Below are 115343 nucleotides of genomic sequence, written 5' to 3'. Positions count from 1 at the left end.
ACCACATTGGCGTACCGATGCGCGAAGGCCTGCTGTTCGTGCACAACACCCTGGTGGGCCTGAACCTGCGGGACAAGATCAAGCTGGGGGCCAGCGGCAAGATCGTCAGCGCCTTCGACATCGCCAGCGTGCTGGCCATCGGTGCCGACTGGGCCAACTCGGCGCGCGGCTTCATGTTCGCCATCGGCTGCATCCAGTCGCAGTCGTGCCACACCAACAAATGCCCGACCGGCGTCGCCACCCAGGACACCTTGCGCCAGCGCGCCCTGGTGGTACCGGACAAGGCCCAGCGGGTGTTCAACTTCCACCGCAGCACCCTCAAGGCCCTGGCGGAAATGCTCGCCGCCGCCGGCCTCGAACACCCTTCCCAGCTGTCGGCCAAACACCTGGTACGGCGCATGTCCGCCACCGAGATCAAGCTGTTCTCCCAACTGCACGTGTTCCTCAAGCCCGGCGAACTGTTGACCGGAGAGGTGAACGGCGAGTTCTATTCACGGATGTGGCAAATGGCTCGGGCCGACAGCTTCGATGCCAATGACGTAGCGGCCTGAAGTTGCCCCCTGCCCGTCGGCACACACGACGGCCCCGCCCCCCAAGGAAGAACCCATGCTCAAAGTGATTGCCCAGGACTTCATCCAGCCCGAACACATCGACACCGTGCGCCCGTGGTACGCCGAACTGGTGGAAAAAACCCGCCTGGAACCCGACTGCATCGCCTACGACCTGTTCGTCGACCAGCACGACCCGGGGCATTTTGTCTTCATCGAACAATGGCCGAACCAGGCCGCATTGGACGCCCATTGCCAATCCGAGCATTTCCGTCGGCTGGTGCCACAGATCAACCAGTACCAGGCCCGGGAGTGCGAAGTGCTGCTGATGGACGCGTTCTGACACCCCTACCGGCTCGCATAAACCAGATCAACCCACCCTCGCAAAGGACGCAAGAACGGCGCGTTGAGCCAGGCTTGACGCGTCATCGTTGGCGACCATCGCGAGCAAGCTCGCTCCTACAGGATGGATGGGTTGAACCCGGGTAGAAGCGGGCCGGGCGGCATACAAGCAGAACAAAAAAAGCCCCGGTCGATTGACCGGGGCTTTTAGGTACAGCACATCAGGCCATCAAGACGCCTGGCTGACCGCGCCTTGGCTGGCATTGGTCGGTTGCAGATTGAACGCATAGAACAGCACGGTCAGCAGCACCAGGAACGCCGGGCCGACGTACAAGGCGATGCGGGTTTCCGGGAAGTAGGCCATCAGGCCGACCACCAGCACCAGGAACGCCAGCGCCAGGTAGGAGCTGACCGGGTACAGCCACATGCGGTACTTCAGGGCCGCACGCTCGGAAACGCTCAGGCCGCGGCGGAACTTGAGTTGCGCCAGCAGGATCATCACCCAGGTCCAGATCGCACCGAAGGTGGCGATGGCGGTCACCCAGACGAAGACTTTTTCCGGAACCATGTAGTTCAGCAACACGCCCAGCAACAGCACGAAGATCGACAGCAACAAGGCCCGACGCGGTACGCCGTTGCTCGAGGTGGTGGCGAAACCGGCAGGGGCCTGGCCGTTCTGCGCCAGGCTGTAGAGCATGCGGCCGGTGCTGAAGATACCGCCGTTGCAGGACGACAGCGCGGCAGTGATCACCACGAAGTTGATGATGCCGGCGGCGGTCTTGATGCCCAGACGCTCGAAGGTCATCACGAACGGGCTGCCCTGGGTGCCGATTTCGTTCCACGGGTAGATCGACAGGATCACGAACAAGGCACCGACGTAGAACAGCAGAATGCGCCAGAACACCGAGCCGATGGCGTTGGGGATGGTCTTCTGCGGGTTCTTCGCTTCACCGGCGGTCAGGCCGATCATCTCTACGCCCAGGTAGGCGAACATCACCATCTGCAGGGACATCAGCACGCCTTGCACGCCATTGGGCATGAAGCCGCCATGGGCCCACAGGTTGGAAATGCCCAGGGCCACGCCGTCGTTGCCGAAGCCAAAGGCAATCACGCCGATGCCGCCGATCACCATGGCAATGATGGTGACGATCTTGATCAGGGCGAACCAGAACTCGAATTCACCGAACGCCTTGACCGCGATCAGGTTGATCGAGCCCATGCTGATCAGTGCGGCCAGCGCCCAGATCCAGCGCGGCACATCCGGGAACCAGATGCCCATGTACACCGCCACCGCGGTAATTTCCGCCACGCAGGTCACCAGCCACAGGAACCAGTAGTTCCAGCCGGTGAGAAAACCTGCCAACGGGCCCAGGTAGTCTTGTGCGTAACGGCTGAACGAGCCCGCCACCGGGTTGTGCACGGCCATCTCACCGAGGGCGCGCATGATCACCAGGATCGCCAGGCCGCCGATGATGTAGGACAGCATGATTGCCGGGCCGGCCATTTCGATGGCCTTGGCTGAACCCAGGAACAGACCGACACCGATACAGGCGCCGAGCGCCATCAAGCGAATATGCCGTTCGCCGAGTTCGCGTTTAAGCGGGCCGCCTTGAGCGGTCTCGCCGTGGTGCTGGTGATTGCCGACTGGCATAGGGGTACAACCTCGTCTTGTTATTGGATATGACCACCGAGTGTCGAAGCACAGACCGATAGGCCAACACTTCCTGAAACCGGATCCACTTCGTGGGTGGATCCGTCCTGTAGGACAAAACCTGCAGGATCAGCGGGACGCGCAGTATAAAAAGCTTATCGCAGTTATTTTCACTCTATAAATGACAATATTCAGGTGGAACTCTCGACAAAAACCCTAACTGCAGAGGTGTATTACCTGGATTTCGAGCATTAACTGAGTTGCGAAACGGCGCGGAGTATTGCACAGCAACGGTGCAGCGTCATGCCCCTACCTTAGCCATATTTACCGGCTAGAAGGCTCTAGAGCGCTACTTCTGGAGGTTTACCGACGACCGACTGGTGCTGCGCTGCGTGCGCTGCGATTGTGCTCATACAAATTTTTCACCCCGCGCAACCAGCGTCTAAGCTTCAGACAAGTCCGATCAATCTGCGTGAATGGATCAATCGACTATGGGTGCTTTGTGGCAAACCGATTCGAGTAAACCTGTGGTGCCAACTGACAGCGTGGAAGAAGCGCCTTTACCGAAAAAAAGCCGTCGCCGCTATGCCTGGCGCTCGTTCTGGCTATTGCTGGTGATCATCCTGATCGTGCTCGGCTTTGCCATTGAAAAAGAAGTGCGCACCTCGCGATTCCAGGCCCGGGAGTTCAGCCGGCTCGCCGCGTCCTTGAGCTACTCGATGCACCCAGGCCCCAGCGATTCGATTCTCTACCCCGGCGCCGGACCTTTCGATAAACGCCTGGGCTACAGCGCACTGGGGGACTTTTTGCCACGCCTGCTCAAGCGCGATTATGTGATCGCCGCGCAAACCCGCTTCTCGCCCAAACTGCTCGAATACAGCAAGAACGGCTTTTTTGTGCCCTACGCCGAAAAAATCCAGGCCGGCCTGTCGATCACCGATTGCACCGCCGCGCCGCTCTACCAGTTCAAATACCCGCAGCAGTTGTATTCGAGCTTCGCCACGATCCCGCCCCTGGTCACCCAGAGCCTGCTGTTCATCGAAAACCGTGACCTGCTGGACCCCAAGCAACCCAAGGCCAACCCCGCCGTCGACTGGCCGCGATTCGCCAAGGCGGCCTGGTCCCAGGCGGCCAAGATGCTCCACCTGCCCGGCCAGACCGCTGGCGGCAGTACCCTGGCCACCCAGTTGGAGAAGTACCGCCACTCGCCGGATGGCCTGACCCTCTCCGGAGGCGAAAAGATTCGCCAGATGATTTCCGCCAGCGTGCGGGCCTACCAGGACGGCCCGCAGACCCTGGAGGCCCGGCAAAACATCGTGCGTGACTACCTCAACAGCGTGCCGCTGTCTGCAGTCCCCGGCCATGGCGAAGTGCATGGCATGGCCGAGGGGTTGCGCGTGTGGTACGGCGCCGACTTCACCCAGGTCAACCAGGCCCTGGCCAGCGAGGCCAGTGACCCGCAAAGCATGGCCCAACGCGGCCTGGCCCTGCGTCAGGTGCTCTCGTTGATGATTGCCCAACGCCGGCCCTCGTATTACCTGACCCGGGGCCAGGCAGACCTGGCCAGTCTCACCGACAGCCATATCCGCCTGCTGGCGCAGAACGCCGTACTCGACCCCGCGCTGACCAGCGCGGCACTCGCCAGCAAAGTCACCTACCGTGACTGGGTGCAACAACCGACCATCCAGCCGATTGAAACCAATAAAGGCATCAGCGTTGCGCGCAGTCGCCTGGCCTCGATGCTCAACCGCCCGCTGTATGACCTGGACCGTCTCGACCTGTCCGCCACCAGCACTTTGCAGGGCGACCTGCAGACCCAGGCCAGCGGCTACCTCAAGCGCCTCGCCGACCCGGCGTTTGCCGCCGAAATCGGCCTGTTCGGCGAGCGCCTGCTGACGCCCACCAGCACCGCACAAGTGCGCTACAGCTTCACCTTGCTCGAGCTGACCCCCGACGGCTCACGCGTACGGGTGCAAACCGACAGCACCGACCAGCCGTTCGACATCAACGAAGGCAGCAAACTGGAGCTGGGCTCCACCGCCAAGCTACGGGTGCTGACCACCTACCTGCAAATCATCGCGGAACTGCACGAGCGTTACGTCAACCAGACCCCGGCCGAACTGAAAAAAGTCGTAGTCGCCGACCAGGACCGGTTGACCCGCTGGGCCGTCGACTACCTGATCCAGAACACCGACCGCAGCCTGGCGAAAATGCTCGGCGCCGCCCTGGACCGCAAATACTCGGCGAGCCCCGGCGAAGCCTTTTTTACTGGCGGCGGCCGGCACACCTTCAACAACTTCCGCAAAGAGGACAACGGCCGCCTGCCGACCTTGCGCGATGCCCTGCGCGAGTCGATCAACCTGCCGTTCATTCGCCTGATGCGCGACCTGGTGCGCTACACCACCTATTCCGGGCCGGACAACAGCGGCCAGTTGCTCAAGGATGACCTCAACCCACGACGCCAGGAATACCTGGCCCAGTTCGCCGATCGCGAAGGCACCTCGTTCCTGCTCAAGTTCTGGAAGAAGTACCAGAAAAAGGACACCCAGGCCCGTCTCGAGACCTTCCTGGACAGCATGCACCCCACCGCGATTCGCCTCGCCGCGGTGCACCGCTACCTGCTGCCCGAAGCCTCCCAGGAGAGCTTCAACAGCTTTGTGCGCTCGCACCTCAAAACCCTCAAGAACAAGGAAAAGCTCACCGACGAGCGCCTGGAGCGCCTCTACGCCAGCTATGGCCCCGGCGCCTATGACCTGCCCGACCAGGGCTTCATCGCCAAGGTCCACCCGCTGGACCTGTGGCTGATCGGCTACCTGCTCAACAACCCCGACGCCAAGTTCAGCCAGATCGTCAAGGCCAGCCAGTTCGAGCGTCAAGAGGTCTACAGCTGGCTGTTCAAGAGCCGGCACAAGAGCGCCCGCGACAGCCGTATCCGCACCATGCTGGAAATCGAAGCCTTCCTCGACATTCACCAGCGCTGGCAAAAAGTCGGTTACCCGTTCGACCACCTGGTGCCGTCGCTGGCCACCGCCATCGGCAGTTCCGGTGATCGCCCCGCCGCCCTGGCGGAACTGGTGGGCACCATCCTCAATGACGGTGTGCGCATGCCGACCCTGCGCGTCGACAGCCTGCACTTCGCCGCCGACACCCCCTACGAGACCCGCCTGACCAACGACCCCGATGCCGGCAAGCGGGTCATGCCGGTGGAAGTGGCCACGGCCCTGCGTGAAGCACTGTCACAGGTGGTCGACGCCGGTACCGCAAAACGCGTGGCCGGCAGCTTCAAACTGATCGATGGCACGCCACTGGCCATGGGCGGCAAGACCGGTACCGGCGACAACCGCATCGAAGCCGTCGGTGCCGGTGGGCGCATTCTCAGCTCGAAGGCGATCAACCGCACCGCGACCTTTGTGTTCTACATTGGCGACCATCACTTCGGCACCTTGACCGCCTTTGTGCCGGGTGCCTCGGCCCAGGGTTTCAAATTCACCTCGGCCTTGCCAGTGCAAGTGCTCAAGGGCATGGCACCGATCCTCACGCCGTACTTGCAACCGGGGACCAACACCTTGTGCCAGGCACCCGTGGCCAGTGCAGCGCGATAACCGGAGTTCAAACGCTACTCAAGTGTCGGTAACTATATGTTTTTCGCTCTTTGATATTAAATGTATTAACTAACAGACTGGCTAAAACCCAGTCTGTATTTGAACTTTTTTTCACCCATTCGTTTACTTAGTCTGTTGTTTCAACATTCAGTAATCGGATGAAAAACATGCACATTATTCCGTCGAGGCCACTCGCGCCAGACATGACTGCGCTCGCCTTGAATAACAAAAGCAAGCACCATGACTTTATTAAGAAGGTCATTCCGGACTGGTTGAAAAAAACGTCCCCTTCCCGAGTCAACGAACTAAAAAGTGCGCCACTGCGTATCCCGCAATGGAACAAGGCAGCCCCGGCTTCCGCGCACCTGCGCTTGCAAGGTGCAATCAAGGACCACTGGGCCACCCAGAATGATGTCGACCAGGCACTCAGCAGCCTGCAGGACGTCCAGGCCTTTGCCGAACCACTGCTGAAAAAAGCCCTCAAGGATCGCTACGGTATCGAGGTCGACGTCAAGCAAACCTGGTTGCGACTCTATGCCCCGGCCGCCACGTCCTGGTGGACCCCTGATTTCGCATCGGCAGTCACCAGCCGCACGATTTCCCTGTTGGACGCGGCGTTGCATAACTTCGCGACCCATGAAAGTTTTACCCACGACTCCGAGTTCATCACCCAACCCGATGCTCGCGGGCACTTCCTGATAAAGCCCCTTAAACCCAAGATCAGCATTGAACAGTTCAAGTCACTGTGCCGTGAACTGGATATTGGTGCCCAGTATCAACAACACTTGAAGGCCGTGTTACTGCCCTCGGACAGCGTGGCCAGCAGCACCCTGCAGCACAAAATCATCCTCAGCCAGAAGAGCGCGCTGAAGGCCGCCGCCCACTTGGCCCTGATGAAAAAAGACATCAGTCAAAGTGCTTATGAGGTGGTACAAGGCACCCTCGACAAGCGCAAAAACCTGAAATGGAACGGCAACCCCGTCAGTTACTGCAACCTGGCAATGATGGATACCTCCCTGACCGGAATTATCCTGATGGTTTGTGGGGCATCGACCAGCGCTGAGCCCGAGCGCTTGATTGCCTACATACCCCACGACCCGGAACACCCACTCAAGGAGTACGCATCATCGATCGAGTTCATGACCGAACTGACTCGCCAACTGCGTGATAGCCCGGCATCAAAAACGCCCACTTCGACCGGCTTGCCGTTGCCCCAGAGCTACCAGCAATTTTTCAGCCAGTTCGTGGCGCACGAACAACGGGGGTACTTTTTTTCCCGGCTCAATGAGCGCTTGAGCAAGGTGACCTGGCACCCCGCCGTCCCGGGCTCCGATCTCCCCAGTTGGCGCGAAACGGCGGTGGACAAGCCGGACCTGCAGTTCAGCGTAACCCGCCTTGAAGATGATCGCAGAGGCGCATTCGATGGCGACCTGTGGCGCTACTGCTACCAGCAGACACTCAACAAAATCCTCAACGATGCCCGGGAAATTGCCATTTCCACCTCATACGTCGACCGCATGGCGCGCTGGGCCTGGTGGGACAACCTGGAAAAAATGCTGTCGGACATCCTCAACGTCGCGTTGCTGGTGGTCACACCCTTTGTGCCGTTTCTCGGCGAGTTGATGTTGGCCTACACCGCCTATCAACTGACCGATGGCGTATTCGAGGGCATTGTCGATTGGGCCGAGGGACATGGGATCGAGGCCGGGGGACAAGCCCTCGGCGTGCTGGAGGACATGGTTCAATTGGGTATCTTCGCGGCCGGAGCGAACATCGCGGGTAGCGTTCGCCTGAAGCTCTCGCCGTTTGTCGAAAACCTCAAGCCCATCACCTTGCCTGACGGTCAGCGCCGTCTGTGGAACCCGGATCTCTCGCCCTACCTACAGTCGGACCTGGTACTGCCATTGACTTCAGAACCCGATGCACACGGCGTGCATCAGTATCAGGGCAAGCAGATTCTGCCGTTGGACAACCAGTACTTCGAAGTAAAAAAAGACCCGAACACGTCGCAATACACCCTCAAGCATCCGCAACGGCCGCACGCCTATGCCCCTGCGCTCAAGCACAACGGGCACGGCGCCTGGGTCAGCGAGGTGGAAAACCCACGCCAGTGGGAAGGCACTCAACTGATGCGTCGCCTGGGCCACAGCATCGACACCTACAGCGACAGCCAACTGGAGCGGATTCGCCAAATCAGTGGTACCGAAGAAGCCGTATTGCGCAGGATGCACCTCGACAGTGCGGCGCCACCGCCACTGCTGGTCGATACCCTGCAACGCCTCGCCCCCGACGCGCCTGCCAGCACCGCGCCAATGCTCGACGCCAACGCCAAGATGATTCAACAACACTTCCCTGACCTTCCGCCCAGCGTCGTGGAAAAAGTCCTGGCTGACATCACGCCCTTGGAGCAACAGCGGATCAGCGAACAATCCCTCCTGCCCTTGCGCCTCAAGACTAGGGCGCGCGAGATGCAATTCGAGACGGAGGCGGTGCGTGCCGCACAGGGACTGTACAAAGACTCACTGGTCAACCTCGACACCGAACGCCTGGTGCTGGGGTCATTGCGAACCGCTACCGACCTGTTCGGCGACCTGCGGATCGAAATCCGCCAGGCCACCCTCGCGGGAGCGCTGCGGTGCAGTGCCGGACCCGACGATGCCACGCACGTGCGGGTATTGATTCGCAACGATGCCGGGCAGTACGAGGCGCAGGATGCCGACGGTTCGATCATCCACAGCAGCGATAACCTTTATGAGTCGATCCTGCACGCGCTACCGGCCGAAAAATACCCATCGCTGGGCTACCGCCCGGGTGACGGTGAACCATTCAAAGAGTGGGTCATCGCCAAAACAGCGCCGGCACATGAGCGCAGAACCCTGTTGGCAAAACCGCCGATCCGCCCCGTCGCCGAGCACGAGACCCAGCTGCTGCTTCGCGGCCCGACACTCAGTCGACTGGGCGTGACCTTGCACGAACGCATTCAAGACCTTCATCCGCACTTCAGCGAAAGCGAAGTCAATGCCTTTGCCAATGCCCTGATCGCCAGGGGTGAACCGTTCAAGGCCATGGACACCCTGGAGAACGATCTCGATGAGTTGCGCGTGATCCTCAACCGTTGGCAATACCAGCAACCTGACGCGTGGGGGCCCGACTCCAAGGGTTTTCGCAACGGCGGCGGTCAACACATTGCCGAACGCCTGATTGATTGTTTCGAGCGCACACACACGGAACTTGGCAACCGTACCGACCCCTCCTCCTACTCGCTCGACCTTTCCAGAGAACTGCTGCCACTGGACCTGCAACTGTGGTGGAGCAAGATACCGCCTGAGTTGAGGAAGTTCCTCGACAGGGTCAAAGTGCTCAAGCTCGACAACACCCGGTTCAGCGCAGAATCGAGCGGGCTACTGAAAGACTTCCCCAACCTTCGCGAACTCAGCGCCAAAGGTTGTGAGCTGACTCGCTTGCCCAACGGCATTGGCGCGATGCACCGGCTGGAACGCCTGCGGCTCAGCGCCAACCGGATGGTGCTGGACACCCCCGCAGTCGAGCAGTTGAAGCAATTGACCTACCTGCAAATCCTCAGAATGGATGACAACCCGCTGGCGTTGTTGCCGAACATTGCCCGCATGCCCCGGTTGAAAGTCGTGTCATTGAAAAACACCGGGGCTAGCACCTGGCCCGACGGTACGTTTGCCAGGCCTCGACCCCGTGGTTTCCTGCTCAATCTGCAGGGCAATCCGATCAGCCAGTTGCCTGACGTAGTGCCCGGTTCAGAGAATGCCTGGGTGCTGGCACGTACACGGGTGGATGTGGGCAGTCTGTCGGAACTGAACCAGGTGCTGTATCAGAAGGTACGAAGATCCTGCGCCCTGCCCCCGGAACCCGTTGTCACCGCTGAAAATCAGCCAAGCCTGGTCATCGTTTCAGGTTATAGCGACTTGCAATGGAGCGATGTACCGGGGTGGGGTATCGATCGTTCAGCCCGGTTGTCTGAGGTGGAGAGCGAACCCGGTGCCGAGGCCTTTATGGACCTGCTCACCCAGACGCGCGAATCAGCCGACTATCGTGCAGGCGGCGATGCTCAGGCCCAACTGATGCAGCGCGCCTGGCGCATGCTCGATGCGGTGCACACCGACAATCGCCTGCGGCAAACGTTGTTCACCATGGCCAGCGCTCCGGTGGACTGCGCCGATGCCGGCGCCCAAGTGTTCAACCATATGGGTATCCAGGTACTCGCTGCTGAAGCACATCTGTACTCGACCGACCCGGCGCAGCTTGAGCAAAAACTGGTGACCCTGGCCAAAGGCGCGGCGCGGCTGGAGCAGGTCAATGACATTGCCCGCAGCGATATCGATTCCCGGAGCGGCAACCCTGACGATGTCGAGGTTTACCTGGCTTATCAGACCGGATTGGCAGAACGCCTTGATTTGCCCTGGCAGTCGAGGGGCATGCTGTACCGGCCGGTGTCCGGCGTCACCGATGCGATGATCGATCAAGCCTTTGAGACCGTGCAAGCCTTGGGAGAGGGCGACGGTCTGGTCAATCGAATGCTTGAACAGGGTTTTTGGCAAACCTACCTGCACGAGACTTATCCGGTGCAATTGGAAAACAACACGCAGCTCTATCAGCTCAAGTCCGAACAACTGGAGACCCTGCGCACCACCCAACATGAATGGGTCAACTCGACGCAGTTGACCGAGCTGCAACGCGCGGGCCTGCGCGCCAGACTCAATGAACTGATGAACGATTTACCGGTTCCGCCGACCGTGGTCTTTACCGATGAGCCTATGAGCACTGGAGCCTACGAACGGCTACAGGTGGACCTGGGTTATGAAGAAAAAGAACTGTCGCGGCGCTTGACCCGAACCGCCTTGCGCAGGGCTGAACAATAAAAGCAGGCGCGGTCACCCTGCCGGCGAAAACAGCCGTCAGGGTGACCGAGCGTGATGCCTCACATGTCAGAATCCCAGATCACGGTGACACTGCCTCTGTAGCTGGATGCCACGCCGGGTTCCAGCATGAACTCCATCTGGCTTTGCGCAATTTCGAAGTGCAGAATACCGGGCGCTCTATCGACATAGAAACCGGGCTGAAACTGTGGAGCATTGGCCGCTCCCGCTCTCAAGCGCTGGCGCTTGACGGGTTGTCCGGCAAGATCGGTCAGGCCATTGGGCAGGCTGACGCTGACTTGCAACTCGACCGATTTTTTCGAGACCGGGTCTTGAATCATGCAGTCGTAAAAGGCGCCCGAAATCTCGCACTCCAACTGCATCTTGAAACGCGATGACGCGGAGATATTGAAGGTCTGGTCGCGGAACAATCGAACGGGTTTACGCCCGGTTTGCAGCCAGCCCTGCCAGCCGCCTGCAGGCACCAGTGACACCACGCTGCCGCCAGGAGGTATCTCGACTTTCAATTCATGCTCGACGTCGAGCAGGAAATCCAGAGCGATCACCTCAGCATTGGCCACCATCACATCACCCAGATCGAAATCCTGGCCAGGCCCCACGCGAAACACATGTTGCCCGCGGTATTGACCCGACACCATTTGCAGGGGATTGGGAGTGACCAACTCGTAGGTGATGTCGAACGTCTCATACTTGAATGGCTGGGGAATATCGAACATCGCCCGCTTGGCACAGCTCCCCGTACCCAGCGGATGTCGCCAGAAGCTGTTGAAGCCGATGTCATTCCCGGCACCGAGCAGGCCTGTGCACGGCGGCCCCGCATAAGCCCAGATCCCCCCTTGCCAAACGTAGTTGTGACCCAACCCGTCGGTCAGTTCCGGTGCGGGCTTGGGCAACTTGTATGCCACGCCCATGCCTGCCACCCGGAACTTGACCTCCTGCGGCGGGGCCGTGGGATGGGTTACGGTAATGGATTGCCATTGCGACGGGATATTGAACATCGCCCCCATTCGCTCATTGAGATGCTGTCCCTCAATGGTGGCATTGGAAAAGGATTGGATGGGCAGGCGCAGACTGAACAGCTTGTCGGCCCGGCACTGCGCAGGATTATCCAGGCAGAAGCCGCTCAGTGGTGTTCTGTTCTCGAACGCATTGAATTGCGGGTTAGCCGGATCGGGCTTGAATACGGCCCGAATCTCCTGGGAAACCGCTGCGGCGGAACAGGGTAGAAACGCGGCCAATATGAACACCATGATGAGCATGCCCTGTGTAGCGGTGAGTATTGCGGATGTACGGATCACTCACTCAAGCCCTCAAATTCCTGCTGGCGCCGCAGCGTTGAACATCACCTGGACGCTGCCGTAATACTGACCGGGCTGATAGCCGCCGGGCGGTACAATCGGTTTTATCTCCAGGGGGAAACGTCCACCGGTCATGGCTTGCGCCACCGATACCACTTCCCGTGGCTGCGGGTCGTGACTCAACTCCCGGCCATTGAAGCTGACGCGCAAGTAGATGTTCTGCTCATCACGTCCGTTGGACAGGTACGGCTGCCCCTCCAGCCGCGCTTCGATTGCACTGCTGTCGTGCTTGACGTCGAAGTTCTTGCGCAGCCCCTCCAGCACCTTGGTGTTGATGTTCCACGGCAACGTCTGTTGCAGGTGTATCCAGTTCGATTCGGCCGGTATCACATAGAAACCCAGGGTGGGTATGTCCACCGAGACTTCGAACCGGTGCTCTTCGCGCGCCGCGAACACCTGGGCACTCACCAGCGTTAGCGCCACCCCTCCCATCCACACCGCGATGGTCGATTGCTTGATCATGTCAGGTACCTGTTGCATCAAAAAATCAGCGAGCCGGTTATGCCGACTCGCTGCCGAGGGTTTTATTGATTGGCAATGCGCAGGGCCTTTTTTGAGGCGCCTTCCACCAGGTTAAAACGGTACTCACGCCCGCTTTTTTTCTCGAACTCAAAGGTCTTGCCCGCCAGGATGTGGTGCTTGGTGGTCGGCTCGCACTCGGTTTCGTTTTTCAGCGAGCAGTTGCGAAACTCATCGATCACCACCACGGTGTTGCCGTTGTTGCGCAGCCGGTAAACCCCGGCACTGTCATCGATCACGCTGTCGAAGCGGCTGTTTTTCGGCCGGACAAAAAACACCGTGCCAAACCCGGTCATGACGTTGACGCCCGCCGAGAGGTTCTCCTTGTAGGCCTCGCGCTCTTCACTCGAAACCGCGAACTCATCTTCCTTTTCCGGCACCACCGGCACGAAGCGCACACGGAAATAGCGCTCAGTGTCACGGTCGCCCATGAGCAGCAAGCGTGTGCCCTGCATGCCATTGGCAGGGACGATCAGACGCGCCGGGCTGGCCATCAAGCCATTGCGACTGCTGCCATCGGTTTGTGGCTCCACCGGTACTTCCCGGTGACTACCATCGGCGTCGTAGATAATTTCCAGGATGTTGACCTTGACGAACGCCGTGCTGTCGCCGCTGTTGAACACGCGTTTGAGGTAGGTGCTTTTGCCGCCGTCCAGGTAGTCGTAGACCGTTCCGACGTTGATCTGCGGACCGGCCTGAACCACCAGAGAAAACCCGCTCATACCCAACAGCAACCACAGACGTTTCATACCCTTGAACCTCATGACAGTGAACACAACACAGGCGCGGTCCCTCGATAGGCGGCCCATCAGATTTCCGAATCCCAGATCACGGTGACGCTGCCAAAATAGTGCTTTGGAGCCCCTGGCAAAAAAAAGTGATCGGGTTTCTCAAGTTCGAAGTGCAACGTACCCGGCTTACGATCCACATAGTGGCCCGGCTGAAAAGTCACGGCGCCGCCTTCAGTCAGCAGTTCCTGACGCTGGACCGGTCTTCCCCTGGTATCAGTCAAGCCACCTGGCAAGCTCACGCTGACTTTCAATGGAGCGGTAAGTATCAAATCCCGATCAGCCATAAAGCAGCCTCGTCCGTCGCTGATTGAGCACTGCAAAAACATTTTGAATCGAGAACTGGCCGAGATATTGAAGGTCTGGTCACGGAACAACCGAACGGGCCGGCGCCCGGCTTGCAGCCAGCTCTGCCAGCCGCCCGCCGGCACCAGATTGACCTTCTCGCCACCCGGCGGGATATCGACCTTGAGGGTGTGCTGCACATCGAGATTGAAGTTCAGGGTCAACGCCGAATCGCTCGGCAGCAGCACGTCACCGAAATCGAAATCGCCGTTGGGGCCGATGGTGTAGGTCAGTGAGCCGGTGTAGTGCCCTGCTGACATCTTCAAGGGATCGGGGGTTTCCAACTCGTAGGCGAAATCCAGGTAATCGAAGCGCAACCATGGGACGTTGTACTTCGCCTGTTTTGCACAGGCCCCCACCCTGGGCGTTTTCCAGAAAAAGTCGTAGAAATTGGTGCTGTAAAAACCACTGCCCGTGTAGTCGCACGGCGGTGGTGCGTACACCCAACTCGAGCCCCACAAACGGTTGTGCGCAATCCGGTAATCCTCGGCCCCGCCCACCAGTTCCTTCACATCATCGGTGACAGCGCGCGTGCCAATGCCAGCGATGCGTATGCGGACCCTTTGAGGGTCACCGGTCGACTCGTGTATCACCGTCAGGTCACGCCAATTGGCCGGTGCCTTTAACATCGCACCTTGTCGCTGGGAGGCATGATCGGCCAGAATCGGTGCGCGCGAATGGAATTGAATCGGCACCTGCAAACTGAATAAATCATCTCCCTCGCATTGCAGGGCATGACTTTGGCAGTACCCGCTGGGCGGCGTGGTATTCGTAAACTTGTTGAGATGCGGGTGAGCCGAATCCGGCTTGAACAACGCCGTGATCGTTGCCTCATGGGCCTCGATCGGAAGGGCGACCGCAGACGCGAGCAAGGCTCCCGCCCACCAAAGCCCCGTACGTGAAATGAAAGAACGCGAGACGTTCATGTAGGCCTTACCTCCGATAACCATATTCAACACCAGGCGGCTCAGCCCGCCGTCTCGGCGTTGTGGGTGGCGTCCGCCAGGGTGTCCGGAGAACAGCGCAAATCACCGATCATCAGCACGTTGTTTTCATTGCGGTGCTGGTCGATATCGAGCCGGAACTGACAGAGCAACTGGTCGGCATAACGCACCTCCAGGGTCGGTGAGCCGGCGTTCATTTCCATCGAGAAGAAGCCATCGACCTCGCTGACCCCACGGCTGGCGTGATTGATCACGTGGTGGCCCTTGAGCGGCCGCCCCTGCGGGTCGAGCAGACGTCCGAGCACGGTCAGGGTTTTCATCACCCGCAGCTTGCGGTACTCCACGCCGCCCTTGTTCAGGTGATAGCGGGTGCGCGCCGGTTCGATGCTGGCCGCGGGCACGTGATTACCTTCGAAGTCGAAGCTCACCGAGCTGTTCCGATAAGCCGTCAGCGGTATGAAGTTGCGCCCCGGTCGCAAGGCCGCGCTGCCACCGCTCAGGTCGTCAGCACGCAGGGCGATCCCGTCGATGTCGGACTCGACGTCGACGATCATCCCGGCGCCCCGCCCTTGATGCTGACTGGTCAGCGCCATGCGTTGCGCCCCCACCACCAGGGTGCTGTCGAGGTTCACGCCACCGGTGAATTTTTCGCTGAACGATGAGCGTTGGATAAACCCGTCGCCGTTGACGGCGTCGGAGCTGAAGCTCGCCAGGCTCGACAAGCCGACGCCATAGGTATCGGTGAGTGCCGTCACCGAGACACTCTGCAATACGTGGTCCTGCAGGTCTTTGCGGTAGCCGAACGAGGCATTGTTGTCGCGACTGCCGTCACGGGCCGTGCGGCTGCCGATGCTCCCGGAAATCTGCTGCCCAGGGCCACCGAGCGCCACGTTGACACTCAGGTCCACCCCGCGATTACGCGCATCGCCACTGCTGTAACTACCGGGGCGATCGAACAGCGACAACCGCCAGTTGGCATCGCTGCCAAACAACTCGGTGCGTTGCGTCCAACCCAGGTCGACCCCCACGCCTTCGACGTTGCCCTCGCTGTGGGAGACCCGCGCATTGAGCGAGTTTTTGCGACTGATCCGATGATTCAGCGCCAGCGATGAGTTGCTGGTCTCGCCGGCAAACACATTGCGTTGGCGCACACGTGTACCGTCGGGCAGGGTTTCGTAAGTGTTGGTGGTGTCGAGCCAACTGCGGTTGTGGCTGATCACCAGGCTGCCGGCGCCGTAGCTGTAAAGGCCTTGCAGGTCGGCGCCGGTGCCGTGATCTTGGGTCTGGTAGAGGTTGGCGTACAGGCTGAGGCTGTTGCCCAGGCTCCAGTCGATGGAGCTGCCGTACTGCAGCTTTTCCTGCACCTGGCGGGCCGACAGCCCGAGTATGACCCGCGGGTGCAGCAGGTAGTTGATCGATGCACCCGCGGTGACATCGCCGCTGTCCTGCTCATCCCAATTGCTCAGCAATTTGCTTTCCTGCCCGGCAAACAGGTTGTAGCGCCAGCGCTCTTCGTGGTTGCGCCAGTTGTTGGGCTTGTAGATCAGCTCCTGGGTGGTCGAGGTGATTTGACCGTCTTCGATCAAGCGCACCTCCACCTCGTAGATGCCACCCGGCAGCGGGCGCGTGTCGAGGGTCTGCAAGCCGGCCGGCACCGACTGCGTGTTGATCAGCAGGCCCTCGCGATAAATTTCCACGGATGCCTGGCGGTTGGCCGTAACATACACCGGGTACACGCTGGGCTTGGGGCTGTCGATCGCCAGGCTGTCGGAGCTGCCATACATCACGCCCACCGCCGTGTCGGGGCTGGTACCGAAGGAACGCGGTTCGCGTGTCAGGCCTTCGGAGCTGGGGGTGAAATAGCCCAGGCGCAAAAAACTGCCCTGCAGTTCGCGCTGGGTGTAGAGCTCATGCACGGCGTGATAGGTCTTGTCGTCCGGACCACCCAGACGCGCCAATTGCATATTCAATGCCTGGCTCCAGTTACCCAGGCTGGCGCTGGCTTCGAGGCCAAAACGTCCGCCCAGGTCTTGGTCCTGGCCGCCGTTGAGATTGAGTTGGTTACGCACCATCAACCCGCTGCTGCCACCTTCGGGCTGATCGTAGAAATGTTTGGCTTGGCTATCGCGCTCGGCATTTTCGGTGACGATCGACAGCAAAGAATTTTCCAGGTTGTAGTGCACCGCCAGCATCTGTTCCGGGCATTGGCCCGTGCAGGCGCCCAGCGCCACGCCGGACTTCAGGATATCGGCCCAGGTTTCACGCTCACCGGCGCCGAAGCGGCTGTCACTGGTGTCGGTGAAGTCGAGCAAGGTCACCCGGTCATCGCGGGACAACACAATCATCGCCTCGCCCAGCGGTTGTTGATCGAGTTCAACCCGCACCGCCAGCGGAACATCAAAAAAATGCTCCTCGAACTCTGCCGGCAAGCCTTTGGCCTGGGCCAGCAAACTTCGCGGCGTATTGTCAACGGACGCGGGCGCCGCAAATGCACTGCTACAAAGCAGCAGCGCAAGCGCCGTCGCGATGGGCGTCATCGGGAACATGAACGAATACTCTGATTGCAAAGAAGTCGATGTCCGACCGACAAACAGGAATGTTTGCCGGCCGGTTCGTTACTGAGAGCAGTAAGCGATTAAGGTCCTGGGTTGCGCTTACACAGAAGGCTCGACCACCATCGTGACGATGCCGGTGTAGTCGCCCGCTTCAGGCTTGGCACCGATGGCGGAGATTTTGAACGGTGCGCGGTAGCGAGCGTTCGACTCGTCGGCGCCGACGACTTCCTGGGAAGTGGTCGTGAGTTGCTTGCCGTTGAGCTCGACTTTCAGGGCAATGGTATTACTGCCACCGATCAGCATGGGCGTACCTTCCAGACGGGCATTGACCTTGCCAGCGGTGTGCAGCACGTCAAAGTGCCCGTCCACGGTACGCATGGCACCGGTCGATGGGTTGAAGCTCATGTCCTGGTCCTTGTTGACCAGATCCGGATCAACCGGGACGGCATAGAAATCATCGGCCGGGACATGGGCAATCAGACTGATGGAGTGGCGGGCTTCGGTGGCGGCAAATGCCAGGGAGGAACTGAAGGCCAGTACAGCCAGGGGAGCAGCGATCGCGAGTTTCTTCAACATCATTCAATACCTGTCTTTTTAAAAGGGTCGATGCATTAAAAGCGACAACTGACTGCTAACCAGTCGTACGCCGAGATGGCGTTTTGTCTCAACTTTCAAAGCCAGCAAATCATCGACCATTTATTTTTAAAAGTAAGCAGGCAAGTTCCGTCCTTGATGTAGCTGGAGCGCCATTCAAGCGGAAAGAAAAAACAATGAAAATCAAACATTAACATTATTAGCCGTAAGACTTTAACTACAAACAGATTCTCTGAAAATCCCATACAGAGAGAATCCGCACTGTAACTACTGTAAGACTAATAGCACGACCTTAATAAATAAAGGTGCGAAGCAGTTAATTAGAGAGTTAGCACTAAAAACACCCTTGAGTGCAATAAACAAATCGTCCTGGGCCCAGGCGCCAGCCACGCCCAAGCGTACGCATCGGGAGCGCCTCGCAGGATCGTGGAAGGGGTAACGGGGGTTGCAGGCGACCTGCACCGTTGATCCGGGAGGCTTGCATTTTTCTAAAGATATATCTTAAGTTATGTCTAAACACGACGAGAGAAAGCAAAAATGAGAGACCATCATTCCCACCGCGAACACGCAGACGGCCGCGACGGCTTCGAAAAACGCCCAGGCCCCGGCCGCGAACGCGGTGGCCGCGGGCCCCGGGTATTTGCCCCTGGCGACCTGAAACTGCTGTTGCTGGCGTTGATCGCCGAACAGCCCTGCCACGGCTATGACTTGATCCGCCAGATCGAAAGCATGTTCGACGGCGCCTACAGCCCCAGCCCCGGGGTGATCTACCCGACCCTGACCTTCCTGGAAGAAAGCGAACTGATCCTGGGTGACGCCGACGGCGGCAAAAAACGCTACGCCATCACCGACGCCGGCCGCCAGTCGCTGAGCGAACAGGCGATTGCCCTGGACGGCGTGCGCATGCGCATTGACGTCAGCAAGCGCTCGCTGCGCGGGCACGACCGTCCGGCCGAGATCCACGAGGCGGTGCATAACCTGCGCCACGCCCTGCAGATGCACCACGGCCGCTGGAGCCCGGAAGAAATCCTGCGGGTCCGCGACCTGCTCAACAACACCGCCAAAGCCATCGTCGATGGCCCGCTGGCACCCTCGGTTCAGGAGAATGCGTAATGACTGTAGTCATCACCCAGACCATCCACCGCGTCATGCACGAAATCAAACGCCGCCGCCTGCAGGTACTGCGGGTAATCGACCTGACGCCGCGCATGCGCCGGATCACCGTCGGTGGCCCGGAACTGGCCGGGTTCATCAGCCTGGGCACCGATGACCACGTAAAAGTCTTCTTCCCGCAGAACGCCGAAGAACAGGCGACGCTGGAGACCCTGGTGCTGGGTGTCGACAAGGACAGGAGCGCGATGCCGGCGATGCGCGACTACACCCCACGCCGGTACGACCTGGACCGCCTGGAGCTGGACATCGATTTCGTCCTGCACGGCGACGGCCCGGCCTCGACCTGGGCGGCGCAGGCGCAACCCGGGCAGTTCCTGCACATTGGCGGCCCCCGGGGCTCGATGGTGGTGCCGGATATCTTCGACAGTTACCTGCTGATCGGCGACGAAACCGCCCTGCCCGCCATTGCTCGCCGCCTGGAAGGGTTGGCTGCCAATCGACGGGCGCTGGTGGTGGTAGAGATCGAGAATGGCGCCGAACAGCAAGTGCTCGCCAGCCCGGCCGAGGTCAAGGTGATCTGGGTCCTGCGCGAAGGGGGCAAGGATCACCTGCTGACCACCGTGCAACAACTGTCCCTGCCCGAGGGTGAGCTCTACGCCTGGATCGCCACCGAAGCCAAGGCTTCACGCCAGATCCGCCGGGTGCTGCTGGATGACAAGGGCCTGGATCAACAGTTCGTCAAAGCCGTGGGTTACTGGCAACTCGATCCCCACTGAGCCGCCCGTAGCCGCTTGTAGCAGCTGTCGAGCTTGCGGGCTACTAACGTGATCCGCGCCAGCGATCCAGCCCCAGCGCCACCAGCGCTACCACGACAAACCCGAGCAGGATCCCCGAGGCGTTGAGAAACACCTGGAGATAACCGAGTTTTTCCACATCCACGAAGGGATAGGGGTAGATCCCCAGCGAGCGCCCCCGCAGCAGGAGATAGGCGAAGTACAGCAGCGGGTAGATCGCCCACAGGCCGATATGCCCCAGGCGCAAGCGGCCCTTGGGCACACAACGCCACCAATAGAACACGAACAGCAGCGGCATCACGTCGTGCAGCAACTCGTCAGCCACCCACTGCCAGCCCTGCGGGTGCCACAGGTGGCGCAGCAACAGGCTGTACGCCAGGCCGACCACGGTTATGCTCACCGCGATGCCGCTGCTGACCCACGGTTGCAACAGAAACGTCCGGCCCCGGGACTGCCGGCTCGTGGCCGCGCAGGTCAGCACCGCCGCTGCCAAGGTATTGGTCAGTACCGTGAAATAACTGAAGTAGCTCACCAGGCCGCCCAGCAAACTGGCCTCGACACTCCAGCGTCCATAAAACACCAGGTACAGCTGGATGCTCAGGCCCAGCCAGCCGAGTACGGCAGCCAGGCGAATGCACGGGCGTTCGACGGGCGAACCTCGCGTCAGCTCCACAGCCATGGACATTCCTTAGAGCGGGCGTTTGGTGCGCATCAGCTTGACGTAGAGCTTTTCGACTTTCTCGCGGGCCCAGGGGGTCTTGCGCAGGAAGGTCAGGCTCGACTTGATGCTCGGGTCGCTCTTGAAGCAGCGAATGTCGATACGCTCGGCCAGCCCTGACCATTCGTAGTGTTGAACCAGCGCAGTGAGGATCTGTTCAAGCGTCACGCCATGCAGCGGGTCGGTGGTGTGTTCGGTCATGCCGGGCCTTTGAACCTAATCAGGAAGGGAAGGCGCGCACCTTAGCCGAGGGGAACAGCCGGTGGAAGGATTCTGTGCGCTGCGAGGTAAATGTAGGCCACCTGACCGGCCGTGTAGGACTGTTACCGAATCCGAAAGGAAGCATGTCGAGAAAAGCCCTTTCTCTATTTGTAACAGATCATTATCCTTGCACCCTAAAGCTGAAACGCTTCCGCTGACGGCCTCCACTCCTGCCCGTGCAGCTCACTCCCTTAGAAAAAGACCCTGAATTTCTTCTTTATGCCTTATTTGCAGATCTCCAGAGACAGCGCTGTCTCAATACCGGCTGCCCGCCGTAGAACCCTGAACCTGATTGGCGGCTTCACCGCCCTGGGTCTTGCCAACTGCGCTCAGGCCGCCCCGGCGTTCGATAGCCAATCGCCGTGGATGCTTGGCGACTGGAACGGCACGCGCAGCGAACTGGCGGCAAAAGGCTACGACTTCAAGCTCGACTACACCGGTGAGATGGGCAGCAACCTGCACGGCGGCTACGACCACGATCGCACCGCGCGCTACAGCGACCAGTTCGGTCTGGGCACCCACCTGGACCTGCAAAAGATCCTCGGCTGGGACGATGCCGAGTTTCAACTGACCCTCACCAAGCGCAGCGGCAACAACATCAGCAACGACCGGATCAACGATCCACGGGTCGGCGGCTTCACTTCGGCCCAAGAAGTCTGGGGCCGGGGCCAGACCACACGCTTGACGCAGATGTGGTACCAGCAGAAATTCCTCGACCAGAAACTCGATATCAAGGCCGGCCGGTTCGGCGAAGGCGAGGATTTCAACAGCTTCCCCTGCGATTTCCAGAACCTGGCGTTCTGCGGCTCCCAGGTCGGCAACTGGGCCGGCGGCATTTGGTACAACTGGCCGGTCAGCCAATGGGCGCTGCGGGTCAAGTACCACCTGAGCCCGGAGGTCTACGCCCAGATCGGCGCCTACGAGCAGAACCCGTCCAACCTGGACAAGGACAATGGCTTCAAGCTCAGCGGCAGCGGTACCCAGGGCACCGTGGTCCCGGTGGAACTGGTGTGGACCCCGAAATTCAATGGCCTGGCAGGTGAATACCGCGCCGGCTACTACTACAGCAGCGCCAAGGCCAGCGACGTCTACAAGGACAGCTACGGCCAGCCTGCCGCCCTCAGCGGCGAGGCTTATCGCAGCTCGTCGAGCAAACATGGCATGTGGCTGGGCATCCAGCAGCAAGTCACCAGCGTGGCCAGCGACCACTCCCGCGGCCTGAGCCTGTTTGCCAACGGCACGATGCACGACAAGAAGACCAACGCCATCGACAACTATGTCCAGGCCGGCCTGGTCTACAAAGGCCTGTTCGATGCCCGCGCCAAGGATGACATCGGCGTTGCCATGGCCCGCGTCCACGTCAACCCGGCCTATCGCAAGAACGCCGAGGCCAGCAACCAGGCCCGCGCCGTGTTCGACTACGACAACCCGGCCTACCTGCCGCCACAAGACACCGAATACAGCGCCGAAGTCTATTACGGCGTGCACCTGACCAACTGGCTGACCGTGCGTCCGAACCTGCAGTACATCCGCCACCCCGGTGGCGTGAACGATGTGGATGACGCGCTGATCGGCGGGATCAAGATCCAGTCGTCGTTCTGACCCGCGCCACAAACCCTGTAGGAGCGAGCTCGCTCGCGATGGACGTAAACGATGACGTTGGGTGCCTGACACCCCGCGTAGCTTTCGGGTCCATCGCGAGCAAGCTCGCTCCTACAGGGATCACCGTTTTTACCTGAACCACGCCCGCGCACGATCGTGATCTACAGTGAACTTGCGCAGGGCTACTTAAAACGTCACGGAGAATCGCACTATGAGCACTGAAGGTGCTTCAAGTCCAAGTCGCCTGATGCCGAGCCTGCTCGGCATCCTGCTGCTATTAATGGGCCTGGCCTTGTTGGCCGGGGGGATCAAGCTGAGCATGCTTGGCGGCTCGTTGTACTACCTGCTGACCGGTATCGGCCTGGTACTGACTGGCATTCTGCTGCTGGCCGGTCGTCGTGCCGCCTTGGGCCTGTATGCACTGGTGCTGCTGGCCAGTACTGCGTGGTCGTTGTGGGAAGTTGGCCTGGACTGGTGGCAACTGGTGCCGCGCCTGTCGCTGTGGTTCGCCCTCGGCATCGTCTTGCTGCTGCCGTGGTTCCGCCGTCCGTTGCTGCGCCAGGGCCCTGCGCCGCTGGGCACCGCCGCCTTGAGCGTGGCCGTGGTCCTGGCCGGTGCCGCGGCGTTGGGCAGCCAGTTCACCCACCCGGGCGAAGTGCTCGGTGAACTGGGCCGTGACAGTGCCGACACCACCAACACCGCACCGACCATGCCCGACGGCGACTGGCAGGCCTATGGCCGCACCGAGTTCGGTGACCGCTACTCGCCGCTCAAGCAGATCACCCCGGACAACGTCGGCCAGTTGCAAGAAGCCTGGCGCATGCGCACTGGCGACCTGCCAACCGCTGGCGACCCGGTCGAGCTGACCAACGAAAACACCCCGCTCAAGGTCAACGGCATGCTCTATGCCTGCACCGCCCACAGCAAGGTGCTGGCGCTGGACCCGGACACCGGCAAGGAAATCTGGCGCTTCGACCCGCAGATCAAGAGCCCGGTGGGCTTCAAGGGCTTCGCCCACATGACCTGCCGTGGCGTTTCCTACTATGACGAAAACGCCTACGCAGCAGCCGGCCCTTCCTCGGCCGTGATCTCCGACGCCGGCAAGGCCGTGGCCCAGGCGTGCCCGCGCCGCCTGTACCTGCCGACCGCCGACGCCCGCCTGATTGCCCTGAACGCCGACACCGGCAAAGTCTGCGAAGACTTCGGCAACCAGGGCGTGGTCGACCTGACCACCGGTATCGGCCCGTTCACCCCGGGCGGCTACTACGCCACCTCGCCAGCAGCCATCACCCGTGACCTGGTGATCATGGGCGGCCACGTCACCGACAACGAGTCGACCAACGAGCCGTCCGGCGTTATTCGCGCCTTCGACGTCCACGACGGTCACCTGGTATGGAACTGGGACAGCAACAACCCGGACGCCACCGAGCCATTGCCAGCGGGCGAACACTACAGCCGCAACTCGGCGAACATGTGGTCGCTGGCCAGCGTCGATGAAAAAATCGGCATGGTCTACCTGCCACTGGGCAACCAGACCCCAGACCAATGGGGCGCCGACCGCACCCCTGGCGCCGAAAAATACAGCGCCGGCCTGGTAGCCCTGGACCTGGCCACTGGCAAGGTGCGCTGGAACTACCAGTTCACCCACCACGACCTGTGGGACATGGACGTTGGCAGCCAGCCGACCCTGCTGGACCTGAAAACCGCCGACGGCATCAAGCCGGCGCTGATCGCCCCGACCAAACAGGGCAGCCTGTACGTGCTGGACCGTCGCGACGGTACGCCGATCGTGCCGATTCGTGAGATTCCAGTCCCGCAAGGCGCGGTACCGGGCGATCGCACCGCACCGACCCAGGCCCGTTCGGACCTCAACCTGCTGGCTCCGGAACTGACCGAAAAAGCCATGTGGGGCGCCAGCCCGTTCGACCAGATGCTGTGCCGCATCCAGTTCAAGGAACTGCGTTACGAAGGCCAATACACCCCGCCGTCGGAACAGGGCAGCCTGATCTACCCGGGTAACGTCGGTGTGTTCAACTGGGGCGGTGTGTCGGTCGACCCGGTGCGCCAGATGCTGTTCACCAGCCCGAACTACATGGCGTTCGTCTCGAAAATGGTGCCCCGCGCCCAAGTGGCGGCCGGCAGCAAGCGCGAGAGCGAAACCGCTGGGGTGCAACCGAACACCGGCGCGCCTTACGCGGTGATCATGCACCCGTTCATGTCGCCGTTCGGCGTACCTTGCCAGGCACCGGCCTGGGGCTACGTGGCCGGCATCGACCTGACCACCAGCAAAGTGGTGTGGAAACGCAAGAACGGCACCACCCGCGACAGCTCGCCACTGCCCATCGGCCTGCCGATCGGCGTACCCAGCATGGGCGGCTCGATCGTCACCGCCGGCGGCGTCGGCTTCCTCAGCGGCACCCTGGACCAGTACCTGCGCGCCTATGACGTCAACACCGGCAAGGAACTGTGGAAGTCCCGCCTGCCGGCCGGTGGCCAAGCCACACCAATGACCTACACCGGCAAGGACGGCCAGCAATACGTCCTGCTCGTGGTGGGCGGCCATGGCTCCCTGGGCACCAAAATGGGCGACTACGTCATCGCCTACAAACTGCCGAAATAAGCTGCACCGGCCGTGACCAAAAGGCGACTACCGCAGGGTAGTCGCCTTTTTTTGTGCCGGATGTCGGCCCTGCCTTTGTAGCAACTGCCGAGGCTGCGGGGGATTGGGAGATTGCCAGGATCTACGGTGTGGCGGAGGGCGCCATCGCGGGCAAGCCCGCTCCCACAGAGGTATTCCAACGCAGCAAAACAGGCCGGTCGGTAGGCCGCCTCGCCTGCCCTTACCACTCAGGCCGACCGGCAGGTCGCCGTGCTCTGGCTCTTGATCTTGATCCACCCGCCCCATCGGCAGGCTGAGCGAAGGTATCCATCCGGGGACTGGCGCACAGCGCCGTTCGACGCAGTCGAACACATCGCATGGAGGTGCAGCGCAGCAAACCGGAGGGCGATGCAGCGCAGCAAACCGGAGGGCGATGCCCCCGGATGGATACCGTAGTGAAGGAACCCCGAGCCTTGGCGAGGGGCCGAACGCTCGGGGCAAGCCTTTTTGGTTACTTTTTCGGCGTCTGGAAAAAGTGACCCGCCGTAAGGGCGGAACCCTAAGCAGCCGTTACCGCACCCACGGATATGAACACCGCCAAGAACCCCCCGCCCAAGTAACAACCCGCTTACCAAACAAACACCCCCCACCATTGAAACCACCCGCCGCCTGCCCCATCTAACTCCCATACCCCATTGCGCAGGTGCCCCATGAGCGACCAGCAAGCATTCCCCGAAGACCCCAGCGAATACGCCGACCCCGAACACCCCGAACACCACACCGCCGGCAAAGGCCTGGCCCTGCCCGGGCAGAACCTGCCGGACAAGGTCTACATCATCCCGATCCACAACCGGCCATTCTTTCCGGCCCAAGTCCTGCCGGTAATCGTCAACGAGGAACCCTGGGCCGAGACCCTGGACCTGGTCGCCAAGTCCGAGCACCACTCCCTGGCGCTGTTCTACATGGACACCCCCCAGGAAGACCCTCGGCACTTCGACACCAGCGTCCTGCCGCTGTATGGCACCCTGGTCAAGGTCCACCACGCCAGCCGCGAAAACGGCAAGCTGCAGTTCGTCGCCCAAGGCCTGACCCGCGTGCGCATCCGCACCTGGCTCAAGCACCATCGCCCACCGTACCTGGTGGAAGTCGAATACCCGCACCAGCCCAGCGAGCCGACCGACGAGGTCAAGGCCTACGGCATGGCGCTGATCAACGCGATCAAGGAGTTGCTGCCGCTCAACCCGTTGTACAGCGAAGAACTGAAGAATTACCTCAACCGCTTCAGCCCCAACGACCCGTCGCCACTGACCGACTTCGCCGCCGCGCTGACCTCGGCCACCGGTAACGAATTGCAGGAAGTGCTCGACTGCGTGCCCATGCTCAAGCGCATGGAGAAAGTCCTGCCGATGCTGCGCAAGGAAGTCGAAGTCGCGCGCCTGCAGAAAGAAATTTCCGCGGAAGTGAACCGCAAGATCGGCGAGCACCAACGCGAGTTTTTCCTCAAGGAACAACTCAAGGTCATCCAGCAAGAGCTGGGGCTGACCAAGGATGATCGCAGCGCCGACGTCGAACAGTTCGAGCAACGCCTGACGGGCAAGGTCCTGCCGCCCCAGGCGCAAAAACGCATCGAAGAAGAAATGAACAAGCTGTCGATCCTTGAGACTGGCTCCCCCGAATACGCGGTGACCCGCAACTACCTGGAGTGGGCGACGGCCGTGCCCTGGGGCGTGTACGGGGAAGACAAGCTCGACCTCAAGCACGCACGCAAGGTGCTCGACAAACACCATGCCGGCCTGGATGACATCAAGGACCGGATCCTCGAATTCCTCGCGGTCGGCGCCTACAAGGGCGAGATCGCCGGCTCCATCGTGTTGCTGGTGGGCCCCCCGGGCGTGGGCAAGACCAGTGTCGGCAAGTCCATCGCCGAATCCCTGGGGCGGCCGTTCTATCGCTTCAGTGTCGGCGGCATGCGTGACGAAGCCGAGATCAAGGGCCACCGTCGCACTTACATCGGCGCCCTGCCGGGCAAGCTGGTGCAGGCGCTGAAAGACGTCGAAGTGATGAACCCGGTGATCATGCTCGATGAGATCGACAAGATGGGCCAGAGCTTCCAGGGCGATCCGGCCTCGGCGTTGCTGGAAACCCTCGACCCGGAACAGAACGTGGAATTCCTCGACCACTACCTGGACCTGCGCCTGGACCTGTCCAAAGTGCTGTTCGTGTGCACCGCCAACACCCTGGACTCGATCCCCGGGCCGTTGCTCGACCGCATGGAAGTGATTCGCCTGTCCGGCTACATCACCGAAGAAAAAGTCGCCATCGCCAAACGTCACCTGTGGCCCAAGCAACTGGACAAGGCCGGCGTGGCGAAAACCAGCCTGTCCATCAGCGACAGTGCGCTCAAGGCCTTGATCGATGGGTATGCCCGCGAAGCCGGGGTGCGCCAGCTGGAGAAACAACTGGGCAAACTGGTGCGCAAGGCGGTGGTCAAGCTGATGGACGATCCGCAGCAGGTGATCAAGATCGGCCCCAAAGACCTTGAAGCGTCCCTGGGCATGCCGGTGTTTCGCAACGAGCAAGTACTGTCGGGCACCGGGGTGATCACTGGTCTGGCCTGGACCAGCATGGGCGGTGCCACCCTGCCGATCGAAGCCACGCGTATCCACACCCTCAACCGTGGCTTCAAGCTCACCGGGCAACTGGGTGATGTGATGAAGGAGTCGGCCGAGATCGCCTACAGCTACATCAGCTCGCACCTCAAGCAGTTCGGCGGCGATGCCAAGTTCTTTGACGAAGCGTTCATCCACCTGCATGTGCCGGAAGGTGCCACCCCGAAAGACGGCCCGAGTGCCGGCGTGACCATGGCCAGTGCCCTGCTCTCGCTGGCGCGTAACCAGGCGCCGAAAAAAGGCGTGGCCATGACCGGGGAGCTGACACTGACCGGGCACGTGCTGCCCATTGGCGGGGTGCGGGAAAAGGTGATTGCCGCCCGCCGGCAGAAGATCCACGAACTGATCCTGCCGGAACCCAACCGTGGCAGTTTCGAAGAATTGCCGGACTACCTGAAGGAAGGCATTACCGTGCACTTTGCCAAGCGGTTTGCCGACGTGGCCAAGGTGTTGTTCTGAGGTCTGTGTAGCGCCTGGACTGACCGCATCGCGGGCAAGCCGCAAGCGGGCGCCCGCTTGCGGCTTGCCCGCGATGGCGGCGGTGCTGGCAACACCCATCTGGGCCTGACGGTCACAATTTGTCTCATCTTCGGTTATGCTCGCCGTTCGTCGCGAATTCCGGAGTGCCTGACTTGATGTCCCCCGCCCGCCTGCTATTGCCCTTGAGCCTTGCCCTGCTAGCGGCCTGCGCCTCGCAGCCGAAACAGAACCTGACGGTGGAGCAGCAGAGCCAATGCCCGGTGCAACTGCACAACGGGCAAAACCTGATCCTGACCCTGCCGAGCAACCCGACCACGGGTTATCGCTGGGCGATCCAGGATTCGGCCGGCGGTGTGTTGCGGGCCATCAGCCCCGAGGTCTACACCAACCCGGAAAACAGCGGTCTGGTGGGCAGCGCAGGACAATCGACCTGGCGCTTCCAGGCGTTCACCAGCGGTAACGGGCGCCTGCGCCTGACCTCGCAGCAGCCGTGGGCCCCGGAAGTCGAACCGGTGGACATCTTCGACTGCGCCATTGTGGTGAACTGACCATGGGCTGGCTGATTCTGGCGTTGATGGGTGCGGTCACGTTCCTCTACGGCGTGAGTGTGCACGCCGAGTTGTTGTGCCTGCTGGTCAAGCCGCTGCCGGTGCTGGCCCTGCTGGGCTGGTTGCACGATGCACCGCCCAGCGACTACCGGCGCTGGGTCAGCCTGGGCCTGATCTTTTCCCTGCTGGGCGATGTGCTGCTGGCCTGGCCCGGCGACTTGTTCGTGTTCGGCCTCGGCGCGTTCCTGGTGGCCCACCTGGCCTACCTCAAAGCCTATCTGAGCGATTGCCGGCGCCTGGCCCCCGGGCCCTTGCTCCTGGCGCTGCTGGTCGGGGCACTGCTGCTGGGGATCCTGATCGCCCATGGCCTGGGCCCGTTGCTGATTCCAGTGATCGTCTATGGCACGGCCATCAGCGCCATGCTCTGGCGCGCCCTGGCCCGCCTGGGCACCGACGTGCCGAAACGTTCGGCGCTGCTGGCCGCCGGTGGCGCCCTGGCCTTCGTGTTCTCCGACAGCGTGATCGGCATCGACCGGTTCGCCATGCCCTTCGCGGCCGCGCCCTACGTGATCATCCTCAGCTACTGGTTGGGGCAATGGGGCATCGCCGCGTCGGCGTTTCACCAAAGCCACCGCCCGGAACGCGACCTGTAGCCGCTGTCGAGCCCACGAGGCTGCGTTAACGGCCGCAGGACGTTCGTTCCGGCTGACAATGCCGGGGTTGCTGCGCAACCCCGCGTAGCCTGCGGCAACGACTACAAGGACGTTGTTTCTTCTGCCAGGGCGCTTTATCAGACAAGCCGCGCATCTGTGCGCCAACTTGGCTAAAATGCCGGCCTTTTCCCTATCCGCCGCTGGAATCGCCGTGAGCAAAGAACCCGATCGCCTTTTCGCCCAGCCTTTGGCCCAGGTGCCCGACTTCGCCTTTAACGAGGATGTGGTGCGGGTGTTCCCGGACATGATCAAGCGCTCGGTGCCGGGTTACCCGACCATTGTCGAAAACCTCGGCGTGCTGGCGGCGCAGTTTGCCCAGCCGGACAGCGTGCTGTACGACCTGGGTTCGTCCCTCGGCGCGGTGACCCAGGCCTTGCGCCGGCATGTGCGTACGGACGGTTGCCGGGTGATCGCGGTGGATAACTCCGCGGCAATGGTCGAACGCTGCCGCGAATACCTCAACGGCCAGGACTCGATGTTCCAGGAGTTGCTGCCGGTTGAGGTGATCGAGGGTGACATCCTGGCCCTCGAGTTCAAGCCGGCCTCGGTGGTGGCGCTGAACTTCACCCTGCAGTTCATCGCCCCCGAACAGCGCCTGGCCCTGCTCGGCCGCATCCGTCAGTCCTTGTTGCCGGGCGGGGCGCTGATCCTCTCGGAAAAACTGCGTTTTGAAGATGCCCAGGAGCACCAGTTGCTCGGCGACCTGCACATCGCCTTCAAGCGCGCCAACGGCTACAGCGAACTGGAAATTGCCCAGAAGCGCAGCGCCATCGAAAACGTCATGAAGCCCGACAGCCTCGAAGAACACACCGAACGCCTGCTGGCCGCCGGGTTCTCGAAAGTCGTGCCGTGGTTCCAGTGTCTTAACTTTGCCTCGTTGATTGCCTTGCCATGATTGATCTGTCTCCCCTCGCCCGCCGCCTGGCCGGTACGCCGCTGGCCGACTGGGCCAACACCCTGCAAGCGCAACTCGACGTCAAAATGCACAAGGGCCATGGTGACCTGGAGCGCTGGCAAAGCGCGCTGGACGCCTTGCCGAAGATCCAGCCGAGCACGGTCGACCTGCTCGACGGCCTGTGCCTGGACACCGAGTGCGACGACGCCACCCGAGTGCAGATGCGCACCGCGCTGATGGGCCTGTCGCCCTGGCGCAAGGGCCCGTTCGACCTGTTTGGCGTGCACGTCGACACCGAATGGCGCTCGGACTGGAAATGGTCGCGGGTCGCCCCGCACCTGGACCTTGCGGGCAAACGCATCCTCGATGTCGGCTGCGGCAACGGCTACTACATGTGGCGCATGCTCGGCGCCGGCGCCGACAGCGTGATCGGCGTCGACCCCAACTGGCTGTTCTTCTGCCAGTTCCAGGCGGTGCAGCGCTACCTGTGCGAACCCAATGCCTGGCACCTGCCTTTCCCCTTCGAAGACCTGCCGCCGAACCTGGAAGGCTTTGACACGGTGTTCTCCATGGGCGTGTTCTACCATCGCCGCTCACCGATCGAGCATTTGCTGGCGCTCAAGGATTGCCTGGTCAAGGGCGGAGAACTGGTGCTGGAAACCCTGGTGATCGAGGGCAACGAGCAGCAGGTACTGGTGCCGGAAGACCGTTACGCGCAGATGCGCAACGTCTGGTTCCTGCCCTCGGTGCCGGCGTTGATGCTGTGGCTGCGCCGCGCCGGGTTCAGCGACGTGCGCTGCGTGGATGTCAGCACCACCACGGTCGAGGAACAGCGCGGGACGGAGTGGATGAAGTATCAGTCGCTCAGTGATTTCCTCGATCCCAAGGATCACAGCAAGACCGTTGAAGGCCTGCCGGCGCCGATGCGCGCGGTGATTGTGGCCAGGAAGTAACCCGATCTTCCTGACACAAAAAAACCTGTGGGAGCGGGCTTGCCCGCGATAGCGGACTAACATTCAACATCTTCGTTGACTGAAAGGGCCTCATCGCGGGCAAGCCCGCTCCCACAGGGTTAGTAGTTATTCTGAAGATTTAGCTCTGCGGGCCTTGAAGAACTCGCTCAGCACCGTCCCGCATTCCTCGGCCAGGACACCACCTTCATACAGCACCCGGTGGTTGAGAAAGCCCTGGGTGAAAAACTGCCCCTGGCTCTGCACGATCCCGGCCTTGGGCTCCAGCGCGCCGTACACCACCCGGGCGATGCGTGAGTGGACGATCAGCCCGGCGCACATGCTGCACGGCTCCAGCGTCACGTAGAGGGTGCTGCCGGGCAGGCGGTAGTTGTTCAGGGCCTGGGCGGCGGCGCGGATCGCGACCATCTCGGCGTGGGCGCTGGGGTCGCTGCCGCTGATCGGGCAGTTGAAACCGCGCCCGATGATTTCCCCATCCTGCACCAGCACCGCCCCCACCGGCACCTCACCGAGGGCCGCCCCCTGGGCCGCCAGTAGCAGGGCTTCACGCATGAAGTGTTGGTCACGGCTGCGGTCGATAATGGCGGTCGGGCGAATCTGGCGCATCACTTGACCTCGATCGCGGCCATCAGGCCGGTTTCCATGTGGTCGATCACATGGCAGTGGAACATCCATACCCCAGGGTTATCCGCCACCAGCGCCACTTGCGCGCGCTCGTTCTTGCCCAGCAGGTAGGTGTCGGTGAAGTACGGGATCACCTTGTGCCGGTTCGAGGCAATGACCTTGAAGCTCATGCCGTGCAGGTGGATCGGGTGTTGGTACTGGGTCATGTTCTTCAATTCGAATATATAGCTCTGGCCTAGCTTGAGCGTAGCAATCGGTCGATCGGCGCAGGTTTTATCGGTGATGTCCCAGGCCTGGCCGTTGATCTGCCACAGGCTGGGGGGCTTGCCGTTCTCGACGTTGACCGAGACCGAACCGACCCACTCGAAATTGAAGTTGAGCTTCTGCGCCGTGGCCATGTCCGGCTCGGCAACCGGGTTGGCGGGGAGCGCTGGCGGCCACTCACCCGGCGCGTCCGTGTTGGCCACCGAACGCAGGGTGCCCAGGCGCAACGGGCCGTTGCGCAGGGACAACTCAGTGCCCGCAGGCGGGGCCTTGATCGCCAGGCAGATGCGCATGCCCGGGCCCAGCCAATATTCCTTGCCCAGGGGCCGTGGCTGCACCGGGTTGCCGTCCAGCGCGTAGATCTGCGCCTCGACCCCGGGAATGTTGATGCGATAGGTCAGGGTGTTATCGAGGTTGAGCAGGCGCACGCGGGTGATCTGCCCGGCAGGCAAATCGATGACGGGCAACGGCACGCCGTTGATGGTCGACAGGCGCCCTGCCGTACCGCCACGGGCCGCTTCCCGGGGGATGCTGAACTCGACAAAGTTGCCTTGCTCATCGATGTGCCAGTTTTTCAGGCTCAGGGTTTTTTCGTACTTGAACCCGGTGGGCTCGCGCTCCTCGACAATCAATGGCCCCACCAGCCCGCGGCCCAGCTCTTCGCTGCTGCTGACATGGGGGTGGTACCAGTAGCTACCGGCATCCGGCACGCGGAATTTGTAGTCGAAATACTCGCCCGGCAGCACCGGCAGTTGGGAAACGTAGGGCACGCCATCCATCTCCAGCGGCAGGCGGATGCCGTGCCAGTGAATGGTGGTCGCCACCGGCAGGTGGTTGATGAAACGCACCCGCAGCCACTCGCCCTGGCGGACCCGCAACTCAGTCCCTGGCGCCGATGGACCAAAGGCCCAGGCTTGGGTTGTGTGTCCTGGCACCAGTTCCACGTCCAGCGGCGCGGCGATCAGCTCGTAGTCATGACCGGCGTTGGCGTCTGCCACTTTCCCCAGCCAGTAACGCGACGCACCCCCGACCCCGACGCCAACCACTGCCAGACCGGCCAGACCACCGAGTATTTGTCGACGGGTAAAGGACATGGACTCAACTACCTCACGTATCTGCCGCAGGCCCAGGGCCCGCAAAAGGCGAATACGATACACCTGCGGTTGCGAAACAGTAAGGGTGACCGGTGGCCGCACATCAACTATGGACCTAACTATGTAGCGCACCTGTCCACTGTGTGCGGGCCATCCTCGCGGTCCCGTTTTCTCAAGAAAAGAGCCTGCATGAACACCGACGACACACACCCACTGCCCAATGCCGCCGACAAAGCAGCCCTCAAGGCCATCGCTACCCAGATCATTCGTGACTGCCCCAGCCTGCTGGACACGGCCCATGAAGTCGCCAGCGACCTGCTGAAAGCATCCGGTGTCCTGGGCCTGGATCCGGACCACGTGTACTTCCACCGTTTCGATACGGCCGAAAGCAGTTCGAGAGCCTTTACCGGTTGGGAACACGTCCACGCCACGCCAACCTCTTCCATGACCCTGACGCAGTTGGTCATCCAACGTTTTCGCGCCAGCGATCAGGACAACGCCGACCTGCTGGACGTCTATGCCGGCTTCTACACCGCCGGCCCCAAAGCCGGTACCTTCAATGAAACCAACGAAGTGCGCCTGCACGGCAACGAAGTGCTCAAGGCGTTCTGGCGCATCGATTTCAGTTCGATGTACCGCGACCGCCTGACGGCCTTCTGGAACACATCCGCCGCTGACTTCCGAACCCTGGCCAAATGCAATTTCCTGATCCAGGCCGTGAAAGCTCGGGACACGCGCCAGTTGAGCGATGAAGACTTCCAGTTCGTCACGAACGCCGTGCTAGGCCCGCTCACCTGGCCTGTAGACCTGGCTATGCTGCAAGCAACCCAGCCTTGTACCGACACCGTCAGGACCCTGGATGTCGACGGCTACGTCGCTACCAACATCCTGCGGTTTATCGCGCCCAGGGGCCGCCAGATTGTTTACCTGCCGGGTGCAGCCGTCGCCTTCACGGTGCTGGAAACCGAGCTGGACATGCACTATTGGGTCTTGCAGCAGATGAACGAGGAGTCCATGCGTCGTGCGTTCATGGCGCATTTCTGCCTGGCCGATCGTCAGACCATCGCCGACAACATCACCGATCTCATGAACAGGCTGGTCAGCACCTGGGGCAAGTACGATCATCATCTGATCAACACACACAGCCGGATCATCCGTGGCGATGCCTTCAGTTGGCTGCGCGACTCGAGCAAGGACGCCATGTTCGCCGAAGCCGAACTCTCGCTGACGTCCAATGGCGATCTGCGCAAGAAGCTGTGGATCGGTTACCTCAGTGCCGGTTTAAAAGTATTTGGGCCCATGGCGGTGGTGGGTTGGCCCATTGCGCTGACGGTGATCGGCGCCGATATCGCCAGCATGGGTTTGAACATCGATCAGGCAGCCAATGGAAAAACCGCCAAGGAGCGCAAGGCCGGGGTGCTGGGCGCTGTGCTAGGCGGCATCGATTTGCTGTTCAATCTCCTGCTCCTCAAAGGGCCGGGAACCTTGGAGGAAATCGGGCCGGACAACCTCTTTGAGGTGGAGGAAACGCTGAACAACAAGGGAGGAAGGCCCCAGGGCTGGCCCGCCGAACTGCCCGGCGAGCTGGAATCAGCCGTGCCTGAAGCAGCGCAACCCTTCGAAATTCCCGAGCACTGGCAAGCGAATGAACTGCTGGAAGGTCAAACGCCGGTGAGTGACTCCGGGCAATTCCAGGGTATTTATCGCCTCGATTCCAACCCCTCCACCGCAATCATGCTCGATGACATCGTTTATTACGTGCGCTACGAAGCTGACCTCAACGGAGGCGGAACCTGGTCCATTATTGACCCCGAAAATCCCCACGGGTTTTCAGGATCAATCCCCGTGCGACTGAACGCCGAGGGTGAATGGGCGTTGGCACCCCGAGCCGGACTCAAGGGCGGCGGCAACCGGCATCCGGGATCGTCGCGAACGCCTGCTCCTGCTCCTGCTCCTGCTCCCACTGCGGCCACCACGCCTGCTGCTGCGCAACCAAAAGCCATCCTGCGGCGCCCGTCCACAGAATACGATGTGGTCCAGCGCTTTCGTTTCAGAAACCTGGCGCTGGGCGAAAGAGAAACCCACATCAAAACCATCATCCAGCCCGATGGAAGTTTTCGTGGAATATCCAAATTCGACGAGTACATCGCGCCCACGCGCACCAAGCTGTCACAAGACGCCCGTCAGTTCTTTTCCCGCAGTGAACTCAGCGCTTCATTGCCTCCGCGCCCCGCGCTTCCTGCCGTGACGCCATCGACCACTGCCGCAGAATTGATTCCCAAGGTATTCGAAGCTGCACCTGGGTTGGTGATCGGTGAAAGTCAGGACCGCATTGCCAGCATGCGGTTTCTGATTGAGAACATGCCGCTGCTGGCGCAACAAAAAATCAAGACGATCTACTTCCATCGCCTGCTCAACGATTTCACCCAAATGGATCTCGATCATTTCTTCGAAACCGGATCAATGCCCAGTGATCTCAAGGTGTACTTGCAAAAGCTGAGCAGTGATCCCGCCGGTCACTTCACTCCGCTTGAAGTCGTCGAGGCGGCTCAACAAAACGGCATTCGCGTTCAGGCAACCGACTGCCTGGCCAGTTACCGCTTCCCCGGCTCGCCGCTTCCCGACATGCATGAACAAGCCATCAAGACCTACCTTACCCACACCATCATGCAGGCCGACCGAACACTCAACGGCGCGGGCAAATGGGTGGTGCTGACGGATCAGGAAAACCTCAACACCTTTCGTGGCATGCCTGGCATCAGCGAAATGCAGGGCGGGATAGGTTTGCGCATCGAAGAGGTGCGGCCGCAAGAAAGCCTGCTGTTTGAAACGGATCGAGGCATTGAAGTGGGCCGTGGTTTTGCCACTCAACCCGAATTCACCGACGGCAACGTCGACACCCTGCACGCCGACTTGAGCTTGCAGATGCCACTGCCCCTGCTCGCAAGAACGCCGGAGCAATTGAGCCGGATGCTCTTCAGGCAAGGCATGTTCACGTTTGAGACGTCGAACGGTAACTGGACGCTGATTCATCGCAGCAGAGACGGCCAAGTCGTTCGAACCCTGGTCGAGCGCACGGCTGCGGGCGGTTACCTGATCAATCGCCCCACCTGGACCGAGGTACATCAGGTGAGCTACGCCAGTATCGAGGAGCTGTCCTGGGCACTTAGCCGCATAGGAATGCACCTCGAAGGCCGCTTGCCGTTGTAACACCGGCCTGCTTTACCGCCGAGACGCACATGCAAAAAGCCCCCGGTCGTGAGACCGGGGGCTTTTTGCATGTGCGTCTCGACGGTGTTCGTCAGCCGTGATGTGAGCAAAATCGCGGAGGGCGTCGATGAACCCTATCAGACTCAGCCTTTGCCTCTCCAAGATCCCAGCGCGGTCAGTGTGCGCCGGCATCTTTTTTGGGAACGCCAATGGTTTTGCGTTCACCCGTTGCGCCGACTTCGTACACGTTCATAACCCACGTGTCGGCGATCACGGTTTCAACCACGTAGTTCTTCTGGGCTTGCGGCGTGAATTGCTGCGCAACAGGCTGCTCCTTGTCGAACGGCGTCGGCATGGGAATACCGTTAAAGGTAAACGGTTTGTCCTTAACCTCCCCTTGCACGTACACCGTTTTGTCCGCCTCGACCAGCTTACTGATGCTGTCAGTACCACCGGCGATTCTCTTCAGATAAGCCGGTACGCGCTTGAAGTAAGCAGCGTCATAAACCCGTTCACCCGCGCTCACAAATCCAGTATTGGCATACCCGTACGTATAACTGACAGGACGATCACCCTCGCCGCCTATGGTTCGGAAAGTCACGCTGGCTTGATGGTCATTCATGGCCAGTGGAACGACCGGCTCTGAAGTCAGATCACCCGCCTGACGGCTGCTGCAGCCGGTCATGACAAGAGCGAAAGTGATTGCTAATGGAAACGCCAAAGAGGTTTTCATTCGATCCCTGAACACGCTAGAAGTAGGCCTGAGTAGAGCCACTTGCAGAGCCAAAGTTCCTGGAGTTGACCGGTCTGCCGATGCCCTGACACCGAGCGCAGGTTTGTATCCCGGCACTGGAGGGACGATCCCGGAGGGCAGTAGAACAGTGCTTGGCGATACACAAAGCTGCCAGAATTTGCCACACCCAAAAAGCCAAAAGCCCGCAATTACGCGGGCTTCAGGGTGTTTCTTGCTAGTGGGTGCCGGTCAGTGCCGGATGCCCAATCATTCCCACTCAATGGTCGCTGGCGGCTTGCTCGACACGTCGTAGGTGACGCGGGAGATGCCTTCGATTTCATTGATGATGCGGCCGCTGACAGTTTCCAGCAGTTCGTAAGGCAGGTGGGCCCAACGCGCGGTCATGAAGTCGATGGTTTCCACGGCACGCAGGGCCACGACCCAGGCGTAGCGACGGCCATCACCGACCACACCGACCGATTTCACCGGCTGGAACACCACGAAGGCCTGGCTGACCTTGTGGTACCAGTCGGCCTTGCGCAGTTCTTCGATGAAGATGTGGTCGGCACGACGCAGCAGGTCGGCGTATTCCTTCTTCACTTCACCGAGGATCCGCACGCCCAGGCCCGGGCCCGGGAACGGGTGACGGTAGACCATGTCGTACGGCAGGCCCAGTTCCAGGCCCAGACGACGGACTTCGTCCTTGAACAGCTCGCGCAGGGGTTCCACCAGCTTGAGGTTCATTTCTTCCGGCAGGCCACCTACGTTGTGGTGCGACTTGATCACGTGGGCCTTGCCGCTCTTGGCGCCAGCCGACTCGATCACGTCCGGGTAGATGGTGCCCTGGGCCAGGTACTTGATGTTGTCCAGTTTGTTGGACTGGGCATCAAACACGTCGATGAAGGTACGGCCGATGATCTTGCGTTTCTTCTCTGGGTCGCTTTCGCCAGCCAGGTTGTTGAGGAACTGCTCTTCGGCGTTGGCACGGATCACCTTGACGCCCATGTTCTCGGCGAACATGGCCATCACTTGCTCACCTTCGTGCAGACGCAGCAGGCCGTTGTCGACGAAGACGCAGGTCAGTTGGTCGCCGATAGCCTTGTGCAACAGCGCGGCAACCACCGAGGAGTCGACACCGCCGGACAGGCCCAGCAGTACGTTGTCGGTGCCGACCTGGGCACGGATGTTGGCGATGGCGTCTTCGGCGATCTTCGACGGCGTCCACAGGGCTTCGCAACCGCAGATGTCGAGGATGAAACGCGACAGGATGCGCCCGCCCTGCTTGGTGTGGGTCACTTCCGGGTGGAACTGCACGCCGTAGTAGCCACGCTCGTCGTTGAACATGCCGGCGATCGGGCAGCTCGGGGTGCTGGCCAGGATGTGGAAGTCTTCCGGCATCTTGGTGACCTTGTCACCGTGGCTCATCCACACGTCGAGACCGAACAGGCCGTCGGCGTCGATGTGGTCTTCGATGCCGTCGAGCAGGCGGCTCTTGCCGACCACGTCTACGCGGGCGTAACCGAACTCACGCAGCTCGGAACCTTCGACTTTGCCACCCAGCTGTTCAGCCATGGTCTGCATGCCGTAGCAGATACCGAAGACCGGCACGCCCAGGTCAAACACCGCCTGCGGGCAGCGCGGGCTGTCGGCGACGTGCACGGACTCGGGGCCGCCGGCGAGGATGACGCCTTTGGGAGCGAACTCGCGAATCGCTTCATCGTCCATGTCGAACGGGTGCAGTTCGCAGTACACGCCGATCTCACGCACGCGGCGGGCGATCAGTTGGGTGTACTGGGAACCGAAGTCGAGGATCAGGATGCGGTGAGCGTGAATGTCGAGGGCCATGATTCAGTCTCGTCTTAGTAATTCAGAAACAGTCTTGATTCAGAAACAACTCGGGGCTGAATAAAACAGCCCCGGTTGCTTGATGATTTGCCTGAAGCCTCAACCTACGCGGTAGTTTGGCGCTTCTTTGGTGATCTGCACGTCGTGAACGTGGGATTCGGCCATGCCGGCACCGGTGATCCGCACGAACTCAGGCTTGGTGCGCATTTCTTCGATGTCGGCGCTGCCGGTGTAGCCCATCGAGGAACGCAGGCCGCCCATCAGTTGGTGAATGATCGCGCTCAGGGTGCCCTTGTACGGAACACGGCCTTCGATCCCTTCAGGTACAAGCTTCTCGGCGCCTGCCGAGGAGTCCTGGAAGTAACGGTCGGAGGAGCCTTGTGCCTGGGACATGGCGCCCAGCGAACCCATGCCGCGATACGCCTTGTACGAACGGCCCTGGTAGAGTTCGATCTCGCCTGGCGCTTCTTCAGTACCGGCGAACATCGAGCCCATCATCACGCAGGAAGCACCGGCCACGATGGCCTTGGACAGGTCACCGGAGAAACGGATGCCACCATCGGCGATCAACGGCACGCCGGTGCCTTCAAGGGCAGCGGCAACATTGGCGATGGCGCTGATTTGCGGCACGCCGACACCCGCGACAATACGGGTGGTGCAGATCGAGCCAGGGCCGATACCGACCTTGACCGCATCCGCGCCTGCTTCGGCCAGGGCCTTGGCAGCGGCGCCGGTGGCGATGTTGCCGCCAATCACCTGGACTTGCGGGAAGTTCTGCTTGACCCAACGCACGCGGTCGATCACGCCTTTGGAGTGACCGTGGGCGGTGTCGACCACCACCACGTCAACGCCGGCAGTGACCAGGGCTGCGACGCGATCACCGGTGTCTTTACCGGTACCGACGGCAGCGCCCACACGCAGACGACCTTGATCGTCCTTGCTGGCCAGCGGGTAAGCCTTGGCTTTTTCGATGTCGTTGACGGTCATCATGCCTTTGAGGGCAAACTTTTCGTCGACGATCAGCACGCGCTCGATGCGGTGCTTGTGCAGCAGTTCGCGCACGTCGTTCTTGTCGGCGCCTTCCTTGACCGTGACCAGGCGCTCTTTAGGCGTCATCACTTCACGGACAGTGGCTTCCATACGGTTTTCGAAACGGACGTCGCGGGAGGTGACGATGCCGACCAGGTCGCCATCGTGCAGCACAGGAACACCGGAGATGTTATGCAGGCCGGTCAGTTCGAGCAGTTCGCGAACGGTGGCGTCGGCCTCGATGGTGATCGGGTCCTTGACCACACCGGCTTCGTAACGCTTGACCTTGCGCACTTCGGCAGCTTGCTGCTCGATGGTCATGTTCTTGTGGATAATGCCGATGCCACCTTCCTGAGCCATGGCAATTGCCAGACGGGCTTCAGTGACGGTGTCCATGGCGGCGGAAACCAGTGGGATATTCAGCTCGATGCCACGGGTAAGGCGGGTCTTCAAACTGACTTCATTAGGCAGTACTTCGGAATAACCGGGCACTAAAAGAATGTCGTCGAAGGTCAGAGCTTCTTGGCTGATACGCAGCATCGCGGGGGCTCCCGAGCGGGAAATTGGAAGCGCGCCATTATAGTCAGACACCCCCTCGGGTTCAATGTAAAACTCTGTCTATTATCGATGCAGTGATCGACGGGGTATCTAGCGCCAAATAATCTGTAGGAGCGAGCCTGCTCGCGATGGACTCAAGAACACCGCGGGGAACCAGACTCCCCGCGTAATCGTTCACGTCCATCGCGAGCAGGCTCGCACCTACAAGGTCATCAGAGTTCGACTTTCACCCAACTGACAGGCTGATCCAGCCACTCGGCAAATTCGTCGATAAAACTCTGTTTGAACCCGGCCTCGGCCCAGTTGTTGAAGATGAAGCCCAGGTTGGAGAACCCGCACTCCTGCAAGAACAGAAAACCATTGATGTCATCTTCATGCCCGCACTCGGGGCAGATGAAGTTGTCGGTGCGCCCGGGCATCCAGTCTTCCAGGCTTTCGAACAGTGCCTCGCCCACTTCCTTGCGACACTCGGCGCAGCCGGCCTCCTCGAGAAAGCCTTTGGCGGGGGTATAGATGCAGCGCTTGGTGATGATCTCCAGGCCATTGATCGGTTCACCGAATGGCAGCGCCTGCGGGTGCAGTACCACGGTCCGCGCGCCGGGGGCGATGGCGTGGGCCATGCGATTGCCGGTACGCCCGCAGGTAGTGAGTTGTTCTTCGATGATGTTCTTGCGCACCAACCACCGCACAATCGCCCGCGCCCGGGATTCGTGCACCGGCAGGGTGGAGATTTTCGGGACGAGGATGCTTTGCGAGTTCATGGGGCAGGCCTGGTACAAATGCTGAAAGATTGACCTGTGGGAGCGAGCTTGCTCGCGATGGCAGTGGCTCAGGCAACATCAATGCTGGCTGTATGGCCTCATCGCGAGCAAGCTCGCTCCCACAGGATTTGCGGCCGGCAGCTTAATCCCTGACAGACTCAGGTCAAGTGCTGAAGTAGCGGGTCAGCAAGGCAATCCCGCTGGCCAGCACCAGCCAGGTCACCAACCGCACAAAGGCCTCGCGGGACAACTTCAGGGCCAGGCGCCGGCCGATCCACAATCCCAGCGCCATGGCCGGCAACAGGCACAAGGCCAACAGTAGCAAGGGTAGCTCGGCGTAGACCCCGGCGATCAGGAACAGGCTCAGGCGCACCAAGGTGCTGCAACTGATCAGGGCACTTTGCGTGGCGCGGGCGGCGTCCTTGGGCAGGCGGCTGTTGAGATAAATGGCGTATAAAAAGCCGCCACTGCCGAACAACGCACCAAACACGCCACCCACCGTGCCCATGGGAATCGCCCAGGCGGCGGACAACTGCACTGGGCGCGCCTTCACCCACAGGCTGTAGACGGCGTAGGCACTGATGAACAGGCCCATCAACAGCAACAACAGGTCGGACTTGAGGTTCAGCAGGAAGATCACCCCCAGGGTGCAGCCCAGCGCCATACACGGCAGCAGGCGCAACAACTCGGGCCTGGCCACGTCACGGCGCGAGGGCAGCAGGTTGCCGAACGCGGCGACAAAATCCAGTAGCACCAGCAACGGTATGATTTTCGACAGCGGCAGGAACAGGATCAGGATCGGCCCCGCCACCAGGGCCGTACCAAAACCGGCAATGCCAAACACGATATAGGCCAGGCTGACCGCCAGGGCGATGACCAGCCATTGCGTGGCGTCGAATGGCCATTGCTGCAACACTTCAATCAGATTCATCAGGGCTGTCCTTGATTTAGCGCTGATCACTTTAGCCAGCGTGCAGCATTGCGACTAATATCTTCCTGACCCTCCACTCATCTCAAAAAGGCATGACTCGTGCTTTCGACCCGCCAATTGCGTTACTTCGTGGAAATCGCCGAGTGCGGCAGTTTCAGCGCCGCCGCCGAACGCCTGTTCATCGCCCAATCTGCCCTGAGCCGGCAGATCAAGGACATGGAGAGCCGCCTGCAGACCCCGCTGTTCGAACGTACCGCACGCCAGCCACGGCTCACCGCCGCCGGCGAAGCATTCTTGCCTCGGGCCCGAAACCTGCTCAGTGAACTGCTCAAGGCCAGTGAGATGGCGACCCAGGTCGGCAACGGCCAACTCGGCACCTTGCGCCTGAGTCACTCCAGCACCGTTCCCATGAGCGGTCAGGTGCTGGGCGGCATCAGCACTTACCTGGAACAGCATGTGGACGTGTCCATGGACATCGTCAAGCTGTCCTCCGAAGCCCAGTTGCAGGAACTCGCCGAGGGCCGCCTGGACGTTGGCCTGCTGCGCTTGCCCGTGCTGCGCCAGCGCGAAGGGGTGCAGATCATCGAGCTGTACCGCGAGCGCTTGTTGCTGGCGGTGCCGCCTGGGCATGCACTGGCGCGCAACACCCCCAGGCAGGGCATCGAGCTGGGGCAACTGAAGGATCAGCCCTTCATTTCCATCCCCCACCCGCAACGCGGTGGCTTGAGCTACCTGTCCGCCGAGCTGTGCATGCGCCAGGGGTTCTTTCCCAAGGCCGCGCGAGTGGTGTCGCGCAAAACCACCCAGTTGCAACTGATCCAGGCCGGGTTCGGCATGGCCCTGCTTCCGGAGTCGATGCAAGACATCGCGCCGCCAGACATTCACTTCCTGCCCCTGGCCGACCCGGATTGCTACAGCAGCGTCGCCCTCGCCTGCCGGCAAGATCCCACCGCGCTGGTTGAGCAATTCGTTGAACACTTCACCCGATCGGCGTAGGGGGATCGTGCATTGCGCGGAAGATTGCCTTTATCATGCGCCCCATGATTAAAGATCCCTTTGCAAGACTCGGCCTGGACCGCGAAGTCCTCACCGTCAGCCAACTCAACGGCCGCGCGCGGGTGTTGCTCGAAGATGTGTTCAGCAACATCTGGGTCGAAGGCGAAATCTCCAACCTCGCCCGCCCGGCGTCCGGCCATGTGTATTTCACCCTCAAGGACAGCGGTGCCCAGGTGCGTTGCGCGCTGTTCCGGCAGAACGCCGCGCGGGTACGCCAGGCACTCAAGGATGGCCTGGCGGTCAAGGTGCGGGGCAAGGTCTCGCTGTTTGAGGGGCGTGGCGACTACCAACTGATTCTCGACACCGTGGAGCCTGCCGGTGACGGTGCGCTGCGCCTGGCGTTCGATGCGTTGAAGGAGAAACTCAGCGCCGAAGGCCTGTTCAGTGCCGAACGCAAAGTGCCGCTGCCGGCCCATCCGCAGCGCATTGGCATCATCAGTTCGCCCACTGGCGCCGTGATCCGCGACATCATCAGTGTGTTCCGCCGGCGTGCGCCCCAGGTGGCGCTGACCCTGATCCCCACCGCCGTGCAGGGGCGCGAGGCCACCGCGCAGATTGTCCGCGCCCTGCAGTTGGCCGACGCCCGGGGCTTCGACGCCTTGATCCTGGCCCGTGGCGGCGGCTCGCTGGAAGACCTCTGGTGCTTCAACGAAGAAGCCGTGGCCCGCGCCGTGGATGCCTGCATCACGCCGATTGTCAGCGCGGTCGGGCATGAGACCGATGTGTCGATCAGCGACTTCGTGGCGGATGTCCGCGCGCCCACACCGTCGGCCGCCGCTGAACTGCTGGCACCGGACTCCAGCGATCTGCTGCGCCGGGTCGAAAGCCTGCATCGGCGCCTGGTGATGCGCATCCGCGATCGCCTGATGCGCGATCGCCTGCGCCTGGAAGGCATGTCCCGGCGCCTGCGTCATCCGGGCGAGCGCCTGCGCCAACAAGCGCAACGCCTCGACGACCTGGACATGCGCCTGCGCCGAGCCTTCGAGCGCAGCCTCAACACCCGCCGTGAACGCTTGATCCGCCTGGAAACCCGCCTCGCCGGGCAACATCCGGGGCGGCAACTGGCATTGCTGCGCCAGCGCCTGGACAGTTTTGCCGAACGTCTGCCCCGGGCCATGCGTGAAGGTCTCAAGGCCCGGCGCCTGCAACTGCAAAGCCAGGTCCAGACCCTGCAGGTGGTCAGTCCGCTGGCGACCCTGGCCCGTGGCTATAGCATTTTGCTCGATGAGCGCGGCAATGCGATCCGCAGCGCTGGGCAAACCCATACCGGCCAGCGCCTGACAGCCAAGCTGGGCGAAGGCCACTTGCAGGTCCGGGTCGAAGACAACCACCTGACACCTGTCACCCTTTCTCTACTGGATTGATCGATGCCGCGTTTTCTAGCTCCGTTGCTGTTGCTCTGCCTGACCTTCAACGCCCACGCCGACAGTTACATCACCCGCCTGCTGAACAAACCGGTGCCGGGCGGTGTGGCGGTGGTCGACCTGGGCCCTGCGGCCCAGGCGCCCAAATCCAGTTACCAGGGCAAGCCGGTGCTGGTGGTCAAGGAACAGAACAACTGGCTGGCGATTGTCGGCGTGCCCCTGAGCGTCAAGCCGGGTACCCAGCAAATCAGTAGCGCGGGGCGCAACCTGAGCTTCACGGTGGGCAACAAGAAGTACCCGGAACAGCGCATCACCCTGAAAAACACCCAGCAGGTCAATCCGAACCCGGCCAACCTCAAGCGCATCGAAGGCGAACTGGCCGAGCAGATCCAGGCATACCGCACCTTCAGCCCCAACATCCCGAGCAACCTGCTGCTGGACAAACCGGTCAACGGCCCACTGTCGAGCAAGTTCGGGGTACGCCGCTTCTTCAACGGTGAAGAGCGCAATCCCCACGCCGGTCTGGACTTCGCCGTGCCCGCCGGGACCCCGATCAAGACCCCGGCCGCGGGCAAGGTGATCCTGATCGGCAACTACTTCTTCAACGGCAATACCGTGTTCGTCGACCACGGCCAGGGCTTCATCAGCATGTTCTGCCACATGTCGAAAATCGACGTGAAGCCCGGCCAGTCGCTGGCACGCGGTGCAGTGGTCGGCAAGGTCGGCGCCACCGGCCGCGCGACCGGTCCGCACATGCACTGGAACATCAGCCTGAATGATGCGCGGGTTGACCCGGCGATCTTCATTGGGGCATTTCAGCCCTGAGGCATTGGCGAGGCTACCGGCCTCATCGCGGGCAAGCCCGCTCCCACAGGGGGAGCAGGCTTGCCCGCGATGACAATTCTGCAGACACCGACGAAGCACTCACTGCGCCACCTTCAATTGCGCATTGCTTCAACCACACGCAAACATCCAGATAAATATTAAAACAACCCGCAATAAAATATCGATAAAAGTAACTTTTCGAGTATTCCTATCAAAGTTTTCCGACTGCTTGCCATCTTTTTCCGTCGCGGTTAGGGTTGAGGGCATGAAAACCTCTCACACCCTCATTCAGCTTCGCCAGCACCGCAGCCTGTGCCTCGTCAGCGCACGACTGCCGGGCTGAATCGCAGCGCCTCGCCCCTATATTTATCCAACACAACAGTGATCCACCGGCAGGCCGCCTCTTTTCGGCCAACAACAGAATAAGGATTCCCAGATGAGCATGCTCAAAGACCCGTCTTCGAAATACCGCGCGTTCCCGACCATCGACATTCCTGATCGCACCTGGCCGTCGAAGACCATCACATCCGCGCCGATCTGGTGCAGCTCCGACTTGCGCGATGGTAACCAGTCGTTGATCGAGCCGATGGATGCGGCGAAAAAGCTGCGCTTCTGGAAAACCCTGGTTCAGGTGGGTGTGAAGGAAATCGAAGCCTCCTTCCCGGCCGCTTCGCAAACCGATTTCGACTTCGTGCGGACCTTGATTGAAGACGGCCACATCCCTGACGACACCACCATCCAGGTGTTGACCCAGGGCCGTGAAGACTTGATCGCTCGCACCTTCGAATCCCTGCGCGGGGCGAAAAAGGCCATCGTTCACCTCTACAACGCCACCTCCCCGTCCTTCCGCCGGATTGTCTTCAACCAGGACAAGGACGGCATCAAGGAAATCGCGGTCAGTGCGGCCAAACTGTTCGTCAAGTACGCCGCCCAGCAGCCGGAGACCGAGTGGACGTTCGAATACTCGCCAGAGACCTTCAGCGCCACTGAGCTGGAGTTCGCCAAGGAAGTCTGTGACGCGGTGATCGAGGTCTGGAACCCGACGCCGGAACACAAGATGATCCTCAACCTGCCAGCCACCGTCGAGTGCGCCACGCCGAACATCTACGCCGACCAGATCGAGTGGTTCGGCCGCCACATCAACCGTCGTGACAGCGTGCTCATCAGCCTGCACACCCACAACGACCGTGGCACCGGCGTTGCGGCCACTGAACTGGGGCTGATGGCCGGCGCCGACCGTGTCGAAGGCTGCCTGTTCGGCAACGGCGAGCGCACCGGCAACGTCGACCTGGTCACCGTGGCCTTGAACCTCTACACCCAGGGCGTGAACCCCGAGCTGGACTTCTCCGACATCGACGGCGTGCGCAAAGTCGTCGAAGAGTGCAACCAGATTGCCGTGCACCCCCGTCACCCGTACGTCGGCGACCTGGTGCACACCGCGTTCTCCGGCTCCCACCAGGATGCCATCCGCAAGGGCTTCGCCCAGCAGCAGGCGGACGCCTTGTGGGAAGTGCCGTACTTGCCGATCGACCCGGCCGACATCGGTCGCAGCTACGAGGCGGTGATCCGCGTCAACAGCCAGTCCGGCAAAGGCGGGATCGCCTACCTGCTGGAACAGGAATACGGCATCAACTTGCCGCGTCGCATGCAGATCGAGTTCAGCCAGGTGGTGCAACGCGAGACCGATCGCCTGGGCCTGGAGATGACCGCACAACAGATCCACGCCTTGCTGCACAGCGAGTACTTGCAGGCCAACACCCCGTACGCGCTGGTCAGCCATCGCCTGCAGGAAGAAAACGGCCACAGCGCGGTGGAAGTGGAAGTCTCGAGCAAAGGCCAGGGCGAAACCAACCTGCACTGGCGCGGCAAGGGCAATGGCGCCCTGGAAGCCCTAGTGGCCGGCTTGCCGATTCCAGTGGAGATCATGGACTACAACGAACACGCCATCGGCGCAGGGACCAACGCCAAGGCCGCGGCCTACATTGAGCTGCGGGTGAACGGCGAACGGGCGGTACATGGCGTGGGCATCGATGAAAACATCACCACCGCCAGCTTCAAGGCCCTGTTCAGCGCGCTGAACCGCTCCCTGAGCCAGCCACAGGCCAAAGCGGCGTAACAAGGCTGAGCGCAAGACAAAAGGCCCCTAGGTGAAAACCTGGGGGCCTTTTTGTTTGCCTGATGTTTATAGCAAGCTCGCTCCCACCGTTGATTGGTGTGAACGCGGAGACTGTGGGAGCGAGCTTGCTCGCGATGGGGCCAGTTCAGGCAGTGAAAATCTCAGGTGAACTCGAAGGTATCGGCATCCAGGTTCGCTGGAAACCGCGTGCGGTAGGCGGCCAGTTCGGCCGCGTCGAGCACCACCTGGAACACCCCGTCCGCCTCGCCGGCGCTGAGCAGGGTCTCGCCCTGGAAGTCCAGCACCTGGCTGTCGCCGGTATAGGCAAAGCCCTTGCCATCGGTGCCCACCCGGTTCACCGCCGCGACGTAGCACAGGTTCTCGATGGCCCGGGCCGGCAGCAGGCGATTCCAATGCTGGCGGCGCGCGCCTGGCCAGTTGGCGGTGTACAGCAGCAAGTCTGTGTCCTGCGGATCGCGGCTCCACACCGGGAAGCGCAGGTCGTAGCAAATCAACGGGCGTATGCGCCAACCCTTGAGTTCGAACTGCACCTGGCGCTCGCCGGGCGTGAAGTGATTGTGTTCGCCCGCCATGCGGAACAGGTGACGCTTGTCGTAGTGCCAGACTTCGCCATCGGGCCGCGCCCACAACAGGCGGTTGCGATGGCTGCCATCGGCGGCCTGGACGATGATGCTGCCGGTGATCACCGCATCCAGCTTCGCCGCCTGGGCCCGCAGCCATTTGCTGGTCGGGCCGTTCTCCGCTTCGGCGAGGGTCGCCGACTCCATGGAGAAACCCGTGGTGAACATTTCCGGCAGGATGATCAGGTCCGCGCCACGCGCCTGCTCCAGCAACAGCTCGAAGTGCTCGAGGTTGGCCTGGCGGTCGTGCCAGGCCAGGGTGGTCTGGATCAATGCCAGGTTGAGGTTGGGCAGGTTGCTCAGATCACGCATAGTTTTTCCGCCGCCGCACGCAGCGTCTCCTCTCGCTTGGCAAAACACAGGCGCACCAGGCGTTGTTCCTGCGGTGGGTTCTGGTAGAACACCGACACCGGAATAGCCGCCACGCCGTGTTCACGGGTCATCCAGACGGCCATGTCGACATCGTTCAGGTCCGGGCGAATCTGCGAGTAATCGACCAGTTGGAAATAAGTCCCGGTGACTCGGGTAAAGCTGAATCGCGATGGCAGCAGCAGATCGCAGAACAGGTCACGCTTGGCCTGATAGAAGGCCGGCAGTTCTTCGACGTGCTCCGGGTGGGCCGCCATATAGTCGGCCAGCGCGTACTGCAGCGGGGTGACGCCGCAGAAGCTGACGTACTGGTGCACCTTGCGCAACTCTGCCGTGAGGGCCGGTGGCGCCACCACGTAGCCGGTCTTCCAGCCGGTGACGTGGTAGGTCTTGCCGAACGAGCTGACCACAAAGGCCCGTTGATACAGCTCCTCATGGGCCAGCACGCTGACATGGGGCACGCCGTCGTACACCAGGTGTTCATAGACTTCGTCGCTGACCAGGTAGATGTCGCGGCCGCGGATCAGCTCGGCCAGCTGCTCAAGCTCAGCGCGGGAAATCAGCGCACCACTGGGGTTGTGTGGCGAGTTGAGGATGATCATCCGTGTGCGCGGGCTGAGGGCATCCTTGAGCGCTTGGAAGTCGATCGAAAAGTCGTTCGCCGCCAGTTGCACATGCACGCAGCGCCCGCCCGCCAGGGCCACCGAGGGCTCGTAGCTGTCATAGGCCGGGTCAAAGACGATGACCTCGTCACCGCTGTGGATCACGGCCTGGATCGCGCAGAAGATCGCCTGGGTGGCGCCCGGAGTGATCGTCACTTCGTCATCGGCATCGACGCCGACCCCATAGCTGCCGGCGATCTTCGCCGCCACCTGTTGGCGCAACGCTGGCAGGCCGGTCATCGGGCAATACTGGTTGTGCCCATTGGCAACATGCCATCCCAGCGCATCGCGCAGGGCTTGCGGGCCGTCGAAATCGGGAAACCCCTGGGACAGGTTGAGCGCGCCACTGGAAGCCGCGAGCTGGGACATTTGGGTGAAGATAGTGATGCCGACATTCGGCAGCTTGCTGGTGATCATCAAGTGTTCCCTACTGGACGCCCGCGCTGACGACGGCGCGGGAGAGCCCGAGGATAGCGCAAACACCAGACACGAAAAAGGGCGCCCGCTGGCGCCCTTTCCGATGTTGCACAGAAGCGGCAATCAACGCTTGTCGCGGCGTTTCTTGTCGGCTTTCTTGTGGTGCGACATCAAACGACGCTTCTTGTTGACCTGACGGTCGGTGAGCGTGTTCTTGTTCGCTTCGTACGGGTTCTCGCCACCCTTGAACTCGATGCGGATCGGCGTACCAACCAGCTTCAGGACACGACGGTAGGTGTTTTCCAGGTAACGCACGTACGAGTTCGGAACCTTCTCGACCTGGTTGCCGTGGATCACGATCAGCGGCGGGTTGGCCCCCCCCAAGTGGGCATAACGCAGCTTGATCCGGCGGTTGTTGACCATCGGCGGCGCGTGCTCGCCCACGGCGTCTTCGAGGATCTGGGTCAGGCGGTTGGTCGGCCAGCGCGTGATCGCCGACTTGAACGAGTTCTGTACCGACTGGTACAGGTTGCCCACGCCAGTGCCGTGCAGGGCCGAGATGAAGTGGATGTCGGCAAAGTCGACGAAGAACAACCGACGCTCCAGCTCGATCTTCACGAAATCACGTTCCGACGACGTCATGCCGTCCCACTTGTTCAGCGCGATAACGATGGCGCGACCAGCTTCCAGGGCAAAGCCCAGGAGGTTCAGGTCGTGGTCAACCACGCCTTCGCGGGCGTCCATCACAAAGATCACCACGTTGGCGTCTTTGATCGCTTGCAGGGTCTTGACCACCGAGAATTTTTCGACTTCTTCGTTGATCTTGCCGCGCTTGCGCACACCCGCGGTGTCGATCAGCGTGTACTTCTCGTCGTTACGCTCGAACGGGATGTAGATACTGTCACGCGTGGTGCCGGGTTGGTCGTAGACGATGACCCGGTCTTCACCAAGCATGCGGTTGACCAGGGTCGACTTGCCGACGTTCGGCCGGCCGATGATGGCGATCTTGATGCCATCTTTTTCGCTTGGACCCGGAATCCGTACGGCTTCTTCGCCTTCGGCGACGTTGGCGTTCAGATCCTCTTCTTCGGTGTCACGCGGGAATTCGCCGAGGGCGGCTTCCAGCAGGGTGTTCACACCGCGACCTTGTGCACCGGCAACACCGATGGCGTGCCCCATGCCCAAGGGGGCAAATTCGGCGCGGGCCATTTCCGGATCGATGTTGTCGATCTTGTTGGCCACCAGCAGGGAGCGTTTGTTGCGCTTGCGCAAGTGCTCGGCAATCATCTGGTCGGCGGCGGTGAAGCCCGCCTTGGCATCTACCAGGAACAGCACGACATCGGCTTCTTCGATGGCCAGCAGCGACTGCTCGGCCATCTTTTCGTCCATGCCGTGTTCGTCACCGGAAATACCACCCGTGTCGACCAGGATATAGGAGCGCCCTTGCCACTTTGCCTCACCGTATTGGCGATCACGGGTCAGACCGGAAAGGTCGCCGACAATAGCGTCGCGGCTTTTGGTCAGGCGGTTGAACATGGTGGATTTGCCGACGTTCGGTCGGCCCACCAGGGCGATTACGGGAACCATGCGGCTCTCCACTTCGTTATTTCAGAAAATACAAAAGCCGCTGCGAGGCAGCGGCTGGTGCTCGTGTAGGAGCGAGCTTGCTCGCGAAGAAGCTCACGACAACGCGTTTATCCAGACTATACGCGTTATCGTTGACGCCCATCGCGAGCAAGCTCGCTCCTACCTATAGGTCCAGCATAGTTCTTACTTGATGGTCAGCGCTTCCAGTTTGCCGCTGTTGCCATACACATAAATCGTGTCACCCACCACCAGCGGACGGGCACGAAGGCCGTCGCTGTCGATGCGTTCACGGCCGACGAAACGGCCATCCACCTGACTCAACAGGTGCAGGTAACCTTCCAGGTCACCGACTGCAACGTAGCTGGAGAACACTTCCGGGGCCGACAGTTGACGACGGGCCAGCGAATCGTTGCTCCACAAGGCTGTGGTGGAACGTTCATCGACGCCTTCAACGGTGCCCGAAGACAGACTCACATAAACGTTGCCGAAACCTTGAGCGACACCGGCGTAGCTGGAAGCATCACGCTGCCACAGCTGGCGACCGCTCTCCAGGTCCAGTGCCGCAACGCGACCCTGGTAGCTGGCGACATACAGGGTGCCGCCGGACAACAGCAGGCCACCGTCGATGTCGACTACCCGATCCAACTCGGAACGGCCTTGCGGGATCGCTACGCGCGTTTCCCACATCGGCACGCCGTTGTTGATGTTCAGCGCCACGACTTTACCGGTCGACAGGCCAGCCAGCGCCAGGCGGTTGGTCACGATCGGCGCACTGGTACCGCGCAAGGTCAGGACCGCCGGGGTGCTGTCGTACAACCAGCGCTGGTTGCCAGTGGCGGCGTCCAGGCCGATCAGGCGATCGTCCTGGGTTTGCACCACGACCACATCACCGTTGTTGGCAGGCGGGGCCAGCACTTCGCTGGTGACCCGGGCACGCCATTTCTCTTCACCGTTGATGGCATCCAGGGCAATCACTTCGCCCTTGAGGGTACCGACCATGACCAGGCCGTAACCCACGCCCACAGCGCCGGAAACTGGCAGCTCGAGGTCTGTCTCCCACTTGATGTCACCGTTACCGCGATCCATCGCCATGACCGTGCCATTCACGTCACCGGCATAGATGGTATCGCCGTCGATGGCCGGCACCAGCATGATGTAGGTTTCGCCCTGACCGTCACCGATCGAACGACTCCATTGCTTTTGCAGGACCACTTCTTCCTTGAAGTCGACCAGTTCGGCCGGTGGCAGTTCTTTTTTACTGTTGCTGCTGCAACCCGCGGCCAGAACGGCCAGAGCCAGCAATGCTGCATGTTTCCAACGGATCACGTCACGCATCCCCTTTGGCCAGGTCGTCCAACTTGATTTGTAGGCCACCGACCGCTGCTTCATCCGACAGCGCCGCCTTGGCTTTCTGGTAGGCCGCATGGGCTTCGTCGGTACGACCCAACTGGACCAGCAGGTCACCCTTGAGTTCCTCGCGAGTGGCCAGGAATGCCTTGTCCGCATCGCCTTCGAGCAACTTCAGGGCTTCGTCGGTCTTGTTCTGCGCCGCCAGCACCTGGGCCAGACGCTGACGCGCCACTTCGCCCAGGGTTGGGTTGACCGGCTTGTCGGCCACGGCCTTGAGTTCGTTGGCAGCGTCGTCGAGCTTGCCGCTGTCGACCGCGACCTTGGCCACGAACAGACGACCGTACTGCGCGTAGGCGGTGCCGCCGAACTCGCTGTTGAGCTTGTTGGCCAGGTCCGCAACACGGGCCGCGTCAGGCTTGCCGTCCGGGGTCAACGTGGTTTCCAGCAGTTCCTGGTAGAGCATCGAGGCACCTTGCGACTGGTTGCTCTGATACTTCTGGAACGCCTGCCAGCCGAACACGATGACCAGCGCCAACAGGCCGCCAGTGACCAGGGGTTTACCGTTGCGCGTCCACCAGTCCTTCAAATCCGCCAGCTGTTCATCTTCGGTACTCGACACCCCAATACTCCTTATTCGCTAAATCGGCTGTTTGACAGCTTCAACCCTGCACGACGCAGGTGGCCAGGTGAGCGGCGAGCGCGTCCCAGGCAATGCTTTGTTGTTCGCCCTGGCCACGCAGGGGTTTGAAACCTACCACTTGCTGGGCCATCTCGTCGTCACCGAGGATCAGTGCGTACAGCGCACCGCTCTTGTCGGCTTTCTTGAACTGGCTTTTGAAGCTGCCGGCACCGGCGTTCACTTGCAGGCGCAGGTTGGGCAACTGGTCACGCACCCGCTCGCTCAGGGACAGGGCAGCCAGTTCGGCAGCCTCGCCGAAGGCGCACAGGTAGACGTCGACCTGCCGGGAAATTTCTTGCGGGATCTGCTCCAGGGTTTCCAGCAGCAACACCAGGCGCTCGATGCCCATGGCGAAACCCACGCCGGTGGTCGGCTTGCCGCCCATCTGCTCGACCAGGCCGTCGTAACGGCCGCCCGCGCACACGGTGCCCTGGGCGCCGAGCTTGTCGGTGACCCATTCGAATACGGTTTTGCTGTAGTAATCCAGCCCGCGCACCAGCTTGGGGTTGATCACATAAGGAATGCCCGCGGCGTCCAGGCGAGCCTTGAGGCCTTCGAAGTGCGCGCGCGACTCGTCATCCAGGTAGTCGGCCATCTTCGGCGCGTCGACCAGGACCGCCTGGGTATCGGCGTTCTTGGTGTCGAGCACGCGCAGCGGGTTGGTCTTGAGGCGACGCTGGCTGTCTTCGTCCAGTTGGTCCAGGCGCGCCGAGAGGTACTCGACCAGCGCCTCGCGGTAACGCCCACGGGACTCGCTGGTGCCCAGGCTGTTGAGCTCGAGCTTGACCGCATCGCGGATCCCCAGCTCGCCCCACAGGCGCCAGGTCAGCACAATCAGCTCGGCGTCGATGTCCGGACCGTCGAGGTTGAACACTTCGACACCGATCTGGTGGAACTGGCGATAGCGGCCTTTCTGTGGGCGCTCGTGGCGGAACATCGGGCCGATGTACCAGAGTTTCTGCACCTGACCACCGCCGGTGATGCCGTGTTCCAGCACCGCCCGTACGCAGGCCGCGGTGCCTTCGGGACGCAGGGTCAGCGAATCGCCGTTGCGGTCCTCGAAGGTGTACATCTCTTTTTCGACGATATCGGTCACTTCACCGATGGAGCGCTTGAACAGCTCGGTGAACTCGACGATCGGCATGCGGATCTGCTTGTAACCGTAGTTATCCAGCAGACGCGAAACGGTGCCTTCGAAATGACGCCACAGTGGGGTCTGTTCGGGCAGGATGTCGTTCATGCCACGGATGGCTTGCAGAGACTTGCTCACAAAAATTCCTTAATTCGTTTGATCAGCCGCGAGCGATCAGCGCTGCATCGGCTTCGACCTTTTCGGCCGCTTTCTGGCGGATCAGCCGTTCCAGCTCATCCACCAGATTGTCATTCGTCAGTTTCTGCGCCGGCTTGCCGTCGATGTAGATCAGGTTCGGCGTACCACCGGTGAGGCCGATATGGGCCTCCTTGGCTTCGCCAGGACCGTTGACCACACAGCCGATGACCGCAACATCCAGCGGCACCAGCAGATCTTCGAGGCGCCCTTCCAGCTCGTTCATGGTCTTGACCACATCGAAGTTCTGCCGCGAGCAGCTCGGGCAGGCGATGAAGTTGATGCCACGGGAACGCAGGTGCAGGGACTTGAGGATGTCGTAGCCGACTTTCACTTCCTCGACCGGGTCAGCCGCCAGCGAGATGCGGATAGTATCGCCAATCCCTTCGGCGAGCAGCATACCGAGGCCCACCGCGGATTTCACTGTGCCTGAACGCAATCCACCGGCCTCGGTGATGCCCAGGTGCAACGGTTGGACGATTTCCTTGGCCAGCAAGCGGTAGGCTTCGACGGCCATGAACACGTCGGATGCCTTTACGCTGACCTTGAAGTCCTGGAAGTTCAGGCGTTCAAGGTGCTCGACGTGGCGCAAGGCCGACTCCACCAGCGCCGCCGGCGTTGGCTCGCCGTATTTCTTTTGCAGGTCTTTTTCCAGGGAGCCGGCGTTGACCCCGATGCGGATCGGGATCCCGCGGTCGCGGGCGGCATCGACCACCGCACGCACGCGGTCTTCGCGACCGATGTTGCCGGGGTTGATCCGCAGGCAATCGACACCCAGTTCAGCGACCCGCAGGGCGATCTTGTAGTCGAAGTGAATGTCGGCCACCAGCGGCACCTTCACCAACTGCTTGATCCGACCGAAGGCTTCAGCGGCGTCCATGTCCGGAACGGACACCCGCACGATATCGACGCCAGCGGCTTCCAGACGGTTGATCTGGGCCACGGTGGCGGCCACGTCATTGGTGTCGCTGTTGGTCATGCTCTGCACAGCGATAGGCGCATCACCGCCCACCGGTACCGAACCGACCCAGATCTTGCGGGATTCGCGACGTTTGATTGGAGATTCGCCGTGCATGACTTATTGACCCAACTTCAGGCGAGCAGTCTCGCCACTGGTGAACGGAGCTACATCGACTGCTTGCCCGTTGTAGCTGACTTGCGCACCGCGGGCAAAACCCAGGCGGACGGCAAAGGGTGGCTTGCCGCTGACATCGACGGTATCGCCCTTACGCTTCAGACCGCTGAACAGCACTTTGCCATTGCCGTCGGAGACCTGCGTCCAGCAGTCCGACACGTACTGGATACGGACCTGACCGGAACCGGCCACCGGGGCAGGCGCTACCGGCGCGCTGACCACGGGTGCCGGTGCTACGGGAGCAACCGGGGCAACAGGTACCGCAGGGGTGACTGGTGTCGCAACCACCGACGCAGCAGGTGCTGCCTCCGGGGTCTGGGCGGTTTCCGCGGTCGGGGCCACGGAGGCCCCTTCAGGCAAGGCCAGCGGGGTCGTGCTTTCGGTCTGGGCTTCGACGACGGCCTGGTCTTCCGGCTCGTCCAGCGGATGGATCTGGGTGGTGCCGTCGGCACCTTCAACTTCGACGTGCTCGGGGTTCAGGCCGATCAGGTCCTTGGTGCGCAGCGAGGTTTGATCCTGCCACCAGACAAAACCACCGCACACGACCGCAATCAGCAACAGCAGGCTGACAATGCGCAGGATGGTATGGGAAATACGGCTGGGCTCTTCGATCCGCCCCAGGCTGTGGACGTTGCTGCCCTGGCCGTCGGTGCCGGTGTGCTGGTCGAACTGCTGGACCAGGACGCCCTGGTCCATGCCGAGCAATTTGGCATAGGCACGGATGTAGCCGCGGGCAAAGGTATGCCCTGGCAGCTTGTCGAACGCGCCAGCTTCCAGGTTACCCAGGGAAATCACGGTGAGATTGAGCTTTACCGCTACTTCAGCCAACGACCAACCATTGCTTTCGCGGCCCTGACGCAAGGTCTCTCCGGGGTTTACGCGAGTCGCTGCTACAACTTCGGGATGCGCCGCTTTCATCATTGCTCCGACAGGTATTGCTGATATTCCGGCGTACCGGGATAGAGTCGTTTTAGTTGCTGGCCCAGGCTTGCGGCCTTGTCGCGATCTTCGAACACACTGGCCAGCCGAACGCCGAGCCATAGACTACGTGCATTTTGCTCGGCGAGCAGGCTAAAACGGTCGTAATAGTCGCGCGAGGGCACATAATGCCTGTCTTCGAATGACAACTCAGCCATTTCCAGCAACGCCCGGGGTTGCTGGCGATTCAGGCGCAGGGCTTTTTCCAGCTGTTGCCGGGCCAGGTCACGCTGGCCGAGCTTCGCGGCCGTCATGCCGAGGTTCTCGAAGACCCGCGAACGTTCAGGATATAGGCTATCGGCAGCGGCCTGTTGAAAGCGCTCGTAGGCTTCTTTGTAACGCTTCTCTTCAAAGAGAAAACTGCCGTAGTTGTTGAGGATCCGTGCATCGCCCGGGCGGGCCGCGAGGGCCTTGCGAAAGTGCTGCTCGGCCAGCTCCGGCTCCATTTCCGACTGGAACACCAGGCCCAGGGCTGCGTTGGCATCGGCGTCACTGCTGTCGAGCTCCAGGGCTTTGCGCAGCGGCACTTTCGCCTGTTCGGTCATGCCCTGGCGCAGGTAGCCCATGCCCAGTTGCACATAGGCCACTCGCGCCTCGTCACGGCCCTTGCTGGTCTTCAGCGGATCGAAATCACCCGATGAGACGCAGCCAGCCGAGAGGCTGGCCAACAGCAGAAGCAGCGCAACGCGCAGGGACATAGAGATCCTCTCTTAGGTACGATTCGCAGCGTCTTGCGCCAGATCGCTGTCGGCGTTCAATTCCCGCACAGCAATGTAACGTTCGCTACGGCGGGTACGATCCAGCACCTGCCCTACCAATTGACCACAAGCGGCATCGATGTCTTCGCCGCGGGTGGTGCGCACAGTGACATTGAAGCCAGCGTGGTGCAGTTGATCCTGGAAACGCCGGATAGCGTTGTTGCTTGGTCGCTCGTAACCGGAGTGCGGGAACGGGTTGAACGGGATCAGGTTGATCTTGCACGGGATATTCTTGAGCAACTCGATCATTTCCACCGCGTGCTCGACCTTGTCATTGATGTCCTTGAGCAAGGTGTACTCGATGGTCAGCACACGCTTTTCGCCCAGGGACGACATGTAGCGCTGGCACGACTCGAGGAGCATCTTAAGCGGATACTTCTTGTTGATCGGCACCAATTGGTTACGCAATGCGTCATTGGGTGCGTGCAGCGACAGCGCCAGGGATACGTCGATGTGCTTGGACAGCTCGTCGATCATCGGCACCACGCCGGAGGTCGACAGGGTCACCCGGCGCTTGGAGATGCCGTAGCCCAGGTCATCCATCATCAGGTGCATGGCCGCGATGACGTTGTCGAAGTTCAGCAGCGGCTCACCCATGCCCATCATCACCACGTTGGTGATGGCACGGTCGGCGGTCGCCGGGATGCTGCCAAACGATTTGTTGGCAATCCACACCTGGCCGATGACTTCGGCGGCGGTGAGGTTGCTATTGAAGCCTTGCTTGCCGGTGGAGCAGAAACTGCAGTCCAGGGCACAGCCTGCCTGGGACGAAACGCACAAGGTGCCACGTTTGCCCTGGGGAATGTACACGGTCTCGACACAGCTGCCGGACGCCACGCGCACCACCCACTTACGGGTGCCGTCGCTGGAAATGTCCTCGCTGACCACTTCGGGACCGCGAACTTCAGCAATGGCCTTGAGCTTGTCGCGCAGGGCCTTGCTGACGTTCGTCATGGCGTCGAAATCATCGACGCCAAAGTGGTGAATCCATTTCATTACCTGACCGGCACGGAAACGCTTCTCCCCGATTGAGTCGAAGAATTTTTCCATTTCCAGCTGAGTCAGACCCAGCAGGTTAGTTTTAACAGTCGATGTAGTCATGGATTCACCTTCACTCTTAAGCCAATGCTTAGCGAGTGGTTACTTCAGTAGCTGCGAAGAAGTACGAAATTTCGCGAGCAGCAGCGGCTTCAGAGTCCGAACCGTGTACAGCGTTGGCGTCGATGGAGTCAGCGAAGTCAGCACGGATGGTGCCGGCAGCAGCTTCTTTAGGGTTGGTAGCGCCCATCAGCTCACGGTTCAGAGCGATAGCGTTTTCGCCTTCCAGAACCTGAACAACAACCGGGCCGGAGATCATGAAAGCAACCAGGTCGCCGAAGAAACCACGAGCACTGTGCTCAGCGTAGAAGCCTTCGGCTTCAGCTTTGGACAGTTGCTTGAGTTTCGAAGCTACAACGCGCAGACCAGCTTTTTCGAAACGAGTGGTGATCTCGCCGATAACGTTTTTTGCAACAGCGTCAGGCTTGATGATGGAGAAAGTACGTTGAACAGCCATGGTGTAACTCCAGAAACGGTAATTTGCGAAAAATTAAACCCGCGAATTATACGCGGGTTCTTGGGTATTGCCTAACCTGCGGGGACGATCAGTCTACTTCTTCGATCCAGAGGGCCTGAACCGCTTCCAACACCTTCTCGCCGACACGACCAGAGGTGTTATCGAAGTCCGGAAGTTCCATGATCCATCGCTGCAAGTCGACGAAATTGACAGAAAGCGGATCGACATCCGGCTTGGATTCGGCCAGCTCTTCGGCAATTCGTTGAACATCATTCCAACCGTAGCTCATGACAGTCTTACCAGTCAGTGCGGCGCTTCAGCCGCATGGTTAAGCGAATATTTCGGGATTTCGACGGTGATATCTTCTTCACCAACGATAGCCTGACAGGCCAGGCGCGATTGCGCTTCCAGCCCCCAGGCGCGATCGAGGAAGTCTTCTTCCAGCTCGTCAGCCTCTTCCATTGAGTCAAAACCCTCACGGATGATGCAATGACAAGTCGTGCAGGCGCAGACGCCGCCGCAGGCGCTTTCCATCTCGATATGGTGTTCATGAGCCAGTTCGAGGATCGAAGTGCCGGGTGCAGCATCGACAACCATGCCGTCCGGGCAGTACTTCTCGTGTGGCAGAAAAATGACCTGCGGCATCAAATATCCTCGATTTCATTCAGATTGCGCCCCGACAGAGCGGCTTTCACCGTCTGATCCATGCGACGGGCAGCAAAAGCATCGGTCACTTGCGACAGACGCTTGGTCTGCTGCTCGATGGCGTAACCATCAGTACCTTTCATCAGTTCGATCAGTTCTTGCACTTGCATGTCGATGACCATGCGCTCCTCGGCGTCGAGCAAACGCTCGCCATCCGCCTCCAGAGCCCCCTGCACCGCCTCGACCAGACGCTGGGCATCCACTTGCTGCTCGCGCAGCACGCGGGCGACCTTGTCGTCGTTGGCGTGCCGGAACGAATCCTTGAGCATCTTGGCAATTTCACCGTCGGTCAGGCCGTAGGACGGCTTGACCTGGATGCTGGCCTCGACACCCGAACCCAGCTCGCGCGCCGAAACGCTGAGCAGGCCGTCGGCGTCGACCTGGAAAGTCACACGAATCTTCGCCGCGCCGGCAACCATGGCCGGAATGCCACGCAATTCAAAACGCGCCAGGGAACGGCAATCGCTGATCAGCTCGCGCTCGCCTTGCAGCACATGAATCATCATGGCCGACTGGCCATCTTTGTAGGTGGTGAAGTCCTGGGCGCGCGCCACCGGGATCGTGGTATTGCGCGGAATCACCTTCTCCATCAGGCCGCCCATGGTTTCCAGCCCCAGGGACAGCGGAATCACGTCAAGCAGCAGCAGTTCGCCACCGTCACGCTTGTTGCCCGCGAGGGTATCGGCCTGGATCGCAGCGCCAATGGCCACCACTTGATCCGGATCAATTTCAGTCAGCGGCTGGCGCCCAAAGGCCTCAGCGACGGCCTCGCGCACCCGCGGCACACGGGTGGAACCACCAACCATGACCACCGCGTGCACTTCTTCCAGCTCGATGCCGGAGTCACGCACGGCGCGACGGCAGGCCTTGAGGCTGCGCGCAACCATCGGCTCGATCAGCGCATCGAAAGCTTCGCGGGTCAGCTCGGCTTTCCAGGCACCATGGGCCACTTCGACCGATGGGGCATTGGTCAGCGCTTCCTTGGCCGTACAGGCGGTTTGCAGCAGTTGACGCTGCGCGCCCGGATCGAGGTCGGCGGACAGCCCGGCGCTCTCGATGATCCAGCCAGCAATCGCGTGGTCAAAATCATCGCCACCCAGGGCGCTGTCGCCACCGGTCGCCAGGACCTCAAACACACCGCCGGTCAGGCGCAGAATCGAAATATCGAAAGTGCCGCCACCCAGGTCATAGATGGCAACCAGGCCTTCGGCATGCTGGTCCAGCCCGTAGGCGACCGCCGCAGCCGTTGGCTCATTGAGCAAGCGCAGCACGTTCAGACCGGCCAGCTTGGCCGCATCCTTGGTGGCTTGACGCTGGGCATCGTCGAAGTAGGCCGGAACCGTGATCACCGCCCCCACGAGTTCACCACCCAACGCCGCTTCGGCGCGCTGGCGCAGCACCTTGAGGATGTCGGCGGAGACTTCGACCGGGCTTTTCGGCCCTTGAACGGTGTCAATGAACGGCATGTGCGACTCGCCACCGACAAAGCGGTACGGCAGTTGCTCGCCCAACTGCTTGACGTCGGACAGACCACGACCCATCAAGCGCTTGACCGACAGCACGGTGTTCAACGGGTCGGTAGCGGCAGCCAGCCTGGCTGACTCGCCCACTTCGATGCGATCAGCGTGATAGCGCACGGCAGACGGCAGAATGACCTGCCCGTCAGCGTCGGCCAGCGGCTCGGAAAGACCACTGCGCAACGCAGCGACCAGCGAATTGGTAGTGCCCAAGTCAATCCCCACAGCCAGACGACGCTGGTGCGGTTGAGGACTTTGGCCGGGTTCGGCGATCTGCAGTAGGGCCATCGTTATCAGGACTTATCTGTATATCAGGCGTGCGACCGAGGCGGCACTGGGTTAATCGTCGAGGCGCTCTTCTAACTGGCGCACTTCGTAGGTGAGCTTGTCGAGGAACTGCATACGCCGCATCAGGCGTTCGGCCTGTTCGCGTTGCGCGGCATCGTTCCAGCAAGCTGCGAAGCTTTGGTTCAGTTCTTCCTGGGCGACCTTCAGGCGGCGCTTGAATACCGCAACCCCGGCCAGGTCGGCACTGTCTTGCAGGTCTTCGAGCTCTTCGCGCCATTGCATCTGCTGCAGAAGAAACTCCGGATCATGCACCGTGACCTCCAACGGCAACTCACCGCCCCCCATGGCGAGCAGGTAACGCGCGCGCTTGGGGGGACTCTTGAGCGTCTGGTAGGCCTCGTTGAGGCTCGCGGATTGCTCTAGCGCCAGCCGTTGCTCACGCTCGGAAGCATCAGCAAAGCGATCCGGATGAACGCCGCGCGCCAACTCACGGTAGCGCGTAGCCAACTGATCGAGATCCAGGCTGAAGCTCGGTTGCAGCTCAAATAATGCGAAATGACAAGGAGTTCCCACGACAAGCCTCAGATGTTGAAGCTTTCGCCGCAGCCACATTCGCCGCGTACGTTGGGATTGTTGAACTTGAAGCCTTCGTTCAACCCTTCCTTGACGAAATCGAGCTCGGTACCGTCCAGGTAGGCCAGGCTTTTCGGGTCGATGATCACTTTCTCGCCGTGACTTTCGAACACCTGATCCTCTGCCACCACTTCGTCGACAAACTCCAGCACGTAGGCAAGGCCGGAACAGCCCGTGGTGCGAACACCCAGGCGAATCCCCTCACCTTTGCCGCGCCCATCAAGGGAGCGTCGCACGTGTCGAGCAGCCGCTTCTGTCATGCTGATAGCCATCGTTGACTCCTTACTCGTCGCCAAAACCTGAAAGTCAGATCAAGCCTTTTTTCTGCTTGTAGTCGCGAACAGCCGCCTTGATGGCGTCTTCAGCGAGTACCGAGCAGTGGATTTTCACTGGCGGCAGGGCCAGTTCTTCAGCCAGCTGAGTGTTCTTGATGGTCTCGGCTTCATCCAGGGTCTTGCCCTTCATCCACTCGGTGGCCAGGGAGCTGGAAGCAATGGCGGAGCCGCAGCCGTAGGTCTTGAACTTGGCGTCTTCGATGATGCCTTGCTCGTTGACCTTGATCTGCAGGCGCATTACGTCGCCGCACGCCGGAGCGCCGACCATGCCAGTGCCGACATCAGGATCTTGCGCGTCCATCTTGCCGACGTTGCGCGGGTTTTCGTAGTGGTCGATGACCTTTTCGCTGTAAGCCATGATTCAATCCTCACTCATCAGAGAGTCGCTCTTTGGGCCCTGCAAATCGAAATTTCAAGACAAGGCCCGTGTGCGGCGACTTATATATCAGTGTGCCGCCCACTCGATCTTCGAAATGTCGACGCCGTCTTTGTACATGTCCCACAGCGGCGACAGAGCGCGCAGCTTGGTAACGGCCTCGCAGACTTTCTGCGCGGCGTAATCGATTTCTTCTTCGGTGGTGAAGCGGCCGAAGGTGAAGCGGATCGAGCTGTGTGCCAGTTCGTCGTTGCGGCCCAGGGCGCGCAGTACGTACGAAGGCTCAAGGGAAGCCGAGGTGCAGGCCGAACCGGACGAAACCGCCAGGTCCTTGAGCGCCATAATCAGCGACTCGCCTTCAACGTAGTTGAAGCTCAGGTTCAGGTTGTGCGGAACGCGGGCGGTCAGGCTGCCGTTGACGTACAGCTCTTCCAGATGTTCGACCTGCTTGTAGAAGCGATCGCTCAGGGCTTTGATGCGCACGTTCTCGGCAGCCATGTCTTCCTTGGCTACGCGGAAGGCTTCGCCCATGCCGACGATCTGGTGAGTGGCCAGGGTGCCGGAGCGCATGCCACGCTCATGACCGCCACCGTGCATGGTCGCTTCGATGCGCACACGCGGCTTGCGGCTCACGTACAGTGCGCCGATGCCTTTAGGGCCGTAGGTCTTGTGAGCGGAGAACGACATCATGTCGACTTTCAGCTTCTGCAGATCGATCTCGACCTTGCCAGTGGACTGAGCGGCGTCGACGTGGAACAGGATGCCCTTGGAGCGGAGCAGTTCGCCGATGGCGGCGATGTCGTTGATGGTGCCGATTTCGTTGTTCACGTGCATGACCGAGACCAGGATGGTGTCGTCACGCAGCGCGGCTTCGATCATTTCCGGAGTCACCAGGCCATCGGTGCGTGGCTCGAGGTAGGTCACTTCGAACCCTTCACGCTCCAGTTGGCGCATGGTGTCGAGGACAGCCTTGTGCTCAATCTTGGTGGTGATCAGGTGCTTGCCTTTGGTGGCATAGAAATGTGCCGCACCCTTGATTGCCAGGTTGTCGGACTCGGTGGCACCGGAGGTCCAGACGATTTCACGCGGGTCGGCGTTGACCAGGTCGGCGACCTGGCGGCGAGCGTTCTCGACCGATTCTTCGGCCTTCCAGCCGAACACGTGGGAGCGGGAAGCCGGGTTACCGAAGTTTCCGTCGACCAGCAGGCATTCACTCATCTTTTGCGCGACACGCGGATCAACCGGGGTGGTCGCAGAGTAATCAAGGTAAATCGGCAATTTCATGGACTATCTCCTAAATCAGGCTGGCTGGCGTGCCGCTAGCTCTTTGGCTGTCACTCGACGGCGGACGCTTCAATCTTGTCCAGGCGCGGCGACTTGCTGTTGCAACGACGCTGGTCCTGACGCTGGGCTACTTCTTGTACCTCACGGCGAGTGACAAGATCAGCCAAGCTGATACCGCTGAGAAATTCGTGGATTTGCAGGCTCAGATCACACCACAGGTGGTGGGTCAGACAGGTATCGCCGCCGTGGCAATCACCCAGACCCTGACACTTGGTAGCGTCAACCGATTCATTTACCGCGTCGATTACCTGAGCGACCTGGATCCCCTGCATGTCACGCGACAGCTGGTAGCCGCCGCCAGGACCACGAACGCTGGAGACCAGGTTGCTGCGGCGCAACTTGGCGAAAAGCTGTTCGAGGTAGGACAGGGAAATGCCTTGGCGCTCGGAAATGTCAGCCAGGGACACAGGCCCATGCTGCGCGTGCAACGCCAGGTCAAGCATGGCGGTTACAGCGTATCGGCCTTTTGTAGTCAGTCGCATGGACAATTACCGCGGAGTTTCGGGATGGGGAGGAGTATGCAATTCCCGAGTATTTAAGTCAACTATAAGACCTAGTACTTTAGTCAGGTTTACCTGCAAAAGAGCGCGCGCATCATAGCAAAGGCGTGCGGGTTACAGCCAGCAGTACCGCGCTACCCTTCATCGCGGGCAAGCCCGCTCCCACAGGGATTTTCGGTGCTAACGCAATCTGTGTATCACCGAAGACCTTGTGGGAGCAGGCTTGCCCGCGATGGGGGGGGGCTCGGTCTAGCTGGCCGGGGTCTGATCCTTGCCTTTTACGCAGGCGAAGTCTTCTTCGCGCAGCTCAGGCAACTCTTTGGCACAGTAAGGGCTCCCCAGGTCTTTCAGCGCGCCGCACATCCCTTCCAGACGGCCATCCACCGCCTGCAGATGATCGAGCAACTGACCAATGGCCCGCGCCACCGGGTCTGGCATATCTTCGCCAACGCCGTAGGCATCGAAACCAATCTTCTCAGCCATGGCCTTGCGCTTGGCTTCCTGCTCATCATCGGACTTGACGATGATCCGCCCCGGAATCCCGACCACTGTGGCACCGGTCGGCACCGCCTTGGTCACCACCGCATTGGAGCCGACCTTGGCACCCGCCCCTACCGTGAACGGCCCCAGCACCTTGGCGCCAGCACCCACCACCACACCATCTTCCAGGGTCGGATGGCGCTTGCCTTTATTCCAGCTGGTGCCGCCCAGTGTCACGCCCTGATACAGGGTCACGTCATCACCGATCTCGGCGGTTTCACCAATGACGATGCCCATGCCGTGATCAATAAAGAAACGACGCCCGACCTTGGCGCCCGGGTGAATCTCGATCCCGGTCAGCCAGCGACCAAAGTTCGACACCAGCCGCGCCAGCCATTTCCACCCCCACCCCCACAGCGCCGCCGACAGGCGATGAATCCAGATCGCGTGCATGCCCGGGTAGCAGGTCAGCACTTCGAATGCATTACGCGCCGCCGGATCTCGATGGAAAACGCTCTGGATATCTTCACGCAAACGCTCGAACATCATTAATCCTTCCGCTTAAGGAGCTCACCACGGGCCGCTTTCTGGGTTTCCGTGAGGATGCCACGCAAAATATTCATCTCAGCCCGACTGACCGAGCTTCGTCCGTACAACCGACGCAGGCGCGCCATCAAGTGTCGCGGCTTTTCCGGGTCGAGAAATTCGATGGCCACCAAGGTCTGCTCCAGGTGCTCATAAAATCGCTCCAGCTCATCCATGGTCGCCAGCTCACCGCTCTTGGTGGACGCCACTTCTTCCTTCTCGACCTTGCTTGGCTGGCCTTGTGCCGCCAGCCAGGACATGCGCACTTCATAGCTCAACACCTGCACCGCGGCCCCCAGGTTCAGCGAGCTGAACTCAGGGTCCGAAGGAATGTGCACGTGATAATGACATCGCTGCAGCTCTTCATTGGTCAGGCCGGAATCTTCACGACCAAACACCAGGGCGATCTCGGCGCCGGCCGCCGCTTCCTCGACCACCTTAGTCCCGCACTCGCGCGGATCGAGCAGCGGCCAGGGAATGCGGCGGTCGCGCGCGCTGGTGCCAAGTACCAGATTGCAGCCCACCAGCGCCTCTTCCAGGGTGGCGACCACTTGTGCGCTTTCCAGGATGTCGCCGGCACCGGAAGCCCGCGCATCGGCCTCGTGATGGGGGAACAGCCGCGGCTCCACCAACACCAGGCGCGACAACCCCATATTCTTCATGGCACGCGCAGCCCCACCGATGTTTCCCGGATGACTGGTATTGACCAGGACGACACGAATGTTCTGCAGCAAGGGAGGCGCTCTCTGACAGGGAATTTGGTCGCAAATCTTACAGTTCATCCTAAAGTTAAGCTACGAAAGCAAACGTCGTCGTTCATCTGTAGAAACTTTCTGCTAGAATGCTCGGCTTTCTTTAACAACCTTAGGTGACACATCCATGCAGCCCATGCTGAATATCGCGCTGCGCGCCGCCCGCAGCGCCAGTGAATTGATTTTCCGCTCCATCGAGCGCCTGGATACCATCAAGGTCGATGAAAAAGACGCCAAGGACTACGTGTCCGAAGTGGATCGCGCGGCCGAACAGAAAATCGTCGACGCCCTGCGCAAAGCCTACCCGAACCATTCGATCCTCGGCGAAGAGACCGGCATGCACGCCGGCACCGGCATCGAAGGTGAAGAGTACCTGTGGATCATCGACCCACTGGACGGCACCACCAACTTCCTGCGTGGCATCCCCCACTTCGCCGTCAGCATCGCCTGCAAATACCGTGGTCGCCTGGAACACGCCGTGGTCCTGGACCCGGTTCGCCAGGAAGAATTCACCGCCAGCCGTGGCCGTGGCGCCCAACTGAACGGTCGTCGCCTGCGCGTCAGCGGCCGCACCAGCCTGGACGGCGCCCTGCTGGGCACCGGCTTCCCGTTCCGTGACGACCAGATGGACAACCTCGACAACTACCTGGGCATGTTCCGCGCCCTGGTTGGCCAGACTGCCGGCATCCGCCGCGCTGGCGCTGCGAGCCTGGACCTGGCATACGTTGCCGCCGGCCGTTTCGACGCGTTCTGGGAATCAGGCCTGTCCGAGTGGGACATGGCTGCAGGCGCCCTGCTGATCCAGGAAGCGGGCGGCCTGGTGAGCGACTTCACCGGCGGTCACGATTTCCTGGAAAAAGGCCACATCGTTGCCGGCAACACCAAATGCTTCAAGGCAGTCCTGACAGCCATCCAGCCGCACCTGCCAGCCTCGCTGAAACGCTAAGCGCCAGGCCAAAAAAAGCACCCTACGGGGTGCTTTTTTTATGCCTGCGCTTCAACCGATCACTGCGCCGGTTCGTTCTGGCTCAGGATCAACTGACCTTCCTTGTCGACCGGAATCTGGTTGCCTGGATCACGGTCCATACGCACCTTGCCTTCCTTGCCATCGAGCGAGTATCGCACGTCGTAGCCTACGACCTTGTCGCTGATGTCATTGACCGTGTTGCAACGGGTTTGCGTAGTCGTGTAGGTGTCACGCTCCTGCATGCCCTCCTGCACCTTGTTACCGGCATAACCACCACCCACCGCACCAGCGACCGTGGCGATCTTCTTGCCGGTGCCACCGCCGATCTGGTTGCCCAACAGACCACCGGCCAGCGCACCGACCACGGTACCTGCGATCTGGTGTTGATCCTTGACCGGCGCCTGACGGGTCACAGTCACGTCCTTGCACACTTCACGTGGCGTCTTGATCTGTTTCTTGACCGGCTCAACGGCCAGCACTTGCGCATACTCAGGGCCGCTTTTTACCAGGCTGTAGGTGGCAACAGCACCCCCGGCAGTCACACCGACAGCACCCAATACCGCACCAACCAGCAACGACTTGTTCACATGAACCTCCTGACCATCACATGCGGGACATGCCCGCGCTTCTCCCAGCCTTGGAGCACAAAAAAAGGCGCGAGTTCAATACTCGCGCCTTTTGGGGTACTACCAGATGGGAAAACGCCTCAAGGACGGTCGTCCACTTCCTTCTCGGTGTTGACCGCAGGAATCAGGTCTTCACTGCTCAGGTTCAGCCAGATCAGCACCACGTTGGCGATGTAGATCGACGAGTAAGTACCCGCCAGTACACCCACCAGCAGGGCCAGGGAGAAGCCGTACAGGTTGTCACCACCGAAAAACAGCAGCGCAGCGATCGCCAACAGGGTCGAAACCGAGGTGGCAATGGTGCGCAGCAGGGTCTGGGTGGTCGAGATGTTGATGTTCTCGATCAGCGTCGCCTTGCGCAGTACGCGGAAGTTCTCACGCACCCGGTCGAACACCACGATGGTGTCGTTGAGCGAGTAACCAATGATCGCCAGCACCGCCGCCAGCACCGTCAGGTCGAAGGTGATCTGGAAGAACGACAGGATACCGATGGTCACGATCACGTCGTGGATCAGCGACACGATGGCCCCGACCGCAAACTTCCACTGAAAGCGGAATGCCAGGTAGATCAGGATGCCGCCCAGCGCCATGAGCATGCCGAGGCCGCCCTGGTCGCGCAGCTCTTCACCCACCTGCGGGCCGACGAACTCGACGCGCTTGACCACGGCCGGGTTGTCGCCGCCGACCTTCTGCAAGGCCTCGGCAACCTGGTGACCCAGTTGCGGGTCTTCGCCCGGCATGCGCACCAGCAGGTCGGTGGTCGCGCCGAAGCTCTGCACCACCGCCTCGTGATAACCCGAGGTAACCAGCTGCTCACGCACCTTGGTCACATCGGCCGGACGCTCATAGGTCAGCTCGATCAGCGTACCGCCCGTGAAGTCCAGGCCGTAGTTCATGCCCTTGGTGGCGACACTGAACAACGCCAGCACCGTGAGGAACAATGTGACGCCGAACGCAACGTTGCGAACGCCCATGAAGTTGATTGTACGTAACATGGCAGCCCCTTAAATCCACAACTTCTTGAAGTCACGACCGCCGAAGATCAGGTTGACCATCGCACGGGTAACCATGATGGCCGTGAACATCGAGGTCAGCACCCCGAGGGACATGGTCACGGCGAAGCCCTTGACCGGACCTGTACCCATGGCAAACAGAATCCCGCCCACCAGCAAGGTGGTCAGGTTGGCGTCGAGAATCGCGGTGAATGCGCGCCCGAAACCTTCGTTGATTGCCCGCTGCACGGTCATGCCCGCCGCGATTTCTTCACGAATCCGCGAGAAGATCAGCACGTTGGCGTCGACCGCCATACCCATGGTCAAGACAATACCGGCGATACCTGGCAGGGTCAGGGTTGCACCCAGCATCGACATCAGGGACAGCAGCAACACCATGTTCACGCCCAGCGCCACGGTGGCGACCATACCGAAGAAGCGGTAGATGGCGATGATGAACAGCGACACGAACAGCATGCCCCACAGCGACGCATCGACCCCCTTGGTGATGTTGTCAGCACCCAGGCTTGGACCGATGGTACGTTCTTCAGCGAAGTACATCGGGGCCGCCAGGCCACCGGCGCGCAGCAGCAAGGCCAGCTCCGAGGATTCGCCCTGGCCGTTCAGGCCGGTGATGCGGAACTGAGCACCCAGTGGCGACTGGATGGTCGCCAGGCTGATGATCTTCTTCTCCTCCTTGAACGTCTGCACCGCCACGTCTTTCTCGACGCCATTCACGACCTGCTTGACGTAGGTGGTCACCGGACGTTGCTCGATGAAGATCACCGCCATGCTGCGACCGACGTTGGAACGGGTCGCACGGTTCATCAGCTCGCCGCCGTGACCGTCCAGGCGAATATTCACCTCTGGGCTGCCGTGTTCGCCGAAACCGGCCTTGGCGTCAGTGACCTGGTCGCCCGTGATGATCAGGCCACGCTCGATTTGCGCAGGAGGGCGATTGCCCTCGCGGAATTCGAACATCTCGGAAGTGGCTTTCGACGCGCCCGGCTCTGCCGCCAGACGGAACTCAAGGTTGGCCGTCTTGCCCAGGATTCGCTTGGCTTCGGCAGTGTCCTGCACGCCTGGCAGCTCAACCACGATGCGGTTGGCACCCTGACGCTGAACGATAGGCTCGGCAACACCCAGCTCGTTGACGCGGTTACGGACCGTGGTCAAGTTCTGCTTGATGGAGTATTCACGGATTTCCGCCAGCTTGGCCGGGGTCATCGCCAGACGCAGCACCGGCTGACCATTGAGGTCGGCGGGAACAATGTCGAAATCGTTGAAGCTCTTGCGGATCAGTGCACGGGCCTGTTCGCGGGCGGCTTCATCAGTGAAGCCCAACTGAATGGCACCGGCCAGTTGCGGCAGGCTGCGATAGCGCAGGCGCTCTTTGCGCAACAGACTCTTGACGTCGCCTTCGTAGACTTTCATGCGGGCATCGATGGCTTTGTCCATGTCCACTTCCAGGAGGAAGTGCACACCACCGGACAAGTCCAGACCCAGCTTCATCGGGTGCGCGCCGAGGTTGCGCAGCCATTGCGGGGTGGTTTGTGCCAGGTTCAGTGCAACGACATAGTCATCACCCAGGGCCTTGCGTACGACGTCCTTGGCCGGAAGCTGGTCTTCCTGCTTGGTCAGACGAATCAGGCCGCCCTTGCCGTTGGCTGCCAGCGTAGCCGCCTTGACGTTGATCCCGGACTCGTTGAGCGCTTTGCTCACACGATCCAGATCCGCCTGATTGACCTGCAGCGCAGTGCTTGCACCGCTGACCTGAATGGCCGGGTCATCAGGGTATAGATTGGGAGCGGAATAAATCAGACCGATCGCCAGCACCGCCAGGATCAGTACATATTTCCACAGAGGGTATTTGTTCAGCATCACGCCGCCCGCTTATGACGCGGGGCGCCTTGCGCGCCCCGTCGATTGGTAGAAGATGAAACTCAGATCGCTTTCAGCGTGCCTTTTGGCAGCGTGGCAGCGATGGCGCCTTTCTGGAACTTCAGCTCTACCGAGTCAGAAACTTCGAGAACCACGAAATCATCCGCTACTTTGGTGATCTTGCCGGCGATGCCGCCGGAGGTCACAACTTCATCACCTTTTTGCAAGTTGCTCAGCAGGTTCTTCTGCTCTTTGGCGCGTTTGGCCTGTGGACGCCAGATCATCAGGTAGAAGATGACCAGGAAACCGACCAGGAAAATCCACTCAAAGCCGGTACCAGCAGGGCCGGCAGCAGGTGCAGCGGCGTCTGCCATCGCATTCGAGATAAAAAAGCTCATTTAGCACTCCAGTTGCAAAATTAGTGTCTTAAACGTTTTAAAACTCAGTCCAAAGGCGGAACAGGCAACCCGCGCTTGGCATAGAAGGCATCGACAAAGGCGGCCAATGTACCCTGTTGAATAGCCTCGCGCAAACCAGCCATAAGCACTTGATAATGGCGCAAGTTATGGATGGTATTGAGCATGCTCCCCAGCATTTCGCCGCACTTGTCCAGATGATGCAGATAAGCGCGGGAGAAGTTCTGGCAGGTATAGCAATCGCAGGTCGGATCGAGCGGCGAATCATCATGGCGATGGAACGCGTTACGGATCTTCAGCACACCTGTATCAATGAACAGATGCCCATTGCGGGCATTACGGGTTGGCATCACGCAATCGAACATGTCCACCCCGCGGCGCACACCCTCAACCAAGTCTTCCGGCTTGCCAACACCCATAAGGTAACGAGGTTTGTCAGCCGGCATCTGACCCGGGAGGTAATCCAGTACCTTGATCATCTCGTGCTTGGGCTCGCCCACCGACAGGCCACCAATGGCCAGGCCGTCAAAACCGATCTTGTCGAGGCCTTCCAGGGAGCGCATGCGCAGGTCCTGGTGCATGCCACCCTGGACGATACCGAACAGCGCCGCGGTGTTCTCGCCATGGGCGTTTTTCGAACGCTGGGCCCAGCGCAGCGACAGCTCCATGGAGATCCGCGCCACGTCTTCGTCGGCCGGGTACGGCGTGCATTCGTCAAAAATCATCACGATGTCGGAGCCCAGGTCACGCTGGACCTGCATCGACTCTTCCGGCCCCATGAACACCTTGGCGCCGTCCACCGGGGAGGCGAAGGTCACGCCCTCCTCCTTGATCTTGCGCATGGCGCCCAGGCTGAACACCTGGAAACCACCGGAGTCGGTCAGGATCGGGCCTTTCCACTGCATGAAATCGTGCAGGTCACCGTGCTTCTTGATCACTTCGGTGCCAGGACGCAGCCACAGGTGGAAGGTATTGCCCAGGATGATCTCGGCGCCCGTGGCCTCGATATCCCGCGGCAACATGCCCTTGACCGTGCCGTAGGTCCCCACCGGCATGAACGCCGGGGTCTCGACGGTGCCACGGGGGAACGTCAGGCGCCCGCGACGGGCCTTGCCGTCGGTGGCCAAAAGTTCGAAAGACATACGACAGGTGCGACTCATGCTGTTTCCTCTGGGCCGCGCGGTGCGGGATTGCGGGTGATGAACATCGCATCACCGTAGCTGAAAAAGCGGTACCCATGCTCGACGGCAGCCTGGTAGGCGGCCATGGTCTCGGGATACCCGGCGAACGCCGAAACCAGCATCAACAGCGTGGATTCGGGCAAATGGAAGTTGGTGACCAGGGCATCGACCACATGGAACGGCCGGCCTGGGAAAATAAAGATATCGGTATCGCCACTGAACGGCTTGAGCACGCCATCGCGCGCCGCACTCTCCAGCGAGCGCACGCTGGTGGTCCCCACGGCCACCACCCGCCCACCGCGCGCCCGACAGGCCGCCACTGCGCCCACCACGTCCTGGCCGACTTCCAGCCACTCGCTGTGCATGTGGTGGTCTTCGAGCTTCTCCACACGCACCGGCTGAAAGGTGCCCGCCCCCACGTGCAGGGTCACGAACGCAGTCTCGATGCCCTTGGCGGCAATCGCCTCCAGCAGCGGCTGATCGAAATGCAGCCCCGCCGTCGGCGCCGCCACAGCGCCCAGGCGCTCGGAATACACCGTCTGGTAGCGCTCGCGGTCGGCGTCTTCATCCGGACGGTCTATATAAGGAGGCAGCGGCATGTGCCCGACGCGGTCGAGCAGGGGCAACACTTCTTCGGCAAACCCCAGTTCGAACAGCGCATCGTGGCGCGCCAGCATCTGGGCCTCGCCCCCACCGTCGATGAGGATCTTCGAGCCAGGCTTGGGCGACTTGCTGGAACGCACATGGGCCAGCACACGGTGACTGTCGAGCACCCGCTCCACCAGAATTTCCAGCTTGCCGCCGGAGGCTTTCTGGCCAAACAGCCGCGCCGGAATCACCCGGGTATTGTTGAACACCATCAAGTCGCCTGGGCGCAAATGCTCAAGCAAATCAGTGAATTGACGGTGCGCCAGGGCGCCGCTAGGCCCATCCAGGGTCAGCAGGCGACTGCCGCGCCGCTCAGCCAACGGGTGGCGAGCGATCAGCGAATCAGGGAGTTCGAAAGTAAAGTCAGCAACGCGCATGATGGGGTTCGTCTAGCAGGGCCGGGAAGTCTAGCGGAAATATCAAAAATTCTCCATGTACCTGATTGACCGACGGTTATCACCTCTCTATACTTCGCCGCCATTGAGCCCTGATGGCGGAATTGGTAGACGCGGCGGATTCAAAATCCGTTTTCGAAAGGAGTGGGAGTTCGAGTCTCCCTCGGGGCACCACATAGCAGTATCTGAGAGTCTCTACCAGCCTCTCAGACCCAGAGAAACCGGCCACTTAGCCGGTTTTTTTGTGCCTGTCTGTCTACCCCTGTATCCCCTTATCCGTTGTATCCCTGTATCCCTGCTTGTATCCTGAGAAAAATACCGAACTTTGGGATACAAGGATGAAGCGCGCAGACATCAAGCGCCGCCCTCTCGCTGACACGACACTTGCGGGATTGGAGCCGGAATCAAAGGAATACCGGGAGCTGGACGGAAACGGCCTCTACTTCAGGGTCAAACCTGATGGTGGCAAATCTTGGCAGCTCCGCTACAAACGTCCGGCGGGCAACTGGGCTTGGATGGGGCTCGGGGGTTACCCGGAAGTAAGTGGTGCGTTGGCTCGGGACAAAGCTGCCGAACTACGCAAGGTAGTTAGCAGCGGGGCCGATCCTCTCGAACAGAAACGCTCTGCCAAAGCTGCCATTGACGCTGCCAGGACTCGGACCTTCCGAGCTGCTGCTGAAGCTTGGCTCAAGGCCAAAGAAGAAAAGGGCCTCGCTCCCTCCACTCTTAACAAAATCCGCACTTACCTCGACAAGGACATCCTCCCGGCATTGGGAGATAAGCCCCTCGACGGAATAACCCGTACCGACTGCGCAGAACTCCAGGCATCCCTCGAAGCGCGAAACGCACACAACGTGGCGGAAAAGTGCCGCACCTGGATCAATCAGATCTTCGGTCGAGCCATCGGCTTAGGGCTCACCGAAAACGATCCGGGCAGTCGCCTCCGTGACATTGCAGCCCAAGCCCCTAAGACTCAGCAGCATCCACACCTGTTGGAACCTGAGCTGGCTGAATTCCTCCACGCACTCAAAAACACACCGAGCAGACTGACAGCCCGCACCGCCGCTTGGCTTTGTGTCTGGACAGCATCGCGCCCTGGCATGGTCCGCTTGGCTGAGTGGAAAGAGTTCGACCTTGAGAAAGCCATTTGGACTACGCCTGCCGCCAAGATGAAAATGCGCCGGGATTTTGTATGCCCACTTCCCCATCAAGCTATTACTGCGCTGAAGGAGCTGCATTGCTTAACCGGTCGCAGTCGCTGGCTCTTCCCCGGAGTCGGAGCAAAAAATCCAACCATCAGTGAAAACACAATCAACAAGGTCTTCGCCACCATTGGCTACAAGGGTCGCCTTGTTGGGCATGGGACTCGCCATACAGCGAGCACCTTGCTTCGAGAACATGGTTGGCCGAAAGAACATGTTGAGGCGCAGCTTGCTCACAAAGAAGAAGGTATCTCAGGCGTGTACAACAAAGCCCAATATCTTGAGCAACGCGTCAAGATGATGCAGTGGTATGCAGATCACCTTGATGCCCTGGAGGGAGGCAATGTAGTGCAAGGTCAATTTGGAAAAGCTGGATGAGAGTGCATACCCAGCCCCACTCCAAAACCGGTGTAACGTGTGTTACTCGTGTAACGTCACTCGCCAAACGCCCGGTTTCATTGGCTTTCACACCCGTTACACACTTGAGTGAGATAGCGTTCCAACGATGTAACGCTGACCACACGTGTAACTCCAAAGCCGGCGCTCGCACGCTGCAGGTCGAGGTCCGCTTCGCGTCGCTAAAGCACGACTATCGCTGGCTTCGCTCGGAATACTCAGGGCGCGGGACAGTGCGTTACACGTTGAGAGCTATGGGCAATGATTGATCACAACCCGATCTTGCACTCAGCGCTGACCACTGGCCTGATCCGATATTTCTCAGAACAACCACTCTACCAATTTTGCGCCGAACAGTTGGCTGACGCATGCGAACTGATTAATCAATGTTGCCCGCGTATTCAGCCCGGCGACATTGACGGTGATCTCAGCCGCATGTGCATCCAGACAACTCTGCATGAAGAGGTCATTTTTCAGTACGCCTCAACGGACAACAAAGCCCGACTTGCACATTGGGTTCGCCAGTACAGCAAGTGTCACTCGGCATCGGAGCGCGAGGCTCATGCTGCCTACATCATGGCCTGCGCAGTTAAGGCGCTGGGAGCGCTTGACGACTGGATGCGTGCCACCGATCAGGCGGCTTGGTCGCATGTTGATGAACCTCCGACCGACTGGCCACAGGACCTCTATTGTCAATTTGTTGAAATGCAGATCGACCCCGATGAACGTACCTTGGCACTCGACCAGTATGTTCTTCACCTGGAACCCATCACTGCGCTGCCTTGCTTGATCAACGATGAACTGCGCCCCATTGCAGAAAGAGCAATCAAGAACGCTATCCGCTGCAAAGGTGGCGTCATGAGCGGCATAGAGCGCAACAAGGATATTAGCGCCCGCGACGCTGCTATCGTTCGCCAGGGCCGACACTACTTTTTGAGCGGGATGGCCGAACGAGGCATCGCATCAGCGGTACATGCCTGGCTGAAACGGGAGGTCGCCAAACCACTAAAACAGCGAGCTGAATGGATAACCCCCGAAACCGAAAAGTCGCTATCTCGCAAAAGCGTGGAGACTATTCTCAAACGCAACTTCGTGCTGTAACCGAAATTTCAATTGGATTTCAATTGGAAGTGAACTGCTAACCGCCGACCCACTTCTAGATCATTGCTCTCAGTCCTAACCTGTCGAGAGCAAGACCTATGAAAGCCACTAACACCGACCTTCCCCGCCCTAGCTCCGCTACTCCAAGCCCAATCTTCGATGCAACGTCGACGTTGATCCGCATGCCTGAAGTTGAGGGCATCGTGGGGATGAAGCGTTCGACCATCTACAAACTGATGCAGCGCACCGACTGCGGCTTCCCGCAACCCGTCAAACTGAGCAACAGCAACGCACGCGGCGCTCCCGTTGCCTGGGTTCTTTCTGAAGTTCAAGCGTGGGCACGCAGCCGTATCGAAGCGCGTGATCAGGTGGCCGCATGAATCGCAAGATCGCAGAGAAAGCTTTGATGCATCCGTTTTCAGTGCTGCGCCAGATCGGGTTTTCACCTCGCCTCATGCAGCGCCTCGAGCGCTACCGCAGCCAGCAGGACAGACAAGGCCGCGTGGTCGGCGTACTCAGTTGGGCCGACGGCACCTGGTGCGCCCTCTCCCTCCACTGCGAAAAGACCGGTGCCGTGATCGTCGACGAAGGCCAGCAAACGCAAGCCTACGAAGACGCCCGCTCCATGCTGAGCGGTGGATTCCTGCCTCTTCTTTCCCTGCGCTGGGAAACCCATGCCTGATACGAAAACGCCTCCGGGGGCGATCCGGAGGCGTTGAGGTAAATCTACATGCACGATCAATTTATGCCGCACCTGAAAAATCTGCAAGCCGTCAGTGCAGTTGCACTTTCGAATAACGGGCGTTACTCTCTGGCCGTCGCTGCAAAATCAGCGACCGGGTTTGACGGCCCGAGTACATACAGGCGCACAGGCGCCCCCATATCGATTGCAGGCGCTTTTTTTGTGCCCGCATTCCCGCTTTATGGTGGCTGTGCGTGGGAGACCTTCGGGTCTGCCGGGGTCCTGTATGCCCGGTCCGTCAACCTGCGCACAGCTGCCACCCCAATTCGTTTGACGGCGAACCGTGGCAGCTCCTCACATACAGGAGCTTCACCCCATGCACACCCTCAATCCGTCCAAAATTCGCGCCGCTGCACACCGTGCAATGGCTCTCGCCGCTTTACACGCCAATTCCAGCCTCGCAACACGCCTCTCCCGTTACAACACTCACATGGCCAAAGCCCGCGCACTCGAAACAGCAGGCGGTGCCCAATGAACAACGCCCTGAGTTTTGCCCTGCCCGAAGATCTGCTCTGCGTTAATCCAAAAGCAGAAGCCGGTGTGCCCATCGACGCGATCACCTGCGCCATAGCACGCGCCGACTCGGTCTTGACCCTGCTTGAGGACCACTTCGAAGGCGAATCGCGCCTGGCCAATCATGTGATTGCCGCCGTCCTCTGGGACGTGCGCGGCACCCTCGGTCTGATCAAGACGCTCGCCTTGCACGGCGACACCACCTCGACTCCTGCTCTGCAGAAAGGCGGTGCGCTATGAGCACTTCCACCACCCTTGGCCACGCCACCTTTTCCCGCGTCAACGCTACCGATTTAAAACTGTTTCGGGTGAACGCCGGAGTTCCAGTCGAGGATGCACTTGAGATGGTGTCGCTACTGCAGCATCACGCCAACCAGCTCACTTTCGACGCTGCAATGAGCGAACAGGGTGATCGTTTCAGTTGGCCAGCCCTGTACCTGGGCGAGATGGCCAAAGCGCTGATCGATGACATCAACGACGCACTGTTTCTGCAGAGGGCTGATATATGAGCCAACGCCCGAACAGCACCGCCAAACGTCCGAGCTTTGCCGATGTGAAAGCAGCCGCGCTGAAAGACATTGATCGTGTCCTTTCGCACTGGCTGCCCAACGGCAAGCGCGTCGACGGCGGTAAGGAATACACCGCTCCGAATCCAACCCGCAGCGACAAACGCGCAGGCTCGCTCAAGATCAATTTGAGCAAGGGCACTTGGGCCGATTTCGCCACCGGCGACAAGGGCGGCGACCTGATTGATCTGGTGCGCTATTTGGACGGCGGCACCGACATCGAGGCCTGCAACAAACTCGCAGAATTGCTCGACGTATCGCCCGGTGCCGCCCAGGCGAAGACAGCGCCTGCCAAGACAAAAGCACCTGAGTGGATTGCCATTCAACCGATCCCGTCTGAGGCTATGAACAAGTGCCCAGCCAAGCATCGGCAGCACGGCGTACCGTCCAAGGTGTGGATTTACCGTGATGCGCAAGGCCAGCCGCTTATGGCGCTCTATCGCTTCGACCTCACGCCCGATGAGGACGGCAAGCCGAAGAAGGTTTTTGCACCACTTACATGGTGCGAGCGCACCGATGGCCAAACCAAGCAATGGCGCTGGCAGGGGCTGCCAGATCCACGTCCGCTTTTGCGACTTGATGAACTGGCTCAACGTAGTGACGCACCGGTAGTTTTGTGCGAAGGCGAGAAAGCTGCCGATGCCGCCGCCGAACTGCTGCCGAGCCATGTGGCCACCTGCTGGCCGAACGGTTCCAACTCCTGGCATAAAACCGACCTGACGCCGCTCCAAGGCCGCGATGTTGTGTTGTGGCCGGACAACGACGACAGCGGCAAAGCCTGCATGGAAGCCGTTGCCGAAAAGCTGCGCGAAATCGGCGCCGACTCGGTTCGGGCTATCGAACTGGAAGTGTTCAAGCGCAAGCCCACGCTGAAGAACGACCGCGCCGCTTTTGCCAAAGGTGGTCAATGGAACGACGGTGATGATGCCGCCGATGCGCTAGACAAAGGCTGGACAGCCGCCCACTTTGCCGAGCTGGAAAGCAGCGGCGAGCTGTTCGGCGTGATCGAAGAAAAGGCGGTTGCTACCCATGTTAAACCCGAACCGGAACCGAAGCCTAAAGCAGCGGCCAAGCGCTCTACAAAATCGAAAAACGACCTGATGCCGGGAGGCTTTCGCCTAACGTCCGAGGGCGTATTTTATGCCGGTGATGATGGCGAGGCGCGCCCGGTCTGCTCACCTCTGGCGATCCTCGCCCGTACCCGTGATGAAAAGGGCCACAACTGGGGCTTACTGGTCGAATTCGACGATCCCGACGGCACCAAGAAACGCTGGAACATTCCGGCGCGCACCATGACCGGTGATTTCGGCAAGGACGTATTGGGTCCATTGGTAGACATGGGCCTGCGCCTCGCCGGTAGCCGTTCGGGACGTAACGCCCGCAATGACCTGCAGAGTTATCTCGGCGGCTTTGACAGTGCGCAACGTGCTCGGCTGGTCACTCGCTTGGGCTGGCATGACAGCGCCTTTCTACTGCCCGAGCAGCAGGTCGGCATGCATAGCGAACACCTGCATTTTTACGAGGCCGGCGCACAACTGCCCCCCATCAGTGAAGCGGGCACGCTCGAACAATGGCAACAGCAGATAGGCGCACTGTGCGTCGGCAACCACCGCTTGGCGTTTGTCGTTGGTGTGGCCTTCGCGGGTCCGCTGCTGCACATGCTTGGCCATGAGTCGGGTGGCTTTCATCTGTACGGCGACAGCTCGGGCGGCAAGACCACTCACCTGCAGGTTGCCGCCTCGATCTACGGCGGACCGCGCTTGGTCCGCTCATGGCGCTCCACCGACAACGCGCTGGAATCCATCGCCGCCGCGCATTCCGATGGTCTCCTGGTACTCGATGAAATCGGCATGTGTGATCCGCGCATCATCGGCGAGACGGTCTATATGCTCGGTAACGGCACCGGCAAGGCACGGGCCAATGACCGAGGCCAAGCAGGCCGACAGGTGCAGGAATGGCGCTTGCTGTTCCTCTCCACGGGCGAGAAGACCTTGGCGCAGCACATGGCCGAGGCCAACAAGGAACTGAAAGCGGGCATGGAGGTGCGCATGCTTGCCGTTCCGGCCGATGCCAGCAAAGGCCTCGGCATGTTCGACACGCTCAACGGTTTCGAGGATGCAGCAGCGCTTTCCGATGCGCTCAAAGCCCGCGTAGCGAAATACTACGGCACCCCGCTCACTGCATTTCTGACGGCGTTGTGCGAACCCGGTAAACGCCACGGCTGGGCGGCGATCCTGCGCCGAACGCTAGAAGGCTTTATAGCTAAATCGCTTCCTGCATCCGCGAGTGGGCAGGCGCACCGTGCCGCCGCTCGTTTCGGTCTCGCGGCAGCCGCAGGCGAGTTGGCCACCGCTATGGGTATCACTGGCTGGCCGGACGGGACCGCCACCACAGCCGCTCGCGTGTGCCTGAGTGCATGGCTAAACGAACGTGGCGGCGCCGGCAATTTCGAGGGCGATGCGATCTCGGCGAGGCTGCGTCAGTTCATCGAGCGCTTCGGCGAAAGCCGCTTCACCCGTTGGGAATCGACTGCTGCCAAGATCGACGAACACGGCCCGCGCACGATCGACCGCCTCGGCTTTCGCAAGACGCTGGAGCACGGCATGGGCGACACCCTGCACACCACAAATACCTACTACGTGCTGACCGAGGCTTGGCGCTCGGAGATTTTCCGGGGCATGAACCTTACTGCAGTAAACAAGGAACTCTTGCAACGCGGTGTGCTGGAGCCGAGCAGCGACGGCAAGGCATCAAGTCTGGTGCGGTTGCCCGGCTTAGGCCAACAGCGCTGCTACATCGTGAAGACGATTCCGGGAACGGATGAGAGCGAGGCTCGGGCTGCCTGAGGGCATCCCCGCTGATTGAGGTAGCGCCGGCTGATTCCCGGCCTCGCCAGCCGCTCATTCAACCCAAACCCCATTTGAAGGAACAAGACAGATGAACGAATTCCACGCTTCTACCGAACAACACGAACTGCTGGCCAGTGACCTGGGCTGCAGCGAGACCTCCGTGCTGACACCGCCGAATTCGGACAGCATTCCAGTAATCGCTAACTGCGAGAAGAAGCAACGGCTGATCGACGAGATCGACCAACTGACCACCCGCCGTGATAAATATTTGAGGGCGGCTGCTGAGCAATACGCCGAGATGGCACCGTTGGAAGCCTTACTGGAGGGCGATGAAAAATTAGACGCGGATCGGCTGCGTGAAGTCCGCAGTGAGTACAACACTCTGAAACTTCCGTACGACTCCAATAAACACCATGCCTGGATCTTAGATGCTCAGATCACACGACGCGAGCAACTACTCAATCACGAAACCTTGATGGCCGGTTACACCGAATCGATGGGGAACTGGAAAGCCGACGAGCAAGAGCTCAACGAAAAACGCGAGAGCCTCAGCACCCGTTTGGAGCAGATCCAGCGGCAAGCGGTAGAAGACTTGGCCAAGGCCCGGCAAGCCGAAACCGATGCAGCCACCGCCTACGCACAGGCAGTGGCTTGGGGCGACATCGAGGGCGAAAAGAACGCCAGTGCAGACGCACAAAAGGCTGCTAAAAACCTTACGACGGCCATCGAACACAATCGTCGCCAGCACCTCATCATTGCCGCGCTGGAGCAGGAGCTGGCCATCGTCGACCCACACATTGCCGAGGCGCAAAGGGAACACCTTGCCATCCAGAGAACAGCCTTGTTGCTGGCCGAAAAGGTACTGGAAGAACAGTGGAACGAAAAAGCTCAGGCACTGATGGATATGGGCGCCAAGCTGTGGGCTGCCCAACGTCTGCTGGGGGGAGATCAACTCAGCCTGAGAAGGTTGGTGCTGCCTAAAGAGGGTGAAGGCTTCGACACGTGGGGTAGTAGTGAGCTCGCTGACCGCTCATACAAGTTCACCGTAGAAGACATCCTCTCGCTGTAACGCACTGGGCCACCTGAAACAGCCTGCGCACGCGGGCTGTTTATAACTCCATCGGGACGAAGACCATGATCAATCAAATCCAAAGCAGCGCGAGTTGGAGCGACACCTTGAAAGCGCGCAAGGAGCACTTGACCGCTTTGCTGAAAATTGTCGACATCAAAACCGGAAAGACCACAACGGTCCAGGCACTCACCATCAAGCTGATCAAGGAAGAAATGAGTTACGTGGAAAGTAAGTTGAAAGGCCGGCCATAACGAAGAACTTGTAAGCTGTAATACTATTCAGATAAATATCTCCAAAACACACATCAGGGAACGCTAATGTCGAAACTTGTCGAATACCGTCAACTTGAAAAACACCTCGCCGAGCAGCTCCAGGCGTTGGAGACGATGAAGAGTGACGGCGCGCTGAAAAAAGAAATCGAGTTTGAAACCAAGCTGCGCGAACTGCTCGATAAATACGGCTTCAGTCTCAAGCACATTATCAATCTGCTTGTCCCACAGAGCAGCTCTAGCCGCCAAGCGGCTGCTCAAACGACTGGCACTCGCAAGCCTCGCCAGTTGAAGACTTACAAAAACCCACACACCGGTGAAGTGGTTGAAACCAAAGGCGGCAATCACAAAACACTGAAAGAGTGGAAAACCAAGCACGGTGCCGACGAGGTAGAAAGCTGGTTGAAAAAATAGGGGCGTCGCATCTGAGAAAGGGTCCAGACGGGCCCTTTTTGCCATTTTAGTATTCCTGATTTACCCACAAGATCGAGCACGTTCGTGCTGGAAAACAGCGCTATGGCGCTCCACTGCATCACCATACCTGTCGCACCACCACCGGCCACTCCACTAATGAAGCTACCGCCCTTGGTGTATTTGATCTTTTCACAGGCTTCTATGTTGCCTGCTGCACAGACTTCGCGAACCTTCCTATAGGATGTGCCCCACCTAAGGCTGCGCCAATCCAGCCTCCGCATTTCACAACGGTTGCAGCGTTAGCGACGCCCTCCGCGTGACTGGCATAACCTGGAGGTTGACCCGGAGCACAGTTCGGCTGATAACTGCCCTTCACGAACGTCTTCTATCGGCCGATTCTGTTGAAAAAGTCGGCCATGGTTTGCGCATCAGAAAAGTACGCGTCCGAGATTGAAATCTTTAGTTTTGGCAGGGCTTCCCGGACTCGGATTTCACGTAGCAGCGTGCAAAAAAGGCGTTTTTACCAGTCAATGATCAGGCAGTTTGGGCAGACCGACTTTTTCAACAGAATCGGCCAAAAGCAGACGATGGACATCCAACTGATACGTCAGTAGTGTGCTCAAAATTCATGTCGCTTTCCCCCTCGCCTCATGTCGCGTTTCTGACGTGACACTCAAGCCAATCAGGGAGTTGCGGATGAACAAGGAACGTTATCAGACATACATGTCGCATTTAAAAGACATGTCGTCTAATTACTAACTAAGCAATAAAGCACAGGGGATAATAGTAAGTGCCATCGTTAACTGATTGGATTGTCGCCGGATCAAGTATCATCACAGCGATCGGAGTGGTCTTTGTAGCGTTTCAAGCCCTATTGGCTCAAAGGTCTTTAAAAGCAGATCATGAAAGATCCAGAAGAGAAAAGGCTATCAATCTTCTTATGCACATGGATGTGATTAGACAAAGGCAGTCTTCCATTGCTAGAAAATTTGCGGAAACACTAAGTTTTGAACAGTCAAGACCTCTATTGAATCAAGAGAGCTTTAAGGTGGAGTCGAAGCACATGGAGTTATTGCTGGGTTGTATTTCGAAGGAATCGAATCTCCACGAGACTACCAAAAATTCTAATGGCCAAATTGAAATCCCAGTATCAGATTGTGCTGATATCAGGTGGCAGATTGTATCTTATCTAAATAATCTTGAAAGTACGCTCTCAGCCTGGAGGCACAACGTGGCTGATAGAGATATGTTGGAAGAACAATATCACTTTTTGGTTTCTCCATCAGATGGTCACTACCTGCTTAAAGAATTCCGTAAAGCCGCAGGTGGGCCAAGGCATTTCCCATCAATAGAAGAATTTGTGTCGCATATCGAGAATAAATCAAACAACGGTAGTGGTAAGGTACAGGTTGCCTAACAAGTCAGCATTACAGCGGACATCCCGCTGAATGCGGCGTTAGCGTCCGCTTCTGGCCCAGGCTGTGTGAAAACGCATGCGCCGCTTTGAACTCTGCGTTGCTACGTAAAATCTGCCAGCGTTTGGTTTATCAGTAGACCGGAAATTTGCGTAGGAACGCGATTTTCGTTCCAGACCTGACTGTAAAACCTGCCCCAAAACGTTTTCACACAGCCTGGGCCGGAAGCAAGCCCGACGCATTAGGCAGCAGCCGGCCAGAAGCTGCCTGTCAACAAAGGCCAATTTATGCCTGTAGCCACCGTCAGCGTTGGGTCGGTAGTAATCGGTCGTGGGGGCGTAGTGCAGCTAATGGGTCAGGCGCCCCGGTTGCGTGAGATTTTGATCACTCCAAGTCCGCAATCCGGCCAGTATTTGGCTGCGCGTGAAAGTTCAGCGCAGCGGGTGTATGCCGCGCCGGTGATCGCGCCCTTGGCTCTTGGCTGTACTGAGCCTCATTGAATGTACCGCACAGGCTCGGCAATCGGTGCGGGGTGTCCGTGGAAGCGGCTCGATGTGCGTCTGGAGTGGTTGCAAGGAGTATTCAAGGCCTTCGTACAGCGCATAGTTGTCTTTTTGCCCTCAGTTGGGCCCGCTGCTTGAAAGCCCCTCTGCGTCTGGACTCGACGCTTAAGATCACATCGTTACAAATCACCCGAGCAGAGGTCGAAGTGATGGCTCCAGATGCCTACGCTGCCTATTCCGGCATGAATCCCTTCAGACTCTGCGGGCCTTTTCGAATGTGAATACCCGACCTGATTGTATAAGTAGGCAGAGAAAAACTGCAATGGATACTCTTCACTTCCTTTAACAGCAGTCATTTCATTATAAATTGTCTCATGCTCAATTGGATATTGCTTGCCCGACTCAAACATATCAATTTCAAAAAAAAATGTTATAAATTTTGAAAGCACACAAATTGAAATCGGAAGTTGTCGCAGATGGTTAATGCCCAGCTGTTTCTGCAGGCTGCCACTGTCCAGCGCTTCGTAGATTTTTCGAGTTTCAAACGTAGAGTCGAATGCTAGGATGCTTGAAAAGTATCCCTCCGTTTTCCTGGACTCACATGCATCAGCGCAGTGTTTTATGTTTTCCAATGCCTCTACGAGGGTACCAGCCCATCGATAAGCAGTGGTATAGCCGCCCCCCAACGGATAGGCATCGCTGGTCTCTATCGAGCCTTCTGGATTCCGGTTCTTATAAAATGTAAGTGAGGATTTTACCTCGACACATCCCCTCAGAGATTCCGGCCTGATGACTGAAAACCCATCAACCTCCAAAAGCGGAACATATTGGTCGGTATCACAAATAAGTATGTCTACTTGCCGACTCTGGCCCTCTATCAGATCCTCATGATTTTTATTGACTGATACGAACCCCGATGTAACTTTTAATGAGCTCGGCATGAATCTCTTTATATAATCCCTGAGCACGCCTTCTCTGTAAGCACCTATAGTAGGACCGTGGTTGGTAAATAGTGATATTTTCTCGGCTTCCAAGAACAATCTTTGCTGTTCAAGCTTATAGAATTTGCTAGCGCTCATACTCAACCCACATTTCAGCTTCAAAAATTGCGAAAACGCGAGATCCAACAAGCATTTTCGATAGCCTCTGACGCTAGCAAAGTGCCACATCTAATTCCAGCGTCTTGTTCTGCCAATGGCATTGCCACACTGAACGACTGTGCCAATCATCCTGGCGGCACCCTTACAGCGCAGAACAAACCCACCAATTGCAGCTCGACGCGTTGTCGCGTCAGAGTGGAGGTTAATGGGGACAAGGCTTAATCCGATCCAACGAACAACGACTGACTTATTTGACCGTAAGGGTCCGCTTTGGGTTGTTTTCTGCCTCTCGCGACGGGTAAAAAGCGTACGAGCAGAGTCAGTCGACGGGGGGACTTTGTCTTGTGCTCCATCCTCGATGTTTAATGTGACACCAAGATTTACTACATTTAAGTCTAGTGAAAACATATCCTTAAAGTCGTACAGAACCCTAAATTATATGGCAACTTATACAGGAAGGTTAGATTGCTAAAGGTAACGCCATTATTTCTAATGCTTTCTCGACAACGGCGACTTCCGCCTCCGAAAAACATATCTCCGTTCATCACTTACAGCCTTCAGGGAAAAGATGCTGCTCGTCTAATATGTCGCGAACATCATAAAGAGACCTGTATTCAATATGTAAAGAAAGCTGGCATAGCATTTTGATATAGATGAATTCAATCTTGTCTCCCGCCGATTGCGACTCAGGATACTTAAAAGAAAGCAATACAAGAGATTCGCCTGGTCGCAAAAAAATGGGAAGTGATATCGAAGAGCGAGAAAATTGTTGTGTATTAAGATCGAATTCTGAAAATATCAATTTCATATCACTGACGGATATCTTTTTCCCGGTGTCGTTTAAAGTGAACTCAATTTTTTCTACCCTTGCAGGTCCCAAACCATCGTTAACTATGGTGAGCGATCTTCGTTTCACACCGTCAACTACGACAATCGGGTGCTTGGTGGAAAGTAGCGGTACTACCGAGTTAGCATTTGCGGATCTGGTTTCAATCCTATCCCATATCCCAAGACCTAATGCTATAAAAGCGGCCGCCACTGCGGACATGGCGGCTACCATCTCCCAATTCATTCTGTCTCGGCTTGCCATCATTTATTCCTTCAAGGACTGAAACAATGAGGATTCTCAACAACTATAGACGGGAATTTTACTGTATCTCATTAGAGACATTTCAGCCGCTCACGAGGGGCCGGAGACGACCCAAAATGGCCGGTGGGAACAGGGAGAAATCGGCCGATATCAATCATTCAAGACAATCCGGCACCCCCAAAAAACGGCATGCTGAAATACCTCCCCCGAGGCATAGCGAAGGTGGAGATTCCTTTGAAATTGCTATCGAAGCAAGATGGTTTCACATGATGAGTAGTTACAACTTATACGTATTGTCTCTTCAACAACTCAGGCACCTTATTCGAGAAGCAAAAAGATTTGTTCAAACTAGATATCAAAGCAAAAACTTGATCCTCAATCTCGTAAAACTCATTTCTAGGCTGGTGATTTAATGCGACCCCCAAACAACCTAGAGCATCAATAATTCTTTTCTGATGTGGCATATAGCGAAAAGAGCCTTGAATTGCGGTTCTTGCTTGTTCGTTAGAAAAGAAAATCTCCTGATTTAAAGCAGCAATAACCCTGCAGTACTCATCAGAAATTGAAGTCTTCCCGTTGCGGGAATTAGAAAAGATTAGATTATACCAAACAAAAATATCCACAGATGCGGGGGATATGCGGTTGCGTTTGGAAACCTCTAACGCTACGTAATTTTGAAATATAGAAAAATGTGAAATATGGTTTGTTAGCGCTGTGGCGTTTGCGCTATTCAAAAAACTCATGAGCGCAACTATTATCCCTCCTATCGTGGCGAGCCCAACAAGCAAACTCAAAGTTGCTGTTAAGATCAAGAAAGATTGATCAAATAGCGCGAAGAATTTTTTAATGCATCCATTATTGAAGCATAGAGGCCTAGCAAATTCACCGCCGACACCTGTGGTAATTAGATTCATAGCGCTAAGCAGTACGCCTATTGCAGCGACCAATAAAAGCCCAGCGGAAAGATAGTTTAAATATGGATAATCGCGCCAGATTTCGCCAAGTTTTTTATTCATAATCAGGTTGCAAACCCTTTAATGATTTTCTAATTTCTTTAGTGATGGCAGGGAATGAACGCTTTAGGACAATTAACCGTTCTTGAAGCTTATAATATCGTTTTGCGTACCAATAAGTACTGCGCTTGGTATTACAGTCACGAGCAAGACGGTCTAGCATTGCACTCGCACGCTCGATGTCTTTTTTAGATGGTAAAGGAAATATTTTTTTAAGTCGAGCAAGCAGGGATTCGTATCGATCATGCTTCACTCTTACTAATTTATTAACTCGACCCATGCAGCGGTTGAAGTCGTGTCGATAAGCGTGAGTTGTTCTGTATCCACGTTCTGATGCTAAATTCTCAATATTTTTTACGGCCGCCCTGATCCTTGCGACTTCTCCAGAAGGAAGACGAGGCTGAGGAAACGCGACCCTTAAACCATGGACAGTCAAAGGCTCACTGGAAACATAAATAGATCGAGTTTTAACCACATTAAGCGGGAGGTCCTTGCTTGTAAGCATCGACCTAATAATATCCAAAGAATAACTGAAGTCATAGTTAGATATTTTTGACGAAACCGTTATATCATCCACTAGGCGTGTGTAAACAAGCCCCTTCCGCGACAGTCTGTGAACGACGGCACCTTCAACATCATGTAGACACAAACTAGCAAGGTAGCTTGAGGTTAAAGCCCCTTGAATTACATGTGACCTAAAACAGCAAATCTCGGCAAGCAACTCAGAAACTTCATTATCAAACTTCATAAAATTTCTAAATATATCTAGCACTAAATCTTTGTGGATATTATCAAAAAAGTCTTTCACATCGACTTTCAATAAGCTCTTCGCGCCACAGTGTTTTGCGGCACACGACACATAGTCTTTGTTGACCATGCTTTGAGTTTTCTGATCTCGTTGATTAGGTACGGAGCCAAAAAGATGGTCAGGCCATTCAATAATACTGAGCTTAGAAAATATGCGCTTGTTTATTCTTCGCTGAATTTTTCGAAGCAAGAAATGGGGATTATGGACCAGCCTAACGCTCCCATCACTCTTCGGTGTCTGGGAAACAGCATATTTTTCATCGTCAGGAAGGGAAAGCGCTCCGTAAATCTCTTCGAGCGATACAGAGAGCGCGCTACAAAGATTCTCAATACTGGAAATTGAGCCAGCTGAAACTTTTCTAGGATTGAGTATAGCCATTTTTAAACCCTATTAAAAATAGGTTTGACCAACCCATACGCAAGGGTGCAGTGAAGGATGATGCATTCATCGATCAGATCGCTGGCAGCTGCCATCCTTCACATGGCCAAACCTACCGTCCCTGTCTCCTCCACGTTTCTCGGAGGTGATCGGAGGTGCGAGCCTCCGGACAAGTCCAAAGTCAAAACTTCAGACGCTCGTACGAGCACAATCCAGGATCTAAAAAGCAATCGATTGCAGCACATAAGCGGTACGCTTACGCAACGCTAATCTACATATGCTAAAAATTAAAAGCAATGCCTCACGTGGACACTTGCTGAACCAACGACAGAATTTATGGTCTAGTCTAAATTTTTTCACGTTTGTGGAGCCGCGGGTAAGCACCAAGCTACTTACGCTTCCGCAATGAGGAACCAAGAAATTCCATTTTTCGTTTGGCCTTTACCCTCAATTGTTCTTGCCGATGGAGAAGTTGATTCAATACTATTTTGGAAAAAATACGCCCGTCAACGTTCAATGCCGGCCTTAAGTGGGACCGCTATGGACGACCGCGATTGGCCGAGAGCAGTCTTTTGCGACTGCCTGCCAATAGCTGACACAACTGACGGCCTGATGCCAGATGATTATCGACGGCGAACCATTAATAATGGGCGGTCAACCAGTTGAAGCTCCCTGCATTCATCTGAAACTGTTACACGACTTGACTCAGTTACACGCTTGAAAATTGGTGTGCCAGATCGGTGTAACTCCAATAAAAATCAATAAATACAATAGTTTAGCGATTCTGGTTACACCAGTTACACGAGTTACACTGCATTTTGAACAGATACGAGCCCCGCTCCCCGGTAGCATCAATCCCTCCAGCGAACTTCAGGTGCATCTCCCACGGTCTGCAGGGGGCCCCTGAGGTTTTCATTGAGACACGGGGTCGGAAACCCGCGACATCGTGTTAGCGGACAGGTGCCCAGCTTAGTGAACAGGTGAACCGGGTGAACGCACAGTTCACCAGTGCAATTGCACAAGATGTTGGGAGGTCGCCGGGGACCCTGAGCATTTCGGAATGACACGGGGCAAAGAACCCGCAGCATCTTGGTAGCGACTGAGTTTTCTACGTCGGTTGACAGGTTGACGTGGTTGACACGATTCCCAAGGTTGACCTCGCCTAACCGTTCGCTATCAGCAACACAATGGCTCACCTTTACCGTTGCGGTAACGATGCCCTTTTCTCTTCAATATCCTTTCAATTTCAACGCCGAAATTTCAGTAAGCTCGGAGAACTGTCGCTACCAAGATCTCGCGGGTTTCCGACCCCGTATCCTTTAAATACTCCCAGGGGCCCCGGCGACTTTTGGGCAGCTGATTGCTTTCTGCCATCCTCCGACTAACCTCCATTCCTGCTGGTCATCACGCACCCGGCCAGCCAGCAGATATGGTTAAGAATGTTGAGTCATTAACGATCCGACACACGGAAGCGAGGACTAGCAAATGCAATCATTTATCGTAAATAGGAACGTTCAAGCGAACGGCGATTACGAAGTGCACAACACGACGACTGGCTGTAGGTTCATGCCGCTCTTGGAGAATCAGGTATCACTCGGAAATCACCTAACCTGCACCGGCGCCGTTAGCGCCGCTCGTGGGGCAAACCCCACATTAAGAATTAATGGTTGCTACCATTGCTGCAACCCTTGCCACACCAGCTAGATTCTTGGCAAAGCAGCGCGGGGATTGCGGGTCGTTTACGACCAGATCTAGGATTGTGCGATCATAGGCCCAAGCAAGCTGTATCCCTGCGTGTATCCCTAACTACATAATCCGGCTGTAGGCCACGGATTATATGGAAGACTCCGGTCTCCCTCGGGCACCATATAGCAGTATCTGAAAGTCTCTACCAGGCTTTCAGACCCAGAGAAACCGGCCATTGAGCCGGTTTTTTTGTGCCTGGGTTTCTGCCTCTGCATCCCTCTGCTTGCCCCCTGAGAAAAAACCAAACAGCACGCTCTCCGCCCCCACGCTCTTAACCCCCCCCCCAGCTTCTCAGCCCCCCCCACCACGACCCAATGCGCTATCCGCCTACGACGAGTATCGTGTTCCCCATCGACACCCTCGCTACGGATCGGATGATGACCAAAAGCATTTTCTACGCCTTGGGTGCCGCAGCGCTCTTTGGTGCCAGCACACCGCTTGCCAAGGTTCTGGGGCTGAACATCTCTCCTGTCTTGCTCGCCGGGTTGCTGTACCTGGGAAGCGGCCTGGGCTTGACGGTCAGTCGGTTGATCCGTGATCGCGGCTGGCAGCCTGTCGGGCTGATTGCATCGGAGTGGCCGTGGCTTATTGGCGCCATTGTTTTCGGTGGGGTGCTGGGGCCGGTGTCGTTGATGTTTGGACTGACCCTGACCTCCGGCACTACCGCTTCGCTGTTGCTGAACCTTGAGGCCGTGTTGACCGCACTACTGGCGTGGATGGTCTTCAAGGAGAACGCTGATAGGCGGATCGTCATTGGAATGATCGCGATAGTGGCAGGCGGCGTAATGTTGGGTTGGCCTCAAACTTCAGCACAGAGCAATGGCTGGGTTGGCCCGGCTGCAGTAGCAATCGCATGTCTTTGTTGGGCCGTCGATAACAACCTGACTCGCAAGGTTTCAGCATCGGACGCCTTGTTCATTGCAGGTATCAAGGGATTGGTCGCCGGGGTGGTCAATTGCACCTTGGGGATTGCGCTTGGCATGCATCTTCCCGAGTTGTCGCTGCTCGGACCAACGCTACTCATAGGTTTCTTAGGATACGGCGTGAGCCTGGTGCTTTTCGTGTTGGCGTTACGGGGACTGGGAACAGCGCGGACCGGCGCGTATTTCTCTACCGCTCCCTTCTTGGGAGCAGCTATTTCAGTTCTGTTTCTGGGCGAAGCCGTGTCATGGGTGTTTTGGGTTGCGGCGGGCCTGATGGGGATTGGAGTCTGGATCCACCTCACCGAGAGTCATTCACACGAGCATCAACACGATCCGCAGACACATGACCATCAGCACGTTCACGACGAGCACCATCAACATGAACACGCCTTTGAGTGGGATGTATCTCAGCCTCATAGCCATGTGCACGAACATACCTCCATACTCCATAGCCACCCACACTTTCCTGATATCCATCACCGGCATAAACACTGAGGGGTAGCCCTGGGCATAGAGCATTATCTGAATTCCTTGCCAGGCTTCGTCGTCATTTTCTTCGTCTTGCCGGATGCACTCGACAAGGGCAATCTGAAAATCGTCGGTGGTATCTATCGCCTGGCGCCCGGTAAAGTCGAGCTGATTGCCTGAGCCGCGCTGGCTGCAATCCTCTACCCCTGAGATATAATCGGCCAGCCAGTTAAAAAGAGACCTTGTTTATCAAGGTCTTTTTTCGCCCGTAGAAAAGTGACCCACACCACCGCACAAGGACCCACTCCCATGGACCGCCCCCTGGAAACCGTCGCCCTCTTCGCCCTCAAGCTGGTTCACGAGAGCGAAGGCCAAAGCCCGATCCTGCGTGACGATCCGATCATGGACGAGTACCAGCGGGAGGTTTTCCAGTTGTTGGTACGGCGGGGCGAGGTGGCGGCGATCCAGTTGAAGGTGGCGACCTGTGTTGGCCTGGCGCTGGAGGCCCTGGGCGGGGTGGACAAGCCCATGGGCCGTGAACTGCAGCGGCTGGCCGCGGCGTTCGGCCAGGCACAGACGCTGGAGCAGATGCAGGCTCCGCTCCTGGCGCTCAGGGATTACCTGAAAGACATTCAGTGATGCCCCAGGCGTGTCCTACTCTTCCTTGCCCGACGCACGCACCGCGACTTCGATCGCCCGCACGCTGATCGCCGCGAATATCGCGGTCATCAGCACGCCGTTGAACCCCAGCAGAATCGCCAGCACCCGCGAGACGCCCAGCTTGGGCACCAGCTCGCCATACCCGATGGTCAAGCCCGTCACAAAGCCGAAGTAGATGCCGTCCAACGGCGACCAACCCTCCAGGTAGCTGATGATCAGGCCGACCACCACGATCAGCAAAAACAGGATGGAGAAAATCGGCCAGACGACGCGAAAGTAGAATCCGACGGCTTTGTAGAACTCGCGACGCACGAGCGCTGAACGGGTGGATGTCATGGTGTGGGCTTCCTGGGAATGGTCCGGGATGAAGACGCATAGGGGACCCCTTGAGCTTGGCACAAACCTCGGAAAATCCAGGTCAATTGTTGATTATTTGTGTGCCATGGGCGCCGGTGTCTTGGGCTGAGCCCGGCGGCCGGGGATCAACCCTGCCACCAGCGCTGCCAGTATCAACAGCATCGACAACCCCTCATTGATATCCACCCGGTGGCCCAGCATCAGCACCGAGCCGGCCACCCCGAACAGCGGGATCAGCAACGACAGCGGCGCCACCCTGGACACCGGGTACTCGCGCAGCAACAGGTTCCAACCCCAGTAACAGAAGTGGGTCGCCGCGTAGACCTGGAACAGCAGGGAAAACAGTGCCAGCCACTCGAAGTGCCGGACCAACCCGGTAAACGGCGCCGAGCCATGGGCCAGCCAGGTCAGGAGCAACAAGGGAATCGGTGGAAACAGGCTGGCCCACACCACAAAGGCAAACATCTCACGCACGTTCGACTGTTTGATGATGACGTTGCCGACACTCCAACTGAAGGCGCTGACCAACAACAGCGCATAGCCCAACGTCGTGGCCTGGCCGGGGCTGTTGACGATGATGCACAGCAAGCCCACCACGGCCAGCCCCACGCCCACTCGTTGACCCAGGCGCAAGCGCTCGCGAAACAGCAGCACGCCCCAGCCCAGGGTGAAAAAGGCACTGAACTGCACCAGCAGCGCCGCCGTCCCGGGCGGCACACCCAGCTCGATGCCCAGGTTGATCAACGCCCACATCGCCACCCCGAAAATCAGCCCATAGGCCGCCAACCAGCCCAAGGCGATCGGCGGACGGCGAACAAAAAACACCCAGGGCAACGCGGCCAGGGCGAAGCGCAGGGCCGTCAGCAACAGCGGGTCAATCGCTGCCAGCCCCAGCTTGGTGACCGGAAAGTTCAGACCCCAGACCGCCGTCACCAACACGGCGAGGATCAGGTGTTTGTTTTGCATGCCGAGCCCTTCCACAAAATGAGGTCGACACTATGGGGAATGAGCGCCACGGCCCGCTTGCACTATCAGGTCATAGATCGGTAGATTTGGGCCATGCGCGACATTGATATCGATCCCTACGAACACACGCCCCGCGATGCCGTGGTGACTGCCAACGACTACGGCGACGGCCTGCATTTCGCCCGGCACAGCCATCAACGTGGGCAATTTGCCTATGCCGCCTGCGGAGTGATCACGGTGCTCACCGACCAGGGCAACTGGGTGGTGCCCCCACAACGGGCCGTCTGGGTCCCGGCCCACGTCCCCCACGAAATGCACATGCACGGGCCGGTGACCATGCTCAACAGCTACATCCGCCCCATTGCCGCCACGCGCCTCGGCCTGCCGGCGTACTGCCAGGTGTTTGGTGTCTCGGCGTTGCTGCGCCAACTGCTGATTCGCGCCATGGACGTACCGGCGCTGTATGCCGAGGACCAGCGCGACGGCCACCTGATGAACCTGCTGCTGCACGAAATCGCCGATATGCAGCCGCTGTCGCTCAATGCGCCACTGCCCAGCGAACCGCGCCTGGCCCTGGCCTGTAGCACGTTGCTGAGGCAGCCGTCATTGGCGGTCGGGATCGATGACATGTGTCGCCAGGTCGCCATGAGCCGCCGCACCTTTACCCGGCTGTTTCGCGAGCAAACCGGAATCAGTTTTGTCGAGTGGCGCCAGCAGGCGTGCCTGTTGATGGCGGTGGTGCGCCTGGGCAATGGCGAGCCCGTGACGCGGGTCGCAACCGATCTGGGCTATAGCAGCCCGAGTGCGTTCACCGGGGTTTTTCGGCGGGTGCTGGGGCAGGCGCCGAGTCGCTACTTCGCGCAAACGACCCGGCTTGATGAGCCACTGGCGCTTCACTCACACAAAGGTCCCCATGGATGAGTACTGCCTTGATGATGTCCTGCACGATACAGAACGGTCAGCCCCTCCTCCCCGCCGCCGAGCAGGCCAGCGTGCCCTGGTGGAGCTTCGGTAAAACCGTGCTGGCGGCCACAGCGCTGACCCTGGTGCGCGACGGCCTGGTGGCCCTGGACGAACCGGTCCCGGACGGTCCGTTCACCTTGCGCCAACTGCTGCGCCATGAAGCCGGGCTGGCGGACTACGGCGAACTGGCGCAGTACCACGCGGCCGTTGCCCGGCATGAGACGGCGTGGCCGGCCGAGGAGATGTTGCAACGCCTGGACGCGACACGGCTGCGTTATGCGCCGGGCAGTGGCTGGGGCTATTCGAATGTCGGTTACCTGTATATCGCCCGACTGATTGAGCGGGTCACCGGCCTGGCGCTGGAAGAGGCCCTGATCCAGCGGGCGCTGGCGCCATTGGGTATCGTCCAGGTGCGGCTCGCCAGCGTGCCCGGCGACCTGCAAGGTAGGGCCCCTGCCTACGATCCGGCGTGGGTCTATCACGGCCTGTTGCTCGGGCCACTGCAACAGGCCGTGATCTTCCTTGATCGGCTGCTCGCCGGACAGTTGCTGCCGGATCAGTTGTTGACCGAGATGCAGACCCTGCGCCAGCTAGGCGGTCCGATTCCTGGCCGGCCTTGGGTGACTGCCGGTTATGGCCTGGGAGTCATGAGCGGCGCGATTGCCGGGGGCTTGCAGCTCTGTGGGCATACCGGCGGTGGGCCCGGCAGCGTGGTCGCAATTTATCGGGCCACGGATGGCGAACATTCGGCGAGCTGTGGGGCGTTTCTGCAGGGTGGTGTGGATGGGGAGGTCGAGAAGGCCGTGGTTCGTGACTTGAGGCTAGCCTTGGGCAGTGCCCAATAACCCGACTGCGCCTTTTTGGGTGGGTGTAGGCAAAATTTGCGAATAGCCAAAATCACTATTGTGGGAGCGAGCTTGCTCGCGATAGGGCCGACACCTTCAACATCTACCGCGCCTGACACACCGCTATCGCGAGCAAGCTCGCTCCCACAGGTTTTGTGGGTGTACGCAAAATCTGCGAACAACAAAAATCATCAACGGGGCATGACTTCTACCTACCCCTCCAACACCGGCAACACCACCCGCGCCTCCAGCCCGCCGATCTTGCGGTTTCTCACGGTCAGCTCGCCGCCATGCTCCAGCACGATCGCCCGCGCCGCCGACAGGCCGAGGCCGACGCCGCCGGTGCTTTTGTTGCGCGAGCCTTCCAGGCGATAGAACGGCACGAACACCTGTTCGTGGCTTTCCTTGGGGATGCCCGGACCGCGGTCCAGCACGCGGATGGTCACGTGGTCGTCGTGGCTGCGCAGTTCAATGGCCGGTTCGCGGGCGTATTTGAGGGCGTTTTCCAACAGGTTGGTGATCACCCGCTTGAGCCCCAGCGGGCGGCCGAGGTAGGCCAGGCGGGGTGGGCCGCTGAAGGGGATGTCGATGGACTGGTCGCGGTAGTCGTCGATCAGGGTTTGCAGCAGCTCGGCCAGATCGAACGGCGTGGCTTCTTCGAGACGCGCGTTGTCGCGGAAAAACTCCAGGCTGGAGTTGATCATGGCGTGCATCTCGTCGACGTCGCGGAACAGCTTGGCCTGCAGTTGCGGGTCGTCGATGAACTCACCGCGCAGGCGCATGCGGGTCAGCGGCGCGCGCAGGTCATGGGAGATGGCGGCCAGCATCTGCGTGCGGTCCTTGATGAAGTGCTGCAACTGGGCCTGCATCGCATTGAACGCGAGGATCGCCTGGCGGATTTCCAGCGGCCCCAACGGTTTGATCGGCGGCGCCCGGAAGTCCACGCCAAAGCGCCGCGCGCCCTGGGCGAAGGTCTGCAACGGCCGGGCCAGGCGGCGGGTGGCGATCAGCGCCACCAGGCCGGTGGACAACAGCACCAGGACAATCACGATCAGGTTGCGTGCCCAATGCTCCAGGCCCCAACTGCGCGAAGGCATGCTGAACATCAGCCAGGAGCCGTCGCTCAGTTGCATCGCCATGGCGTACTGACCGTCCTGTTGTGGCCAGTCCGTCGGTTGATAGGCTTCCAGGTGTTGGCTGTTGAACAGTTGATGGGCCTTCGGCGTGTTGGCCCGGGTGGCCGCCTCAGAGGTCACCGGCAGACCCAGGGCCGCATGGCTCTGGCTCCAGCGGATACCCAGGCTACTGTCACTGGCGGCAGCGGCCAGTTGCGGGCGCTGCGCGGGGTCGGAGGCGGCAATGACTCGGCTCAGGGAGGAGAGTTTCTCCAGCAGCCCGGTCTCGGTCAGCGGTGGATACGCCCACACCCCGGCCACCTGGGTAAACAGGGCGTAGAAGCCCAGCGACGTGAGCATCGCCAGGATGGTGGTGAGGGCTATCCAGCGGGTCACGGTGTCCCGCGAGCGCAGGCACCAGCCCGCCCGCCAGCCTTTCATTGACGGGTCACACTGGGCGTGAACAGGTAACCACCGTTGCGCACGGTGCGAATCATTTCCGGGCGTTTGCTGTCGATTTCCAGTTTGCGCCGCAAGCGGCTGACCTGGACATCGATGCTGCGATCGAAGGCTTCATGGGTACGCCCGCGAGCCAGGTCCAGCAGCAGTTCACGGGTGAGGATGCGCTGCGGGTGCTCGACGAACACCAGCAACAAGTCGAACTCGCCGGCCGACAAGGGAATCATCACTTGGTCGGGCGAGCGCAATTCGCGGCGCGTGAGGTCCAGTTGCCAATCGGCGAATTTGATCAACGGATGGGGCACCTGGCCGGTCAACGGCCGGACTTCGCCCACCCGGCGCAACACTGCACGCACCCGCGCCAGCAATTCGCGGGCGTCGAAGGGCTTGCTCAGGTAGTCGTCGGCGCCCATTTCCAGGCCCACCACCCGATCGCTCAGCTCGCCCATGGCGGTGAGCATGATCACCGGCGTGGTGTATTGCTGGCGCAGGCGCTGGCACAGGGTCAGGCCGTTGTCGCCGGGCATCATCAGGTCAAGGATGATCAGGTCCGGCATTTGCTGCTCGAGTGCCGCCCACAGCGCGACGCCGTCGGTGGCCACGGCCACGTCATAACCTTGCTGGACAAAAAACTTACTCAGCAGATCGAGGACCTCAAGGTCGTCGTCCACGATCAAAAGATGGCTCACCGGCGGGCATCACTCAACGACTGATAGTGCGGATATCTAAAACCATTCGGCGCGCCGCGTCATTTATTTCATCCCGGTCACAAAGCGTCGAGGCGGTAAAAAACCAGACATCTTTGCGCAAGACGCAGATGCCAGGATCAAGCTCCTTTTCTACGAAGACTGTTCGCCATGCCTTTGTTCAAGCGCTCCCCTGCACTGTTTCGCAATGCCGCACTGCTGTTGAGCTTGACCTATCTGTACGGATGCTCCAGTCGCACCTCGACCGATAACCCCATGACCTGCGCGCAAGTCAGCTACCCGTTGTACGACCCGGCCGAGCCGGTCAACCGCGGGATCTTCGCCTTCAACCAGGTGATTGACGAGTACGCCGTCGCGCCGGTCGCCCGGGGTTACGGCTACACGCCGGAATTCTTCCAGTTGGGTCTGCACAATTTCACCACCAACTTCAACGAACCAACGGTGTTCCTCAACGACCTGTTGCAAGGTAACGGCAAGCGCTCGCTCAACACCCTGGGGCGCTTCACCCTCAACAGCACCGCCGGCTTGCTGGGGGTGATCGATGTCTCGGACTCCCTGGAAATTCCGCGCCACAGCTCGGACTTCGGCCAGACCTTCGGCGTCTGGGGCATCCCAGACGGACCGATCGTCGAAGTCCCGGTGCTGGGCACCGCCAACAGCCGCGATGCCGTGGGCAAGGTACTGGCAGTGGCCGTCAACCCGTTCGGCGACAACAGCAACACCGCAGAAACCCTGACGACCGTGGCCAGTGTCGGTGGCACCATCGACAAACGCGCCGAAGCCCTGCCGCTGACCGACGCCCTGCAAGCCCTGCCGGACTACTACAGTGCACTGCGTGACGTCAGCGCCGAAAAACGCGCGGACTTTGTCCAGGACGGCAAACGCGGCGCGTCCGGGCTACACAACGATCTCTGCACAGAAGCTCCAACCGATGCCACGTAACAGCCCGTCGCTGATGCTCGAACAACGCCTGGTCAAACGCGCCAACACCGGCCTGCACTGCAGCGAAACCAGCCTGCGGCTGTCGGAGGACGAGCGCGAACTGATCCTCAGCCGCTACATCGAACTCTATCGCCCCGAAGGCGTGGAGTGGGTCGAGCGCAGTCATCGGGTATCGGTGGCCGCCCTGCTGCGCTGGATCATCGCCCAGGGCGAAGCGCTGCCGGTGGAGCAAGGCCAGGAGCTGCCGAAGCGCCAGGCAATGAACTGAGCCGCGTCGACAAGGGCCGCCTTCAAGTTGGGTTATCATCGCCGGCTAATTTTGCCCTGGAGCTTAGCCCCGGATGTCCACGCCAGCCCCGCAACCCAACACCTGCGCACCTTTGCCCGCCGTCCTGGTCGGCCCGCTGTTGCGGCGCCTGGAACCAACGCGCCTGGTGCTGTGGCTGGTGGGGTCGCGGGAGCTGGCGCTGACCTTGCGCCTGGCGCCTTTTGGCGACCTGGTCCTCGATGCGACGCAGTGCCAGGTCATCCCGGTTGGCACCCATGCCTTTATCCACCTGATCGACATCCACCTGGACAGCGCCCTGCCTCAGGACGTCAGCATCGACTACGACCTGTTGATCCACGAGCACGACGCCAGCCTGGTCGGCATTGCCCAGTGGGCCCCGCACCTGCTCTACGACCAAACACAGAGCCCGAACTTCGTCCTGCGCAGCCGCATCGATCAACTGCTGCACGGCTCGTGCCGCAAACCCCATCATTCGGCCAACGACGGCTTGCTCTGCGTCGACCAGTTGCTGGCGACGCCCCCTGAACCGAGCCAGCGTCCGGCACTGCTGATGATGAGTGGCGACCAGGTCTACGCCGACGATGTGGCCGGCCCCATGTTGCGGGCCATCCATGCACTGATCGAACGCCTGGGGCTGTACGGCGAGCACCTGGACGGCGCCGTGGTGCAGGACAGCGCCGCGCTCTACCAGCACCCGGCCAGCTACTACCATCGCGCCGACCTGCTACCGGCGCTGGAAAGTAACGACAGCCTGCGCGAGCGGTTTTTCGGCGGTGCGCGCAAACCGATCTTCACCAGCAGCAGCGCCGACAATCACCTGGTGACCTTCGCCGAAGTCATGGCCATGTACCTGCTGGTGTGGGCACCGACCGCCTGGACCCTGATCGACCCACAGCCACCGGTGCTGACCCCCGAGCGGCGTGAGCGCTACGCCCTTGAGCAAACCCGGATCGACGGCTTCAAGCAGGGGCTGGGCAAGGTCGCCCGGGTGTTCGCCCACCTGCCCAGCCTGATGATCTTCGACGACCACGACATCACCGACGACTGGAACCTCAGCGCCCAGTGGGAAGAAACCGCCTACGGCCATCCGTTCTCCAAGCGCATCATCGGCAACGCCCTGCTCGCCTACCTGCTGTGCCAGGGCTGGGGCAACAACCCGGATGCCTTCACCGCGCTGCTGGAAAAAATCCGCGGCCTCAACCCCCAGGGTGGCTACCTGGACAACAGTGCCCAGGATGGATTGATCAGCGACCTGCTGAAATTCCAGCAATGGCACTACGTGCTGCCGACCACCCCGGCACTGGTGGTGCTCGACACTCGCACCCGGCGCTGGCGCAGTGAGTTCAACCTCAAGCAGCCCTCCGGCCTGCTGGACTGGGAAGCCCTCAGCGAACTGCAGCAGGAACTGCTCGACCACCCTTGCGCCATCATCGTGTCGCCGGCGCCGGTGTTCGGCGTCAAGCTGATCGAAACCGTGCAAAAGGTCTTCAGTTGGTGCGGCTACCCGCTGCTGGTGGACGCGGAAAACTGGATGGCCCACCGTGGCGCGGCCCAGGTGATCCTCAACATCTTTCGCCACTCGCGCACACCCGGCAATTACGTAATCCTCTCCGGCGATGTGCATTACTCGTTCGTCTACGAGGTGCTGATCCGCCACCGCACCGCCGGGCCACGGATCTGGCAGATCACCAGCAGCGGCATCAAGAATGAATTTCCGCCGAGCCTGCTGGAGTGGTTCGACCGCCTCAACCGCTGGCTATACTCGCCGCGCTCGCCGCTCAACTGGCTGACCAAGCGCCGGCGCATGCAGGTGGTGCCCCATGTGCCAGAGCACGCAGAAGCCGGCGAGCGCCTGTGGAATTCGGCAGGCATCGGCCAGGTGTTTTTCAATCAGCAGGGCCAGCCGCAAGCGGTCTACCAGCACAACGCCAATGGCACCGGAAAAACCCGGATGGTGGCGCCGACTGACGCTTGACCTGCGCCCCCACACACTCGCTGAACTCACTTGGTTTACGAAGGATACGTATGCTCACACGAAACAAGATGGTCCCCGAACTGACGGTCAGCAACCTCCAGCAAAGCCTGGCGTTCTGGACCGACCTGATTGGTTTTCAGATCGCCTACGAGCGCCCCGAAGAAGGGTTTGCCTACCTGGATTTCGACGGTGTGCAAGTGATGCTCGAACAGTACTTCGCCGAGGACGGGCAATGGCACACCGGCGCGCTGCAAGCGCCGTTTGGCCGTGGGATCAATTTCCAGATGACGGTGGAGCGGGTCGAACCGATCCTGGCTCGCCTCGCGGCGGTGCAATGGCCGCTGTTCCGCCCCTTTGCCGATGCCTGGTATCGCTCTGGCGAGGTGGAAGTCGGCCAGCGTGAATTGATCGTGCAGGACCCCGACGGCTACCTGTTGCGACTGGCCGAAGCCTTGGGCGAAAGACCTGTCCGCTAGCGCCATACCCCGCGCTGACGGGGTTATCAATTTATCAATAATGCTTATTTGGCCCCTGGCGCGATTGACGCTCCGGGCCTGGCGCGCCCCTAATTAAGGCAATCAGAACCCGGTCGGCGGCTTGCTTGTCGGGGGCGCGTCAGCCGGCAAACACCGTTGCGCAGTGCGCCGACTTCGCGCTCCAGTCACCGCTGGACTAACCTTGCTGCACCTTGAATGTCCAGCGCCACACCGCAACCACCCATCTGCCTGACACGCTGTGCAATCACTCAGAGAACGCCCCATGCTCAGAGATATTTTCATAATTCTTACGGCATCGTTGGTGGTCATTGCGCTGTTCCGGCGCTTGAACCTGCCTCCGATCCTTGGCTACCTGTGTGTCGGCCTGCTGGTGGGACCGCAGGCGCTGGGTTGGGTCAGTGACTCCGAAGGCCTGCCCTACCTGGCGGAGCTGGGCGTGGTGTTCCTGCTGTTTTCCCTGGGCCTGGAGTTTTCCCTGTCGAAAATGCTCGCCCTGCGCAAAGTGGTGTTCGGCCTGGGCAGCCTGCAGGTGCTGGTCTCCAGCGTGCTGTTAGGGGGTGCCCTGTACATGGCCGGCTTGCAGCCCAGTGCCGCGGTGCTGTTGGGGGCCGGCCTGGCGCTGTCGTCCACGGCCATCGTCAGCAAAGAGCTGACCAGCCTGGGCGAGGTCCTCAGCCCCCATGGCCAGAACGCAATTGGCGTGCTGCTGTTCCAGGACGTGATCGCCGTCCTGCTGCTGACCATGGTGCCGGTGTTTTCCGGGACATCCGGGCAAGCCTGGTATTGGGCCCTGCCGATTACCCTGGGCAAGACCGTGGCGCTGTTTGTCGGCCTGTTCCTGATCAGCCGCTGGCTGTTGCCCAAGCTGTTCGACGAGATCGCGGCCTCGCGCTCGGCCGAGCTGTTCGTACTGCTGGCCCTGGTGATTGTCATGTTGACGGCCTGGCTGACCCACCTGCTGGGACTGTCACCCGCGCTGGGAGCCTTTCTGGCGGGTATGTTGCTGGGTGAAAGCAGCTATCGCCATCAGATCGAGGCCGACATCCGGCCGTTCCGGGATATTTTGCTCGGGGTGTTTTTTGTCAGTATCGGCATGCTGATCGACCTGAAAATCTTCCAGAGCCACGGCTTGCTGATTGTCGGCTTGACCCTGGCGCTGCTGGTGACCAAGGGCGTGGTGGTGGCCCTGATCCTGCGGTTTACTGGCAGCAACAGCGAAACCGCCTGGCGCAGCGGCCTGGCCTTGGCCCAGGGTGGCGAGTTCTGCTTTGCCTTGATGACACAGATGCAAGCCAACAACCTGGTTTCCAAGGAGCTGAGTGGGCTGTTGCTGACCGCGACCTTCTGCTCGATGCTGGTCACCCCGATGATGCTGCGAGTCGCCCCGGCCATCGCCAAGCGCCTGCACCGGGCGCCCAACGACGTGGTCAACATGGATGAAATTGCCCAGCAAAGCCAGAAACTGCAGGGCCACGTGATCATCTGTGGCTACGGCCGCGTTGGCCAGGCCATTGGCCGTGTCTTGCAGGGTGAGCAGTATCGATTTGTCGCGGTCGATGATGACCCGGCGCAGATCCAGCACGGGGCCGAGTACAAGCACGTGCACTACGGTGATTCGCGGCGCCTGGAGCTGCTCAACGCCCTGGGGATAAGTCGCGCCCGCCTGGTGGTGATCGCGGTGAATGACCCGGACGCGGCGATGGCCATTACCCTCGCCGTGCGCCAGATCAACAGCACCATCGAGATCATCGTACGCACCCAGGACGACAGCCAGACCCTGGAGTTGAAAGCCGCCGGCGCCACCGAGGTCATTCCCGAAGTGCTCGAGTCGACGCTGACCCTGGCCGCCCACACCCTGATCATGCTGGGCACCTCCAAAGAGCGTGTGCAACTGCGGATCGAGGACGTGCGGCGCAATCGCTACCGCTTGCTGTAGAGACCCTCACCCCCCATCAACAGTCGCTGATAAACGGGCGCGCTCATGGAGCGACTGTGCCCCTCGATGACGCCCGACGATTCTCTCAAGGCTAAAACATGCTCATTCCTGTCGCCCTCAAGCACGCCGAACTGCTGCATTGTAAAAGCTGCAAGTTAGCCTCCCTATGCCTGCCGCTGGCGCTCAACAGCCAGGACATCAGCGCGTTGAACGAGATCATCAAACGCGAACGCCCGTTGCGCAAAGGTGACTACCTGTTCCACCAGGGCGACCCCTTCACCTCCATCTACGCGATCCGCTCCGGCACCCTGAAAACCTCCAGCCTCAACAGCAATGGCGAAGAACACATCATCGGCTTTCATTTGCCGGGTGAACTGATTGGCTTCTCCGCCATGGACCTGAACGCCTACACCTCAACGGCCCAGGCCCAGGAAACCACCACGGTGTGCGAAATCCCCTTCGACCAACTGGAGCACCTGCTGGAGAAAATCCCCAAGCTGCGCCGCCAGTTGATCCACATCATGAGCCGCGAGATCCGTGACGATCAGAACATGATGCGCCTGCTGGCGAAGAAGAATGCCCAGGAGCGCCTGGCGGCTTTTTTGATCAATCTCTCGGTGCGCTTTCACGCCAATGGCTACTCGGCCCATCAGTTTCGCTTGAGCATGACCCGCCAGGAAATCGCCAACTACCTGGGGATCGCCACCGAGACCACCTGCCGCACGTTCACCTTCCTGCAACAGCAAGGCCTGATCCAGGCGCAGGGCAAATACATCCAGATCATTGACGCGCCCTCACTGTGCGAGCTGTCCAACCGCTAGGCGCGACGGCGTGTTCATGACGCCTTCAAGACCCCATACACCCCACGCACAATCATCTCCACTTCACGCTCATCGAGGGTCAGGGGCGGCAGCAGGCGGATGGTCTTGCCCCGGGTGACGTTGATCAGCAGGCCATGATCCCGGGCAGCAATCAGGCTCAGGTCGCGGATCGAGTGGCTCAGTTCGATCCCGATCATCAAGCCCTGGCCACGAATCGCCACCACGTTTGCCAGGCCATCGAGCTCGGCGTGCAGCCGTGCCAGCAGGCGTTCGCCCTGGCGCCTGGCGTTGTCCAGCAAACCTTGCTCCTCGATGATCTCCAGCACCGTGCAGCCTACCCGGCAGGCCAGCGGGTTGCCGCCAAACGTGCTGCCGTGACTACCGGGGGTGAACAGCCGGGCAGCGTTGCCCCGGGCCAGGCACGCGCCAATCGGCACGCCGTTGCCCAGGCCCTTGGCCAGGGTCATGACGTCCGGCACGACGCCCTCGTGCTGGAAGGCGAACCACTGCCCGGTACGGCCGATGCCGGTCTGGATCTCATCGAGCATCAGCAGCCAGTTGCGCCGGTTGCACCGCTCGCGTACCGCGCTCAGATAGCCCGGCGGCGCCAGTTGCACGCCGCTCTCACCCTGGATCGGCTCCATCAGGATGGCCACGATGCGCTGCCCGTGATCCTTGTGCGCCTGATCCAGCGCGGCGAGGTCGCCGAACGGCACTTTCAGGAAATCCCCCGGCAAGGCGCCGAAGCCCAGGCGCACCGCCGGGCCGTCGCTGGCCGACAGGGTGCCGAGGGTACGGCCGTGAAAGGCGTTCTCCATGACCACCACCAAGGGCTGCTCGATACCTTTTTGCCAGCCGTACAGGCGCGCCAGCTTCAGCGCGGTTTCATTGGCTTCGGCCCCGGAATTGCTGAAGAACGCCCGCTCCAGGCCCGACAGCCGAGTGAGTTTTTGCGCCAGTTGCTGCTGCCAGTCGATGCTGTACAGGTTGGAGGTGTGCAGCAACAGGCCGGCCTGTTCGCTGATGGCACTGACCAGCCGTGGGTGCGAGTGGCCGACGTTGGTCACCGCCACGCCCGCGACCGCGTCCAGGTACTCGCGACCGGCCTGGTCCCACAGGCGGGTGCCCAGGCCTTTGGCAAAACTCAGGGCCAGGGGTTGGTAGGTGCTCATCAGGTAAGCGGCGGTCATGGCAGCGTGCTCCAGCAGGGTTCGGTGTTTTTGCAGTATCGTTAGCCACCTGAGCTGGATAAACAGCCTGAAACTTCAATCATCTTGAAGCTGGACTTGATAATGGACCTATTCCTGGCCATGACGGTGTACGTCAAAGTGGTCGAGACCGGCAGCATGACCGCCGCCGCCCGCCAGTGCAGCCTGTCGACCACCATGGTGGGCAACCACTTGCGCGCCCTGGAGCAACGCCTGGGCGTCAGCCTGATCAACCGCACCACCCGCCGCCAGCGCCTGACCGAGTTTGGCGCGGCCTACTACGAACGGTGCCTGGAAGTGCTGGGGCTGGTGCAAGACAGCGAACGACTCGCCGAAAGCGTGCAAGATGAACCCCAAGGCATGCTGCGTATCGCCGCCCCACCCAGCTTCGGCTCCGAATGCCTGGCGCCGGCCATGCACCTGTTCACCCAGCAGTACCCGAAAATCCGCGTCGATGTGGTGCTGAGCAAGCAGGTCGTGGACCTGATCGACAACAGTGTCCACGCCGCCATTCGCCTGGGCACTCCCGAGCCGTCGGGACTGATCGCCCGGCCGTTGATGGACTTCACCCTGACCATCTGCGCCGCCCCGTCCTACCTGGAACGCCGAGGAGTGCCCCGCACGCCAGCCGAGCTGAGCCACCACGCCTGCCTGACCTACGCCTACCCCGTCGGCGATGACTGGAGCGCGGTGGGCAAGCAATGGCCACTGACCGGGCCCGAAGGCGAGGTGCGGGTGCCGGTCAGCGGGCCGATGATGATCAACAGTGCGCCCGGCTTGCACCAGGCCGCCCGCGCCGGCATGGGCGTGGTCATGCTGCCCGATGCGCTGGTGCAACAAGACCTGCACGACGGCAAGCTGGTGGCGCTGCTGCAGGACTATCAACTGCCCCGCCGGCCGATGAACCTGGTCTACGCACCGGACCGCTACCGCCTGCCCAAGCTGCGCTGCTTTGTCGAGTTCGCACTGCAGATGTGGGGCAAACAAGGGACCGGGCCCGGCGCACCCAAATCGCACAAATCACCGTAAGAGCAAAGCTTGCTCGCGATCACGATCTCAAGGGCGCCATCGCGGCATAGGTATCTACACAACTGTGGTGCGACGTTGCACCTGTGGAGAGAGAACCTGCTTGGGTCGTCAACTCTGGGCCGACCAGGATGTTGAATTAGACCGAGTACATATCCATTTTTTCGGTAACGGCTACCTATGGTTCCGCTCTTACAGCGGCTCACTTTTGGAGCGCAAAAGTAAGCAAAACGCTCTTGCCCCACCACTCGGTGCCTCGCTTAGGCTCGGCATGCCCGTACTCCGACATTGATTTGGGGGGCCGCCGCAATGGGCCATCCCTGGCCCAGTGCGGCTAAACCGGCGTCCTGCCGGTTTACCCCCCAAATCAATATCGGATTCCGGCCAGCGTGGTTAACGGGGCGCCTCAGATCAAAAACAAAGCGAGGCGGCCTTAGAGCCGACCTGATCGTTGGAGCATGCGCGGTGTAGCTTCTACTTCCTAAGACGCTGACGAAGTCAGCCATCTTTTGATCTGGCTCTGGCTTTTGATCCTGGGCGCCCCGTTAACCACGCTGGCCGAACGCAGGCTTGAAGCCGTGGGTAACCCGGCAGGACGCCGGGTTAGCCGCCACGGGCAAGCCTTGCTCCTACGACAGCGGCGTAGTCAAATCACGGCATGGATTAGCCTCTAAAGGCTACTTTTGCAAATGTAGCCTTTAGAGGCTACTTTTATGCACTACGTCTTTCCTCTAGGAACCTGCATGACCATCAAGGCAGTCCTGACCGGCGACCTGATTCACTCCCAGCACTCCCACGACACCCTGGCGTACATCGAGGCGCTTTCCAGGGTGCTGGCGACCTTGAACCAGCGCTACGGCGCCAGCGCCGACACCTTCCGTGGCGATGGCTTTCAACTGGTGCTCGAGCAACCGGGGCTGGCGTTCGATTGTGCGCTGGCCTTGCGGGCCGGGCTGATTGCCGCCAGCCCCAAAGGCGAGCGCTGGGACGCCCGCATCGCCATCGGCCTCGGGGCGGCACAAGCAGACCAAGGCTACGGCGAGGTCTTCGTGCTATCCGGGCAAGGCCTGGACAGCCTGAAAAAATCGACCCTGGGGGTTTTCAGCAGCAACGGCCAGTTTCTCGAGCGCACGGAGCTGGTGACCGAATTTGTCGGCGCCATCATCGAACAATGGACCCAGGTGGAAGCCCAGACCTACGGCGTGCACCTGACCAGCCAGGGCGATCAGTCGAGCACCGCCCACTACCTGGGCAAGTCCCGGGTCACGGTCAACAAGGCGCTGCAACGGGCCCAGGCACGTTTGCTGGATCGTTTCCTGGAACGCACCCATCAATGGATCGAGGAGTTGCAACATGGCTGAGCCGAGCACCCTGTTGCTGATTCTGCTGCTGATCCATGTGCTGGCCGACTTCTCCTTGCCATGGAAACGCTGGTTCAGCGCAGCCACCACCGGGGTACACCGGGCGCGGGCGCTGACAAGCTATGCCGGGATTGCCGGGCTCGGCTACTTCAGTGCGCTGGCGCTGACCGCCAACCCGCTCCCCTGGGCCGCACTGATCGCGCTGTCGCTGGCCGTGGCGCGAGCGGCGCTGCATGGGTTGCTGCCACGTTCCGCGTCCTATCCGGTGCGCCGCTTCATCCTGGAACAGGGCCTGAGCCTGCTGGCGATCCTCGGGGTCTGGGCCGCGATCGAGGGTGCCGCCGTGCCCTGGCGCACCTGGCTGACAGGGCTGGTGAGCGCGCCAAACCTGTTGATCGCCCTGGCCTACCTGCTGGTGTTGCGGCCCACGTCCAGCGTGATCGGGGCCGCCCTCGCCCCGTGGATCAAGGAAGTCGACAAGCTCGGCTCACTGGCCAATGCCGGTGCGCTGATCGGTAACCTGGAGCGGGTATTGATCCTGACCTTCGTCCTGTTGCAGCAATGGGAAGCCGTGGGGTTCCTGATCACCGCCAAAAGCATCCTGCGCTTCAATGACATCCAGGGCGCCAAGGTCCGCTCGCTGAGCGAATACGTACTGCTGGGCACCTTGTTGAGCTTTACCTTAAGCATCGCTATCGGACTGGCGGTAACGCGGATCCTGGCACTGTAGCCTCCTGAGGCTACTTTCCGCGTTGTAGCCTCAAGAGGCTACACCGGCGCGGCGACTCCCGGCACTGGAGCGGCTTTGCGCCTTGGGCTAGTCTCAGCGACGCAAGGGCCACTTCGGCATCAGCACGGCAGGGAGAGCAATCATGGGGGATGCGTCCGAATTCGAACCATTGCAGGTCCGCCCGGTGGACCTCAATGAAGACATACTGCAGGCGATTCTAGACCTGACCAGCGATGGCATCTGGGACTGGAACGCCAACACCGGCTTTGTCTACCGCAACCGTGGCTGGTACGAGATGCTGGGCTACGCGCCACACGGCCTGGAAAACAGCGTGCTGACCTGGGAAAGCCTGATCCACCCGGAAGATTTCCCCCGGGTCATGCAACTGTTCGACGACCACCTGCAGCAGCGCACGCCGCGTTATCTGGCGCAATACCGCTGCCGCATGCAGGACGGCACCTACACCCGGATCGAAGACCAAGGCTACGTGGTCGCCCGCAACGCCGATGGCTCGGTCGCGCGGATGATCGGCGCCCATCGCAGCATTGAAGACAAACAGCGCCTGGTGGAACAGCTCGAACAACGCAACCAGTCCCTGGAAGCAATCATCGACGAACGCACCCGCGAGCTGTCGCGGGTCAATCAACAGCTGCAGCTCCAACTGCAGGAAAACCGCAAACTGGCGGAGAGCGACAGCCTCACCGGCATTGCCAACCGCTACCGCCTGGAAACCGCCCTGCCCCTGGAATGCGAACGCGCCGAGCGGTTTCGCCAGCCGCTGTCGCTGATCGCCATGGACATCGATGACTTCAAGGCCATCAATGATCACTACGGCCATGCCCTGGGTGACGCGGCGCTGGTACACGTGGTGGAAACCATCAAGCGCTGCGTGCGCGAAGGCGACTTGCTGGCCCGCTGGGGCGGCGACGAGTTCATCATGCTGCTGCCCAATACCCCCATCACCACCGCCCGGGTCCTGGCCGAGACCATTCGCTTTGAACTGGAAAGCCTGGCCCCCGTGGGCGACTACCAGGTGACCATGAGCTTTGGCGTGGTCCAGCGCTTCGCCGACGAGCAGCAGACCGGCCTGCTGGACCGCGCCGATCGGGCGCTGTACCGCTCCAAGATTGTTGGCAAGAACATGATCAGTGAATAATCGAGCCTACTTCCCGGCCTTCACCAACACCGGTTGCGCCGAATACCGCTGCGGGTACAGCTGTTTGAGCTGGGCCACTTTCGGCAGGTCGTTGATCACGATGTAGGGGTGGTTGGGGTGCTCGGTCATGAAGTCCTGATGGTAGTCCTCCGCCGGGTAAAAACCGCTGTCACGCTCGACGGTGGTCACTATCGGTGCGTTGAAGGCATGGGCCGCGTCCAACTGGGCGATGTAGGCCTGGGCGACCTTTTGTTGCCGGGCATTATCCACGAACAGCGCCGAACGATACTGAGTGCCACGGTCGGGCCCCTGGCGATTGAGCTCAGTGGGGTTATGGGCCACCGAAAAATAGATCTGCAACAAGCTGCCGTAGCTGACCTGGGCCGGGTCGAAGGTCACTCGCACCGCTTCGGCGTGGCCGGTATCGCCCTCGCCGACACGTGCGTACTGCGCCGTCTCGGCGGCCCCCCCTGCGTAGCCGGACACCGCGCTGGTCACCCCTTTGACATGCTGGAACACCCCCTGCACACCCCAGAAACAACCGCCGGCGAACACCGCGGTTTCGCTGGCGGTGTTCGGCACTTCGTCAACCACGGGCGCGGCCAGGGCGACCGCCTCTTCGCTCGCGCCCAGGGAAAAGCCCAGGCACTGCCCGACCACGCCGGCAAGCGCCAGGCCGAACAAGGTGTGACGCCAGGTCAATCGGCGATTCATGGAAGGTACTCCTGATGGGGAAAATGGGTGGCAAACAATGCCGCCACTGAACGAGGTAAAAACCCTGGGTCAGGCCGCAAAGGTCATGGCCAGGCCGTTTATGCAGTAACGCAGGCCGGTGGGTGGTGGGCCGTCGTCGAACACATGGCCCAGGTGCCCGCCGCAGCGCCGGCAATGCACCTCTTCGCGCAGCACGCCGAAGCGGCGGTCCTGGCGGGTGGCCACGGCGTTGGGCAGCGGCGCCCAGAAGCTCGGCCAGCCGGTGTGGCTGTCGAACTTGCGGCTGGAGGTAAACAGCGCCAGCTCGCAGCCGGCGCAGGCAAAGGTGCCGTCGCGATGCTCGTCGTTCAACGCACTGCTGTAGGCCCGTTCGGTGCCCTCCTCCCGCAGGATGTGGTACTGATCGGGGCTGAGCAGAGCGCGCCATTGGGCGTCAGTGTGGCTGACCTCGAACGTCTCGGCCGCCTGCGCCGCGCCGATCAACGCCGGGGGCGTGGCCCGCTGGGTCAGGACGCCGGCCACCAGCGCCGCAACACCCAGCCCGCCGCCGGCCAGAAGAAACTGTCGCCGTGAGTACATGGTCCCTCTCCTTCACTGTGCTGTGGATAACCTGGAACACAGCCTAGGCTTGAGGTGATCGCCAAATCCTCACGCACAGTTAAACAATTCGTGATAACTGGGCGCCGGGAAAAGCCGCACAATGGCCGCACTACGCAACCGGATCGGAGCTTTATGGACCAGCCAAAACGTGTCCTGGTGGTCGAGGACGACAGCCACATCGCCGACTTGATCTGCCTGCACCTGCGCGACGAGCACTTCGAGGTGGTACACAGCGCCGACGGCAACCAGGGCCTGCGCCTGCTCGAACAGGGCCACTGGGACGCGCTGGTTCTCGACCTGATGCTGCCCGGTGTCGACGGCCTGGAAATCTGCCGCCGCGCCCGCGCCATGGCGCGCTACACACCGATCATCATCACCAGTGCCCGTTCCAGCGAAATGCACCGCATCCTCGGCCTGGAACTGGGCGCCGACGATTACCTGGCCAAACCGTTTTCCATGCTCGAGCTGGTGGCCCGGGTCAAGGCTCTGCTTCGCCGGGTCGATGCCATGGCACGCAACCTGAAGATGGACGCCGGCAGCCTCAGCAACGACGGCCTGTTCATCGACCCGATCACCCGCGAAGTGACGCTGCATGGCAAGCGCCTGGACCTGACGCCGCGCGAGTTCGACCTGCTGTATTTCTTCGCCCGCCAGCCGGGCAAGGTGTTCTCGCGCATGGACCTGCTCAACGCGGTCTGGGGCTACAGCCACGAAGGCTACGAACACACGGTCAATACCCACATCAACCGCCTGCGCGCCAAGATCGAGGCCGACCCAGCGCAGCCGGTGCGCATTCTCACGGTCTGGGGTCGCGGCTATAAATTCGCCAGCGCACAGGAGCCGACATGAGGCTGACCCTGAGCCAACGCCTGTCGCTGGTGTTCGCCCTGCTCCTGCTGATTTGCAGTGGCAGCTCGGTGTGGATGCAGGTGCGTGCCAACCAGATGCATGAGCTGGAAGTGGTGCAAGGCTTGTCCCGCGACCTGGCGCAGCACATCGCCCGCGACACCCAGTTGATGGACGCCAACGGCCTGAAACCCGAAGCCCTGCGTAGCCTGTTCAGCCAACTGATGCTGGTCAACCCGAGTGTCGAGGTGTACCTGCTCGACAATCAGGGCCGGGTGATCGGCGATGCCGCGCCCGAGGGCCACCTGCGCCGCGAACAGGTCGACCTCGCACCCTTGCAGCGTTTGCTCAACGACGAACGCCTGCCGATTCTCGGCGACGACCCGCGCAGCCTCGACGGGCGCAAGGTGTTCAGCGCCGCGCCACTCAAGGTCAACGGCCAGCAGGCCGGATATCTGTATGTGGTGCTGCTCAGCGAAGAACGTGACCGCTTGGCCGCGCGCGGTGCCACCAGTGCAGCGCTGAACACTGCCTTGTGGTCGATTGGCCTGGTGGCGCTGCTGTGCCTGATTGCCGGCCTGACCGCGTTCACCCTGATCACCCGGCCCCTGCGACACCTGACCGACAGCGTGAAGGGGTTCGACATCGACGCCATCCCCGCCACGGCGCCCGCCCCAGCCCCTGTGGAACCACCCACCAGCCAGGACGAAATCGCCGTGCTCGCCGCCGCGTTCCGGCAGATGCAGAATCGCCTGGGCGAACAATGGCGCTCCCTGACCCGCCAGGACCAGGAGCGCCGTGAACTGGTGGCGAACATTTCCCACGACCTGCGCACGCCCCTGGCCTCATTGCATGGCTACCTGGAAACCCTGTCCCTCAAGGACGCCAGCCTGACCCCGGACGAACGCCGGCGTTACCTGGGCATCGCCCTGGACCAGAGCCGCAAAGTGGGCGGCCTGGCGCAATCGCTGCTGGAACTGGTGCGCCTGGAACACGGCTTCGTCCAACCGGTGCTGGAGCGTTTCTCCCTGACCGACCTGGTGCAGGACATCTTCCAGAAATTCGAGCTGAGCGCCGAGGCCCGGCACGTGCAGCTCAAGGCCAGTTTTGCGCCGAGCGTGTCGGGGGTATGCGCCGACCTCGGGTTGATCGAACGGGTGCTGACCAACCTGTTCGACAACGCCCTGCGGTACACCCCGGTCGGTGGGGTGATCGAGATCCGCCTGGTACCCCAGGGCAAATTCGTCGAAATCACCGTCAGCGACAGCGGCCCGGGCATTGCCGCCGAACTGCGCGAAGGGCTGTTCCTGCGCCCATTCAACATTGGCGGCGCACGGCGCGATGGTGGCTTGGGCTTGCGGATTGTGCAGCGGATCCTGGAGCTGCATGGCCGCCAGGTACGGCTGCTGGATGTCCCAGGCCAGGGCGCGACCCTGTGCTTCTCACTGGCGGTGGACGAAGCAACGGCGGCGGCCTTGGCGGTGCGCTCGATGAACCTCAATACCCCGGGGCAGGCCTGACTCCTGAAGGAGCGATCCGGGCGACGCTCCGCTTGCTGGCGATGGCGGTGTGTCAGGCGCCATCAACATTGAATGTGCCGGCCCCATCGCGGCATAGGTATCTACACATACTGTGGTGCGACCAGGATGCTGGATCGTGGTCCGAGTACATATCCATTTCGTCGGTAACGGCCACCTATGGTTCCGCTCTTACAGCGGCTCACTTTTGAAAAGCGCAAAAGTAAGCAAAACGCTCTTGCCCCACCACTCGGTGCCTCGCTTAGGCTCGGCATGCCCGTACTCCGACATTGATTTGGGGGGCCGCCGCAATGGGCCATCCCTGGCCCAGTGCGGCTAAACCGGCGTCCTGCCGGTTTACCCCCCAAATCAATGTCGGACTCCGGCCAGCGTGGTTAACGGGGCGCCTTAGATCAAAAACAAAGCGAGGCGGCCTTAGAGCCGACCTGATCGTTGGGGCATGCGCGGTGTAGCTTCTACTTCCTAAGACGCTGACGAAGTCAGTGATCTTTTGATCTGGCTCTGGCTCTGGCTCTGGCACTTGATCTTGATCCTGGGCGCCCCGTTGACCACGCTGGCCGAACGCAGGCTTGAATCCGTGGGTAAACCGGCAGGACGCCGGGTTAGCCGCCCCGCGCCATGGATGGCGCGTGGCGGCGGCCCACGGATTCAAGCCGGAGTGAGGGAACACCGAGCCCAAGCGAGGTGCCAAGTGGTGGGGCAAGAGCCTTTTGCTTACTTTTGGGCTCTTCCAAAAGTGAGCCGCTGTAAGAGCGGAACCATAGGTGGCCGTTACCGACGAAATGGATATGTACTCGGACCAGGATCCGACATCCTGGTCGGCCCAGAAGTCACTACGCAAGCAGGTTCTCTCTCCACAAGTGCAACATCGCACCACAGTTGTGTAGATACCTATGCCCATCGCGGGCAAGCGGAGCGCCGCCCGGCCCGCTCCCACATCTATGGTTACCCCCTTTTCTGCAATACTGTTTCTGATGTCGTGTTTGGCTTGCTTTCATCTATTCGGCGTCTGAGTGGGGGAGCTACCCCGCGCCTCGATGAGAATCGATGCCCAAC

101 protein-coding genes, 1 tRNA gene and 1 pseudogene (1 of these 103 running past the window's edge) are annotated in these 115343 nt (G+C 60.0%); 49 read left to right on the top strand and 54 right to left on the bottom strand.

Translation table 11 applies throughout. The features are described 5' to 3' along the window. Both AACY45_RS11175 and AACY45_RS11170 read left to right on the top strand, forming a co-directional pair. On the top strand, window positions 1–551 hold the end of the coding sequence (locus AACY45_RS11175) for an FMN-binding glutamate synthase family protein (RefSeq protein WP_339545513.1). Its footprint begins 1066 nt before the window's first position; the window shows 551 of its 1617 coding nt (coding positions 1067–1617); its start codon lies beyond the left edge, outside the window; it ends in the stop codon at window positions 549–551. A gap of 55 nt (window positions 552–606) precedes the next feature. Beyond that, window positions 607–891, top strand: coding sequence for a putative quinol monooxygenase (locus AACY45_RS11170; protein WP_339545512.1), 285 nt, complete (start codon window positions 607–609; stop codon window positions 889–891). 228 nt (window positions 892–1119) lie between these two features. Here AACY45_RS11170 and AACY45_RS11165 read toward each other — a convergent pair whose 3' ends face one another. Continuing rightward, window positions 1120–2541, bottom strand: a complete 1422-nt coding sequence (locus tag AACY45_RS11165) for an amino acid permease (RefSeq protein ID WP_339545511.1) — start codon at window positions 2539–2541, stop codon at window positions 1120–1122. 491 nt (window positions 2542–3032) lie between these two features. Between AACY45_RS11165 and AACY45_RS11160 the strand changes: the two genes are divergently transcribed. After that, window positions 3033–6143: a transglycosylase domain-containing protein gene (locus tag AACY45_RS11160; protein ID WP_339545510.1), complete on the top strand. Its 3111-nt coding sequence runs from the start codon at window positions 3033–3035 to the stop codon at window positions 6141–6143. A gap of 203 nt (window positions 6144–6346) precedes the next feature. Then, window positions 6347–11035, top strand: coding sequence for an NEL-type E3 ubiquitin ligase domain-containing protein (locus AACY45_RS11155; protein ID WP_339545509.1), 4689 nt, complete (start codon window positions 6347–6349; stop codon window positions 11033–11035). A 59-nt stretch (window positions 11036–11094) separates the two neighbouring features. Here AACY45_RS11155 and AACY45_RS11150 read toward each other — a convergent pair whose 3' ends face one another. The 6 genes from AACY45_RS11150 to AACY45_RS11125 form a co-directional block, all read right to left on the bottom strand. Next, window positions 11095–12312, bottom strand: coding sequence for a hypothetical protein (locus AACY45_RS11150; protein ID WP_445261178.1), 1218 nt, complete (start codon window positions 12310–12312; stop codon window positions 11095–11097). A gap of 51 nt (window positions 12313–12363) precedes the next feature. Next, a complete protein-coding gene (locus AACY45_RS11145; protein ID WP_339545596.1) occupies window positions 12364–12873 on the bottom strand; it encodes a CS1 type fimbrial major subunit in 510 nt (169 codons plus the stop codon). Between the two features lie 62 nt (window positions 12874–12935). Then, the gene (locus AACY45_RS11140; RefSeq protein ID WP_339545507.1) at window positions 12936–13679 is read right to left on the bottom strand and encodes a molecular chaperone; all 744 of its coding nucleotides are present in this window, start codon (window positions 13677–13679) and stop codon (window positions 12936–12938) included. 59 nt (window positions 13680–13738) lie between these two features. Continuing rightward, entirely contained in the window at window positions 13739–14989 is a 1251-nt protein-coding gene (locus AACY45_RS11135) for a hypothetical protein (protein WP_339545506.1), read from the bottom strand. Between the two features lie 41 nt (window positions 14990–15030). After that, window positions 15031–17553 (bottom strand): CS1-pili formation C-terminal domain-containing protein, encoded by a 2523-nt coding sequence (locus AACY45_RS11130; protein WP_339545505.1) that lies wholly within the window; start codon window positions 17551–17553, stop codon window positions 15031–15033. 108 nt (window positions 17554–17661) lie between these two features. Then, window positions 17662–18138 (bottom strand): CS1 type fimbrial major subunit, encoded by a 477-nt coding sequence (locus AACY45_RS11125; RefSeq protein WP_339545504.1) that lies wholly within the window; start codon window positions 18136–18138, stop codon window positions 17662–17664. A 555-nt stretch (window positions 18139–18693) separates the two neighbouring features. Between AACY45_RS11125 and AACY45_RS11120 the strand changes: the two genes are divergently transcribed. Beyond that, the gene (locus AACY45_RS11120) at window positions 18694–19269 is read left to right on the top strand and encodes a PadR family transcriptional regulator (RefSeq protein WP_339545503.1); all 576 of its coding nucleotides are present in this window, start codon (window positions 18694–18696) and stop codon (window positions 19267–19269) included. Then, a complete protein-coding gene (locus tag AACY45_RS11115) occupies window positions 19269–20045 on the top strand; it encodes a siderophore-interacting protein (RefSeq protein ID WP_339545502.1) in 777 nt (258 codons plus the stop codon). The genes AACY45_RS11120 and AACY45_RS11115 overlap by 1 nt, the downstream gene beginning before the upstream one ends. Before the next feature lie 43 nt (window positions 20046–20088). Here the strand turns inward: AACY45_RS11115 and AACY45_RS11110 are convergent, their stop codons facing one another. Both AACY45_RS11110 and AACY45_RS11105 read right to left on the bottom strand, forming a co-directional pair. Then, window positions 20089–20742, bottom strand: coding sequence for a Pr6Pr family membrane protein (locus tag AACY45_RS11110; protein WP_339545501.1), 654 nt, complete (start codon window positions 20740–20742; stop codon window positions 20089–20091). Between the two features lie 9 nt (window positions 20743–20751). Further along, window positions 20752–20982, bottom strand: a complete 231-nt coding sequence (locus AACY45_RS11105) for a VF530 family protein (RefSeq protein WP_339545500.1) — start codon at window positions 20980–20982, stop codon at window positions 20752–20754. Window positions 20983–21261: 279 nt separating this feature from the next. Between AACY45_RS11105 and AACY45_RS11100 the strand changes: the two genes are divergently transcribed. The 7 genes from AACY45_RS11100 to cmoB all read left to right on the top strand — a co-directional run bounded on the left by AACY45_RS11100 (window position 21262) and on the right by cmoB (window position 31501). After that, window positions 21262–22644: a carbohydrate porin gene (locus AACY45_RS11100; protein ID WP_339545499.1), complete on the top strand. Its 1383-nt coding sequence runs from the start codon at window positions 21262–21264 to the stop codon at window positions 22642–22644. Between the two features lie 211 nt (window positions 22645–22855). Beyond that, window positions 22856–25264 carry a glucose/quinate/shikimate family membrane-bound PQQ-dependent dehydrogenase gene (locus tag AACY45_RS11095; protein ID WP_339545498.1) on the top strand — a complete coding sequence of 803 codons (2409 nt, stop codon included), beginning with the start codon at window positions 22856–22858 and terminating at the stop codon, window positions 25262–25264. Between the two features lie 689 nt (window positions 25265–25953). Further along, window positions 25954–28371, top strand: a complete 2418-nt coding sequence (gene lon / locus AACY45_RS11090; RefSeq protein ID WP_339545497.1) for an endopeptidase La — start codon at window positions 25954–25956, stop codon at window positions 28369–28371. A 176-nt stretch (window positions 28372–28547) separates the two neighbouring features. After that, window positions 28548–28940 (top strand): protease inhibitor I42 family protein, encoded by a 393-nt coding sequence (locus AACY45_RS11085; protein WP_339545495.1) that lies wholly within the window; start codon window positions 28548–28550, stop codon window positions 28938–28940. A 2-nt stretch (window positions 28941–28942) separates the two neighbouring features. Beyond that, window positions 28943–29593, top strand: coding sequence for a lysoplasmalogenase (locus AACY45_RS11080; protein ID WP_339545494.1), 651 nt, complete (start codon window positions 28943–28945; stop codon window positions 29591–29593). 211 nt (window positions 29594–29804) lie between these two features. Beyond that, the gene (gene cmoA / locus AACY45_RS11075) at window positions 29805–30548 is read left to right on the top strand and encodes a carboxy-S-adenosyl-L-methionine synthase CmoA (protein ID WP_339545493.1); all 744 of its coding nucleotides are present in this window, start codon (window positions 29805–29807) and stop codon (window positions 30546–30548) included. Next, window positions 30545–31501 (top strand): tRNA 5-methoxyuridine(34)/uridine 5-oxyacetic acid(34) synthase CmoB, encoded by a 957-nt coding sequence (gene cmoB, locus AACY45_RS11070; RefSeq protein WP_339545492.1) that lies wholly within the window; start codon window positions 30545–30547, stop codon window positions 31499–31501. Before cmoA ends, cmoB begins: the two co-directional genes overlap by 4 nt. Before the next feature lie 126 nt (window positions 31502–31627). On the opposite strand, the gene tadA is transcribed toward cmoB, so the two are convergent. Together tadA and AACY45_RS11060 are read right to left on the bottom strand one after the other, a co-directional pair. Further along, window positions 31628–32125: a tRNA adenosine(34) deaminase TadA gene (gene tadA / locus AACY45_RS11065; RefSeq protein WP_339545491.1), complete on the bottom strand. Its 498-nt coding sequence runs from the start codon at window positions 32123–32125 to the stop codon at window positions 31628–31630. Next, window positions 32125–33501: a multicopper oxidase family protein gene (locus AACY45_RS11060; protein WP_339545490.1), complete on the bottom strand. Its 1377-nt coding sequence runs from the start codon at window positions 33499–33501 to the stop codon at window positions 32125–32127. The genes tadA and AACY45_RS11060 overlap by 1 nt, the downstream gene beginning before the upstream one ends. 189 nt (window positions 33502–33690) lie before the next feature. Between AACY45_RS11060 and AACY45_RS11055 the strand changes: the two genes are divergently transcribed. Continuing rightward, complete coding sequence (locus AACY45_RS11055; RefSeq protein WP_445261177.1) at window positions 33691–36711, top strand: membrane-targeted effector domain-containing toxin; 3021 nt, start codon at window positions 33691–33693, stop codon at window positions 36709–36711. Window positions 36712–36886: 175 nt separating this feature from the next. On the opposite strand, the gene AACY45_RS11050 is transcribed toward AACY45_RS11055, so the two are convergent. From AACY45_RS11050 to AACY45_RS11030, 5 genes are all read right to left on the bottom strand, one after another. Then, window positions 36887–37444: a hypothetical protein gene (locus AACY45_RS11050; protein WP_339545488.1), complete on the bottom strand. Its 558-nt coding sequence runs from the start codon at window positions 37442–37444 to the stop codon at window positions 36887–36889. A gap of 267 nt (window positions 37445–37711) precedes the next feature. Next, window positions 37712–39289 (bottom strand): glutamine-hydrolyzing GMP synthase, encoded by a 1578-nt coding sequence (gene guaA, locus AACY45_RS11045; RefSeq protein ID WP_166592556.1) that lies wholly within the window; start codon window positions 39287–39289, stop codon window positions 37712–37714. A 99-nt stretch (window positions 39290–39388) separates the two neighbouring features. Continuing rightward, a complete protein-coding gene (guaB, locus tag AACY45_RS11040) occupies window positions 39389–40858 on the bottom strand; it encodes an IMP dehydrogenase (protein ID WP_339545487.1) in 1470 nt (489 codons plus the stop codon). Between the two features lie 230 nt (window positions 40859–41088). Continuing rightward, window positions 41089–41637, bottom strand: a complete 549-nt coding sequence (locus AACY45_RS11035) for a sugar ABC transporter ATPase (protein ID WP_339545486.1) — start codon at window positions 41635–41637, stop codon at window positions 41089–41091. 163 nt (window positions 41638–41800) lie between these two features. Then, window positions 41801–42568 (bottom strand): sulfite exporter TauE/SafE family protein, encoded by a 768-nt coding sequence (locus AACY45_RS11030; RefSeq protein ID WP_339545485.1) that lies wholly within the window; start codon window positions 42566–42568, stop codon window positions 41801–41803. Window positions 42569–42667: 99 nt separating this feature from the next. Between AACY45_RS11030 and AACY45_RS11025 the strand changes: the two genes are divergently transcribed. The 4 genes from AACY45_RS11025 (at window position 42668) to leuA (ending at window position 47929) form a co-directional block, all read left to right on the top strand. After that, entirely contained in the window at window positions 42668–43564 is an 897-nt protein-coding gene (locus tag AACY45_RS11025) for a LysR family transcriptional regulator (RefSeq protein WP_339545484.1), read from the top strand. Window positions 43565–43608: 44 nt separating this feature from the next. Continuing rightward, window positions 43609–44988: an exodeoxyribonuclease VII large subunit gene (gene xseA / locus AACY45_RS11020; RefSeq protein ID WP_339545595.1), complete on the top strand. Its 1380-nt coding sequence runs from the start codon at window positions 43609–43611 to the stop codon at window positions 44986–44988. Between the two features lie 3 nt (window positions 44989–44991). Beyond that, window positions 44992–45813 (top strand): peptidoglycan DD-metalloendopeptidase family protein, encoded by an 822-nt coding sequence (locus tag AACY45_RS11015; RefSeq protein WP_339545483.1) that lies wholly within the window; start codon window positions 44992–44994, stop codon window positions 45811–45813. A 436-nt stretch (window positions 45814–46249) separates the two neighbouring features. Then, window positions 46250–47929 (top strand): 2-isopropylmalate synthase, encoded by a 1680-nt coding sequence (leuA, locus tag AACY45_RS11010; protein ID WP_339545482.1) that lies wholly within the window; start codon window positions 46250–46252, stop codon window positions 47927–47929. 161 nt (window positions 47930–48090) lie between these two features. Here leuA and AACY45_RS11005 read toward each other — a convergent pair whose 3' ends face one another. From AACY45_RS11005 to trmJ, 21 genes are all read right to left on the bottom strand, one after another. After that, on the bottom strand, window positions 48091–48882 hold the full coding sequence (locus AACY45_RS11005; RefSeq protein ID WP_339545481.1) for an amidohydrolase: 792 nt from the start codon (window positions 48880–48882) through the stop codon (window positions 48091–48093). Continuing rightward, on the bottom strand, window positions 48870–50018 hold the full coding sequence (locus AACY45_RS11000) for a pyridoxal phosphate-dependent aminotransferase (protein WP_339545480.1): 1149 nt from the start codon (window positions 50016–50018) through the stop codon (window positions 48870–48872). The genes AACY45_RS11005 and AACY45_RS11000 overlap by 13 nt, the downstream gene beginning before the upstream one ends. Before the next feature lie 123 nt (window positions 50019–50141). Next, entirely contained in the window at window positions 50142–51605 is a 1464-nt protein-coding gene (der, locus tag AACY45_RS10995) for a ribosome biogenesis GTPase Der (protein ID WP_339545479.1), read from the bottom strand. A gap of 183 nt (window positions 51606–51788) precedes the next feature. Beyond that, on the bottom strand, window positions 51789–52940 hold the full coding sequence (gene bamB / locus AACY45_RS10990) for an outer membrane protein assembly factor BamB (protein WP_339545478.1): 1152 nt from the start codon (window positions 52938–52940) through the stop codon (window positions 51789–51791). After that, complete coding sequence (locus tag AACY45_RS10985) at window positions 52933–53574, bottom strand: tetratricopeptide repeat protein (RefSeq protein ID WP_095166039.1); 642 nt, start codon at window positions 53572–53574, stop codon at window positions 52933–52935. The genes bamB and AACY45_RS10985 overlap by 8 nt, the downstream gene beginning before the upstream one ends. Window positions 53575–53614: 40 nt before the next feature. Next, window positions 53615–54904 carry a histidine--tRNA ligase gene (gene hisS, locus AACY45_RS10980; protein WP_339545477.1) on the bottom strand — a complete coding sequence of 430 codons (1290 nt, stop codon included), beginning with the start codon at window positions 54902–54904 and terminating at the stop codon, window positions 53615–53617. A 22-nt stretch (window positions 54905–54926) separates the two neighbouring features. Then, window positions 54927–56036, bottom strand: a complete 1110-nt coding sequence (gene ispG / locus AACY45_RS10975; RefSeq protein ID WP_095166042.1) for a flavodoxin-dependent (E)-4-hydroxy-3-methylbut-2-enyl-diphosphate synthase — start codon at window positions 56034–56036, stop codon at window positions 54927–54929. A 3-nt stretch (window positions 56037–56039) separates the two neighbouring features. After that, the gene (locus AACY45_RS10970) at window positions 56040–57014 is read right to left on the bottom strand and encodes a RodZ family helix-turn-helix domain-containing protein (RefSeq protein WP_339545475.1); all 975 of its coding nucleotides are present in this window, start codon (window positions 57012–57014) and stop codon (window positions 56040–56042) included. Then, complete coding sequence (pilW, locus tag AACY45_RS10965; RefSeq protein ID WP_339545474.1) at window positions 57014–57772, bottom strand: type IV pilus biogenesis/stability protein PilW; 759 nt, start codon at window positions 57770–57772, stop codon at window positions 57014–57016. Before pilW ends, AACY45_RS10970 begins: the two co-directional genes overlap by 1 nt. A 12-nt stretch (window positions 57773–57784) precedes the next feature. After that, window positions 57785–58933, bottom strand: coding sequence for a 23S rRNA (adenine(2503)-C(2))-methyltransferase RlmN (gene rlmN, locus AACY45_RS10960; protein ID WP_166593060.1), 1149 nt, complete (start codon window positions 58931–58933; stop codon window positions 57785–57787). Between the two features lie 28 nt (window positions 58934–58961). Then, window positions 58962–59387 (bottom strand): nucleoside-diphosphate kinase, encoded by a 426-nt coding sequence (ndk, locus tag AACY45_RS10955; RefSeq protein ID WP_007916882.1) that lies wholly within the window; start codon window positions 59385–59387, stop codon window positions 58962–58964. Window positions 59388–59475: 88 nt separating this feature from the next. Beyond that, entirely contained in the window at window positions 59476–59676 is a 201-nt protein-coding gene (iscX, locus tag AACY45_RS10950) for a Fe-S cluster assembly protein IscX (protein WP_339545473.1), read from the bottom strand. Between the two features lie 14 nt (window positions 59677–59690). Next, entirely contained in the window at window positions 59691–60032 is a 342-nt protein-coding gene (fdx, locus tag AACY45_RS10945; RefSeq protein WP_339545472.1) for an ISC system 2Fe-2S type ferredoxin, read from the bottom strand. Next, window positions 60032–61897 (bottom strand): Fe-S protein assembly chaperone HscA, encoded by a 1866-nt coding sequence (hscA, locus tag AACY45_RS10940; RefSeq protein ID WP_339545471.1) that lies wholly within the window; start codon window positions 61895–61897, stop codon window positions 60032–60034. Before hscA ends, fdx begins: the two co-directional genes overlap by 1 nt. 51 nt (window positions 61898–61948) lie before the next feature. Beyond that, entirely contained in the window at window positions 61949–62470 is a 522-nt protein-coding gene (gene hscB / locus AACY45_RS10935; protein ID WP_339545470.1) for a co-chaperone HscB, read from the bottom strand. An 8-nt stretch (window positions 62471–62478) separates the two neighbouring features. Further along, on the bottom strand, window positions 62479–62802 hold the full coding sequence (iscA, locus tag AACY45_RS10930; protein ID WP_003227904.1) for an iron-sulfur cluster assembly protein IscA: 324 nt from the start codon (window positions 62800–62802) through the stop codon (window positions 62479–62481). Window positions 62803–62836: 34 nt separating this feature from the next. Continuing rightward, window positions 62837–63223 carry a Fe-S cluster assembly scaffold IscU gene (gene iscU, locus AACY45_RS10925; RefSeq protein WP_003185157.1) on the bottom strand — a complete coding sequence of 129 codons (387 nt, stop codon included), beginning with the start codon at window positions 63221–63223 and terminating at the stop codon, window positions 62837–62839. A gap of 87 nt (window positions 63224–63310) precedes the next feature. Beyond that, window positions 63311–64525 (bottom strand): IscS subfamily cysteine desulfurase, encoded by a 1215-nt coding sequence (locus AACY45_RS10920; protein WP_339545469.1) that lies wholly within the window; start codon window positions 64523–64525, stop codon window positions 63311–63313. Between the two features lie 50 nt (window positions 64526–64575). Then, window positions 64576–65067: a Fe-S cluster assembly transcriptional regulator IscR gene (gene iscR, locus AACY45_RS10915; protein WP_095166055.1), complete on the bottom strand. Its 492-nt coding sequence runs from the start codon at window positions 65065–65067 to the stop codon at window positions 64576–64578. A gap of 267 nt (window positions 65068–65334) precedes the next feature. Continuing rightward, window positions 65335–66111, bottom strand: coding sequence for a serine O-acetyltransferase (gene cysE / locus AACY45_RS10910; protein WP_339545468.1), 777 nt, complete (start codon window positions 66109–66111; stop codon window positions 65335–65337). 2 nt (window positions 66112–66113) lie between these two features. Then, window positions 66114–66884, bottom strand: a complete 771-nt coding sequence (trmJ, locus tag AACY45_RS10905) for a tRNA (cytosine(32)/uridine(32)-2'-O)-methyltransferase TrmJ (RefSeq protein ID WP_339545466.1) — start codon at window positions 66882–66884, stop codon at window positions 66114–66116. A 145-nt stretch (window positions 66885–67029) separates the two neighbouring features. Here trmJ and suhB point away from each other — a divergent pair, with 145 nt between their 5' ends. Next, a complete protein-coding gene (gene suhB, locus AACY45_RS10900) occupies window positions 67030–67848 on the top strand; it encodes a type III secretion system regulator SuhB (RefSeq protein ID WP_003185165.1) in 819 nt (272 codons plus the stop codon). 59 nt (window positions 67849–67907) lie between these two features. Here suhB and AACY45_RS10895 read toward each other — a convergent pair whose 3' ends face one another. The 6 genes from AACY45_RS10895 to queA form a co-directional block, all read right to left on the bottom strand. Continuing rightward, window positions 67908–68456, bottom strand: coding sequence for a glycine zipper 2TM domain-containing protein (locus AACY45_RS10895; protein WP_339545465.1), 549 nt, complete (start codon window positions 68454–68456; stop codon window positions 67908–67910). Window positions 68457–68575: 119 nt separating this feature from the next. Next, window positions 68576–69490, bottom strand: coding sequence for a protein translocase subunit SecF (secF, locus tag AACY45_RS10890; protein WP_339545464.1), 915 nt, complete (start codon window positions 69488–69490; stop codon window positions 68576–68578). Window positions 69491–69499: 9 nt separating this feature from the next. Beyond that, on the bottom strand, window positions 69500–71368 hold the full coding sequence (gene secD / locus AACY45_RS10885) for a protein translocase subunit SecD (RefSeq protein WP_339545463.1): 1869 nt from the start codon (window positions 71366–71368) through the stop codon (window positions 69500–69502). Between the two features lie 62 nt (window positions 71369–71430). Then, a complete protein-coding gene (yajC, locus tag AACY45_RS10880) occupies window positions 71431–71766 on the bottom strand; it encodes a preprotein translocase subunit YajC (protein WP_095166066.1) in 336 nt (111 codons plus the stop codon). Between the two features lie 44 nt (window positions 71767–71810). After that, entirely contained in the window at window positions 71811–72926 is a 1116-nt protein-coding gene (tgt, locus tag AACY45_RS10875) for a tRNA guanosine(34) transglycosylase Tgt (RefSeq protein WP_166592911.1), read from the bottom strand. A 14-nt stretch (window positions 72927–72940) separates the two neighbouring features. Then, the gene (gene queA, locus AACY45_RS10870; RefSeq protein ID WP_339545462.1) at window positions 72941–73990 is read right to left on the bottom strand and encodes a tRNA preQ1(34) S-adenosylmethionine ribosyltransferase-isomerase QueA; all 1050 of its coding nucleotides are present in this window, start codon (window positions 73988–73990) and stop codon (window positions 72941–72943) included. A 107-nt stretch (window positions 73991–74097) separates the two neighbouring features. Here queA and AACY45_RS10865 point away from each other — a divergent pair. From AACY45_RS10865 to AACY45_RS10800, 13 genes are all read left to right on the top strand, one after another. After that, window positions 74098–74182, top strand: a tRNA-Leu gene (locus tag AACY45_RS10865). A 164-nt stretch (window positions 74183–74346) separates the two neighbouring features. Beyond that, complete coding sequence (locus tag AACY45_RS10860; protein ID WP_339545461.1) at window positions 74347–75588, top strand: tyrosine-type recombinase/integrase; 1242 nt, start codon at window positions 74347–74349, stop codon at window positions 75586–75588. A 279-nt stretch (window positions 75589–75867) separates the two neighbouring features. Next, window positions 75868–76707, top strand: coding sequence for a hypothetical protein (locus AACY45_RS10855; RefSeq protein WP_339545460.1), 840 nt, complete (start codon window positions 75868–75870; stop codon window positions 76705–76707). A gap of 98 nt (window positions 76708–76805) precedes the next feature. Further along, on the top strand, window positions 76806–77087 hold the full coding sequence (locus AACY45_RS10850) for a helix-turn-helix transcriptional regulator (RefSeq protein ID WP_339545459.1): 282 nt from the start codon (window positions 76806–76808) through the stop codon (window positions 77085–77087). Then, window positions 77084–77389 (top strand): hypothetical protein, encoded by a 306-nt coding sequence (locus AACY45_RS10845; protein ID WP_339545458.1) that lies wholly within the window; start codon window positions 77084–77086, stop codon window positions 77387–77389. The genes AACY45_RS10850 and AACY45_RS10845 overlap by 4 nt, the downstream gene beginning before the upstream one ends. A gap of 376 nt (window positions 77390–77765) precedes the next feature. Continuing rightward, window positions 77766–77924, top strand: a complete 159-nt coding sequence (locus tag AACY45_RS10840) for a hypothetical protein (RefSeq protein ID WP_339545457.1) — start codon at window positions 77766–77768, stop codon at window positions 77922–77924. Further along, the gene (locus AACY45_RS10835; RefSeq protein WP_339545456.1) at window positions 77921–78202 is read left to right on the top strand and encodes a hypothetical protein; all 282 of its coding nucleotides are present in this window, start codon (window positions 77921–77923) and stop codon (window positions 78200–78202) included. Before AACY45_RS10840 ends, AACY45_RS10835 begins: the two co-directional genes overlap by 4 nt. Continuing rightward, entirely contained in the window at window positions 78199–78471 is a 273-nt protein-coding gene (locus tag AACY45_RS10830; RefSeq protein ID WP_339545455.1) for a DUF3077 domain-containing protein, read from the top strand. The genes AACY45_RS10835 and AACY45_RS10830 overlap by 4 nt, the downstream gene beginning before the upstream one ends. Further along, window positions 78468–81374, top strand: a complete 2907-nt coding sequence (locus tag AACY45_RS10825; RefSeq protein WP_339545454.1) for a DUF927 domain-containing protein — start codon at window positions 78468–78470, stop codon at window positions 81372–81374. The genes AACY45_RS10830 and AACY45_RS10825 overlap by 4 nt, the downstream gene beginning before the upstream one ends. A gap of 91 nt (window positions 81375–81465) precedes the next feature. After that, window positions 81466–82446 carry a chromosome segregation protein SMC gene (locus AACY45_RS10820; RefSeq protein WP_339545452.1) on the top strand — a complete coding sequence of 327 codons (981 nt, stop codon included), beginning with the start codon at window positions 81466–81468 and terminating at the stop codon, window positions 82444–82446. Window positions 82447–82511: 65 nt separating this feature from the next. Beyond that, on the top strand, window positions 82512–82700 hold the full coding sequence (locus tag AACY45_RS10815) for a hypothetical protein (protein ID WP_339545451.1): 189 nt from the start codon (window positions 82512–82514) through the stop codon (window positions 82698–82700). Window positions 82701–82766: 66 nt separating this feature from the next. After that, the gene (locus tag AACY45_RS10810; RefSeq protein WP_339545450.1) at window positions 82767–83132 is read left to right on the top strand and encodes a histone-like nucleoid-structuring protein, MvaT/MvaU family; all 366 of its coding nucleotides are present in this window, start codon (window positions 82767–82769) and stop codon (window positions 83130–83132) included. Window positions 83133–83922: 790 nt separating this feature from the next. After that, on the top strand, window positions 83923–84549 hold the full coding sequence (locus AACY45_RS10800; RefSeq protein ID WP_339545449.1) for a hypothetical protein: 627 nt from the start codon (window positions 83923–83925) through the stop codon (window positions 84547–84549). 680 nt (window positions 84550–85229) lie between these two features. On the opposite strand, the gene AACY45_RS10795 is transcribed toward AACY45_RS10800, so the two are convergent. The 4 genes from AACY45_RS10795 to AACY45_RS10780 form a co-directional block, all read right to left on the bottom strand. Then, window positions 85230–86084 carry a DUF6602 domain-containing protein gene (locus AACY45_RS10795; RefSeq protein ID WP_339545448.1) on the bottom strand — a complete coding sequence of 285 codons (855 nt, stop codon included), beginning with the start codon at window positions 86082–86084 and terminating at the stop codon, window positions 85230–85232. 610 nt (window positions 86085–86694) lie between these two features. Continuing rightward, window positions 86695–87240 carry a hypothetical protein gene (locus tag AACY45_RS10790; RefSeq protein WP_339545447.1) on the bottom strand — a complete coding sequence of 182 codons (546 nt, stop codon included), beginning with the start codon at window positions 87238–87240 and terminating at the stop codon, window positions 86695–86697. A 284-nt stretch (window positions 87241–87524) separates the two neighbouring features. After that, window positions 87525–88256 (bottom strand): retron Ec48 family effector membrane protein, encoded by a 732-nt coding sequence (locus AACY45_RS10785; RefSeq protein ID WP_339545446.1) that lies wholly within the window; start codon window positions 88254–88256, stop codon window positions 87525–87527. Further along, a complete protein-coding gene (locus AACY45_RS10780) occupies window positions 88249–89439 on the bottom strand; it encodes a reverse transcriptase family protein (RefSeq protein ID WP_339545445.1) in 1191 nt (396 codons plus the stop codon). Before AACY45_RS10780 ends, AACY45_RS10785 begins: the two co-directional genes overlap by 8 nt. 2123 nt (window positions 89440–91562) lie before the next feature. Here AACY45_RS10780 and AACY45_RS10775 point away from each other — a divergent pair. The 3 genes and pseudogenes from AACY45_RS10775 to AACY45_RS10765 all read left to right on the top strand — a co-directional run bounded on the left by AACY45_RS10775 (window position 91563) and on the right by AACY45_RS10765 (window position 93215). Continuing rightward, a complete protein-coding gene (locus AACY45_RS10775) occupies window positions 91563–92603 on the top strand; it encodes an EamA family transporter (protein ID WP_339545444.1) in 1041 nt (346 codons plus the stop codon). A 63-nt stretch (window positions 92604–92666) separates the two neighbouring features. After that, window positions 92667–92756, top strand: a pseudogene (locus tag AACY45_RS10770) (carbonic anhydrase); the annotation flags it as partial. Window positions 92757–92885: 129 nt separating this feature from the next. Further along, window positions 92886–93215 carry a hypothetical protein gene (locus AACY45_RS10765; protein WP_339545443.1) on the top strand — a complete coding sequence of 110 codons (330 nt, stop codon included), beginning with the start codon at window positions 92886–92888 and terminating at the stop codon, window positions 93213–93215. A gap of 15 nt (window positions 93216–93230) precedes the next feature. Here the strand turns inward: AACY45_RS10765 and AACY45_RS10760 are convergent, their stop codons facing one another. Continuing rightward, window positions 93231–93572 carry a potassium channel family protein gene (locus AACY45_RS10760; RefSeq protein ID WP_339545442.1) on the bottom strand — a complete coding sequence of 114 codons (342 nt, stop codon included), beginning with the start codon at window positions 93570–93572 and terminating at the stop codon, window positions 93231–93233. Window positions 93573–93665: 93 nt separating this feature from the next. Next, window positions 93666–94559 (bottom strand): EamA family transporter, encoded by an 894-nt coding sequence (locus AACY45_RS10755; protein ID WP_339545441.1) that lies wholly within the window; start codon window positions 94557–94559, stop codon window positions 93666–93668. A 93-nt stretch (window positions 94560–94652) separates the two neighbouring features. On the opposite strand from AACY45_RS10755, the gene AACY45_RS10750 reads away from it, so the two are divergent. Together AACY45_RS10750 and AACY45_RS10745 are read left to right on the top strand one after the other, a co-directional pair. After that, entirely contained in the window at window positions 94653–95480 is an 828-nt protein-coding gene (locus AACY45_RS10750; protein WP_339545440.1) for an AraC family transcriptional regulator, read from the top strand. A gap of 11 nt (window positions 95481–95491) precedes the next feature. After that, complete coding sequence (locus AACY45_RS10745) at window positions 95492–96367, top strand: serine hydrolase domain-containing protein (protein WP_339545594.1); 876 nt, start codon at window positions 95492–95494, stop codon at window positions 96365–96367. A gap of 212 nt (window positions 96368–96579) precedes the next feature. Here AACY45_RS10745 and AACY45_RS10740 read toward each other — a convergent pair whose 3' ends face one another. Both AACY45_RS10740 and AACY45_RS10735 read right to left on the bottom strand, forming a co-directional pair. Further along, complete coding sequence (locus AACY45_RS10740) at window positions 96580–97923, bottom strand: ATP-binding protein (RefSeq protein ID WP_339545439.1); 1344 nt, start codon at window positions 97921–97923, stop codon at window positions 96580–96582. Further along, window positions 97920–98630, bottom strand: a complete 711-nt coding sequence (locus AACY45_RS10735) for a response regulator (protein WP_166589669.1) — start codon at window positions 98628–98630, stop codon at window positions 97920–97922. The genes AACY45_RS10740 and AACY45_RS10735 overlap by 4 nt, the downstream gene beginning before the upstream one ends. 168 nt (window positions 98631–98798) lie before the next feature. On the opposite strand from AACY45_RS10735, the gene AACY45_RS10730 reads away from it, so the two are divergent. The 6 genes from AACY45_RS10730 to fnr all read left to right on the top strand — a co-directional run bounded on the left by AACY45_RS10730 (window position 98799) and on the right by fnr (window position 105108). Beyond that, window positions 98799–99590: an MlaA family lipoprotein gene (locus AACY45_RS10730; RefSeq protein ID WP_339545438.1), complete on the top strand. Its 792-nt coding sequence runs from the start codon at window positions 98799–98801 to the stop codon at window positions 99588–99590. Next, a complete protein-coding gene (locus AACY45_RS10725; protein WP_339545437.1) occupies window positions 99580–99858 on the top strand; it encodes a hypothetical protein in 279 nt (92 codons plus the stop codon). The genes AACY45_RS10730 and AACY45_RS10725 overlap by 11 nt, the downstream gene beginning before the upstream one ends. Before the next feature lie 73 nt (window positions 99859–99931). Then, window positions 99932–101854 (top strand): alkaline phosphatase D family protein, encoded by a 1923-nt coding sequence (locus AACY45_RS10720; protein WP_339545436.1) that lies wholly within the window; start codon window positions 99932–99934, stop codon window positions 101852–101854. Window positions 101855–101904: 50 nt separating this feature from the next. Further along, window positions 101905–102330, top strand: coding sequence for a bleomycin resistance protein (locus AACY45_RS10715; protein ID WP_339545435.1), 426 nt, complete (start codon window positions 101905–101907; stop codon window positions 102328–102330). Between the two features lie 283 nt (window positions 102331–102613). After that, on the top strand, window positions 102614–104287 hold the full coding sequence (locus AACY45_RS10710; protein ID WP_339545434.1) for a cation:proton antiporter: 1674 nt from the start codon (window positions 102614–102616) through the stop codon (window positions 104285–104287). Window positions 104288–104385: 98 nt separating this feature from the next. Then, window positions 104386–105108, top strand: a complete 723-nt coding sequence (gene fnr / locus AACY45_RS10705) for a fumarate/nitrate reduction transcriptional regulator Fnr (RefSeq protein ID WP_339545433.1) — start codon at window positions 104386–104388, stop codon at window positions 105106–105108. Between the two features lie 14 nt (window positions 105109–105122). On the opposite strand, the gene AACY45_RS10700 is transcribed toward fnr, so the two are convergent. Then, entirely contained in the window at window positions 105123–106298 is a 1176-nt protein-coding gene (locus AACY45_RS10700; RefSeq protein ID WP_339545432.1) for an aspartate aminotransferase family protein, read from the bottom strand. Between the two features lie 102 nt (window positions 106299–106400). Between AACY45_RS10700 and AACY45_RS10695 the strand changes: the two genes are divergently transcribed. The 4 genes from AACY45_RS10695 to AACY45_RS10680 all read left to right on the top strand — a co-directional run bounded on the left by AACY45_RS10695 (window position 106401) and on the right by AACY45_RS10680 (window position 110589). Further along, window positions 106401–107345 (top strand): LysR family transcriptional regulator, encoded by a 945-nt coding sequence (locus tag AACY45_RS10695; RefSeq protein ID WP_339545431.1) that lies wholly within the window; start codon window positions 106401–106403, stop codon window positions 107343–107345. Window positions 107346–108085: 740 nt separating this feature from the next. Next, entirely contained in the window at window positions 108086–108703 is a 618-nt protein-coding gene (locus tag AACY45_RS10690) for a hypothetical protein (RefSeq protein WP_339545430.1), read from the top strand. Continuing rightward, entirely contained in the window at window positions 108696–109433 is a 738-nt protein-coding gene (locus tag AACY45_RS10685; protein ID WP_339545429.1) for a hypothetical protein, read from the top strand. The genes AACY45_RS10690 and AACY45_RS10685 overlap by 8 nt, the downstream gene beginning before the upstream one ends. 142 nt (window positions 109434–109575) lie before the next feature. Then, window positions 109576–110589, top strand: a complete 1014-nt coding sequence (locus AACY45_RS10680; RefSeq protein WP_339545428.1) for a sensor domain-containing diguanylate cyclase — start codon at window positions 109576–109578, stop codon at window positions 110587–110589. Between the two features lie 6 nt (window positions 110590–110595). Here AACY45_RS10680 and msrA read toward each other — a convergent pair whose 3' ends face one another. Continuing rightward, complete coding sequence (msrA, locus tag AACY45_RS10675) at window positions 110596–111303, bottom strand: peptide-methionine (S)-S-oxide reductase MsrA (protein WP_339545427.1); 708 nt, start codon at window positions 111301–111303, stop codon at window positions 110596–110598. A gap of 69 nt (window positions 111304–111372) precedes the next feature. Continuing rightward, complete coding sequence (gene msrB, locus AACY45_RS10670) at window positions 111373–111882, bottom strand: peptide-methionine (R)-S-oxide reductase MsrB (protein WP_339545426.1); 510 nt, start codon at window positions 111880–111882, stop codon at window positions 111373–111375. Between the two features lie 153 nt (window positions 111883–112035). On the opposite strand from msrB, the gene AACY45_RS10665 reads away from it, so the two are divergent. Further along, a complete protein-coding gene (locus AACY45_RS10665; protein WP_339545425.1) occupies window positions 112036–112752 on the top strand; it encodes a response regulator transcription factor in 717 nt (238 codons plus the stop codon). Then, entirely contained in the window at window positions 112749–114269 is a 1521-nt protein-coding gene (locus tag AACY45_RS10660; protein ID WP_339545424.1) for a HAMP domain-containing sensor histidine kinase, read from the top strand. Before AACY45_RS10665 ends, AACY45_RS10660 begins: the two co-directional genes overlap by 4 nt. The last annotated feature ends 1074 nt before the right edge of the window (window positions 114270–115343 follow it).

The sequence above is a fragment of the Pseudomonas sp. RA_35y_Pfl2_P32 genome (genome assembly GCF_963970735.1).
Classification (GTDB): domain Bacteria; phylum Pseudomonadota; class Gammaproteobacteria; order Pseudomonadales; family Pseudomonadaceae; genus Aquipseudomonas.
This window is presented reverse-complemented; position numbering and strand designations above follow the sequence as displayed.

Excerpts from the sequence above, each read along its gene's own strand:
- AACY45_RS11170 (WP_339545512.1), top strand. The coding sequence starts at position 607 with ATGCTCAAAGTGATTGCCCAGGACTTCATCCAGCCCGAACACATCGAC.
- AACY45_RS11165 (WP_339545511.1), bottom strand. The coding sequence starts at position 2,541 with ATGCCAGTCGGCAATCACCAGCACCACGGCGAGACCGCTCAAGGCGGC.
- AACY45_RS11160 (WP_339545510.1), top strand. The coding sequence starts at position 3,033 with ATGGGTGCTTTGTGGCAAACCGATTCGAGTAAACCTGTGGTGCCAACT.
- AACY45_RS11155 (WP_339545509.1), top strand. The coding sequence starts at position 6,347 with ATGACTGCGCTCGCCTTGAATAACAAAAGCAAGCACCATGACTTTATT.
- AACY45_RS11150 (WP_445261178.1), bottom strand. The coding sequence starts at position 12,312 with ATGCTCATCATGGTGTTCATATTGGCCGCGTTTCTACCCTGTTCCGCC.
- AACY45_RS11145 (WP_339545596.1), bottom strand. The coding sequence starts at position 12,873 with ATGATCAAGCAATCGACCATCGCGGTGTGGATGGGAGGGGTGGCGCTA.
- AACY45_RS11140 (WP_339545507.1), bottom strand. The coding sequence starts at position 13,679 with ATGAAACGTCTGTGGTTGCTGTTGGGTATGAGCGGGTTTTCTCTGGTG.
- AACY45_RS11135 (WP_339545506.1), bottom strand. The coding sequence starts at position 14,989 with ATGAACGTCTCGCGTTCTTTCATTTCACGTACGGGGCTTTGGTGGGCG.
- AACY45_RS11130 (WP_339545505.1), bottom strand. The coding sequence starts at position 17,553 with ATGTTCCCGATGACGCCCATCGCGACGGCGCTTGCGCTGCTGCTTTGT.
- AACY45_RS11125 (WP_339545504.1), bottom strand. The coding sequence starts at position 18,138 with ATGTTGAAGAAACTCGCGATCGCTGCTCCCCTGGCTGTACTGGCCTTC.
- AACY45_RS11120 (WP_339545503.1), top strand. The coding sequence starts at position 18,694 with ATGAGAGACCATCATTCCCACCGCGAACACGCAGACGGCCGCGACGGC.
- AACY45_RS11115 (WP_339545502.1), top strand. The coding sequence starts at position 19,269 with ATGACTGTAGTCATCACCCAGACCATCCACCGCGTCATGCACGAAATC.
- AACY45_RS11110 (WP_339545501.1), bottom strand. The coding sequence starts at position 20,742 with ATGGCTGTGGAGCTGACGCGAGGTTCGCCCGTCGAACGCCCGTGCATT.
- AACY45_RS11105 (WP_339545500.1), bottom strand. The coding sequence starts at position 20,982 with ATGACCGAACACACCACCGACCCGCTGCATGGCGTGACGCTTGAACAG.
- AACY45_RS11100 (WP_339545499.1), top strand. The coding sequence starts at position 21,262 with ATGCCTTATTTGCAGATCTCCAGAGACAGCGCTGTCTCAATACCGGCT.
- AACY45_RS11095 (WP_339545498.1), top strand. The coding sequence starts at position 22,856 with ATGAGCACTGAAGGTGCTTCAAGTCCAAGTCGCCTGATGCCGAGCCTG.
- lon (WP_339545497.1), top strand. The coding sequence starts at position 25,954 with ATGAGCGACCAGCAAGCATTCCCCGAAGACCCCAGCGAATACGCCGAC.
- AACY45_RS11085 (WP_339545495.1), top strand. The coding sequence starts at position 28,548 with ATGTCCCCCGCCCGCCTGCTATTGCCCTTGAGCCTTGCCCTGCTAGCG.
- AACY45_RS11080 (WP_339545494.1), top strand. The coding sequence starts at position 28,943 with ATGGGCTGGCTGATTCTGGCGTTGATGGGTGCGGTCACGTTCCTCTAC.
- cmoB (WP_339545492.1), top strand. The coding sequence starts at position 30,545 with ATGATTGATCTGTCTCCCCTCGCCCGCCGCCTGGCCGGTACGCCGCTG.
- tadA (WP_339545491.1), bottom strand. The coding sequence starts at position 32,125 with ATGCGCCAGATTCGCCCGACCGCCATTATCGACCGCAGCCGTGACCAA.
- AACY45_RS11060 (WP_339545490.1), bottom strand. The coding sequence starts at position 33,501 with ATGTCCTTTACCCGTCGACAAATACTCGGTGGTCTGGCCGGTCTGGCA.
- AACY45_RS11055 (WP_445261177.1), top strand. The coding sequence starts at position 33,691 with ATGAACACCGACGACACACACCCACTGCCCAATGCCGCCGACAAAGCA.
- AACY45_RS11050 (WP_339545488.1), bottom strand. The coding sequence starts at position 37,444 with ATGAAAACCTCTTTGGCGTTTCCATTAGCAATCACTTTCGCTCTTGTC.
- guaA (WP_166592556.1), bottom strand. The coding sequence starts at position 39,289 with ATGGCCCTCGACATTCACGCTCACCGCATCCTGATCCTCGACTTCGGT.
- guaB (WP_339545487.1), bottom strand. The coding sequence starts at position 40,858 with ATGCTGCGTATCAGCCAAGAAGCTCTGACCTTCGACGACATTCTTTTA.
- AACY45_RS11035 (WP_339545486.1), bottom strand. The coding sequence starts at position 41,637 with ATGAACTCGCAAAGCATCCTCGTCCCGAAAATCTCCACCCTGCCGGTG.
- AACY45_RS11030 (WP_339545485.1), bottom strand. The coding sequence starts at position 42,568 with ATGAATCTGATTGAAGTGTTGCAGCAATGGCCATTCGACGCCACGCAA.
- xseA (WP_339545595.1), top strand. The coding sequence starts at position 43,609 with ATGATTAAAGATCCCTTTGCAAGACTCGGCCTGGACCGCGAAGTCCTC.
- AACY45_RS11015 (WP_339545483.1), top strand. The coding sequence starts at position 44,992 with ATGCCGCGTTTTCTAGCTCCGTTGCTGTTGCTCTGCCTGACCTTCAAC.
- leuA (WP_339545482.1), top strand. The coding sequence starts at position 46,250 with ATGAGCATGCTCAAAGACCCGTCTTCGAAATACCGCGCGTTCCCGACC.
- AACY45_RS11005 (WP_339545481.1), bottom strand. The coding sequence starts at position 48,882 with ATGCGTGATCTGAGCAACCTGCCCAACCTCAACCTGGCATTGATCCAG.
- AACY45_RS11000 (WP_339545480.1), bottom strand. The coding sequence starts at position 50,018 with ATGATCACCAGCAAGCTGCCGAATGTCGGCATCACTATCTTCACCCAA.
- der (WP_339545479.1), bottom strand. The coding sequence starts at position 51,605 with ATGGTTCCCGTAATCGCCCTGGTGGGCCGACCGAACGTCGGCAAATCC.
- bamB (WP_339545478.1), bottom strand. The coding sequence starts at position 52,940 with ATGCGTGACGTGATCCGTTGGAAACATGCAGCATTGCTGGCTCTGGCC.
- ispG (WP_095166042.1), bottom strand. The coding sequence starts at position 56,036 with ATGCACGGCGAATCTCCAATCAAACGTCGCGAATCCCGCAAGATCTGG.
- AACY45_RS10970 (WP_339545475.1), bottom strand. The coding sequence starts at position 57,014 with ATGAAAGCGGCGCATCCCGAAGTTGTAGCAGCGACTCGCGTAAACCCC.
- pilW (WP_339545474.1), bottom strand. The coding sequence starts at position 57,772 with ATGTCCCTGCGCGTTGCGCTGCTTCTGCTGTTGGCCAGCCTCTCGGCT.
- rlmN (WP_166593060.1), bottom strand. The coding sequence starts at position 58,933 with ATGACTACATCGACTGTTAAAACTAACCTGCTGGGTCTGACTCAGCTG.
- ndk (WP_007916882.1), bottom strand. The coding sequence starts at position 59,387 with ATGGCTGTTCAACGTACTTTCTCCATCATCAAGCCTGACGCTGTTGCA.
- iscX (WP_339545473.1), bottom strand. The coding sequence starts at position 59,676 with ATGAGCTACGGTTGGAATGATGTTCAACGAATTGCCGAAGAGCTGGCC.
- fdx (WP_339545472.1), bottom strand. The coding sequence starts at position 60,032 with ATGCCGCAGGTCATTTTTCTGCCACACGAGAAGTACTGCCCGGACGGC.
- hscA (WP_339545471.1), bottom strand. The coding sequence starts at position 61,897 with ATGGCCCTACTGCAGATCGCCGAACCCGGCCAAAGTCCTCAACCGCAC.
- iscA (WP_003227904.1), bottom strand. The coding sequence starts at position 62,802 with ATGGCTATCAGCATGACAGAAGCGGCTGCTCGACACGTGCGACGCTCC.
- iscU (WP_003185157.1), bottom strand. The coding sequence starts at position 63,223 with ATGGCTTACAGCGAAAAGGTCATCGACCACTACGAAAACCCGCGCAAC.
- AACY45_RS10920 (WP_339545469.1), bottom strand. The coding sequence starts at position 64,525 with ATGAAATTGCCGATTTACCTTGATTACTCTGCGACCACCCCGGTTGAT.
- iscR (WP_095166055.1), bottom strand. The coding sequence starts at position 65,067 with ATGCGACTGACTACAAAAGGCCGATACGCTGTAACCGCCATGCTTGAC.
- cysE (WP_339545468.1), bottom strand. The coding sequence starts at position 66,111 with ATGTTCGAGCGTTTGCGTGAAGATATCCAGAGCGTTTTCCATCGAGAT.
- suhB (WP_003185165.1), top strand. The coding sequence starts at position 67,030 with ATGCAGCCCATGCTGAATATCGCGCTGCGCGCCGCCCGCAGCGCCAGT.
- secF (WP_339545464.1), bottom strand. The coding sequence starts at position 69,490 with ATGTTACGTACAATCAACTTCATGGGCGTTCGCAACGTTGCGTTCGGC.
- secD (WP_339545463.1), bottom strand. The coding sequence starts at position 71,368 with ATGCTGAACAAATACCCTCTGTGGAAATATGTACTGATCCTGGCGGTG.
- yajC (WP_095166066.1), bottom strand. The coding sequence starts at position 71,766 with ATGAGCTTTTTTATCTCGAATGCGATGGCAGACGCCGCTGCACCTGCT.
- tgt (WP_166592911.1), bottom strand. The coding sequence starts at position 72,926 with ATGTCTTTCGAACTTTTGGCCACCGACGGCAAGGCCCGTCGCGGGCGC.
- queA (WP_339545462.1), bottom strand. The coding sequence starts at position 73,990 with ATGCGCGTTGCTGACTTTACTTTCGAACTCCCTGATTCGCTGATCGCT.
- AACY45_RS10860 (WP_339545461.1), top strand. The coding sequence starts at position 74,347 with ATGAAGCGCGCAGACATCAAGCGCCGCCCTCTCGCTGACACGACACTT.
- AACY45_RS10855 (WP_339545460.1), top strand. The coding sequence starts at position 75,868 with ATGATTGATCACAACCCGATCTTGCACTCAGCGCTGACCACTGGCCTG.
- AACY45_RS10850 (WP_339545459.1), top strand. The coding sequence starts at position 76,806 with ATGAAAGCCACTAACACCGACCTTCCCCGCCCTAGCTCCGCTACTCCA.
- AACY45_RS10845 (WP_339545458.1), top strand. The coding sequence starts at position 77,084 with ATGAATCGCAAGATCGCAGAGAAAGCTTTGATGCATCCGTTTTCAGTG.
- AACY45_RS10840 (WP_339545457.1), top strand. The coding sequence starts at position 77,766 with ATGCACACCCTCAATCCGTCCAAAATTCGCGCCGCTGCACACCGTGCA.
- AACY45_RS10835 (WP_339545456.1), top strand. The coding sequence starts at position 77,921 with ATGAACAACGCCCTGAGTTTTGCCCTGCCCGAAGATCTGCTCTGCGTT.
- AACY45_RS10830 (WP_339545455.1), top strand. The coding sequence starts at position 78,199 with ATGAGCACTTCCACCACCCTTGGCCACGCCACCTTTTCCCGCGTCAAC.
- AACY45_RS10825 (WP_339545454.1), top strand. The coding sequence starts at position 78,468 with ATGAGCCAACGCCCGAACAGCACCGCCAAACGTCCGAGCTTTGCCGAT.
- AACY45_RS10820 (WP_339545452.1), top strand. The coding sequence starts at position 81,466 with ATGAACGAATTCCACGCTTCTACCGAACAACACGAACTGCTGGCCAGT.
- AACY45_RS10815 (WP_339545451.1), top strand. The coding sequence starts at position 82,512 with ATGATCAATCAAATCCAAAGCAGCGCGAGTTGGAGCGACACCTTGAAA.
- AACY45_RS10810 (WP_339545450.1), top strand. The coding sequence starts at position 82,767 with ATGTCGAAACTTGTCGAATACCGTCAACTTGAAAAACACCTCGCCGAG.
- AACY45_RS10790 (WP_339545447.1), bottom strand. The coding sequence starts at position 87,240 with ATGGCAAGCCGAGACAGAATGAATTGGGAGATGGTAGCCGCCATGTCC.
- AACY45_RS10785 (WP_339545446.1), bottom strand. The coding sequence starts at position 88,256 with ATGAATAAAAAACTTGGCGAAATCTGGCGCGATTATCCATATTTAAAC.
- AACY45_RS10780 (WP_339545445.1), bottom strand. The coding sequence starts at position 89,439 with ATGGCTATACTCAATCCTAGAAAAGTTTCAGCTGGCTCAATTTCCAGT.
- AACY45_RS10775 (WP_339545444.1), top strand. The coding sequence starts at position 91,563 with ATGACCAAAAGCATTTTCTACGCCTTGGGTGCCGCAGCGCTCTTTGGT.
- AACY45_RS10765 (WP_339545443.1), top strand. The coding sequence starts at position 92,886 with ATGGACCGCCCCCTGGAAACCGTCGCCCTCTTCGCCCTCAAGCTGGTT.
- AACY45_RS10760 (WP_339545442.1), bottom strand. The coding sequence starts at position 93,572 with ATGACATCCACCCGTTCAGCGCTCGTGCGTCGCGAGTTCTACAAAGCC.
- AACY45_RS10755 (WP_339545441.1), bottom strand. The coding sequence starts at position 94,559 with ATGCAAAACAAACACCTGATCCTCGCCGTGTTGGTGACGGCGGTCTGG.
- AACY45_RS10750 (WP_339545440.1), top strand. The coding sequence starts at position 94,653 with ATGCGCGACATTGATATCGATCCCTACGAACACACGCCCCGCGATGCC.
- AACY45_RS10745 (WP_339545594.1), top strand. The coding sequence starts at position 95,492 with ATGATGTCCTGCACGATACAGAACGGTCAGCCCCTCCTCCCCGCCGCC.
- AACY45_RS10740 (WP_339545439.1), bottom strand. The coding sequence starts at position 97,923 with ATGAAAGGCTGGCGGGCGGGCTGGTGCCTGCGCTCGCGGGACACCGTG.
- AACY45_RS10730 (WP_339545438.1), top strand. The coding sequence starts at position 98,799 with ATGCCTTTGTTCAAGCGCTCCCCTGCACTGTTTCGCAATGCCGCACTG.
- AACY45_RS10725 (WP_339545437.1), top strand. The coding sequence starts at position 99,580 with ATGCCACGTAACAGCCCGTCGCTGATGCTCGAACAACGCCTGGTCAAA.
- AACY45_RS10720 (WP_339545436.1), top strand. The coding sequence starts at position 99,932 with ATGTCCACGCCAGCCCCGCAACCCAACACCTGCGCACCTTTGCCCGCC.
- AACY45_RS10715 (WP_339545435.1), top strand. The coding sequence starts at position 101,905 with ATGCTCACACGAAACAAGATGGTCCCCGAACTGACGGTCAGCAACCTC.
- AACY45_RS10710 (WP_339545434.1), top strand. The coding sequence starts at position 102,614 with ATGCTCAGAGATATTTTCATAATTCTTACGGCATCGTTGGTGGTCATT.
- fnr (WP_339545433.1), top strand. The coding sequence starts at position 104,386 with ATGCTCATTCCTGTCGCCCTCAAGCACGCCGAACTGCTGCATTGTAAA.
- AACY45_RS10700 (WP_339545432.1), bottom strand. The coding sequence starts at position 106,298 with ATGACCGCCGCTTACCTGATGAGCACCTACCAACCCCTGGCCCTGAGT.
- AACY45_RS10695 (WP_339545431.1), top strand. The coding sequence starts at position 106,401 with ATGGACCTATTCCTGGCCATGACGGTGTACGTCAAAGTGGTCGAGACC.
- AACY45_RS10690 (WP_339545430.1), top strand. The coding sequence starts at position 108,086 with ATGACCATCAAGGCAGTCCTGACCGGCGACCTGATTCACTCCCAGCAC.
- AACY45_RS10685 (WP_339545429.1), top strand. The coding sequence starts at position 108,696 with ATGGCTGAGCCGAGCACCCTGTTGCTGATTCTGCTGCTGATCCATGTG.
- AACY45_RS10680 (WP_339545428.1), top strand. The coding sequence starts at position 109,576 with ATGGGGGATGCGTCCGAATTCGAACCATTGCAGGTCCGCCCGGTGGAC.
- msrA (WP_339545427.1), bottom strand. The coding sequence starts at position 111,303 with ATGAATCGCCGATTGACCTGGCGTCACACCTTGTTCGGCCTGGCGCTT.
- msrB (WP_339545426.1), bottom strand. The coding sequence starts at position 111,882 with ATGTACTCACGGCGACAGTTTCTTCTGGCCGGCGGCGGGCTGGGTGTT.
- AACY45_RS10665 (WP_339545425.1), top strand. The coding sequence starts at position 112,036 with ATGGACCAGCCAAAACGTGTCCTGGTGGTCGAGGACGACAGCCACATC.
- AACY45_RS10660 (WP_339545424.1), top strand. The coding sequence starts at position 112,749 with ATGAGGCTGACCCTGAGCCAACGCCTGTCGCTGGTGTTCGCCCTGCTC.